A 113,913-nucleotide genomic window follows, 5' to 3' on the forward strand; every position below is an offset into this window, starting at 1 on the left:
AGGTCGCCGACAAGGGCACGATCGTCGGCCCCGGCTACGAGCTCGAGGTGCTCGACGTGCAGCGCCCGGTGCCCGGCCTCATCAGCCACACCGTCGAGGTGACCCGTGGCGAGGTCGGCGTGGGCGTGGCGGCCACCACCGTCGTCGACGCCGTCAACCGCCGCGCCGCCCAGCAGGCGCACTCGGCGACGCACCTCGTGCACGCCGCGCTGCGCGACACGCTCGGCAAGGGCGCGACGCAGGCGGGCTCGCTCAACCGCGCCGGCTACCTGCGCTTCGATTTCTCGTGGGGCCAGGCGCTCTCGGACGCCACCAAGAGCGAGATCGAGGAGATCGCCAACAACGCGGTCCGCGACAACCTCGAGGTCACCACGCAGGTGCTCTCGCTCGACGAGGCGAAGGCCGCCGGCGCGATGGCGCTGTTCGGGGAGAAGTACGGCGAGACCGTGCGCATGGTCGACATCGGCGGCCCGTGGTCGCGCGAGCTCTGCGGTGGCACGCACGTGTCCACGAGCTCCGAGATCGGCATCATCTCGCTGATCGGCGAGTCGTCGGTCGGCGCGTCGAACCGCCGCGTCGAGGCGCTCGTCGGCCAGGACGCGTTCCGCGAGCTCACCCGCGAGCGCGCGCTCGTGGCCGAGCTCACCGGGGCGCTGAAGACGCCGAAGGACCAGCTGGCCGCGCGGATCGCCGAGCTCACGGCCAACCTCAAGGCCGCCGAGAAGCGCATCGCCCAGTTCGAGGCGCAGGTGCTGCAGCAGCGGGTGCCCGAGCTCGTCGCGACGGCCGCCCGCGCCGGTCGGGTCACGCTCGTGGCCGCGGGCGTCGGCTCGGTCGGCTCGGCCGATGACGTGCGCAGCCTCGTCATGCAGGTGCGCGAGCGGCTCGGCAGCGAGCCCGCCGTCGTGGCCCTCGCGGGCGAGGCGAACGGCCGCCCGGTCGTGGTCATCGCCACCAACGAGGCGGCGCGCGGGGCCGGTGCGAAGGCGGGCGCCCTCGTGCGCACGGCCTCGACCGTGCTCGGCGGCGGAGGGGGCGGCAAGGACGACCTCGCGCAGGGCGGCGGTCAGGACGCCTCGGCGATCCCGGCCGCGCTCGACGCCGTCCGCACCGCGGTGGAGGCGCTCTGAGCGTGGCGGAGTTCCGCCGCGGCGTGCGCCTCGGGATCGACGTGGGGCGCGCCCGCGTCGGCGTGGCGCGGTGCGACCCTGACGGTATGCTCGCCGTCCCCGTCGAGACAGTGCCCCGCTCGGACGAGTCGATCGCGCGGATCCTCGCGATCGCGGCGGAGTACGAGCCGCTCGAGTACGTCGTGGGGCTACCGCTCAACCTGCGCGGCGAGGACACGCCGTCCACGGCCGATGCGCGCGCGTTCGCCGCAGAGCTCGCGGCCCGCGCCGGGGCGCCCGTGCGGCTGGTCGACGAGCGCCTGAGCACCGTGACGGCGCACGCGGCCCTGCGCCAGTCCGGGCGGAGCCAGAAGGGTTCTCGTAGCATGGTGGATCAGGTCGCCGCCGTGGTGCTCTTGCAGCATGCCGTCGACAGCGAGAAGCGCACCGGTAGCCCCGCCGGTGAGCTCGTACCGCTCGATCAGGAGTAGAGCCCGCATGCCCGAGACGCCCGACCCGGACGCCGCTCAGACCCCGCTGTCCCGCCGCGCCCTGCGCGCCGCCCGAGCCCGCGGGGAGGCGCCGGCGCCTCAGGCCCCGGGCGAGGAGGCCACGCCGGTCGCGGCGAGCGAGCCGACCGCCGCGCCCGAGCCCGCCTCGGAGCCGGCACCGGCCGCGCCCGAGCCGGCCGCGGCCGAGTCCGCCGCGCCCACGCCGGCGCCCGAGCCCGAGCCGGAGGCCACCGCCCCGGAGCCGGCGACTTCGGCGGAGCCCCAGGCCACGGCGCCGATCGCCGCGACCCCCGACCAGGCCGGTGCGCTGAGCTGGCTGCGCGACGCGTCGGCCGACGACGCCGAGCGCGGGGGCGACGCCCCGGAGCCGGCCACGCGCTCGACCCTCGCCGACGCCGCCGCGGGCGACGCCCCCGGGCGCGGCGAGGCCAGCGGCTCGCTCGACGACCTCTTCGGCTCCTCCGCGACGCCGCCGAAGAAGCGCCGCGGATCCGGCTGCCTCATCGCCTTCGTCATCGTGCTGGCCCTCGTGGGCGGCGTGGTGGCCGGCGGTGTGTGGGCCTGGAACACCTACGGCGAGCGGATCATGGAGCAGCTCGGCCTCGATGGCCCGTCCGACTACGAACCGGGCGAGGCTACCGGCGAGGCGCTCCTGACGATCGAGGAGGGCGACACCGGATCGTCCATCTCGCCCAAGCTGTACGAGGCGGGCGTGACGCTCGAGCCGGACTCGTTCTACGACTACCTCGTCGAGAACGCCCAGGCGCCCACGTTCTACCCCGGCACCTACCGGCTGCAGCAGAAGATGACGTCCGAGGCGGCCCTGGCCGCGCTGGAGGACCCGGCCAACAAGCTCGAGAACACGGCGCAGCTGCGCGAGGGGCTCACGGTCGAGCAGAGCCTGCCGATCCTCGCCGAGGGCATCGGCCTGCCGCTCGAGGAGTTCGAGGCGGCCGTCGCCGACCCGTCGGTGTACGGCGTGCAGGCCGACTCTCTCGAGGGGTGGCTGTTCCCGGCGACCTACACGTTCGAGCCGGACACGTCGGCGCAGGACGTCATCCGCACCCTCGTGAACCGCACGATCGAGTCCCTCGACAGCGCGGGCGTCCCCGAGGGGGACCGCCACCGGATCCTGACGATCGCCTCGATCATCCAGCGCGAGGGCCGTTTCGAGGACGACTTCTACAAGGTCTCGCGCGTGATTCAGAACCGCCTGGACCCCGCCAACCCCGAGACCTCCGGGCTGCTGCAGATGGACTCGACCGCGCAGTACGGCGTGGGCGAGATGCACGAGGGCGAGGTGTGGAGCTCCGAGGAGGCGCTCACCGACGACAACCCGTGGAACACGTACGTGCACCCCGGCCTGCCGATCGGCCCCATCGCCAACCCCGGCGATCTCGCGATCGACGCGGCGATGCACCCCGCCGACGGCCCGTGGCTGTACTTCACGGCCGTCAACCTCGATCCCGGCGAGTCGAAGTTCAGCGAGACGCTCGCCGAGCACGAGCAGGGCGTGGCCGAGCTGCGCGAGTGGTGCGCCGCGAACCCCGACTACGGATGCTGAGCGGCACGCGGCTGGAGGTCTGGGGCGACCCGATCGCGCACAGCCGGTCGCCGCAGCTGCACCGGGCGGCCTACCGCGCGCTCGGGCTCGACTGGGGCTTCGAGCGGCGCCGCGTGAGCGCCGACGCGTTCGATGCCGAGCTCGCGGCGCTCGATCCGGCGGTGCGCGGGCTCGCGGTCACGATGCCCGGCAAGGAGCGCGCGTTCGCGGCCGCCGCGTGGCGTGATCGCCGCGCCGAGCTCACGGGCGCGGTCAACACGCTGCTGCGGTCGGCCGACGGCGGCCCGCGCGGATGGAACACCGACGTGGGCGGCATCATCCTGGCGTTGCGCGAGGCGCGACTGGAGGCGGCGCGCGACGTGCGGATCCTCGGTGCCGGCTCCACGGCGGCCTCGGCGCTCGTGGCGCTCGGGGAGCTGGGCGCCGAGCGCGTCACGGTGATCGCGCGGCGCCCCGAGCGCGCTGCGGGCCTGGTGGCGCTGGGGGAGCGGATCGGCGTGCGCGTCGCCGCGGCGTCGTTCGACGATGCCGGCGGCGCGGCGGAGCTCACGATCGCCACCCTCCCCGGCGGCACGGCGCTGCCGCCCGCCCAGCTCGATCGGATCGCCGGCACCGGTGGGCCGCTGTTCGACGTGGCGTACAGCCCGTGGCCGTCCTCGCTCGCCGAGCGCTGGGAGGCCCCGGCGGTCGCCGGTCTCGGCATGCTGCTGCACCAGGCCGTGCTGCAGGTGCGCGTGTTCACCACGGGCGACGTCGACCGCCCGCTGCCGGACGAGGAGGCCGTCGTCCGGGCGATGCGCGCGGCCATGGGAGACTAGGCAGCATGCTCCGCGTGCTCACGGCCGGCGAATCGCACGGCCCCGAACTCATCGCCGTCATGGAGGGCCTGCCCGCCGGGGTGCCCCTCCTCGCCGAGCAGATCCAGGCGGATCTGAAGCGCCGCACGCTCGGGTATGGGCGCGGATCGCGCCAGAAGTTCGAGCAGGACGAGCTGACCATCTCGACCGGCGTGGTGCACGGACGCACGCTCGGCAGCCCCATCGCGTTGCGCATCGGCAACACCGAGTGGCCCAAGTGGACCGAGGTCATGAACGCGGCCCCCACCGAGCTCACCGAGCGCTCGCGCGGTCGCGGCGCGCCGCTCACGCGCCCGCGCCCCGGCCACGCCGACCTCGTCGGCATGCAGAAGTACGGCTTCGACGAGGCGCGCCCCGTACTCGAGCGGGCCAGTGCCCGCGAGACGGCCGCGCGCGTCGCGCTCGGCGCCGTCGCCCGCGCGTTCCTGGCCGAGCTGGGCATCCGCCTCGTCAGCCACACCCTCTCGATCGGCCCCGTGCGGGTGCCCGACGGCGCCCCGCTGCCCACGCCCGACGACGTGGACGCCCTCGACGCCGATCCGCTGCGCTGCTTCGACCCCGCCACGAGCGAGGCGATGGTGGCCGAGGTGGACGACGCGCGCAAGGCCGGCGACACGCTGGGCGGGATCGTCGAGGTGCTCGCCTACGGGCTGCCGCCGGGACTGGGCTCGCACGTGCACTGGGACCGCCGCCTCGACGGCAAACTCGCCCAGGCCCTCATGAGCATTCAGGCGATCAAGGGCGTGGAGGTCGGCGACGGCTTCCTCACCACCACGCGCCGCGGATCGCGCGCCCACGACGAGCTGTTCCTCACCGACGACGGCATCGCGCGCGCCAGCGGCCGCGCGGGCGGCACCGAGGGCGGCATGTCCACCGGCACGCCGCTGCGCGTGCGCGCCGGGATGAAGCCGATCGCGACCGTCCCCAAGGCGCTGCGCACGATCGACGTCGCGTCCGGCGAGGACGCCTCGGCGCACCACCAGCGCTCCGACGTGTGCGCCGTGCCGGCCGCCGGCGTCGTCGCGGAGGCCATGGTCGCCCTCGTGCTGGCCGACGTCGTGCTCGAGAAGTTCGGCGGCGACTCCGTGGCAGAGACGCGCCGCAACCTCGAGTCGTACCTCGCGTCGATCCCCGCGAACCTGCGGACGAACGACGTGGACACGTTCGGCGATGACCTCGTCTGAGCCGTCGGGGCGCCCCGCCCTCGTGCTCATCGGGCCCATGGGGGCCGGCAAGACGAGCATCGGCCGCCGCGTCGCCCGCGCGCTCGGGCTGCCGTTCCGCGACACCGACAGCGAGATCGTCAAGGAGCACGGGCCGATCCCGGAGATCTTCGAGCGCCTGGGCGAGCCGGCCTTCCGCGCCATCGAGCACGACACGGTGCGTCGGGTGATCGGCGAGGGCGGCATCATCGCGCTCGGCGGCGGCGCGCCGATGCACCCCGACACCCGCGCGGCGCTGCGCGGCACCCCCGTGGTGCTGCTGACGGTGGCCGAGCACGTGATCGCGGCCCGCATCCGGGGGCAGAAGCGCCCCCTGCTCAACCGCGACGACCGCGATCCGGTCGCGGAGTGGACGCGGATCCGCGACGAGCGCATGCCGGTGTACGAATCGGTCTCGAGCGTCGTGTTCGACACGTCCTCGGGCCCCATGCAGGGCGTCGTCGACCGCATCGTCGCCTGGGCGCGCGCCGAGGCGATCGCGCCGCAGACTCAGGAGGATCAGGATGACTGACATCACGACCATCACGGTGTCGGGCGACGCCGGCTACGACATCACCGTGGGCCACGGCGTCCTCGCGCGCCTGGGCGAGACGCTGCCGGCCGCGGCCCGCAAGGTCCTCGTGATCCACCCGCCGACGCTGCAGCGCGAGGCCGAGGAGCTCCGGGAGCGGCTGATGGGGGAGCGCGAGGTGCTCCTCGCCGAGATCCCCGATGCCGAAAGCGGCAAGCGGATCGAGGTGGCGGCGTTCTGCTGGCAGATCCTCGGTCAGGCCGACTTCACCCGCTCCGACGCGATCGTCGGCTTCGGCGGCGGCGCCGTCACCGACGTCGCGGGATTCGTCGCGGCCACGTGGCTGCGCGGCATCGCGGTCGTGCAGGTGCCGACCACCGTGCTCGGCATGGTCGATGCCGCGGTGGGCGGCAAGACCGGCATCAACACCGCCGAGGGCAAGAACCTCGTCGGAGCGTTCTGGGCGCCCGCCGCGGTGCTGTGCGACCTCGACCTGCTGGCGACCCTGCCGCGCAACGAGGCCCTCGCCGGCTTCGCGGAGGTCGTCAAGGCCGGCTTCATCCGCTACCCCGAGATCCTCGAGATCGTCGAGGCCGACCCGGAGCGGGCCACCGACGTCGCCTCGCCCGAGTTCCGCCGCTGCATCGAGCTGGCGATCCAGATGAAGGCCGACGTCGTGGGCGAGGACTTCCGCGAGGCCGGCCTGCGCGAGATCCTCAACTACGGGCACACGCTGGGGCACGCGATCGAGCACGCCGAGCGCTACCAGTGGCGCCACGGCGCCGCGATCTCGATCGGCATGATGTTCGCCGCCGAGCTCTCGCGCCTGGCCGGGCGCCTGTCCGACGAGGCCGTCGATCGGCACCGCGCGATCCTCACGGCGCTGGGCCTGCCGACCACGTACCGCGCGGGCGCGTGGCCGCAGCTGCTGGCCACGATGAAGCGCGACAAGAAGACCCGCGGCGACATGCTGCGCTTCATCGTGCTCGACGACATCGCCAAGCCCACGGTGCTGCAGGCCCCCGACGAGTCGCTGCTGTTCGCCGCCTACCAGGAGATCGGCGAGGAGCAGCAGCCGGGCATCCGCAAGACCACCTCGGTGCGGCTCTGAGGGCCCTCAGCAACCGCGAACCCGCGACCCGATAGAATCGTCCGTCGGGTCGTTCGCACCCCCGCAGCTTCACATCTCACGAAACGGAAACTCACCTCCATGGCATCCACCGCAGACATCAAGAACGGCGTCGTGCTCTCGATCGACGGGCAGCTCTGGAGCGTCATCGAGTTCCAGCACGTGAAGCCGGGCAAGGGCGGTGCGTTCGTGCGCACCAAGCTCAAGAACGTCGTCAGCGGCAAGGTCGTCGACAAGACGTTCAACGCGGGTGCCAAGGTCGACATCCAGAACGTGGACCGCAGCGACTACCAGTACCTCTACAACGACGGCGAGTCGTTCGTCTTCATGGACGTCAAGGACTACGACCAGATCAACGTCTCGTCGACCGTCGTCGGCGACGCCGCGAAGTTCCTGCTCGAGAACATGAACGTCACCGTCGCGCTGCACGACGGCACGCCGCTGTACATCGAGATGCCGCCGTCCGTGGTGCTCGAGGTCACCTACACCGAGCCGGGCCTGCAGGGCGACCGCTCGAACGCCGGCACCAAGCCCGCCACCGTCGAGACCGGCGCCGAGATCCAGGTGCCCCTGTTCGTCGACGCCGGCACCAAGGTCAAGGTCGACACCCGCACGGGTGACTACCTCGGCCGCGTGAACGACTGAGTTGTCGGCACGCACCAAGGCGCGCAAGCGCGCCCTCGACATCCTCTTCTCCGCGGACGTCCGCGGCGACGCGATCGCCGTGGCCCTCGCCGCGGAGGCCAAGCGCGCGGTGAGCGAGCCCGCCCGCCAGGCGTCGTGGCTGTACGCCCGCGAGATCGTCGACGGCGTCATCGATCACCAGGACGAGATCGACGAGCAGATCACCACCCACAGCCGCGACTGGAAGCTCGAGCGCATGCCGGCCGTCGACCGCGCGGTGCTGCGGATCGCCACGTGGGAGATCCTGCACAACGACGAGGTGCCGACGGCGGTCGCGATCGACGAGGCCGTGGAGCTCGCCAAGGAGTTCTCCACCGACGACTCGCCGGCGTTCGTGCACGGCGTTCTCGCCCGCATCGCCGCCTCCGCCTGAGCGGCTCCGGCCCCAGGTCTCGACTCCGCGCCTTCCGTCGACGAGCCGTGACGGGCCGGGGTCGTCGGGGCCTGAAGCCGTTGTCTCGACTCCGCGGCTGCGCCGCTGCGCTCGACCCGTCTCCGCTCCGCGGCTTCGCCGCTCCGGTCGACGAGCCGTGGGTGCTTGCAGCTCATGCGGAGCCGTGAGCACCCGGGCTCGTCGACCGAGCGAAGCGAGCGGAGACGGCTCGAGCGAGCGAAGCGAGTCGAGAGCGTTGGGCTGAGCCCCTCGGTCTCCGCTCCGGCGGTGCGCCGCTCCGGTCGACGAGCCGTGACCGGCCGGGGTCCGAGCGAAGCGAGCGGAACTCGATCGCGGCACACCGCGGCCGGGGCGACGCCTCACAGGCGCAGGCGGCTAGACTCGAGAGAACGTGCACCTTTAACCCCGTCCCGTGAGGCGGAGAAGGGAGCGGCGGATGAGTACGCGTGCCGTGCTTGCAGAAGCCGATATCAGCCGGGCTCTCACCCGGATCGCCCACGAGATCCTCGAGGCGAACCGCGGCCCCGACGATCTGATCCTCCTCGGCATCCCCACCCGCGGCGTCTCGCTCGCGCGGCGGCTGGCCGCGCTCATCGAGCGCTTCGCCGGCGTGGCGGTGCCGACCGGGTCGCTCGACGTCACGATGTACCGCGACGATCTCGCGCATCAGCCGACGCGCGCGCCGCGCCCAACCGAGATCCCCGAGGGCGGGATCGACGGCAAGGTCGTCGTGCTCGTGGACGACGTGCTCTTCTCGGGCCGCAGCATCGGCGCCGCTCTCGACGCCCTCAAGGACATCGGGCGCCCGGCCGCCGTGCGCCTGGCGATCCTCGTGGACCGCGGGCACCGCGAGCTGCCGATCCGCCCGGACTTCGTGGGCAAGAACCTGCCGTCGGCCCGCGCCGAGCGCGTCAACGTGCGACTCGCCGAGGTCGACGGCGCCGACGAGGTCACGATCGAGGGCGAGGCCGGCGCATGAGGCACCTGCTCGACACCCGCACCCTCGCGCGCGACGACGCGATCGCGATCCTCGACGTCGCGGAGGACATGGCCGCCACGCAGGAGCGCGAGGTCAAGAAGCTGCCGACGCTGCGGGGCAAGACGGTCGTCAACCTCTTCTTCGAGGACTCCACGCGCACGCGCATCTCGTTCGAGGCCGCCGCCAAGCGGCTCTCGGCCGACGTGATCAACTTCTCGGCCAAGGGATCGAGCGTGTCCAAGGGCGAGAGCCTGCAGGACACGGCGCAGACCCTGCAGGCGATGGCCGCCGACGCCGTCGTGATCCGCCACGGCGCGTCGGGCGCGCCGCACACGCTCGCCACGAGCGGATGGATCTCCGCCGGTGTCGTCAACGCCGGCGACGGCACGCACGAGCACCCGACGCAGGCGCTCCTGGACGCCTTCACGCTGCGCCGCCGCGTGCACGGCGCCGCCAGCCGTGGGCGCGATCTGGACGGGGTCCGCGTGGCGATCGTCGGCGACATCCTGCACTCGCGCGTGGCGCGGTCGAACGTGTGGCTGCTGACCGCCCTCGGCGCGCACGTCACGCTCGTCGCCCCGCCCACGCTGCTGCCGCAGGATCTCAGCCGCTGGCCCGTCGCCGTGCGCTACAGCCTCGACGAGGCGATCGCCGAGCGGCCCGACGCCGTGATGATGCTGCGAATCCAGCTGGAGCGCATGAACGCCGCCTATTTCCCGTCTGAACGGGAGTATTCGCGGCAGTGGGGGCTCGACCCCGTGCGTCTGGCCGCGCTGCCGGACGGTACGATTGTGATGCACCCCGGGCCCATGAACCGGGGTCTGGAGATCAGCGCCGCAGCTGCCGACTCGCCCCGTTCGACCGTGCTCGAACAGGTGACCAACGGCGTGTCCGTGCGCATGGCTGTGCTCTACCTGCTGCTGGCGGGCGAGCGGACGGAGGAGGAGCGATGAGCGAGGTGCTCCTCATCACCGGGGCCGCGATCGAGGGCGGCGAGCGCGCCGACCTGATCATCGAGGACGGGCGGATCGCCGAGGTCGGCGTGGGCCTCTCGCGGGCCGGCGCGACGGTGATCGACGCCGACGGCCTCGTGGCGCTGCCGGGACTGGTGGATCTGCACACCCACCTGCGCGAACCGGGCGGCGAGGCGAGCGAGACGGTCCTCACGGGCACGCGCGCCGCGGCCGCCGGGGGCTTCACCGCCGTGTTCGCGATGCCCAACACCAACCCCGTCGCCGACACGGCCGGAGTGGTGGAGCAGGAGCTCGCCCTCGGCGAGTCCGCCGGCTACGCCACCGTGCAGCCGATCGGCGCGGTCACGGTGGGGCAGAAGGGCGAGCGCCTGGCCGAGCTCGGTGCGATGGCCGACTCGCGGGCCCGCGTGCGCGTCTTCAGCGACGACGGCTTCTGCGTGTGGGACCCGCTGATCATGCGGCGCGCGCTGGAGTACGTCAAGGCATTCGACGGTGTGATCGCGCAGCACGCGCAGGATCCGCGCCTGACCGAGGGCGCGCAGATGAACGAGGGCGTCGTCTCGGCCGAGCTCGGGCTGGCCGGCTGGCCGGCCGTCGCCGAGGAGTCGATCATCGCCCGCGACGTGCTGCTGGCCGAGCACGTCGGCTCGCGCCTGCACGTGTGCCACCTGTCGACCGCCGGCTCCGTGGACATCATCCGGTGGGCCAAGAAGCGCGGCATCGCCGTGACGGCCGAGGTCACGCCGCACCACCTGCTCCTCACCGACGAGCTCGTGCGCGGCTACGACGCCCGGTACAAGGTGAACCCACCGCTGCGCCGCGAGGAGGACGTGCTCGCCGTGCGCGAGGGCCTCGCCGACGGCACGATCGACATCGTCGCGACCGATCACGCCCCGCACCCCCTCGAGGCGAAGGCATGCGAGTGGCAGGCGGCGGCCAACGGCATGGTCGGCCTCGAGAGCGCGCTGCGTGTGGTCGACCAGACCATGGTGCGCACCGGCCTGATCGGCTGGGCCGACGTCGCGCGCGTCATGTCGACCGCCCCGGCCCGCATCGGCCGGCTCGACGGTCACGGGCAGTCGCTCGTCGCCGGAGCCCCGGCGCACGTGACGCTGTACGACCCGAGCGTCGACGGCGTCTTCACGCAGGACGACCTGCACGGCCGCAGCGTCAACTCGCCCTACCTCGGCCGCGAGCTGCCCGGACGCGTCGTGTGGACCATCCACCGCGGCCGCCCGACCGTCGCCGACGGTGCACTCGTGGAGGTGGCCTCGTGATGGCATACGTCCCCGGCGTCGCGCTGATCCTCGCGATCATCGCGCTCGCCCTGTTCGGCATGTGGCGCGGCTGGCGCGCCCGCACGCGCCGCGCGGCGCGGGTGGGCGTGACCTTCGGGCCCGCGACCGGCGAGGCCGTCGCGACGTTCGGCGGGCTCTACGTGGCCACCACGGCGCACGACGACCCGCTCGACCGGCTGCCGCTGCCGCACCTCGGGTTCCGCTCCAAGGTGGTCGTGACCGTGACCACCGAGGGCGTGGCCCTCGACATGCCGGCCGCCCCGACCCTGTTCCTCGCCGCCGCGCGCCTGGTCGGCGCCGGCCGCGCCACCTGGACGATCGACCGCGTCGTCGAGCGCGACGGCCTCGTGCTGATCGCCTGGACCACCGACGACGGGACGATCGTCGACACCTACCTCCGCCTGCAGTCCTCCGAGCCGGACGCCCTCGTGGCCGCCGTCGAGGACCTGCGCACGACCCCGACAGGAGCATCGAAGTGACCTCACTGCTCGATCGCGATCCCGCCGTCCTCGTCCTCGAGGACGGGAGCCGATTCCCCGGGCACGCCTACGGCGCGCGCGGCACGACCGTCGGCGAGGTGGTGTTCACCACCGGCATGACCGGCTACCAGGAGACCCTGACGGATCCGTCGTACGCGGGCCAGATCGTGCTGCAGACGGCCCCGCACATCGGCAACACCGGCGTGAACACCGAGGACCCCGAGAGCCGCCGCGTCTGGGTGGCCGGCTACATCGTGCGAGACCCCAGCCGCGTCGTCTCCAACTGGCGCGCCGAGGAGTCGCTCGACGCGGCCCTCGAGCGCGACGGCATCGTCGGCATCAGCGGCATCGACACCCGCGCCGTCACCCGCCACATCCGCTCCGACGGCTCGATGCGCGGCGCCATCTTCTCGGGCGAGGCCGCGGCCATCGACGCCGACGAGCAGCTGCGGATCGTCGCCGAGGCCCCGCAGATGGCCGGCCAGAACCTCTCGGCGCAGGTCTCGGTCGACGTGGCCGCCGTCACGCCGGCGGTGGGGGAGAAGATCGGCAACCTGGCCGTGATCGACCTGGGCATCAAGCAGGCCACCGTCGACAACCTCGCGCGCCGCGGCTTCGAGGTGCACGTGCTGCCGCAGTCGGTGACGTTCGCCGAGCTCAAGGCGATCGACCCCGTCGCGGTGTTCTACTCGAACGGCCCGGGCGACCCCGCGGCGAGCGACGCGCACGTCGCCCTGCTGCAGGAGACGCTGCGCGACGGCCTGCCGTTCTTCGGCATCTGCTTCGGCAACCAGCTGCTCGGGCGCGCGCTCGGCCTGGGCACCTACAAGCTGCCGTACGGCCACCGCGGCATCAACCAGCCGGTGCTCGACCGCACCACCGGCAAGGTCGAGATCACCGCCCACAACCACGGCTTCGCCGTCGACGCGCCCCTCGACGGCCCGTTCGACAGCCCCGCCGGCTTCGGCCGCGTCGAGGTCAGCCACGTGGACCTCAACGACGACGTCGTGGAGGGCCTGCGCGCCCTCGACATCCCCGCGTTCTCGGTGCAGTACCACCCCGAGGCCGCCGGCGGCCCGCACGACGCGAACTACCTCTTCGACCGTTTCCAGGCCATGGTGATCGACCACCTCGGCAAGAAGGACGCCAATGCCTAAGCGCGACGACATCAACTCCGTCCTCGTCATCGGATCCGGCCCGATCGTCATCGGCCAGGCCTGCGAGTTCGACTACTCGGGGACCCAGGCGTGCCGCGTGCTGCGCGAGGAGGGCGTGCGCGTCATCCTCGTCAACTCGAACCCGGCCACGATCATGACCGACCCGGACTTCGCCGACGCCACCTACGTCGAGCCGATCACCCCCGAGGTCATCGAGACGATCATCGCCAAGGAGCGCCCCGACGCGATCCTGCCGACGCTCGGCGGCCAGACCGCGCTGAACGCCGCCATGGCGCTGCACGCCCGCGGCATCCTCGAGAAGTACGACGTGGAGCTCATCGGCGCGAAGGTCGACGCGATCCGCAAGGGCGAGGACCGGCAGATCTTCAAGCAGCTGGTGATCGACGCCGGCGCCGACGTGGCCCGCAGCGCGATCGCCCACACGATGGACGAGGTCCTCGCCGCCGCCGAGGAGCTCGGCTACCCGCTCGTCGTGCGCCCGTCCTTCACGATGGGCGGGCTCGGCTCGGGCTTCGCGCACAACGAGGAGGAGCTGCGCCGCATGGCCGGCCAGGGCCTGCGCGAGTCGACCACCACCGAGGTGCTCCTGGAGGAGTCGATCCTCGGCTGGAAGGAGTACGAGCTCGAGCTCATGCGCGACACGGCCGACAACACGGTCGTCGTCTGCTCGATCGAGAACGTCGACCCGGTCGGCGTGCACACCGGCGACTCGATCACCGTGGCGCCCGCGCTCACGCTGACCGACCGCGAGTACCAGAAGCTGCGCGACATCGGCATCGACATCATCCGCGCCGTGGGCGTGGACACCGGCGGTTGCAACATCCAGTTCGCGGTGAACCCCGAGAACGGCCGCATCATCGTCATCGAGATGAACCCGCGCGTGTCGCGCTCGTCGGCGTTGGCCTCGAAGGCGACGGGCTTCCCGATCGCCAAGCTCGCGGCCAAGCTGGCGCTGGGCTACCGCCTCGACGAGGTGCCCAACGACATCACGAAGGTCACGCCGGCCTCGTTCGAGCCCACGCTCGACTACGTCGTCGTGAAGGTGCCCCGCTTCGCGTTCGAGAAGTTCCCGGCCGCCGACCCCACCCTCACCACGACCATGAAGTCGGTGGGCGAGGCGATGGCGATCGGCCGCAACTACACCACGGCGCTGCAGAAGGCGCTGCGCTCGGTCGAGAAGCGCGGATCCTCGTTCCACTGGGGCGAGCAGATGCGCACCGTGGAGTCGCTGCTGGAGTCGATCCAGACGCCCACCGACGGCCGCATCGTCGACGTGCAGCAGGCGCTGCGCCTGGGCGCCAGCGTCGAGCAGGTGTTCGAGGCCACGAAGATCGACCCCTGGTTCCTCGACCAGATCGTGCTCATCAACGAGGTCGCCGACGCCGTCGCCGCGGCGGGCGAGCTCGACGAGCGCGTGCTGCGCCTGGCCAAGGAGCACGGCTTCTCGGACGCCCAGATCGCGCAGCTGCGCGGCATCGCCGAGACCGAGGTCCGCGCCCTGCGGCACCGGCTCGGCCTGCGCCCGGTGTTCAAGACCGTCGACACCTGCGCCGGCGAGTTCCCGGCCCTCACGCCGTACCACTACTCGTCGTACGACTTCGAGACCGAGGTCACGCCGTCCGAGCGCAAGAAGGTCGTCATCATCGGCTCGGGCCCCAACCGCATCGGGCAGGGCGTCGAGTTCGACTACTCGTGCGTGCAGGCGTCGTTCGCGCTCGGCGCGGCCGGCTACGAGACCGTGATGGTCAACTGCAACCCCGAGACGGTCTCGACCGACTACGACACCTCCGACCGCCTCTACTTCGAGCCCCTCACCCTCGAGGACGTGCTCGAGGTGCTGCACGCCGAGTCGCTCTCGGGCGAGATCCACGGCGTGGTGTGCCAGCTCGGCGGCCAGACGCCGCTGGGCCTGGCCAAGGGCATCGAGGAGGCCGGCTACCGCATCCTCGGCACGAGCCCCGCGGCGATCGACCTGGCCGAGGACCGCAAGCTGTTCGGCGAGATCCTCGAACGCGGCGGCCTCATGGCCCCGCGCAACGGCACGGCGACGACCGAGGACGAGGCCGTGCGCATCGCCGAGGAGATCGGCTACCCGGTGCTCGTGCGTCCCTCGTTCGTGCTCGGCGGCCGCGGCATGGAGATCGTCTACGACACGGCGAACCTGCGCGACTACTTCGCCCGCATCGCGGAGCACGCGATCATCGGCGCCGATGCGCCGCTGCTCGTGGACCGCTTCCTGGACGACGCGGTCGAGATCGACGTCGACGCGCTCTTCGACGGCGACGACCTCTACATCGGCGGCATCATGGAGCACCTCGAGGAGGCCGGCATCCACTCGGGCGACTCGAGCTGCGCGCTGCCGCCGATGTCGCTCGGCAAGGGCGAGATCGATCGCGTGCGCGAGGCGACGCGGGCGATCGCCGCGGGCGTGGGCGTGCGCGGCCTGCTCAACGTGCAGTTCGCGATCAGCGCGGGCGTGCTCTACGTCATCGAGGCCAACCCGCGCGCCAGCCGCACGGTGCCGTTCGTGTCGAAGGCCCTGGGTCTGCCCATGGCGCAGGCGGCGAGCCGGATCATGGCAGGCGAGACGATCGCGCAGCTGAAGGCCGAGGGCCTGCTGCCCGCGCAGGACGGCTCGGTCGTGCCGATCGACTCCCCGGTGTCGGTCAAGGAGGCGGTGCTGCCGTTCAAGCGGTTCCGCACCCAGGACGGCAAGATCGTCGACTCGGTCCTCGGCCCGGAGATGCGCTCCACGGGCGAGGCGATGGGCATCGACAAGAACTTCCCGATCGCCTTCGCCAAGAGCCAGTCCGCGGCCTACGGCGGCATCCCGAGCGAGGGCACCGTGTTCATCTCGGTCGCCGACGCCGACAAGCGCGATGTCATCCTGCCGGCCCACCGCCTGCACCAGCTCGGCTTCGAGATCCTCGCCACCGAGGGCACGGCGGAGATCCTGCGCCGCAACGGCATCCCCGTCGAGCTCGTCGCCAAGTACAGCGACACCCAGGGCTCGGACGAGACGAACGTGGTCGACCTCATCAACGAGGGCCGCGTGGACATCGTCGTGAACACGCCCAGCGGCATGTCGGCGCGCGCCGACGGGTACGAGATCCGCGCCGCCGCCGTGGCCGCCGACAAGGCGCTGTTCACGACGATCGTCACGCTCGGTGCGGCCGTCAGCGCGATGGACGCCACCCGCGGCGGCTACGAGGTGAAGAGCCTGCAGGAGTACGCCGCCGATCGCGCGGCACGGGTGGTCGCCTGATGGTGCAGTCCTTCGGCGCCCGCGTGCGCGAGACGATCGCGTCGCGCGGACGCCTGTGCGTGGGGATCGACCCGCACGCGGGCCTGCTGGGCGAGTGGGGGCTGGACGACTCGGCCGAGGGCGTGCGCGAATTCGGCTTGCGCGTGGTCGAGGCCGCCGTCGGCCGCACCGGCGTGGTCAAGCCGCAGGTGTCGTTCTTCGAGCGCCACGGCTGGCGGGGACTCGCCGCGCTCGGCGAGGTCATGGCGGCCGCCCGCGCGGCGGGGCTGATCGTCATCGCCGACGCCAAGCGCGGCGACATCGGCTCCACCATGGACGCGTACGCGGAGGCCTGGCTGACGCCGGGCGCCGAGCTTGAGGCGGATGCCGTCACGGCCAGCCCGTACCTCGGCGTCGGTGCGCTGGACGGCACGTTCGACCGGGCGCTGGCCGCGGGCAAGGGCGTGTTCATCCTGGCCGCGACGAGCAACCCCGAGGCGCGGGCGCTCCAGGCTTCGGTCGCGGACGGCGCCACCGTCTCGGCGCAGGTGATCGCCGAGGTGTCGGCCCGCAACGCCGCGCACGGTGACGACTGGGGTTCGTTCGGCCTCGTCATCGGCGCCACCGTCGACTGGGCGCGGGCGGGCATCGCCCCCTTCGCCCCGGCCGCGCCGATCCTCGCACCCGGCTTCGGCCGGCAGGGCGCCGTCCCCGCCGACCTGGCGGAGCGCTTCGGCGCGATGGCGCCGTGCGTGCTGGCCTCCGAGAGCCGCTCGCTGCTGTCGGCCGGGCCCGACGGCCTCGCCGACGCGATCGACGCCGCGGCCTCGGCGTACCGGGAGGCGGCGCGATGAGCGACACCCGCCGTCCCCCCGAGGTCGACCGCGTGGCCGCCTCGCGCAAGGCCGTGGCCGCCCGTCGCGCCCGGGCGGGCCTGAAGCGCGACATCGCCACCCGCGTGGTCACGCCGCAGGAGGTGCTGCGCCGCGCGAGCGCCGATCCGGCGTCGCCGGCCGGCACGCTGCGCGTCACGGAGTTCCTCACCTCGCTGCCCGCGATCGGGGAGGGCAAGCGCGACCGCATCCTCGCCGAGCTGCAGATCTCGCCGGTCAAGCGCCTCGGCGGCCTCGGGCCGCGCCAGCGCGGCGCCCTCGCGGCCTGGCTCGACCGCCGCATGCCCGAGCCGCAGCCGCGCCCCGGCCGCAGCCGCCTGCTCGTGCTGGCCGGGCCCACCGCGGTCGGCAAGGGCACCGTGTCGACGTACATCCGCGACCACTACCCTCAGGTCGCGCTGTCGGTGAGTGCCACCACCCGCAAGCCGCGCCCCGGCGAGGTGCACGGGGAGCACTACTACTTCGTCGACGACGCGGAGTTCGACCGCATGATCGCCGACGGCGAGCTGCTCGAGTACGCCACCGTCCACAACGCGTACCGCTACGGCACGCCGCGCGGTCCCGTGCAGGAGGCGCTCGACGCCGGTCGCACCGTGCTGCTCGAGATCGACCTGCAGGGCGCGCGCCAGGTGCGGGCGGCCGAGCCGAGCGCGACGCTCGTGTTCCTCCTGCCGCCCAGTTGGGACGAGCTCGTGCAGCGGCTCGTCGGCCGCGGCACCGAGGACGAGGAGGAGCGGGCCCGCCGCCTGCGCACCGCGCGGGTGGAGTTGGCGGCCCAGGGGGAGTTCGACTTCTTCGTCGTCAACGACGACGTCGCCGAGGCGGCGCGTCAGGTCGTAGAATTGTCGGATGGGCCCGAGCGCTGACGCGCTGGGGCGAGAGACTTTCACCGATCCGATCGGATCGCGGAATCAGGAGGATGCGCATGGCCGCTGAGAACAAGGGCATCGTCGACCCGCCCATCGACGAGCTGCTCGACCGGGTCGACTCGAAGTACCAGCTCGTGATCTACGGCTCCAAGCGCGCCCGTCAGATCAACGACTACTACACGGATCTGCACGAGGGGAACCTGTTCGACAACGTCGGGCCGCTCGTCGACTCGGAGATCCAGGACAAGCCGCTGACGATCGCGCTGCGCGAGATCCACCAGGACAAGCTGCGCCTTCGCCCGCTCGGCGAGTAACGCCACACACTCTGTCGGTGGTCGCTGTCAGGATGGACAGCGACCACCGTTCTGTCTGATGCCGGGGGTGGGCTCCTTGCGGGCGGCCCCGGCTCGATCACGTCGACGTCTCGGAGCACCATGACCCTGCGCCTGTTCACCTCGGAGTCCGTCACCGAGGGGCACCCCGACAAGATCTGCGACCAGATCAGCGACAGCGTGCTCGACGCGCTCCTCGCGCAGGACCCGCAGGCCCGCGTGGCGGTCGAGACCCTGGTGACGACCGGTCTCGTCCACGTGGCCGGCGAGATCCGCACCGAGGGCTACGCCGACATCTCGTCGATCGTGCGCACCGTCATCCGCGACATCGGCTACACCTCCAGCGAGATGGGCTTCGACGCCGACTCGTGCGGCGTGACGGTGTCGGTCGGCGAGCAGTCGCAGGAGATCGGCGACGGCGTCACCGCGTCCGAGGAGCAGCGCGGCGGTGAGGCGGCCGACGACCTCGACCGGCAGGGCGCCGGCGACCAGGGCATCATGTTCGGCTACGCCACGAACGAGACGCCCGAGTACATGCCGATGGCCATCTGGGCCGCCCACCGCATGTCGGAGCGCCTCACGGCGGTGCGCAAGTCGGGCGAGCTCGGCTTCCTGCGCCCCGACGGCAAGACCCAGGTGACGCTGGGCTACGACGGCGCCGTGCCGAAGACGGTCGAGACGGTCGTGCTGTCCACGCAGCACCACCCCGACATCTCCCAGGCCGACCTGGCCGACGCCGTCGAGCGCGTCGTCATCCGCCCGGTGCTGGAGCAGACGGGTCTGGACGCCTCGCACGTGCAGCTGCACATCAACCCGTCGGGCAGCTTCGTGCTCGGCGGCCCCAAGGCCGACGCCGGCCTCACGGGGCGCAAGATCATCATCGACACCTACGGCGGTGCGGCCCGCCACGGCGGCGGCGCCTTCAGCGGCAAGGATCCGTCGAAGGTGGACCGCTCCGCCGCCTACGCCATGCGCTGGGTCGCCAAGAACGCCGTCGCGGCGGGCCTGGCCGAGCGTCTCGAGGTGCAGGTGGCCTACGCGATCGGCAAGGCCAACCCCGTGGGCCTCTACGTCGAGACCTTCGGCACGGGTGCGGTTCCCGACGAGGCGATCATCGGAGCGATCCGCGACGTGTTCGACCTGCGCCCCGCCGCGATCATCCGCGACCTTGACCTGCTGCGTCCCATCTACGCCCGCACCGCCGCCTACGGGCACTTCGGTCGCGAGCTGCCCGAGTTCACCTGGGAGCGCCTCGACCGCGTCGACGCCCTGCGCGCCGCGGCGGGCCTCTGACGGGCACGATCGTGCCGCTCGCACGCGGGCAGCGCCCCGTGGCGCGCGTGCTGATCGACTCGCCCCTGCCGCAGCTCGACCGGCTGTTCGACTACGCCATCCCCGCCGAGCTCGACGCGCAGGCGCAGCCCGGCGTGCGGGTGAAGGCGCCGCTGCGCACGGCCGGGCGGGTGATCGAGGGGTTCGTCATCGAGCGCGGCGTCGAGAGCGACGTCGACCGCGTGCTCTCCGAGCTCGACGCCGTCGTCTCGCCCGCGCCCGTGCTGCCGGAGCGGCTCTACCGGCTCGCCCGGAAGGTGGCCGATCGCGCGGCGGGGTCCGCGTCCGACGTGCTGCGGCTGGCGGTGCCCAAGCGCATGGTGCGCGCCGAGAAGGCGTGGCTGGCGGGGGAGCGGTGCGCTGCCCCGGCGCTCACGGCCACCGCGAGCGCGCACGCCGAGGCGGTGCTGGCCGAGTACCCCGGGCTCGGCGAGCGGATCGACGCCGGCGCGCGCCTCGCGCTCGACGCGCCGCCGACGCTCGTGACGCTCGGCGACGACACGGTGCCGGCCTGGGCGCTGCTGCTCGCCGCGGCCGCCGCGCACTGCCTGGCCGCCGGGCGCTCGGCGATCATCGCCGTGCCCGACCACCGCGATCTCGATCTGCTCCACCTCGCGCTGTCGTCGCTCGTGCCCGCGGACGCCCTCGTCCGCCACGACGCCGGCCAGTCCGGCCCGGGGCGCTACGCCGGCTACCTGCGCACGCTCGAGGAGGCGCCGTGCGTGGTGATCGGCAACCGCTCCGCCGTGTACGCCCCCGTGTCGTCGCCGGGGCTCGTGGCCCTGTGGGACGACGGCGACCCGCTGTTCGACGAGCCGCTGGCACCGTACGTGCACGCCCGCGACGCGGCCCTCGTGCGCCAGGAGCTCGACGGATGCGCCCTCGTGTTCGCGGGCCACACCCGCACGAGCGACGTGCAGCGCCTCGTCTCGATCGGCTGGGTCGAGGAGCTCGCCCCCGCGCGCCGCACGAGCCCGAAGATCGTGCTCAGCCCCATCCGCGAGGAGGAGCGCGGCGCCCGCGTGCCCTCCGCCGCGTTCCGCGCCGCGCGCGAGGCACTCGAGCACGGGCCGGTGCTCGTGCAGGTCGCGCGCCCCGGTTTCGCGCCGAGCCTCGTCTGCGCCGACTGCCGCGCGCCCGCCCGGTGCCCGGCGTGCGGCGGCCCGCTGCACGCGCGCTCCCGCGGCGCCGTGCCCGTGTGCGGCTGGTGCGGTCGCTCGGCGCACGCGTGGGCGTGCCCGAAGTGCCAGTCGGTCCGCGTGCGGCTGGCATCGTCCGGCAGCGAGCGCACCGCCGACGAGCTCGGCCGCGCCTTCGCCGGCACGCGCGTCATCGTCTCGGACGGCGCCCACCCCGTCACCGAGGTCGACGATCGCCCCGCCCTCGTCGTCGCCACCCGCGGCGCCGAGCCGATCGCGCGCGGCGGCTACCGCGCGATCGTGCTGCTCGACGGCGAGCGCATGCTGCAGTCGCCCGACCTGCGCATCGGCGAGGCGTGCCTGCGGTGGTGGTCGAACGCCGCGGCCCTCGCCGCGCCCGACGCGCCGGTGCACCTCGTCGGCGTGAACGGGCCCGTCGCCCGTGCCCTGGCGTCGTGGACGCAGCCGGCCTACGCGCGCCAGGAGGTCGCCGACCGCGCGCCGCTGCACCTGCCGCCCGCGGCGCGTGTGGCGCGCCTCGAGGGTGACGCCGCCGCGGTGGACCGCGCGCTGGCGGCGCTGCGCGAGGCGGTGCCCGATCTGCCCGCCGAGGCGATCCTCGGGCCCGTGCCGGCCGAGGCCGACGGCGTGCCGCGCGCCCGCGCGCTCCTCCGCTTCGACTACGGCCGGGGCCCGCGCGTGACCGCGTCGCTGCGGGCATCCGTCGTGGCGGAGGCGGTCGCCAACCGCGGTCGCCGCACGGGCGGCGCCGGTCGCCGCCCCGCGGCGCGCAATACACTCGCAGTGCGGGTCGACATCGCCGATCCCGAGCTGTGATGCGCCCCCGCGCGCTCGTCGAGAGGACCGAATGAGGCTGATCTTCGCCGGCACCCCCGCCGCCGCCGTACCGTCGCTGCGCGCGCTGCACTCCTCGGGGCACGAGATCGCCGCGGTCGTCACGCGGCCGGACGCGCCCCTCGGTCGCAAGCGGGTGCTCACGGCGTCGCCGGTCGGCCAGGCCGCCGCCGAGCTCGGCCTGCCCGTGATCAAGACGGCACGGCTCGACGCCGCCGCGACCGAGCGGATCATGGCCCTCGAGCCGGACCTCGGCGTCATCGTCGCCTACGGCGGACTGGTCCGCGAGCCGTTGCTGTCGGGGCCGGCGCACGGCTGGATCAACGTGCACTTCTCGCTGCTGCCGCGCTGGCGCGGCGCCGCCCCCGTGCAGCACACGCTCATCGCGGGCGACGCCCGTGCCGGGGTCACGGTGTTCCGCCTCGTGCCGGAGCTCGACGCGGGCGACGTCTACGCCACGGCCGAGCATGGCATCGATCCCGACGCCACGGCGGGCCAGCTGCTCGGCTCCCTGAGCCACGTCGGCGCGCAGCTCGTGCGCGAGGTGGTCGACACCCTCGCCGCCGGTCGTGCGCGCGCCCACGCGCAGGTCGGCGCGGTCACCCTCGCGCCCAAGCTCACGCTGGAGGACGGCCGCCTCGACTGGCATCAGCCGGCCGACGCGGTGCGCAACCGCTTCCGCGGGGTCACGCCGGAGCCGGGCGCCTTCACCACGGTCGAGGGCGACCGCCTCAAGATCCACGACCTCTGGGCGGCGCCGGCCGGCGACGATGCGGCGCTCGCTCCCGGCGCCGTCGCCGCCATCAAGGGCGGCATCCTCGTGGGCACCGGCACCGCGCCGGTGCTCGTCACGCGGCTGCAGCCGGCCGGCCGCGCCGAGATGCCGGCGGCCGACTGGTTCCGCGGGCTGCGCTCGACCCCGCGGCTGGGCTCGTGAGCGTGCGCGACGAGGGCGGCGCGCCCGGACGCGGCCGGCGCGCCCCGCAGCGCCGCCACGCGCCGCGCCCGCGCACGGAGGTCCAGGCCGCGCGGCGGGTCGCATTCACCGTGCTGCGCGCGGTGAGCGCGGACGACGCCTACGCGAACCTGCTGCTGCCGCGCGAGCTGGAGCGGGCGGGCCTGAGCGGTCCCGACGCCGGTCTGGCCACCGAGCTGGCCTACGGCACGCTGCGCCGCCAGGGCACGTACGACGCGATCCTCGCCGTCGCGGCCGACCGCGACCCGGCCGAGATCGACCCCGCCGTGCGCGACGCGCTGCGCCTGGGCATCCACCAGCTGATGTCCACCCGCGTCGCCTCGCACGCGGCCGTGAACGAGTCGGTCGAGCTGGCCCGCGAGGCCGCCGGCCAGGGCGCGGCCGGCTTCGCGAACGCCGTGCTGCGCCGCGTCTCGCGCGACACGCCGGGGGAGTGGATGGCGCGCATCGCCGCCGCCGCCCGCTCCGACGACGAGCGGCTCGGCCTCACGTCCTCGCACCCGGTGTGGATCCTCCGGGCGCTGCGTCGCGCGCTGGCCGCCGAGGGCCGCGAGAGCGAGCTGGACGCCCTGCTCGCGGCCGACAACGCATCGCCGCGCGTGTCCATGGTGGCGCTGCCCGGGCTCGCCGAGCCGCGCGAGCCCGGCGCGGACTACTCGCCGGTCGGCTTCCGGCTCGACGGCGGCGACCCCGACCCGCTCGTGCGCGCGTCGGGTGGGCGGCTGCGCGTGCAGGACGAGGGCTCGCAGCTCGTGGCCCTCGCACTCACCCGGCTGCGGCCCGTCGCCCCGGGCGAGCGCTGGCTCGACCTGTGCGCCGGCCCCGGCGGCAAGACGGCGCTGCTCGCGGCCGAGGCCCTCGCCGGCGGCGCCACGCTCGAGGCGAACGAGATCGTCCCGGCGCGGGCGGGGCTGGTGCGCCGCGCCCTCGCCCCCGTGCCGCTGGACGTGATCGTGCACGAGCGCGACGGGCGCGAGCTCGCCGCCGACCGCGCGGGAGAGTTCGACCGCATCCTCGTCGACGCGCCCTGCACGGGCCTGGGCGCCCTGCGCCGCCGCCCGGAGGCCCGGTGGCGCAAGCAGCCGTCCGATGTCGCCGCGCTCACGGCGCTGCAGGAGGATCTCCTCCTCGCCGCGTTCGAGGCCCTCCGGCCCGGCGGCGTGCTCGCCTACGTGACGTGCTCGCCGCACCTGGCCGAGACGGCCTCCGTCGTCAGCGCCGCGTGCGCGCGCCTGGGCGATGCCGCCGAGCAGCTCGACGCGCGGGTGGCGCTGCAGCGGGTCGCCCGACGGCCGCTCGACCTGCCCGCCCCGGTGGCGGGCGGGCGGCACGCGCAGCTGTGGCCGCACCGGCACGGCACCGATGCGATGTTCCTCGCCCTGATCCGGAAGCGCGCATGACGGGTCCCGATCGCGAGGCGCGCCGGGCGCGCGCCGCCGTCTCCGCCTGGTTCTTCCTCAACGGCGCCACCTGGGCGAACCTCGTGCCGCACTTCCCCGAGATCAAGGCCGAGCTCGGCCTGAGCAACGCCTTCTACGGCCTCGCGATCTCGGCCACCGCGATCGGCTCGGTGCTCGTCGGCCTGAGCGCCGGCTGGTTCGTGCAGCGCTTCGGGTCGGCGCGCACGGCCGCGTACGCCATGGTGCTCTCGACCATCGCGGCGGCCGTCGCGGGCATCGCCCCCACGGGCGTCCTCTTCGCGCTCGGCCTGTTCGTCGTGGGCGCGACCGACTCGATCACCGACGTGGGGCAGAACTCCCACGGCCTGCGGGTGCAGCGCCGGCTCGGACGCTCCATCATCAACTCGTTCCACGCCATGTGGTCGATCGGCGCCGTCTCCGGCGGCCTGCTGGCGGCCGCGGTGCTGGCGCTCGGGATCCCGCGGCAGTGGCACCTCGGGGTGCTCGCGGCGATCATCTCGGTGTGCGGCCTCGTGGCGCTGCGCTTCGCCCTGCCCGGCCCCGACGGCGCGGACGTGGCCGAGGAGCACGCCGTCGTGCACGCGGGACGCTGGTCGCGCGGCCGCGTGGTGGGCGTCGTGACCGCGCTCGTGGTGATCGCGATCATCGGCGCGCTCGTGGAGGACGCCGGCAGCACCTGGGCGGCGGTCTACCTCGCCACCGAGCTCGGCGCCGCCCCCGCCGTGGCCGCGTGGGGGTACGTGGCGCTGCTGGCCGCGCAGACCGTGGGCCGCTTCGCGGGCGACGCGCTCATCGATCGCTTCGGCCAGCGGCTCGTGACGCAGCTCGGCGGCCTGCTCATCGCCCTGGGGCTCGGCGGCGCGCTGCTGTTCCCGAGCATCCCCGGCACCATCGTGGGCTTCGCGCTGGCGGGCCTCGGCTGCGCGACGATGATCCCCACCGCGATGCACGAGGCCGACGCGATCCCCGGCCTGCGCCCGGGCACGGGTCTGACGATCGTGTCGTGGCTGCTGCGGATCGGCTTCCTCGTGTCGCCGCCCGTGGTCGGCCTCATCGCGGATGCCACCGCGATCCGCTTCGGCCTCGCCGTCGTGCCGGTCGGCGGCGCGATCGTCATCGCCCTGGCCCTCGTCCTTCCCCGCCGGCACACGAAGGAGTGACATGACGCTGCCCGACGCCCCCCGGATCAACCCGAGCATCCTCTCGGCCGACTTCGCGAACATGCAGTCGGAGCTCGCCCGCATCGCGGGCGCCGACTTCGCGCACGTCGACGTGATGGACAACCACTTCGTGCCCAACCTCACGTTCGGGCCGCAGATGGTCGAGCGGATCCAGGCGACGAGCCCGATCCCGCTCGACGTGCACCTGATGATCGACGACCCCGACCGCTGGGCGCCCGGCTACGCGGAGCTGGGGGCGGCATCGGTCACGTTCCACCTCGAGGCCGCCGCCGACCCGCTCGCCCTCGCGGCACGGCTGCGGTCGATCGGCTCGCGCGCCGGCGTGGCTGTCAAGCCGGCCACCGGGGTCGAGCAGCTCTTCGACCACCTGGACGCGTTCGATCAGATCCTCGTCATGACGGTCGAGCCGGGCTTCGGCGGGCAGTCCTTCCTGGCCGATCAGATGCCCAAGCTGCGCCGTCTGGCCGGCGAGGCACGCCGGCGCGGCTCGGACGTGTGGCTGCAGGTGGACGGCGGCATCTCGGCCGACACGATCGCGCAGGCGGCCGAGGCCGGGGCCGACACGTTCGTCGCCGGCTCGGCCGTGTACGGCGCCGACGACATCGACGCGGCGATCGCGCGGCTGCGCAGCGAGGCCGCCGCGCACCGGCACGGCCCGCGCGGCGGCGCGGCGCCGGCAGCGGGTAGCCTTGACGGGTGAAGACCTTCGACGAACTGTTCGCCGAGCTGACCGAGAAGGCGCAGACGCGCCCCGAGGGCTCCGGCACCGTCCGTGAGCTCGACGCCGGCGTCCACGCCATCGGCAAGAAGATCGTCGAGGAGGCCGCCGAGGTGTGGATGGCCGCCGAGTACCAGTCCGACGCCGAGGCCGCCGAGGAGATCTCGCAGCTGCTGTACCACCTGCAGGTGATGATGATCGCCAAGGGCCTGACGCCGGCGGACGTCTACCGACATCTCTGAGGCACGCGTTCTGTCACGTCCGACCCGAAAGACCTCATGCTCCGCATCGCCGTTCCCAACAAGGGAGCCCTGTCCGAGACCGCCATCGCCATGCTCGCGGAGGCGGGCTACGCCACGCGCCGCGACTCCAAGCAGCTGCATCTGATCGACGCGGCCAACGACGTCGAGTTCTTCTACCTGCGCCCGCGCGACATCGCCACCTACGTCGCCTCCGGCGCGCTCGACGTCGGCATCACGGGGCGCGACCTGCTGCTCGACACCCGCATGCCGGCCCGCGAGATCGAGGCGCTCGGCTTCGGCAACTCCACGTTCCGCCTCGCCGCCCGCCCCGGCCGGTTCTCGCGCATCGAGGACCTCGAGGGCGTGCGTGTCGCCACCGCCTTCCCGGGTCTCGTCGACGCGCTGCTGGACGAGCGCGGCGTGGCCGTCGACATCGTGCCGCTGGACGGCGCGGTCGAGTCGGCCGTGGAGCTCGGTGTGGCCGATGCCGTGGCCGACGTGGTCGAGACCGGCACGACGCTGCGCCAGGCCGGGCTGGAGATCTTCGGCGACGTGCTCATGGAGTCCGAGGCCGTGCTCATCGGCGCGCCCACCGAGGCGCCCGGCACCGACCGGCTGCTGCGTCGCCTGCGCGGCGTCATGGTCGCCCGCCGGTACGTGATGGTCGACTACGACCTGCCCGTGGCGCTGCTGGACCAGGCCACCGAGATCGCCGGCGGCATCGAGTCGCCCACGGTGTCGCCGCTGCGCGATCCCGAATGGGTGGCCGTGCGGGTGATGGTGCCCCGAAAGGGCATGAACCGCGTGATGGACGAGCTCTACGAGCTCGGCGCCCGCGCGATCCTCGTGACCGCGATCGACAACGCGAGGCTCTGATGTCGGTCGTGACCCGCGTCATCCCGTGCCTGGACGTCGCGGCCGGGCGCGTGGTGAAGGGCGTCAACTTCGAGAACCTGCGCGAGATGGGCGATCCCGTCGAGCTCGCGCGGCGGTACTTCGAGCAGGGCGCCGACGAGGTGACCTTCCTCGACGTGACCGCGACCGTCGAGGAGCGCGGCACGATGTACGACGTCGTGCAGCGCACCGCCGAGGAGGTCTTCATCCCGCTGACCGTGGGCGGCGGCGTCCGCACCGACGAGGACGTCGCGCGGCTGCTGGGCGTGGGCGCCGACAAGGTGGGCGTCAACTCGGCGGCGATCCGCCGGCCGGCGCTGCTGAACGAGATCGCCGACCGCTTCGGCGCACAGGTGCTCGTGCTCTCGCTCGACGTGAAGCGGTCGCCGCGCACGCCGTCGGGGTTCGTCGTCACGACGCACGGGGGCCGGCAAGAGACCGACCTCGACGCGCTCGCGTGGGCGCGCGAGGCCATCGAGCGCGGCGCGGGGGAGCTGCTCGTGAACTCGATCGACGCCGACGGCACCAAGCAGGGCTTCGACCTCGAGCTGGTCGGACTCATGCGCGAGGTGGCGACCGTTCCCGTCATCGCCTCGGGCGGCGCGGGCGACGTGTCGCACTTCGCGCCCGCCGTACGAGCGGGCGCCGACGCCGTGCTGGCCGCGAGCGTGTTCCACTCGGGCCAGATGACCGTGGGCGACGTGAAGTCCGCCCTGCGCACGGAGGGGATCCCGGTCCGATGACTCAGCCCGCGGACGTCGAGGCACAGCTCGACAAGGTCGCGTTCAACGCCGACGGGCTCGTGCCGGCCGTCGTGCAGCAGGTCGACACGCTCGAGGTGCTCATGCTCGCGTGGATGGACCGCGAGGCGCTGCGACGCACCCTCACCGGCGGGCGCGCCGTGTACTGGTCGCGCTCGCGCGGCGTGTACTGGCGCAAGGGCGACACGTCCGGTCACATCCAGGAGGTGCGCGGCGTGCGCATCGACTGCGACGGCGACACCGTGCTGCTGCTCGTCGACCAGACCGGGGCCGCGTGCCACACGGGCACGCACACCTGCTTCGACACCGACGAGCGCGACCTGCTGCGGGCGGATCGCTGATGGGCGCGATCGGGCGGATCGACGCCTGGGCGAATCGGCGCGGCCGCTCGCTCTCGGTGCTGCTCCTGCTGGCCGGCGGCGCCGTGCTGATGATCGGCTCGACGCAGACCTGGTTCACCGCGGAGCTCTCCGATGCGAGCCTGCCCGTGTCGGGCGCGGCCGCGGCGCCCGTGCTGCAGCCGCTCACGCTCGCCGTGCTGGCCCTCGCGCTGGTGCTCGCGCTGGCGGGCACCGTGCTGCGCTATGTGCTCGGCCTGCTGGCGAACCTGCTGGGCTTCGTGCTCATCGTGATGATCGGCCGGATCGCGTTCACGCCGCCGGTCTCGGCCGTGGCCTCGACCGTCACCGAGCACACGGGGCTCGCGGGGGAGGAGGCCGTGAGCGAGCTCGTGCGCTCCATCGTCGCCACCCCGTGGCCGGTGCTCTCCCTGGTGGCGGCCGCGCTCGTGGTGCTCGGAGGCGCGACGGTGATCTCCACCGCGCGACACTGGAAGCGCTCGGGCCGCCGCTACGAGACCGCGCACGCGGCACCCGCCGACGGTCCGCTCGATGCGATCGACTCCTGGGACGACCTGAGCCACGGCCAGGACCCCACCAGCCGCTGAGCGCGGAGGGCCGGCGCCCGGCCCGATAGACTCTTTCCGATTCACCAACCACGGAGGCCCCGTCATGAGCAACCCCCTCGCCGACCCCGGTCACGGACACTCGCCCGCCGCCTGGACGACCGTCCTCATCATGCTGGTCGGTCTCGCGATCGGCACGGTGGCGCTGTTCCTCGGATCGTGGCCGGTCGTCGCCGTGGGCGCCGTGATCGTCGTGCTCGGCCCCATCGCGGGGTGGATCGTGTCGAAGGCCGGCTACGGCGTGAACGGACCGAAGTACTCGTCCAAGGCGCACTGATGTCGCTCCTGGCGGAACTGACCGCCGGATCGGTCGAGGACGCGGAGGTCCGCAGGGCGCGGCGGCCCCTCGCCGAGGTGGAGCGCCTCGCCCTCGCGCAGGCGCCCGCGCGCGACGCGCTGACCGCCCTGGCCCCCGCGGCCGGGGTGAAGGTGATCGCCGAGGTCAAGCGGGCCAGCCCCTCGCGCGGCGACCTCGCCGCGATCCCGGACCCCGCGCACCAGGCCGGGCTCTACGAGCGGGGCGGCGCGTCCGCGATCAGCGTGCTCACCGAGCAGCGCCGCTTCAAGGGGTCGCTCGACGATCTCACCGCCGTCAAGGCGGCCGTGGGCCTGCCGGTGCTGCGCAAGGACTTCATCGCGACGCCCTACCAGGTGCTCGAGGCCCGCGCCGCCGGCGCCGACCTCGTGCTGCTCATCGTGGCCGCGCTCGAGCAGCCGGTGCTCGAGGAGCTGTATGCGCTGATCGTCGAGCTTGGCATGACGCCGCTCGTCGAGGCGCACTCCGCCGACGAGGTCGCGCGCGCCGCCCAGCTCGGCGCGAAGCTGATCGGCGTCAACGCCCGCGACCTGGCCACCTTCGAGCTCGATCGCGACCTCTTCGGCCGGCTCGTCGAGGGCATCCCCGCCGACGCGATCAAGGTGGCCGAGTCCGCCGTGCTCACGCCGGCCGACGTGGCGCACTACCGCGCGGCGGGTGCCGACGCCGTCCTCATCGGCGAGGCGCTCGTCACGGGCGACCCCGTCTCGACCCTGCGTACCTTCCTGGAGGCCTGATGCCCCTGCGCGACCAGCCCGGCCCCTTCTTCGGCGAGTTCGGCGGGCGCTACATGCCCGAGTCGCTCATCGCGGCGATCGACGAGCTCGCCGCCGCCCACACGGCCGCGATGGCCGATCCGTCGTTCCACGCCGAGCTGAACGCCCTCCTCGCCGACTACGCCGGCCGGCCCTCGGCGCTGACCGAGGTGCCGCGCTTCGCCGAGCACGCCGGGGGAGCGCGCATCTTCCTCAAGCGCGAGGACCTCAACCACACGGGCAGCCACAAGATCAACAACGTGCTCGGCCAGGCGCTGCTCACCCGGCGCCTCGGCAAGACCCGCGTGATCGCCGAGACGGGAGCGGGCCAGCACGGCGTCGCCACCGCCACCGCCGCGGCGCTGTTCGGCATGGACTGCACGATCTACATGGGCGAGGTCGACACCGAGCGCCAGGCGCTCAACGTGGCCCGCATGCGCCTGCTCGGGGCCGAGGTGATCCCGGTGACCACCGGATCGCGCACCCTCAAGGACGCGATCAACGAGGCCTACCGCGACTGGGTGGCCAGCGTCGAGACCACCAACTACATCTTCGGCACCGCCGCCGGCCCGCACCCGTTCCCCGCGATGGTGCGCGACTTCCAGAAGGTGATCTCCGAGGAGGCCCGCGCCCAGCTGATCGAGCGCGCCGGTCGCCTGCCCGACGCGGTGCTCGCCTGCGTGGGCGGCGGATCGAACGCGATCGGCATGTTCGACGCCTTCATCGACGACGAGGACGTGGCCCTGTACGGCGTCGAGGCGGCCGGCGACGGCGTCGACACCCCGCGTCACGCCGCCTCCATCGAGCGCGGACGCCCCGGCGTGCTGCACGGCGCCCGCACCTACGTGCTGCAGGACGAGGACGGCCAGACCGTCGAGTCCCACTCGATCTCGGCCGGACTGGACTACCCGGGTGTCGGGCCCGAGCACTCCTGGCTGGCCTCGATCGGCCGCGCCACCTACATCCCCGCGACCGACGACGAGGCCATGCAGGCGCTGCGCCTGCTGAGCCGCACCGAGGGCATCATCCCCGCCATCGAGTCCGCCCACGCCCTCGCCGGCGCGCTGCGGATCGGGCGCGAGCTCGGCCCCGACGCGGTGCTCGCCGTGTGCCTCTCGGGCCGCGGCGACAAGGACATGGACACGGCCGCCCGCTACTTCGGGCTCTACGACGAGGGAGCGGACGCATGACCTCTGCGGTCGAACGCGCGATCGATGCGGCGCGGGCCGAGGGGCGCATCGCCTTCGTCGGCTACCTGCCCGCCGGCTACCCCGACGTCCCGACGTCGATCGACGCCGCGGTCGCGCTGGCCGAGGCCGGCGCCGACGTCATCGAGCTCGGTCCGCCGTACAGCGATCCGGTGATGGACGGCCCGGTCATCCAGGAGGCCACGAACGCGGTGCTGGAGTCCGGCTTCCGCACCCGCGACCTGTTCGAGGTCGTGCGCGGCGTGACGGCCCGCACGGACGTGCCGGTGCTCGTGATGACCTACTGGAACCTCGTGGTGCAGTACGGCATCGACCGCTACGCCGACGACCTGGCTGCCGCCGGCGGCGCCGGTCTCATCACGCCCGACATCACGCCCGACGCCGCGGACGAGTGGATCGCCGCCTCGGAGCGCACGGGGCTGGACCGCGTGTTCCTCGCGGCGCCCACGTCGACCGACGAGCGCCTCGACATGATCCGCGACGCCTCGCGCGGCTTCGTCTACACGGTGTCGACCATGGGCATCACGGGCGAGCGCGCCGAGCTGGACAAGGCCGCCCGCACCCTCGTGGCGCGGCTGCGCGAGCGCGGCGTGACGCGCGCGTGCGTGGGCATCGGCGTGTCCACGCCGGAGCACGTCGCGGGCATCGCCGAGTACGCGGACGGCGCGATCGTCGGCACGGCGCTCGTGCGCGCGCTGCGCGACGGGGGAGTGGCCGGCCTGAGCGAGGTCGCCCGCGCCCTCGTGGCCGGCACCTCGCGCTGATCAGCCGCGCAGGGCCGCGAGGATCCGCTCGGCGTAGGCGCGGTGCCCGTCGGCCGTGAGGTGGATGCGGTCCGCGCCGACGGGTAGGTCCCACTCCAGCGCCGACACATAGGCGAGGCCGCGCTCGCGCGCCTCCGCCGCGAGGACGGCGTCGACGGCCGCCTCGCCCTCGCGTCCCGGCACGTCCATCGGCCCGACGACGATCACGCGCGGCACGCCCGCGGCGGCGTCGAGCACCCGCTCGGTCGCGCGGCGCAGGGCCTCGCGACCGGCGAAGACGTCGTTGAGCCCGCCCTGGATCACCAGCGTCCCGTCGGCGGCGGCGACGGCGCGGTCGATCCGGTCGGCGAAGGAGTGCGGTCCGCAGCCGCCGCGGTTCACGTAGCCCGTGAAGGGGACGGCGTCCACGCGCACGGTGAGGTCGCCGTCGAGCGCGGCGAGCGCATCGGTCCAGCGGTCGCCGCGGTCGGCGAGCTCGTCGCCGGCCGCGTAGGAGTCGCCGAGCACGGCGATCGCCTGGTCGCCGTCGCCGAGCGTCTCGATCTCGCCGTACCGCTCCTGGTACGCGCGGATGTCGTCGCAGCCGGGCGGCTCCGCGGACCGGGTCAGGCTCACGGCGGCAACCGCGGCGCCGACGAGCACGACGGCCGCCACGGCGGCGGCGATCACGGTGCGGCGCACGGGCATCGGCACAGTCTGTCCCGGCCACCTCCACCGTTCCTGAGCGCCCCGCGCGCGCCGATCCGCGCGCGTCCGGAGGTGGGTCGTCGCTCGCTTAGACTCAGGGCATGCTGTCTTCTGCCCTGACGAACGTGGTCGCGAGCATCCCCAGCCCGCCGGTGAGCTCCTGGACGTGGGAGTTCGGTCCCTGGACCCTCGGCCCGTTCACGTTCGGGCAGTTCACGATCCACTTCTACGCGCTCTGCATCATCGCCGGCATCATCGCCGCGACGATCCTCACGCACCGCCGCCTGACCCGGCGCGGCGCGGAGCCGTGGATCGTCATCGACATCGCGCTGCTGGCGGTGCCGCTGGCGATCATCGGCGCGCGCATCTTCCACGTCGTCACCCACCCCGGCTTCTACTTCGGCGAGGGCTCGAACCCGTGGGACCTCACGCGACCCGGCTCGGTGTGGGCGATCTGGGAGGGCGGCATCGCCATCTACGGTGCCCTCCTCGGCGGCGCGATCGGCGCCTGGCTGGGCTGCAAGTGGACCGGCATCCGGTTCTGGACGTTCGCCGACGCCCTGGCCCCGGGCCTGCTGCTCGCGCAGGCGATGGGCCGGTTCGGCAACTGGTTCAACCAGGAGCTGTTCGGCCTGCCCACCGACCTGCCGTGGGGACTCGAGATCGATCCCGACAACGCCGCGATCCCCGCGGGCCTGGCCGAGGGCACGCTGTTCCACCCCACCTTCCTGTACGAGGTGATCTGGAACGTCCTGGGCGTCGTCGTGCTGCTGTGGCTGAGCCGCAAGCGGGTCTTCCAGTGGGGTCGCCTGTTCGCCGTCTACCTCATCTGGTACGGCGCCGGTCGCGTCGTGTGGGAGTCGATCCGCATCGACCCGAGCGAGGTCATCCTCGGCCTGCGCACCAACGTGTGGGCGTCGATCGCCGCGATCGTGCTCGGCATCGTCATCCTGGCGGTCCAGGCGCGGCACACGGGCGACGAGCCGTCGCCGTACGTGCCGGGGCGCGGCTGGGCCGGTCGGGGCACGGTAGACTCGGACGAGGACTTCGTCGACATCAGCGAACCCCCGTCGACCGCAGTCACTCCCGAGGCCGCTGCCACAAGCACCGCAGCCGCGAAGTAGCGCCATCGCGCTCCGCCCCGTACCGTCGAAAGACGGGGCGTTTCGCATACGCGCACTCGCGCGCATCCGGCGGCCCTTACCGGGTCATCGCCGCCCCGCTCCGCATCGATTTTCCTAGGACGGTCAGCATGGCATCGAGCCCGCGCAACGTCGCTCCCCGCCCTGTGGGCGGTTCGTTCCCTCGCAAGCAGGGCATGTACAACCCCGCGTTCGAGAAGGACGCGTGCGGCCTGGCCATGGTCGCCACGCTCCGCGGGGAGCCCGGCCACGACATCGTCGACCTGGCGCTGACGGCGCTGCGCAACCTCGAGCACCGCGGCGCGATCGGCTCCGACGCCGGCACCGGCGACGGAGCGGGCATCCTCACGCAGATGCCGGATGCGTTCCTGCGGGCGGTCGTCGGCTTCGAGCTGCCGCCCCGGGGCGAGTACGCCGCCGGCATGGCATTCCTGCCGCGCGATGAGGACGAGCGCGAGGCCCAGAAGCGCGGCATCGAGCAGATCGCCGCCAGCGAGAACCTCGTCGTGCTCGGCTGGCGCGAGGTGCCCGTCGAGCCGGAGCACCTCGGCAAGCTCGCCGACGAGGCGCGGCCCGCGTTCGAGCAGCTGTTCCTCTCGCGCCCGGCCGTGGGCGACGAGCCCGCGCTCTCGGGCATCGACCTGGACCGCCGTGCCTACCGCCTCCGCAAGCGCGCGCAGCACGAGCTCGGCGCGTACTTCGTGTCGCTCTCGAGCCGCACGCTCGGCTACAAGGGCATGGTCACGACGCTGCAGCTCGAGCCGTTCTACCCGGACCTGCAGGACGAGCGCTTCGCCACGGAGCTCGCCGTGGTGCACAGCCGTTACTCCACCAACACGTTCCCGTCGTGGCCGCTCGCGCAGCCGCTGCGCATGCTCGCCCACAACGGCGAGATCAACACCGTCGGCGGCAACCGCAACTGGATGCGCGCGCGCCAGTCGCAGCTCGCGTCCGACCTGCTCGGCGACATCCAGCCGCTGCTGCCCATCACCTCCGACACCGAGAGCGACTCGGCGTCGTTCGACGAGGTGCTCGAGCTGCTCACGCTCACGGGCCGCAGCCTGCCGCACGCCATGCTCATGATGGTCCCCGAGGCCTACGAGAAGCAGGCGGACATCGACGACGACCTGCGGGCGTTCTACGAGTACCACTCGCTGCAGATGGAGCCGTGGGACGGCCCCGCGTCGCTGCTGTTCACCGACGGCACGCTCGTGGGCGGCATGCTCGACCGCAACGGGCTGCGCCCCGGCCGCTGGACCGTGACCACCGACGGCCTCGTCGTCGTGGGCAGCGAGACGGGCGTGCTGGACTTCGCGCCGGAGCGGATCGCCCGCCGCGGCCGCCTGCTGCCCGGGCGCATGTTCCTCGTCGACACCGCCGAGGGCCGGATCATCGGCGACGACGAGATCAAGCGCGAGCTCGCCACGATGCACCCGTGGAAGGAGTGGCTCGCCGCCGGCGGCGTGCGCCTGAAGGACCTGCCCGAGCGCGAGCACATCGTCCACCCGATCGCATCGATCAACCGCCGCCTGCGCACCTTCGGCTACACGGAGGAGGAGGTCCGCATCCTCCTGACGCCCATGGGCCGCACCGGCGCGGAGCCGATCGGCGCCATGGGATCCGACACCCCGATCGCGGTGCTCAGCGAGCGCCCGCGGCTGCTGTTCGACTACTTCACGCAGCAGTTCGCGCAGGTCACGAACCCGCCGCTGGACTCCATCCGCGAAGAGGTCGTCACGAGCCTCAAGCTCGGCCTCGGCCCCGAGGAGAACCTCCTCGCGTGGGGTCCGAAGCACACCCGCATGGTGGGCCTGGACTTCCCGGTGATCGACAACGACGAGCTCGCGAAGATCCAGTACATCCACTCGGCGCTGCCCGGGCGCTCGTCGGTGACGATCCGCGGCCTGTACCGCGTGGCCGGCGGCCACAAGGGCATGCGCAAGCGCCTCGAGCAGATCTGCGCCGAGGTCGACCAGGCGATCGAGGACGGCACCGAGTTCATCGTGCTGAGCGATCGCGACAGCAACCGCGATCTCGCGCCGATCCCGTCGCTGCTCATGGTGTCGGCCGTGCACCATCACCTCATCCGCCGCTCCACCCGCATGCGCGTGGGCCTGGTGGTCGAGGCGGGCGACGTGCGCGAGGTGCACCACGTGGCCACGCTGCTCGGCTACGGCGCCTCGGCGGTCAACCCGTACCTGGCGATGGAGACGGTCGAGAACCTCGTCCGCAGCGGGGCGATCACCGGCGTCACACCCGAGAAGGCCGTCAAGAACCTCATCTACGCGCTCGGCAAGGGCGTGCTGAAGATCATGTCGAAGATGGGCATCTCGACGGTGTCGTCGTACGCGGGTGCCCAGGTGTTCGAGGCCGTCGGCCTCTCGCAGGAGCTCATCGACACGTACTTCACCGGCACGGAGTCCAAGCTCGGCGGCATCGGCCTGGAGCAGATCGCGGCCGAGAACGCCGCGCGCCACGCGTTCGCCTACCCGGAGGACCGCGCGCCGCGCGTGCACGAGCGCCTGTGGACCGGCGGCGAGTACCAGTGGCGCCGCGACGGATCGCCGCACCTGTTCAACCCCGAGACGGTGTTCCGGCTGCAGCACTCGACCCGCACCAAGCGCTACGACATCTTCCGCGAGTACACGCGACTCGTCGACGACCAGGCGGCCGAACTCAAGACGCTGCGCGGCATGTTCAAGCTGCGCACCGCCGGCCGCAAGCCGATCCCGATCGACGAGGTCGAGCCGGTGTCGTCGATCGTAAAGCGCTTCTCCACCGGGGCGATGAGCTACGGCTCCATCTCGAAGGAGGCGCACGAGACGCTCGCGATCGCGATGAACCGCCTCGGCGCGAAGTCCAACACGGGCGAGGGCGGCGAGGACGTCGACCGGCTCATGGACCCCGAGCGCCGCAGCGCGATCAAGCAGGTCGCGTCGGGCCGGTTCGGCGTGACGAGCCTGTACCTCACCGAGGCCGAAGACATCCAGATCAAGCTCGCCCAGGGCGCCAAGCCGGGCGAGGGTGGCCAGCTGCCGCCGGGCAAGGTGTACCCGTGGGTCGCCCGCACGCGCCACGCGACCGCGGGCGTGGGCCTGATCTCGCCGCCCCCGCACCACGACATCTACTCGATCGAGGACCTCAAGCAGCTCATCTTCGACCTGAAGCGGGCCAACCCGAAGGCGCGCATCCACACCAAGCTCGTGAGCCAGTCGGGCATCGGCGCGGTGGCGGCCGGCGTGGCCAAGGCGCTCAGCGACGTGATCCTCGTCTCGGGGCACGACGGCGGCACCGGCGCGAGCCCGCTGAACTCGCTCAAGCACGCGGGCACGCCGTGGGAGCTCGGCCTCGCCGAGACGCAGCAGACCCTCATGCTCAACGGCATGCGCGACCGGGTGGTGGTGCAGGTCGACGGACAGCTCAAGACCGGTCGCGACGTGCTGATCGGCGCGCTGCTGGGCGCCGAGGAGTTCGGCTTCGCGACGGCGCCGCTCGTCGTCAGCGGCTGCATCATGATGCGGGTGTGCCACCTCGACACCTGCCCGGTGGGCGTGGCCACCCAGAACCCGCTGCTGCGCGAGCGCTTCACCGGCAAGGCCGAGTACGTCGTGAACTTCATGGAGTTCATCGCGCAGGAGGTGCGCGAGTACCTCGCGGAGCTCGGCTTCCGCTCGCTCGACGAGGCGATCGGACGCACCGACCTCCTCGACGTGAACGGCGCGATCGAGCACTGGAAGGCGAACGGCCTCGACCTCTCGCCGATCCTCGAGGGCCCGGCCTTCGCCGACCGCGAGCCGCGCCGGCACCTGCGCCCGCAGGCGCACGAGCTGGACGAGCACTTCGACGTGCCGCTCATCGAGCGCGCGCGCGACGTCATCGCCCACGGCGGCCGCATCGACATCGACCTCCCCGTGCGCAACACGGCGCGCGCGGTCGGCACGCTGCTCGGCCACCACGTCACCAAGGCGCACGGCGAGCAGGGCCTGCCCACCGGGTCGATCACCGTGACGCTGCACGGCTCGGCCGGGCAGTCGTTCGGCGCGTTCCTGCCCAGCGGCGTCACCCTCCACCTCGAGGGCGACTCGAACGACTACGTCGGCAAGGGCCTCTCGGGCGGGCAGATCATCATCCGCCCTCCGCAGGGCTCGACGTTCGACCCGTCGGAGAACGTCATCGCCGGCAACGTCATCGGCTACGGCGCCACGCGCGGATCGATGTTCCTGCGCGGCATGGTGGGGGAGCGCTTCTTCGTGCGCAACTCCGGCGCCACCGCCGTGGTGGAGGGCGTGGGCGACCACGCGCTGGAGTACATGACGGGCGGCCTGGCCGTGATCCTCGGCAAGACGGGCCGCAACCTCGGCGCCGGCATGTCGGGCGGCACCGCGTACGTGTACCGGCTCGACGAGAAGCTCGTCAACCGCGACTCCCTCGCCAGCGGCGAGCTGACCCTGGGCGAGCTCGGCTCGGCCGACTACGAGATCCTGCGCGACCTGCTGGAGCAGCACACCACGCTCACGGGCTCGGAGTCGGCGCGCCGGCTGCTCGACGATTTCGAGAACGAGGTGGCCAACTTCGTGCGGGTGCTCCCGCGCGATTACGCCGCCGTCATGGAGACCCGCCAGGCCGCGGTCGCCGAGGGGCTGGACCCCGACGGCGACGTCGTCTGGAACCGCATCCTGGAGGTGACCGGTGGCTGACCCCAAGGGCTTTCTGAAGGTGACCGAGCGGGAGCTGCCCGCTCGCCGTCCCGTGCCCGTCCGCATCCTGGACTGGAAGGAGGTGTACGAGCCGGGCGACTCGGCCGTGCTCCGCCGCCAGGCCAGCCGCTGCATGGACTGCGGCATCCCGTTCTGCCACCAGGGCTGCCCGCTGGGCAACCTCATCCCGGAGTGGAACGACCTGATGTACCGCGGCGAGGGGCGCGCGGCCATCGAGCGCCTGCACGCGACGAACAACTTCCCGGAGTTCACGGGTCGCCTGTGCCCCGCGCCGTGCGAGAGCGCGTGCGTGCTCGGCATCAACCAGCCCGCCGTCACGATCAAGCAGATCGAGGTCTCGACGATCGACGAGGCCTTCGCCAACGGCTGGGTCGAACCGAAGGCGCCCTCGCGCCTGACGGGCAAGACCGTCGCCGTCGTGGGCTCGGGCCCCGCGGGCCTCGCCGCGGCGCAGCAGCTCACCCGCGCCGGCCACACGGTCGCGGTGTACGAGCGCGACGACCGCATCGGCGGCCTGCTGCGCTACGGCATCCCCGACTTCAAGATGGAGAAGCGCCACCTCGAGGCGCGCCTGCGCCAGATGCAGGACGAGGGCACGCGCTTCCGCGCGGGCGTGACGATCGGCGTCGACATCAGCTGGTCCGATCTGCGCGCCCGCTACGACGCCGTCGTGATCGCCACGGGCGCCACGCTGCCGCGTGATCTGCCGATCCCGGGCCGCGACCTGGCCGGCGTGCACTTCGCGATGGAGTACCTCGTCGAGTCGAACAAGGCCGTCGCGGGCGACACCGTGCCCCACCAGATCACCGCCGAGGGTCGCCACGTCGTCGTCATCGGCGGCGGCGACACCGGCGCCGACTGCATCGGCACCGCGCACCGCCAGGGCGCCCTGAGCGTGACGAACCTCGCCATCGGCAAGCGCCCGGCCGACACGCGCCCGGAGAGCCAGCCGTGGCCGATGACGCCGCAGGTGTTCGAGGTCTCCTCGGCCCACGAGGAGGGCGGCGAGCGCCAGTTCCTGGCCTCGACCGTGGAGTTCCTCGCCAACGACGCCGGCGAGGTGCGCGCTGTCCGCGTGGCCGAGACGGAGTACGTCGACGGCCGCCGCGTGCCCAAGAGCGGCACCGAGCGCGAGATCCCCGCCGACCTCGTGCTGATCGCCATGGGCTTCACGGGGCCCGAGCGCGACCTGCTCGAGGAGCAGACCGACACGCAGTTCACCGAGCGCGGCAACATCGAGCGCGACGGCGACTTCCAGACGACCGTCCCCGGCGTGTTCGTCGCGGGCGACGCCGGCCGCGGTCAGTCGCTCATCGTGTGGGCGATCGCGGAGGGCCGCTCGGTCGCGGCGAAGGTCGACGCATACCTGATGGGGGAGACCCTGCTGCCGGCGCCGGTGCACCCCACTGACGCTCCGATCGGCCTGTAGCATCGAGACGTGGCCGGATGTCCGGCCGCTACCCCGACGCCCTGGCTCTCGTGCGGAGAGTTGTCGGGGCATCATGCGTGCGGAAGGTGAACCGTTGAGACGTGCCAAGATCGTCGCCACCCTCGGGCCGGCGACGTCCACCCAGGAGACAGTCAAGGAGCTCATTGAGGCCGGGGTCGACGTGACCCGCTTCAATCTGAGCCACGGCGACTACTCCGTTCACGACAACAACTACGCGAACGTGCGTGCCGCGGCGGAGGAGGTGGGCAAGCCGGTCGCCGTGCTCGTCGACCTGCAGGGCCCCAAGATCCGCCTCGGCAAGTTCGCCGACGGGCCCCACGAGCTGGCCGTCGGCGACATCTTCAAGATCACGATCGAGGACATCCCCGGCACCAAGGAGATCGTCTCCACGACGTTCAAGGGCCTCCCGGCCGATGTGAAGCCGGGCGACTTCCTGCTCATCGACGACGGCAAGGTCCGCGTCAAGGTGATCCAGTCCGACGACACCGTCGTCACCACCGAGGTGGTCGTGGCCGGCACCGTGTCCAACAACAAGGGCATCAACCTGCCGGGCGTGGCCGTCAACGTCCCCGCGCTGAGCGAGAAGGACGAGGCCGACCTGCGCTGGGGTCTGCGCAAGGGCGCCGACCTCATCGCGCTGTCGTTCGTGCGCGACGCGAAGGACATCCAGCGGGTGCACGTCATCATGGCGGAGGAGGGGCGCTTCGTCCCCGTCATCGCCAAGATCGAGAAGCCGCAGGCGGTCGACCACCTCGAGGAGATCATCGAGGCCTTCGACGGCATCATGGTCGCCCGCGGCGACCTGGGCGTCGAGCTGCCCCTCGAGGCCGTGCCGATCGTGCAGAAGACGGCCGTGGAGATCGCCCGTCGCCTGGCCAAGCCGGTCATCGTCGCCACGCAGATGCTCGAGTCGATGATCGAGAGCCCGGTCCCGACCCGCGCCGAGACGAGCGACGTCGCCAACGCGGTCATCGACGGCGCCGACGCGGTCATGCTCTCGGGCGAGACGAGCGTGGGCGCCTACCCGGTGGTCACAGTGCAGACGATGGCCCGGATCATCGAGTCGACCGAGGAGCACGGCCTCGAGCGGATCCACCCGATCACGAACCGTCCGCGCACCCAGGGCGGCATCATCACGCTGGCCGCCGTGGAGGTCGCCGACTTCGTCGAGGCGAAGTACCTGTGCATCTTCACCGAGGGCGGCGACTCGGCCCGCCGCATGGCGCGTCTGCGTTCGCGCATCCCGATGATCGCGTTCACGACCGACGAGGCGATCCGTCGCCGCATGGCGCTGACGTGGGGCATCCGCTCGGCGCTCGTCGACCCGGTCGACCACACCGACCGCATGTTCATCCAGGTGGACGACTACCTCCTCGCCAACGACCTGGCCAAGGTCGGCGACAAGGTCGTCGTGATCTCCGGTTCCCCTCCCGGGATCTCCGGCTCGACGAACGACATCCGCATCCACAAGGTGGGCGACGCGGTGCACGGCGCCGCGCCCGTGTATCAGCAGGGCTGATCCGGCGGAGCGAAGGCGGGCGGGCGCGAAGGCGTCCGTCCGCCTTCCCGTAGGCTGGGACGAGGCCGGCGTGGCGGAATGGCAGACGCGGCGCACTCAAAATGCGCTGTCCTCACGGGCGTGCGGGTTCGAGTCCCGCCGCCGGCACGAAGTGACGGTGGTGGGCGAGAAGCCGCACCGGGCCCCCGCGTTGACGAGCGCGAAGCGCGAGGAACACAGGCGATCGACGCGTCATTGGGCGATGCACCGGGGACACAGGAACCGCGACAGTAGGATGGAAGCGTGAGCGAAGAGCAGCAGAGCGTCCCAGCCCCCGCACCCCGCCGCGTGGTGGTCGCGGAGGACGAGTCCCTCATCCGCCTCGACATCGTGGAGATCCTCCGCGACAACGGCTACGACGTGGTCGGCGAGGCCGGCGACGGCGAGACCGCGGTGCAGCTGGCCACGGAGCTGCGCCCCGACCTCGTGATCATGGACGTGAAGATGCCGCAGCTCGACGGCATCAGCGCCGCCGAGAAGCTCAACAAGAACCACATCGCGCCCGTCGTGCTGCTCACGGCGTTCAGCCAGAAGGAGCTCGTCGAGCGGGCGAGCGAGGCCGGCGCGCTGGCCTACGTCGTCAAGCCGTTCACGCCGAACGACCTGCTTCCCGCGATCGAGATCGCCCTGGCCCGCCACGAGCAGATCATCACCCTCGAGGCCGAGGTCGCCGACATGGTCGAGCGCTTCGAGACCCGCAAGCTCGTCGATCGCGCCAAGGGCCTCCTCAACGAGAAGATGGGCCTCTCGGAGCCCGAGGCCTTCCGCTGGATCCAGAAGGCGTCGATGGACCGCCGCCTCACGATGCAGGACGTCGCCAAGGCGATCATCGAGCAGCTCTCGCCGAAGAAGGCCTGACCGCCGGTCGCATCGCTCGGTCGTCACCTCCCGGGGTCGTCGAGCGGAGCGCTCGAAGAGCGCGCAGCCGAGACGGGTCGAGCGGAGCGGCGAAGCCGCGGAGTCGAGGCCGTGCGCCTCAGGCTGCGGGCGCGTCCTTGATCATGTTCGTGATGCGGACGGTCGAGCAGCGCTTGCCCCGCTCGTCCGTGATCGCGATCTCGTGGACGGTGATCGATCGCCCGAGATGGATCGGCGTGCACACGCCCGTGACGAGGCCGGAGGTCGCCGACGAGGTGTGCGTGGCGTTGATGTCGACGCCCACGGCGAGGCGACCGGGGCCGGCGTAGAGGTTAGCGGCCATCGAGCCGAGCGATTCGCCGAGCACGACGTAGGCGCCGCCGTGGAGCAGCCCCACGCCCTGCTGATTGCCCTCGACCGGCATCGTCGCGACGGCCCGATCGATGGAGAACTCGGTGAGCGCGATGCCCATCTTCCGCGCCAGCGGCCCCATGCCGCGCTCGTCCGCCCAGGCCATCCCGTCGATCTCGGTCATCCCGCTCCCTCGCAATCGAATGTCCGTCCCCCTCGTTAGGCTGACAGGGTGACGGACTCCGCAAAGCCTACCCTTCTGGTCGTCGACGGCCATTCCCTCGCATACCGGGCGTTCTTCGCGCTCCCGGTCGAGAACTTCTCGACGAAGGACGGCCAGCACACCAACGGGATCTACGGCTTCCTGTCGATGTTCGTCAACCTCCTCAAGGCCGAGAAGCCGACCCACGTGGCCGTCGCCTTCGACACCTCGCGCGAGTCGTTCCGCACCCGCGAGTACGCGGAGTACAAGGCCACGCGGTCCGAGACGCCGGCGGAGTTCAAGGGCCAGATCCCGCTGCTGCAGGAGTGCCTCGACGCCATGGGCGTCACCGTGCTGACCAAGCCCGATTACGAGGCCGACGACATCCTCGCCACCCTCGCGACGCGCGGCGAGAACGAGGGCTGGAACGTGCTCGTGTGCTCCGGCGATCGCGACACGATCCAGCTCGTCACCGACGGCGTCACGCTGCTGTACCCCTCCGTGCAGGGCGTCTCGCAGCTCAAGCGCTACGACCCGCAGACGGTCCGCGAGCGCTACGGCGTGGAGCCGGCCATGTATCCCGACATCGCCGCCCTCGTCGGCGAGACGAGCGACAACCTGCCGGGCGTGCCCAAGGTGGGCGAGAAGACGGCCGTGAAGTGGCTGACGCAGTTCGGCTCGCTCGATGCGGTCCTCGAGGGCGCCGACACGATCAAGGGCGTCGTCGGCGGCAACCTCCGCGAGCACCTCGACGACGTGCGCCGCAACCGGCGCCTCAACCGCCTGCTGCGCGACGTGGAGCTGCCGGTCGGCCTGGACGACCTCAAGATCAAGCCGCTCGACGGGCAGGCCGTGCGCGACATCTTCGCGCGCCTGGAGTTCCGCGCGCTCCTGCCGCGGGTGTTCGAGGCGGCCGGGGCGCCGGCCGAAGAGGAGCCGGCGGCGCCGATCGCGCAGGCTCCCGCGCCGGTGCAGCTCGACGCCGAGGCGCTGGCCGCGTGGGTGGCGAACGCGCAGGGCGAGGTGGGCGTGACGGTCACGCTGCTCGGCGGCCAGCCCGATCGGCTCGGCCTGGCCACGGCCGACGAGGTCGTCGAGGCCGCGTGGGGCGACGACGTCGCCACCGCGCTCGGCCCGTGGTTCGCCTCGGACGCGCCCAAGGTCATGAGCGACGCCAAGCCGCAGATCAAGGCGCTGGCGCGCGGGGGAGTGAGCCTCGCGGGGCTGGCCTTCGACGCGCTGCTGGCCGGCTGGCTGCTGCGGCCGTCGTTCCCCGACAAGACCCTGGGCCACCTCGTCGAGCGCCTGCTCGGCGAGAAGCTGCCCGAGGCCGACCCGTCGCAGCTCGTACCCGAGACGGAGGGCGCCACGCCCGGTCAGCTGTCGTGGTTCACGCTGCGGGTCACCGAGGCGCTGCGCGAGGAGATGCCGGAGTCGGTCGCCCGCGTGCTCACCGACATCGAGCTGCCCACTGTGGCGACGCTGGCCGCGATGGAGCTCGCGGGCGTGGCCGTCTCGCACGCCAAGCTCTCGGAGTTCTCGGGCGAGCTCGGCGCCCGCGCCGAGACCATCGCGCAGGAGGCCTACGCGGCGATCGGCCGCGAGGTGAACCTCGGCTCGCCCAAGCAGCTGCAGGAGGTGCTCTTCGAGGAGCTGCAGCTCCCCAAGACGCGCAAGACGAAGACCGGCTACACCACCGACGCCGCCTCGCTGGCCGACCTGCAGGAGAAGGCGCACCACCCGTTCCTCGACCTGCTGCTGCGCCACCGCGAGGCCACCAAGCTCAAGCAGATCATCGACGGCCTCGACGCCGCGATCGACTCGACCGGCCGCGTGCACACCACCTACGTGCAGACGGGCAGCCAGACCGGTCGGCTGTCGAGCACCGACCCCAACCTGCAGAACATCCCCGTGCGCACGGAGGAGTCCAAGCGCATCCGGGCGGCGTTCGAGGTCGGCGCGGGGTACGAGACGCTGCTGACGGCCGACTACTCGCAGATCGAGATGCGGATCATGGCGCACCTGTCGGGCGATCCCGGGCTCGTCGAGGCGTTCAACTCCGGCGAGGACCTGCACCGGTTCGTCGGCTCGCGGGTGTTCGGCGTCGATCCGGCCGATGTCACGCCCGAGATGCGCACGAAGGTGAAGGCCATGTCGTACGGCCTCGTCTACGGGCTCTCGGCGTTCGGCCTGGCCAAGCAGCTGCGCATCGACCAGACCGAGGCCAAGAAGCTCATGCTGGACTACTTCGCCCGCTTCGGCGCGGTGCGCGACTACCTGCGCGCGTCCGTCGAGGCGGCCCGCGAGGTCGGTTACACCGAGACGATCTTCGGGCGCCGGCGACCGTTCCCCGACCTGAAGAGCCCCAACCGCCAGCTGCGCGAGAACGCCGAGCGCGCGGCGCTCAACGCGCCGATCCAGGGCAGCGCGGCCGACATCATGAAGATCGCGCTGTTCCGCATCCACGAGGACCTGCGCGCACACGAGTCGCGGGTGCTGCTGCAGATCCACGACGAGCTCGTGATCGAGGTCGCCCCGGGCGAGTGGGACGTCGTCGAGGCGATCGTCCGCGATCGCATGGGATCGGCCGCCGAGCTGTCGGTGCCGCTGGATGTGCAGGTCGGCCGCGGGGCCGACTGGAACGAAGCCGCTCACTGAGCGCGACCGAAGGAAGAGCATGACCGAACGCACGCCGACCCCGATCGACCGCATCGCCGACGCCTGGGTCGACACCCTCGCCGTCCGCAAGCCCGAGCTGGCCACCTACATCGGCCGGCCCGAGGGGCAGGACCGGTTCGCCGACTACAGCCCGGAGGGCCTCGAGGCCGATGCCGTCGCGGCTCGGGAGACGCTCGCGCAGCTGCGCGCGGCGACCCCCGTCGACGACGTCGACCGCGTCACGCAGCAGGACCTCGGCGACGACCTGGCGCTCGACCTCGAGCTGCACGAGGCGGGATGGCCGCTGCGCGACCTCAACGTGATCGCCAGCCCGTCGCAGGAGATCCGCAACGTCTTCGACCTCATGCCGACCGACGGCGTCGAGGACTGGGCCACGATCGCGCGCCGCATGGCCGCGGTGCCCGACGCGCTGGCCGGCTACATCGAGACGCTCCGCGCCGGCATCGCGGCGGGCGTCGTGCCGGCCGTGCGCCAGGTGCGCGAGGTGGTCGGGCAGATCGACCGCTACATCGCCGACGACGGCTTCTTCGCCACGCTGGCGGCGCAGGCCGCGCCGGGCGAGGGCGAGCTCCCCGCGAGCCTGCGCGCCGACCTCGACGGCGGCCAGCGCGCCGCGCGCGAGGCGTATTCGGGGCTGCAGGCGTTCCTGCGCGACGAGCTCGCGCCGGCGGCGGGCGAGGGCGACGGCGTCGGCCGCGAGCTCTACGCCCTGCACTCGCGCCGCTTCCTCGGCGCCGTCATCGACCTCGACGAGACGTACGAGTGGGGCGTCGAGGAGCTCGCGCGCATGGTCGCCGAGCAGGAGCGGATCGCCGATCAGATCGTTCCGGGTGCCACGGTGGAGGAGGCGATCGCCTTCCTCGAGAAGGACGACAGCCGCAAGCTGCACGGCACCGATGCGCTGCGCGAGTGGATGCAGCGCACGAGCGACGCCGCCGTGGCCGAGCTGGGCCGCACGCACTTCGACATCCCGGAGCCCGTGCGCCGCCTGGAGTGCATGATCGCGCCCACCCAGGAGGGCGGGATCTACTACACGGGGCCCACCGACGACTTCTCGCGCCCCGGCCGCATGTGGTGGTCGGTACCCGAGGGCGTCACGGAGTTCGACACGTGGCGCGAGCTGACGACCGTGTACCACGAGGGCGTCCCGGGCCATCACCTGCAGATCGGCCAGGCCACGTACAACCGCGCCGAGCTCAACTCGTGGCGGCGGCTGCTCGCCGGCAGCTCCGGCCACGCCGAGGGGTGGGCGCTCTACGCCGAGCGCCTCATGGAGCAGCTCGGCTACCTCGACGACCCGGCCGACCGGCTCGGCATGCTCGACGGCCAGCGCATGCGCGCCGCGCGCGTCGTGCTCGACATCGGCGTGCACCTGGGCAAGCAGCGCCCCGACGGCGCGGGCGCGTGGGACGCGGACTTCGCGCTGGACTTCATGCGCCGCAACGTCAACATGGACGACGGCTTCGTGCGCTTCGAGGTCAACCGCTACCTCGGCTGGCCGGGACAGGCGCCGTCGTACAAGGTCGGCCAGCGCATCTGGGAGCAGGTGCGCGACGCCTACCAGGCCGCCCAGGGCGCGGAGTTCTCCATGAAGGAGTTCCACAAGCGCGCCCTCGATCTCGGCGGGGTCGGCCTCGACACCCTCCGCACCGCCCTTGTCGGCTGAGACCGCCGCGCCCTCCGCGCGGCTCGACGCGCTGCCGTTCACGCGGCGGCACCTGAGGGTGCTCACCGGATCGGGCATCGGCTGGGCGCTGGACGCCATGGACGTCGGGCTGATCTCGTTCATCATCGCGGCCCTCGCCGTGGAGTGGGATCTCAGCACCGCGCAGACGGGCTGGATCACGTCGATCGGCTTCCTCGGCATGGCGATCGGCGCCAGCGTCGGCGGCCTGCTGGCCGATCGCCTCGGGCGGCGCCAGGTGTTCGCGCTCACCCTGCTGGTGTACGGCATCGCGACCGGTGCGAGCGCGCTGGTCGGGGGAGTGGGCGCGCTGCTCGTGTTCCGCTTCCTCGTGGGGCTCGGCCTCGGCTCGGAGCTGCCCGTCGCCTCCACCTACGTCAGCGAGCTCGCGCCGACCCGCATCCGCGGCCGGATGGTCGTGGTGCTCGAGGCGTTCTGGGCGGTCGGCTGGACGGCATCGGCCCTCATCGGCTACCTCGTGGTGCCGCTCGAGAACGGGTGGCGCTGGGCGTTCGCGCTCGGGGCGATCCCCGCCGTCTACGCCCTCGTCGTGCGGTGGGGCCTGCCCGAGTCGCCGCGCTTCCTCGAGGCCCGCGGCCGGCGGGAGGAGTCGGAGCGCGTCGTGCGCGCGTTCGAGTCATCGCCCGCGCTCTTCGGATCGCGCCCCGCGGCCACCGAGGCGCGGCCGGAGGCGGGCCCGCGGGCGGCGGCTCGGTCCGGGCTGGCGGCCCTGTGGGCGGCACCGCTGCGCGCCCGCACGGCCTCCCTGTGGGCCGTGTGGTTCTGCGTGAACTTCTCCTACTACGGCGCCTTCATCTGGATCCCGTCGATCCTGTTCCTCCAGGGCTTCGACATCGTCAAGTCGTTCGGCTTCACGCTGATCATCACCCTCGCCCAGCTCCCGGGCTACGCCGTCGCCGCGTGGCTCATCGAGGTGTGGGGCCGGCGCGCCACGCTGGCGACGTTCCTCGTGGGCTCGGCCGCCTCCGCGGTGTGCTTCGGGCTGGCGTCGGCCGAGTGGCAGATCATCGCCGCGGGCATGGCGCTGTCGTTCTTCAACCTCGGTGCCTGGGGCGCGCTGTACGCCGTGACGCCCGAGATCTATCCCACGGCGATCCGCGGCACCGGAGCCGGTGCGGCCGCCGGTGCGGGGCGCATCGCCTCGATCATCGCGCCGCTGTTCGTCGGGTGGTCGCTCGTGCAGACCTCGACGGCCGTGCTCTTCGCCGTCTTCGCCGTCTTCTTCGTCGTGGCGGCGCTGGCCGTGATCCCGCTGACCGAGCGCACCGGCCAGTCCCTCGCCGACGCCTAGGCTGAACACCATGGCGGTGCGGTATGTGGCGATCGGCGACTCGTTCACCGAGGGCGTCGGCGACGAGCTCGAGGACGGGCGGCCCCGCGGCTGGGCCGATCTCGTCGCGCAGGGCTGGGCGAACGGCACCGGGCAGGCCATCGAGTACGCCAACCTCGCCATCCGCGGCAAGCTCGCCTGGCCGGTCGTCGAGAGCCAGCTCGAGGCGGCGCTGGCGCTGCGGCCCACGCACCTGTCGTTCAACGGCGGCGGCAACGACATGCTCCGCCCCAGGGCCGACATGGAGCGCATCGCCGACGCGTTCAGCCGCGTGCTGCAGCGCTGCGACGAGGAGGGCGTGACCCTCACCCTGCTCTCCGGCGCGAACCCCTCGGCCGGGCTGCCGATGGCCTCGCTCATCCAGCGCCGCGGCGACGCGCTGTCGGCCGCCGTGCTGGCCCGCATCGAGGATCGCCCCGACGTCGTCCGGGCGCTGAACTGGCCCGATCGCGTGCTCGCGACTCCGCCGTTCTGGTCGCCCGATCGCCTGCACATGAACGCCCGCGGCCATCACCGCGTCGCCGCGCGCGTGCTGGAGGCGCTGGGCGTGCCGGTCGACGCGTCGTGGTGGGACCTGCCCGCGGCGCCCGCCCCGCACCTGCCCCGCGGCGCCTACTATCGCGCCCACGTGCTGCCGTGGCTGAAGCGGCGGATCACCCGGACCTCGTCGGGGGACGGGCGCGCGGCGAAGTTCGCGGACTGGGTCACCATCGCACCCTCCGCCTGATCGCCCGCGGGACGGCACGCCGCCCTAAGTGTGCCGGCTCTAGGCGGCTGAGTACCGCTGACGTAGGCTCTCCGCGTGAGCCTCAACACCACCGTGCACGACGACCTCGTGGACCTGGCCCTCGGCTATCTGCGCGACGGCACGAGCGTGAGCCTGCGGGGCGTCCCGGGCGCGGGGCGCACCACGCTCCTCGGGCGGATCGCCGCCCAGCTGAACGCCGCCGGGTGGAAGACCCTCGAGCTGCACGGCAATCCGGCCCTGCGCGACCGCCCGCTCGAGGCGCTCGCGATCGCCGGCCTCGTGCCCGCCAACTCGCCGCAGACCCGCAGCGCCGTCGCGGCCGCCGTCGACGCGCTGCTGAAGTCGATCGAGCCGCGCCGCACCGTCGTCATCGTCGACGACTCGGACGACCTCGATGCCGCCTCGATCGGCGCCATCTCGAGCGCCATCACGCGCACGCACACGCCGCTGGTCTCCTCGGCGTCGACCACGCGGCGCGCCCCCGACCTCTCGCTCCCGGCCCTCGTGCGCCCCGGCGTGCGCCTGAACCTCTCGGCGCTCGTCTACGACGAGTCCGCCCAGCTGATCGAGATCGTGTGCCGCGGCCCCGTCGATCGCGCCACCGTCGCGCTCATCCACGGACGCGCGGGCGGCCTGCCGGGCCTCGTGCAGGCGATCGCCGACAACGCGCGACGCCACGGGCTGCTGCGGCAGCGCGGGGGAGTGTGGACGGCGGGACCGGACCTGTGGACCCCGCAGCTGGCCCGCACGGTCGAGCCGTTCCTGCAGGGGCTGAGCCCGGAGGCGCTCGACGGGCTCATCAAGCTCTCGCTCGTGGGCGCCGTCGACATCTCGGTGGCGCACCGCCTCGTCGCCTGGGACGCGCTGGAGGAGCTGGACGAGCGCGGGCTGCTCACCTTCGTCTCGGCCGCCGGCACGGTCTCGGTGGGCGTGTACCCGCCGCTCGTGGCGGACTTCGTGCGCCGCGAGCGCATCGGCGCGCGTCGCCTGCGCCTGGTCGGCGAGATCGCCGAGGCGCTCGGGCAGCAGCAGGACGGCTCGCCCTGGACGATCTCCGCGGATCAACGCGGCATCGGGATCGCCGATCTCGGCCCGGTCTCCGGCGACGACGAGAGCCGGCGGCTGGCGGACGCCGTGCTGAACCGCGTGATGGCGGAGCGGCAGTCGTCGCAGGTGCTCGTGCGCCGCGCCGAGTGGGAGCAGCACCGCGACGCGCGCACCGCCGTCGCCTACGCGCGGGCGCTGTCGTACCGCGGCGCCGACCTCGCCGAGCTCGATCGGATCCTCGACCCGGCCACGCCGGGCGACGTGCGTGACCGGGCGACGTTGGCCGCGTGGCGCGCCTTCGTCGCCGCGTTCGGCGCGCACGACCTCGACGACGCGCTGGCGCAACTGGATCGCGACGACCTCGCGCCGTGGGACGGCCTGCTCGCCGCGGTGGGTCGTCACGTCCGGCTGTTCCTGGATCGCGTGCCCGACGACACGAGCGATCCGCTCCCGGACGATCCGTTCCTCGCCGACGCGCACCGGCTGACCCGCGGGGAGACGCTGCTGGCGCTGGGCCGCCCCCGCGAGGCACTGTCCGATCTCGACGCGGTCGGCCGCGAGGGCATCCTCGCCCCCAGCGCGCGCGTGGGCCGGGGCCTCGCGCTCGTGCTCGCCGGCGACCTCGATGCCGCCGAGGCGCACGCGTCGCGGGCGTACCAGGAGGGACTGTCGAACTTCGACCCCGGGCTCCTCGTGCCCCACGGCTACGCGCTCGCGCTCGTGCACCTGTTCCGCGGCGACGACCACGCCCTGCGCGAGCACCTGGGGCCGCTGCTGTCGGCGGGCGTGACCGCGCTGACCGACACGCCGTACGAGATCGGCACGCTCGTGCTCGCCGCGCGGACGGCCGCGCGGGCCGGGCGCACCGCGGCCGCCCGCTCGCTGGCCGAGCAGGCGCAGGCCACGGGGCTGCCGATCGGACCGTACCCGGTCATGGTGGCGGCGCAGGCGACGGCGCACGCGCGCCTGATGGAGGGCGAGCCGGCGCCGCGTGTCGCCGACGAGCTGTGGAGCCACTTCGAGCAGCTGCTCGAGAAGCGCTACATCGCGGCCGCCGTGGTTGCCGGCATGCGCGCGATCGAGATCCACCCCGACGCGGCGCGCGCCGACGCGGTCGCGACCGCGGCGGAGGGGGCCGACAGCCGGCTGCTCACGCTCATCGGCCGCTACGTGCTCGCGCTCGTCTCGACCGACGGCTCCCTGCAGGCGGCCACGGGCGAGGAGCTGCTCAAGGCGGGCCTCAGCGGCTACGGCCTCGCGTTGCTGGCCGCCGGTGCCCACACCCTCGCCGGCACCGACCCCGATCGCGCCGCGGAGGTGCTGCGGCAGGCCCGGCGCCTCGCGGGCAAGCTCGGCGGCGAGTACCCGCGCGTCGTCGACCCGGTGCCGCCACGCTCCGCGCTCACCGCGCGCGAGCGCGAGGTCGCCGAGCTCGCCGCGCAGGGGATGTCGAACCAGGAGGCGGCCTCGACGCTCATGCTCAGCGTCCGCACGGTCGAGAACCACCTGCACCGCGCGTTCCAGAAGCTCGACGTGACCTCGCGCTCCGAGCTCGGCGAGGCGCTGCGCAACCAGGGCTGACCGCCGTCCGGGAATGCGGGGAGATCCATGACGTTGAATGAAACCGTGAGCACCCGCAAGAGCATCGGCTTCCTCTCCTTCGGGCACTGGACGCCGCACCCGGAGTCCGGCACCCGCAGCGCCTCGGACGTGCTGCATCAGTCGATCGACCTCGCGCAGGCGGCCGAGGAGGTCGGGGCGGACGGCGCGTACTTCCGCGTCCACCACTTCGCGCGCCAGCTGGCCTCGCCGTTCCCGCTGCTCGCCGCGGTCGGCGCGCGCACGAAGCGCATCGAGATCGGCACCGGCGTGATCGACATGCGCTACGAGAACCCGATGTACTTCGTCGAGGACGCCGGCGCCGCCGATCTCATCTCCGACGGCCGGCTGCAGCTCGGCGTCTCGCGCGGCTCACCCGAGCAGGTGATCGACGGCTGGAAGTACTTCGGCTACCAGGCCGCCGACGACGATCCGGACGGCGCCGAGGCCGCCCGCCAGAAGACGCTGCTCGTGCTGCAGCTGCTCGAGGGGCAGGGCTTCGCGCAGCCGAACCCGGGACCGATGTTCCCGAACCCGCCGGGGCTGCTGCGCCTCGAGCCGCACTCCGAGGGCCTGCGCCAGCGCATCTGGTGGGGCGCCGGCTCGGACGCCACGGCCGTGTGGGCGGCGGAGCACGGCATGAACATGATGACCTCCACGCTCAAGTGGGACGAGTCCGGCGAGCCGCTGCACGTGCAGCAGGCCACGCAGATCCGCAAGTTCCGCGAGGAGTGGGCCAAGCACGACTGGGGCTTCGAGCCGCGCGTGTCGGTGTCGCGATCGATCTTCGCGCTCACCAACGACATGGACCGCCGCTACTTCCTCGGCTCGGGGGAGCGCAGCGACAGCTTCGGCTACATCGACGAGTCCACGCGCGCGGTGTTCGGCAGGTCGTACGCGGCCGAACCCGACGAGCTGATCGCCCAGCTGCGTCAGGACGAGGCGATCGCCGAGGCCGATTCGCTGCTGCTCACCGTGCCGAATCAGCTCGGCGTGGAGTACAACACCCACGTGATCGAGGCGATCCTCACGCACGTCGCGCCCGCCCTCGGCTGGCGCTGACGGCCGCTACGAGGCGCGAGCGCGCGACGCGGCGGCGCTGATCTCGATCCAGATCTCGTCGAGCGACAGCCCGAGGGCGTCCGCGATGGCCGCGATCGTGGGGAACGACGGTGTCGCGACGCGGCCGGACTCGATCTTGCGGAGCGTCTCGGGGGACACCTCCGCGGCGGCGGCGACGTCCAGGATCGTCCGCGCCCCGCGGGCACGGCGCAGGATCGCGCCGAGGCGCTCGCCTCGCGCGATCTCCTCGGGGGTGAGGGGCAGGCGAACCATCATGCGCTCAGCCTACCGGTATTGTTTGACCGGTATTGTTATTGGATGACCGAGACGAGTCCCGCATGATCGAGATCCTGAACGCCGACCAGCTCCGGCGGGCGCGGAGGAGTGGCGCTCTTGTCGGCGACATTCTCCAGGAGCTGCGGGAGCGTGCCGCGGTCGGCGTGAGCCTGCTGGAGATCGACGGGTGGGCGCAGGAGTTGATCCGCGCGGCAGGAGCGGAATCCTGCTACGTGGACTATGCGCCGTCTTTCGGGCGGGGCCCCTTCGGGCACTACATCTGCACGGCCGTGAACGACGCGGTGCTGCACGGTATGCCGCGCGACCAGGTACTCGCCGACGGCGACCTGCTCACGCTTGATCTGGCTGTGTCGCTCGATGGGATCGCCGCGGACGCCGCGATCAGCTTCATCGTTGGCACCGCTCGGCGTCCCGAGGATCGCGCGCTCATCGACGCCACCGAACGCGCCCTGGACGCCGCCGTCGCGGCGGCGCGTCTCGGCGCCCGCACGGGCGATATCTCGCACGCGATCGGCACGGTGCTGCGCAACGCCGGCTACCCGATCAACACGGACTTCGGCGGACACGGGATCGGCACGACCATGCACGGTGATCCGCACGTGGCCAACGACGGTCGCCCCGGCCGCGGCTACCGGCTGCGGCCCGGGCTGATGCTCGCCCTCGAGCCGTGGGCGATGATCGGCACCGACGAGCTCGTCGTCGATGCGGACGGCTGGACTCTGCGCAGCGCCACCGGGAGCCGGTCCGCGCACAGTGAGCACACCGTCGCCATCACACCCGAGGGGCCCGAGGTCCTCACGCGGCCCTCGCGTCCCTGAGGGCGGCTCAGAGCCCCTGGCCGGCCTCCCAGAGCCGCTCGGTCTGGCCGGCGAGGAGGGCGTCGAGCGAGCTCGCCTGGGCGTCGGTGAGCGAGGCGACGTAGTCGATGATCCCGCGGCCCACTGCCAGGCGACGCAGCCGCGTGGCGTCGTCGGTGTCGAGCAGCTCGGGCTCCTCCACGCGCAGCCGCATGTAGTCGTCGGTCGCGAGGTCCACGATGTCGACGAGCCGGCGCGGCCCACGACGCGCGTCGTAGGGATCGTCCAGCCACGCCGCGAAGCCGTCGACGAGCCGCTCCAGCACCGCCGCGCGCCCCCGCTGGTACACCGCGAGGTCGGGCCGATGCAGGATGAAGCGCTGGTGCAGGAACTTCAGCACCGCCACCTCGTGCCAGGCGGTGCGATCGAGGCTCACGTGCCCCGAGCGGACGTCGGGGGAGCGGTGCAGCCGCACGCGGGACTGCAGGTGCGCGATCCAGCCGCTCGTGAAGCGCGCCAGGCCGCGCTCGGCGGCGAGCGAGCCGTCGAACGGCTGCAGCAGCAGGCCGTCGACGACCTCGGCGGAGACCTTCGCGACCGCCTCGTCGAACGCGTCGGTGTCGGCGATCCACGGATCCTTCTGCGCCAGGCGGCGCCACAGCAGCTCGAGCGACCGCCCGGGTGCGCGCTCGCCCGCCATGAGCTCGGGGAGGTCGAGGTCGCGCAGGTGATGCAGCTCCGACCGCCAGGTGCGGAACTCCGCCGAGATGATCGCCTGGTCGAGCAGGCCGGCGCGGTAGAAGTCGTCGAGGTCGTGCAGGGAGTAGGCGATGTCGTCGGCGATGTCCATCACCGAGCACTCGAGCGTCTGCTGACCAGGCTCGATCCGCGGGTAGGCCGACAGCGCGGCCCGCTGGTCGGCGATGTCGAGCGCGTAGTACGAGAACTTGCCCCCGCCGCCGCGCCGCGCGCCGCCCTGGCCGCGCAGCCAGGGGTACTTCAGCACGGCCGCCCGCACGGCGGCGGTGAGGTTCAGGCCGACGCCCGGCTCGTCGTGCTCGTCGAGGCGGGTGATGATGCGGTAGGTCTGCGCGTTGCCCTCGAACCCCTCGGCCAGGCCGAATCGCTCGCGCGCGAGCCGGTCGAGCGTCTGCTCGCCCAGGTGACCGAACGGCGGGTGCCCGAGATCGTGCGCGGCGGCCGCGGCCTGGACGACGACGGGGTGGCAGCCGCCCAGCTCGGCGACGAGCCGGCCGTCCTCGCCGTCCCGGCTGCTCAGGTGCGTGGCGATCGCCCGCGCGACGGCGGCGACCTTGATCGAGTGGGTGAGCCGGTTGTGCACCGCGAGCCCGGCACCGGTCTGCGAGATCACCTGCGTGACGGCCGACAGGCGCGAGTAGTACGGGGAGAACCGGATCCGCTCCACGTCGACGCGGTATTCCGGGTGCCGCTCGACGGCCTGCAGCTCGTCGATCGGCTCGGCGATCCGGCGCGCCACGCGCGCGTCGCGTGCGGGGTCGAAAGCGGGGTCGGTGCCAGCGGTGGTCGCCATCGGATCAGTCTCGCAGAGCGGCCACCGCTCGGTCGAGCGGCGCCGCGGTGCTCAGACCTCGTGCGGGACGGGCGTGGCCTGGTGGTGCGCCAGACGCCACCGGTCGCCGTCGCGCCGCCACAGCGACGAGCGCCGCGCGCGGTGCGGGCCCCGCACCGAGGTCCACGTCACGAGGACCACGTCGGCCGTGAGCGCGCGGCCCTCCAGGTCGTGCACCTCGATGGGCTCGGCATCGTCGGCCTCCTCCGCGACGAGGTCGACGAGCTCGTCGCGGTGCCAGGTGCGGCCTGACGCGCCGATCTCCGTCGCGTCGGGCGCGAGGAGCGCGCCGAGCCGCTCGGGGTCGCGTCGCACGGCCGGGTCCTGCAGTTCGCGCTCCCTCGTCAGCACCTGCGGGACGGGGTCGGGCTCCGCCGCGTCGCCCGCGGTGCCGAAGCCCGCTCGCGTGCGGCGCGTGGCGAGCGACTCGAGCTCCTGGAAGAGGGTGATCTGCAGGTCGCCGGGGGCGCGGAGCCGGGCGTTCAGCGAGCGCCACGGCGTCTCGCGCGGCCGCGCCTCCAACCCGGCGCCGGCCTCGACGAGCCGCTCGGTCGTGGCGGCGGCGTCGTCGACCTCGAAGGCCACCCGCAGCGGATCGCTGCGGCCGCCCTCGGTCTCGACGCCGTCGATCATGCGCACCTGGGCGCGGTTCGCGAGCTCGAGCGTCGCCGCGCCCGCCTCGAGGATCGCCACGCGCGCGTCGCCCTCGCCGGAGTATGCCGCCCGCTCGGGGAGGCCGAGGGTGTCGCGGAAGAACCGGAGTGCCGCATCGAGATCGTCGACCGCGACGACGAGACGCATCTCGTGGACGGCGGAAGGAGAATCGGTCATGGGAATCACGCTAGGGCGTCCGGAGCGTGCGGGCGCGAGACCATCAGGAATCGAGAAGCGGGCGGCCCGCGCCCTGCGTAGCGTGATCCTCATCCGATACGAGAGGAGCCGACGATGGCAACGAGCGAGGGACTGACCGCCGAGGAGCGCGAGGCGATCAAGGAGACCGCGAAGGAGCGGCGCCGCCCCAAGAAGAACGACGCCGAGGCGCTCGCCCAGGCGATCGCGGACATGCCGGAGGGCGATCGCGCCATCGCCGAGCGCGTACGGGCGCTCGTCACGGAGCACGCTCCCGAGCTGGCCGCCAGCACCTGGTACGGCATGCCGGCGTGGAAGAACGCCAAGGGCAAGGTCGTGGTGTTCTTCCAGGCGGCGGCGAAGTTCAAGGCGCGCTACGCGACGATCGGCTTCGACGAGGCCGCGGCCATCGACGAGGGCACGATGTGGCCGGTCAGCTTCGCCGTCACGGAGCTCACGGCGGCCGACGAGGATCTCCTCGCGGCGCTCATCCGCAAGGCCGTGTCCTGAGCGCTCCCGCGTGAGCGGCGCCGCGCCGGGCTAGGGTTTCGGGGTGGAGATCGAACTCGCCGCGATCGCGGCCGGCACGGTCACGCTGCACGACGCCCGGCGCAAGGCCCATCGGACGGTGACGCTCGAGCCGTTCGAGATCGGCGTCTACGCCGTCACGGAGGAGCAGCTGGGCGAGATGCTCGGCATCGCCGCGGAGCATCCGCGCCGCCCCGCGGTCGAGGTGTCGTGGCAGCGGGCGGTCGCCTTCTGCAACGCCGCGAGCGAGTGGGATGGACTCGACCCCGCCTACACGTTCGACGGCGAGGACGTCACGTGGCACGTCGACTCCGACGGCTACCGGCTGCCGACGGAGGCCGAGTGGGAGCTCGCGTGCCGCGCGGGATCCGCGGGTCCCCACTACGGGCCGCTGCCGGAGGTCGCGTGGACCGAGCTCGACGGCGTGTCGCATCCGCAGAACGTGGGCGGGAAGCTGCCGAACCTCAACGGCACGTTCGACATGCTCGGCAACGTGTGGGAGTGGTGCTGGGACCTGCTCGATCCCGCCCGGTACGCCGACTATCGCGTCTTCCGCGGCGGGGGATACGCCGACGCGGAGTGGAGCGTGCGCGCCTCGACCCGGCGCGGCGGACCCCCGCGCTCGCATCACGACGACGTCGGGTTCCGGGTCGCCCGGGGCGGCTTCGACGCGGTCGCGTCGGCCCAGGGCTGGTCGGCGCGCGCCGATGAGGAGCGTGCGCTCTGGGACGGGCCGGTGCCGCTCGGCTGGACGCCGTTGGGGCGCTGAGCGACGCCTCAGCCCGCGGCGACGAGGCGGAGCACCGGGCGCCCGTCGATCGGGTCGACGCCCGTCTCGAGCGTGTGGGGAACGCCTGAGACCTCCAGGGTGTCGCCCTCGCGCGGCGGGCGCTCGGCCTCGAGCGCGGTCGCGACGGCCGCGCGCAGGGCCGAGAACGCCTCGGCCGGGGTCCACGGGACCCCCTGCAGCACCACGTCGGTGCCGCCGAGCGCCCACATCCCGCGTGTGAACGCGATCGACGTGCCGTCGCCCTGGCCCGCCGCGTTGGTGCGGAACCACGTCAGGGCCGGCCGCTGCATCGCCTCGCCCACGTACATCACGTCGGTCGTGAGCGCCTCCTGGTGCGGCAGCAGCACCGCGGTCACGTCGTCGCGGGAGGCCAGTCGCGCGGTCGCCGCCATGAGCGCCCGCTGCACGGCGAACGGCTCGGCGGGAGCGGCGAGGATGCGCAGGTGGGCGCGATGGCGGGCGACCGCGGGCTCCAGCGTGCCCCGGAGCGGGCTCGTCGCCAGCGCGAAGCCCAGCAGGTCGCTCTGCAGCGGCGCGGCGACGACCGACAGATCGAGGTCGACGCCGTTGACGCCCATCTTCATCCGGGGGAGAGGGACGTCCTCCGGCAGCGTCGCCTCGCCGGTGAGCTCGTTGATGAACGGAACGATCCCGGAGTGCTCGGTGTCGAGGAGGAGGATCGCGTGTGCCGGTGCGTACGGGTTCTCGCTCTGCGCGGTCATGCAGGCCACGCTACGGGGCCGGCGCCGGCATCGCACGCGTGCGCCGACGGCGCCGAGCGCGCGGTGCCGAGTTCCTGGCAAGTCGCTGGACGGGCTCGTTATCGAATCGTGATCATGCGTATCGTAGGCGGACCCCTGTGCGAGGGCCGCCGTCGCGTCCGCCCCCAGAGCCCTCGCCCCATGACCTCGAGTCGTTCCGGTCGGGCGGAGCCGCGCATGCGGCAGACGGGGCCGTGGAGGTATGTGTGTACCCGAAGAAGAACCCGAATCGCTCGTCCGCATCGCGCGCCGCTCGCCTCGTGACCGGGGGACTGGCCGTCGCGGGCGCCGCGGTCGCCGGCGCCGTGTTCATGCCGACCGCGGCCAACGCGGCCGACGATGCGACGCGGGACGCCCTCGCCCAGTGCGAGTCCGGTGGCAACTGGGCGATCAACACCGGCAACGGCTACTACGGCGGCCTGCAGTTCTCGATGTCGACGTGGCAGGCCAACGGCGGCGTCGGCAACCCGGCCGACGCGTCGCGCGAGGAGCAGATCCGCGTCGCGGAGAACGTGCTCGCGACCCAGGGCTGGGGCGCGTGGCCGTCGTGCTCGGCGCAGATCGGCGCCTCCGGTGCCGCCGAGCCGAGCCAGGCCGCGCCGGCGCCCGCACCGGCACAGGCCGCTCCCGCGGAGGCCGCCCCGGCGGCTCCGGCCGAGCAGTCGGCCCCCGAGCCCACCTACACGCTGCCGGACGTGGAGCCGTCGGACGAGACCTACACGGTCGAGTCGGGCGACACGCTGTTCGACATCGCCGAGGAGCACCAGCTCGACAGCGGCTGGCTCGGCATCCTCGCCGTCAACCAGGACACGATCGACGACCCCGACGTCATCGTCGTGGGCCAGGAGCTCGTCCTGCCCGCGTCCTGACCGATCCCCGTGGGCGCGATGCCCCCGTCGCGCCCACGGGACCCCTGGATCCCGAGCGGGGGAGAGGCCACACTCGTGGCATGGCCGCCGCAGCGTGGGTCCTGCACGTCGACATGGACCAGTTCATCGCCGCCGTCGAGGTGCGCCGCCGTCCCGAGCTGGCCGGCCTGCCCGTCATCGTCGGCGGTCGGGGCGATCCGACCGAGCGCGCGGTCGTCTCCACCGCCTCGTACGAGGCACGCGCGTTCGGGATCGGCTCCGGGATGCCGATGAAGATCGCCGCGCGGAAGGCGCCGCCGGACGCGGTGTTCCTCCCCGTCGACCGCGACGCCTACGACGCCGCGTCGCACGAGGTGATGACCGCGCTGCGGGAGGTGCCCGGCGCCGTCGTGGAGGTGCTCGGCTGGGACGAGTGCTTCCTCGGCATCCGCGCCGACGACCCGGAGGCGATCGCCCGCGACGCCCAGCGCCGGGTGTGGGACGCGACCGCCCTGCACTGCACGGTCGGGATCGGCGACAACAAGGTGCGCGCCAAGATCGCCACCGAGTTCGGCAAGCCGCGCGGCGTGTTCCGCCTGACCGAGGCGAACTGGTTCGAGGTGATGGGGGACCGGCCCACGCGGGCGCTGTGGGGCGTCGGCTCGCGCGTGGAGAAGCGGCTCGCGGCGCTCGGCATCCACACCGTGACCGAGCTCGCGCACGCCGACCCGGGGGAGCTCGTGCGGGAGTTCGGGCCGAAGATGGGCGTTTGGTATCACGAGCTGGGGCAGGGGGTCGGGCCCGCGGTGGTCGACGACTCGCCCTGGATCGCCCGCGGCTGTGGCCGCGAGACGACGTATCAGCGCAATCTCGCCACGCGCGACGAGGTCCGCGCGGCCGTCCGGGTGCTCGCCGAGCAGGCCGCCGCGGACTGCGCCGCCGAGGGGCGGCCCGTCGTGCGGGTGCACGTCAAGGTCCGGTACGCGCCGTTCGAGACCCGCACGTTCGGCCGGAAGCTTCCCGAGCCGACGACGCGACGCGAGGACGTGGTCGCCGCGGTGCTCGCACTGAGCGACGCCCTGGAGGACCGCGAGGTGCGCCTGCTCGGCGTGCGCGCCGAGATGGTCATGCCGAACGAGGGCGACCCGGTGGACCGCACGCCGGTCCGCGGTCGGATCTGACGGCACGGGTTGCTCTGGCCCACCGCGGATGTCGGTGGCCGTCGGCATGCTCGGAGCATGGCACTTCCCCTGAACGAGCGCCAGGCGTTCTTGGCGGAGCCCCACATCGGCGCCGTGGCCGTGGCCGCGGGCGACCGTGCACCCGTTGTCGTGCCCGTCTGGTACCTGTACGAGCCCGGCGGCGACATCCGGATCATCACCCCGCGAGACTCGCGCAAGGCGCAGCTGATCGAGCAGGCCGGCAGATTCAGCCTGCTCGCGCAGCGCGCCGAGCCGAACCCGCGGTACGTCAGCGTAGAGGGGCCCGTCGTCGCGTTCGCCACGGCGTCCCGCGAGATGGAGGCCGAGCTCGTGCGCCGCTACCTGCCGGAGGAGGCCGCGTCCGCGTATCTCGAGGCGTCCGCGTCGTTCGGCCCGCAGGTGGCGATCGATATGCGGCCGGAGCATTGGCTCTCGGCGGACATGCCCGTGTTCTGAGCGCTCGGGGAGTCGTGAGCGAGCGCACGCTGCGCCGGCGGCAGGTCGCGATAATGGGCGAGTGGAGCCGTGGCAGGTGCGTGAGTGGTTCGAGGACTACCTCGACGCGCTGAACCGGCACGATCTGGATCGCATCCGGGAGTTCCTCGATCCCGCCGTGCGGCGTGCGCACCTGCCCGGGGGAGCGGACGCGTGGATCGCCGATCTCGCCGAGCTCTTCCACGCGTTCCCCGACTGGCGGTGGAAGCGGATCCAGCTCGTGGTCGAGGACGACCGGCTCGCCGTGCATCTGCGGGGGAGCGGCACCCACCAGGCGGCATTCCAGGGCGTCGCACCCACCCGCCGGCACGTGAACGTCGCCGAGTTCGCAATGTATCGGATCGCCACAGGCCGCATCGCGGAGTTCACGGGCACCGACCGACTCGCGATCCTCGCGCAGATCGGCGCGTAGGCGGCAGAGGAACGGCTCCATGACGGACCACTCGCTGCAGGGCGCGTTCTCCACGGTGGAGCGGCGGCTCCAGGGCGCCGTGGTCCGCGGGGAGATCGCCGCCTTCATGGCCGCGTTTCCCATGTGCTGACATAATGTGCATTATCGGCTCGAGCACGTTGGGCAGGCCGAGAGGATAGGGCCCGTTCCGGAGCTCGTACCGTCGTGCGCGCTCGGGCGGACGCGCGGCGCAGGACGCAAGGAGATTCGCGCACGGGCGGACCAATCCGCAGTGAAACGTCCTGCGCAGCGCTGATCGCCGCCATGGTGCGCGCATCGTCCGACGTTGTGCACCCGGTCCACCCGGCCGAGGCGCAACGGCCTACCCGCCCGAGACCCACGCGCCCGAGACCCACCCAATCCACGCGACCACCACAGCCGCATGGAGCGCTCAGGACGCGACGTAGTCCGCCAGGTGCTGGCCCGTGAGCGTCGAGCGCGCGGCGACGAGCTCTGCGGGCGTTCCCTCGAACACCACGCGTCCGCCGTCGTGCCCGGCGCCGGGACCCATGTCGATGATCCAGTCGGCGTGCGCCATGACGGCCTGGTGATGCTCGATGACGATCACCGACGTGCCGGAGTCGACGAGACGGTCGAGCATGTCGAGCATCTTCGAGACGTCGGCCAGGTGCAGTCCGGTCGTCGGCTCGTCGAGCACGTACACGTCGGCACCGTCGCCCATCTGCACGGCGAGCTTGAGCCGCTGCCGCTCCCCGCCCGACAGCGTCGAGAGCGCCTGACCCAAGCTGACATAACTCAGCCCCACGTCGTCGAGCCGCTGCAGGATCTTCGCGGCCGCGGGAATCCTGGCCTCACCCGTCGAGAAGAACGCGAGCGCCTCGGAGACGGGCAGATCCAGCACATCCGCGATGTTCTTGCCACCCAGGGTGTACTCGAGCACCGATGCCAGAAAGCGACGGCCGCCGCAGTCCTCGCACGGCGTGGTGACGCCCTGCATGAAGCCGAACTCGGTCGTGATGGAGCCGTTGCCCTTGCACGTCGGGCAGGCGCCCTCGCTGTTAGAGCTGAACAGCGCCGGCTTGACGCCGTTGGCCTTGGCGAACGCCTTGCGGATCGGCTCGAGCAGCCCCGTGTACGTGGCCGGGTTGCTGCGGCTCGATCCCTTGATCGCGCTCTGATCCACGAACACCACGCCCGGGCGCCCGGCCAGCTGCTCGTTCACGAGGGAGCTCTTGCCGCTGCCGGCCACGCCGGTGAGCGCCACGAGGACGCCGAGGGGCACGTCGACCGAGACGTTCTGCAGGTTGTTCGCCGTCGCCCCGCGGATCTCGAGGGCGCCCGTGGGCGTGCGAACGGCCGGCTTGAGCATCGCGCGATCGTCGAGGTGGCGCCCGGTGACCGTGCCGCTGCGGCGCAACTCGTCGACGGTGCCGGTGAAGCAGATCTCGCCACCCGCGCGGCCGGCGCCGGGGCCGACGTCGACGACGTGATCGGCGATCTCGATCGTCTCGGGCTTGTGCTCGACCACGAGCACGGTGTTGCCCTTGTCGCGCAGCTGCCGCAGCAGCGCGTTCATCCGCTGGATGTCGTGCGGGTGCAGACCCGCCGTCGGCTCGTCGAAGACGTACGTGACGTCGGTCAGCGGCGAGCCGAGGTGCTTGATCATCTTCAGCCGCTGCGCCTCTCCCCCGCTCAGCGTGCCCGACGCCCGGTCGAGCGACAGGTAGCCGAGGCCGATGTCGACGAACGACTGCAGCAGGTCGCCCAGTGCGCCCAGCAGCGGCGCGGCGCCCGGCTCGTCGAGCCCGCGCACCCACGCGAGGAGGTCGGACACCTGCATGGCGCAGGCATCCGCGATCGAGAGGCCGGCGATCTTCGACGACCGCGCCGGGGCGGCCAGGCGCGTTCCCTCGCACTCCGGGCACGGCCCGAAGGCCACGGCCTCGTCGACCCACGCGCGGATGTGCGGTTGCATCGCCTCGCGGTCCTTCAACAGCACCGACTGCCGGATCCGCGGCACGAGGCCGAGGTAGGTGAGGTTGATCCCGTTGATCTGGACCTTCGTCTCGTCCTTGTGGAGGAAATCGTGCAGCTGCTCCGCCGTGAACTCCCCCACCGGCCGATCGCCCGGGAAGAACCCGGCCTCGCTGTACTGACGCACCATCCATCCGCCCGGCTTGTAGCCGGGCACGAGGATCGCGCCCTCCTCGAGCGACAGCGACGGGTCGTAGATCTTCGTGAGATCGAGCTCGGACACGCGCCCCGTCCCCTCGCAGCCCGGACACATGCCGCCGAGCATCGTGAAGTCGGCGCGCTCGCGCGCCGCGCCGCCGGTGCGCTCGACAAGGATCGACCCGGTCGCCTTCACCGACGGCGTGTTGAACGAGTAGGCGTTGGGCGGGCCGATCTGCGGATCGCCCAGCCGGCTGAAGAGAATGCGCAGCAGCGCGTTGGCGTCGCTCGCCGTGCCGACGGTCGAGCGGATGTTGGCACCGAGGCGCTCCTGGTCGACGACGATCGCGGTGGTCAGGCCGTCGAGCGAGTCGACCTCCGGGCGCGCCAGCTGCGGCATGAAGCCCTGCACGAACGCGCTGTACGTCTCGTTGATCATGCGCTGCGACTCGGCCGCGATCGTCTCGAACGCGATCGAGCTCTTCCCCGAGCCCGACACGCCCGTGAACACGGTGAGGCGGCGCTTGGGGAGGTCGAGGTCGACGCCCTTGAGGTTGTTCTCGCGGGCGCCGCGCACGCGGATCACGTCGTGCGCGTCGGCGGGGTGCGGGCTCATGGAGCCCACGCTAGCGGGGGCCGTCGACATCCGATGCTCAGGCCGTCTGCTGGATGCGCAGCAGGTTGCCCGCGGGGTCGCGGACGGCACCGTCGCGGATGCCGTACGGCTGGTCGGTGGGCTCCTGCACGATCTCCGCGTCCGATGCGGCGAGCCGCTCGAACACCGCGTCGAGCTCCGGCGAGGCCAGGTTCAGGCTCGCGTACGTGCCCTTGGCCATCATCGCCTCGATCATCTCGCGCTCGGCGTCGGTCACGCCCGGGTCGGCGCCGAGTGGGTACAGCACGATCGACACGTCGGGCTGGCCGGCGGGGCCCACCGTGACCCAGTGCATGCCGTTGTAGCCGACGTCGCCGCGCACCTCGAAGCCGAGCACGTCGCGGTAGAAGGCGAGCGAGGCCTCGTAGTCGTTCTGCGGGAGCATGGTCTGATGGATGGTGAGGTTCATGCCGCCCACGCTATGACCCGGACTCCCCCGGCGCTTCTCGATTCCTGACCGGTCGCGCGATCCGCTTCACCATGCACGGCGCGACGCCGTCGAAGTGCCCGAACGCCTGGGCGCGGTACTCCCGCGCCGAGACGCCGACGAGCTCCTTGAAGCGCGTGCTGAAGGTGCCGAGCGACTGCGCGCCCACCGCGAAGCAGATCTCGGTGATGGACAGATCGCTCTCGCGCAGCAGCGCCATGGCGCGCTCCACGCGCCGCGTCATGACGTAGCTGTAGGGCGACTCGCCATACGCCTCGCGGAACAGCCTGCTCAGATGCCCCGACGACATGTGGGCGCCGCGCGCCAGCTCGTCCACGTTGAGCGGCTGGGCGTACTCCCGGTCGATGCGATCGCGCACCCGACGCAACGCGACCAGATCGGCATGCGACACCACGGAGACAGCGTATCCAGCCGTCGCGCGCGAAATGTTCCGAAACATCCCTCTCTCCGAAGGGATCGGTCCCTAGCGTGGCCTCTGCGCCGCACTCCCCCGCGGCGCCTGCCGCGAAAGGACACCGCATGATCGTCACCGGTCTCGCCGTCGGAGCGCTCCTGGGCTATCTGTTCCAGCGAGGGCGCTTCTGCGTCACCGCCGCCTACCGCGACATCTGGCTCTCGCGGAACACCCGCATGCTCTCGGCGCTGCTCCTGCTCATCGCCGTGCACGCCGCCGGGCTGTTCGCCCTGCAGGGCCTGGGCATCGTCTCGCTGCCGGCGCAGACCTTCCCCTGGCTCGCGTCGATCGTGGGCGGTCTGATCTTCGGCTTCGCGATCATCCTCGCGGGTGGCTGCGCCACCGGCACGTACTACCGCGCCGGCGAGGGTCTCGTCGGCAGCTGGTTCGCGCTCGTCTTCTACGGCCTGTTCGCCGCGATCGCCGGAACCGGCCCGCTCGCGGGCGTGACGGAGTGGCTGAAGAGCTTCCAGATCGCCGACGGCACGATCCACGACACGCTCGGTGTCTCGCCGTGGGTTCTCGTCGTCGTCCTCGCCGCGATCGCGGGCGCCCTGGCCGTGCACCATGCGCGCAAGGTGAAGACCCCCGTCGCCACGCTGCCGCCCCGCAAGACGGGACTGGCGCACATCCTCTTCGAGAAGCGCCTGAACCCGTTCCTCGTGGCGGCCCTCATCGGCGTGATCGCCACCATCGCGTGGCCGCTCTCGGCGGCGACCGGACGCAACTCCGGCCTCGGCATCACCGGCCCCTCGCGCAACATCGCCGGCTACCTCGTCACGGGCGACACGGGGCTCATCGACTGGGGCGTCTTCCTCGTCGCGGGCATCCTCCTGGGCGCCACGATCTCGGCGGTCGCCTCGGGCGAGTTCCGCGTGCGGGTGCCCGACGCCGCCACCATCGTCCGCTCGATCGTCGGCGGCGCGCTCATGGGCATCGGCGCGACGATCGCCGGCGGCTGCACGGTCGGCAACTCGATGGTCGCCACCGCGCAGTTCAGCTACCAGGGCTGGGTCGCCACGGGGGCGATGATCCTCGGCGCGGGCATCGCCGTGAAGATCTCGTTCCGCCAGACCCTGCGCACTGCGAACAAGCTCATCGATGCGCCCGCGGCGGCCGCCGCCCGCGTCTGACCACGAAAGGAACCCCCCATGGCCAAGAAGCTGCTCGAGACCAGCGGGCTCGTGTGCCCCTTCCCCCTCGTCGAGGCGAAGGAGGCGATCGCCCAGCTGGATACGGGCGACGAGCTCGTCATCACGTTCGACTGCACGCAGGCGACCGAGACCATCCCCCAGTGGGCCGCCGAGAGCGGCTACCCCGTCACGGCGTTCGACCGGGTGGGCGACGCCGCGTGGACGATCACGGTCCAGAAGGCCTGATCAGCGCAGCGTCGCCGACGGTGCCGACTGCTCGGGCCACTTCGGCGCCGGCGGGGTCCAGGCGAGGAATCGGTCGATCAGCACATCGGGATCGGTGACGACGAGGAGCCCCTCGCGAAAGGCCTCGGCCACGAAGCCCTCCTCGACGAGCTTGTCGAGCATCGCGAGCGCCGGCTGCCAGAATCCGTCGACGTCGTACAGCGCGATCGGCTTGTCGTGGATGCCGAGCTGCAGCCACGTCCACGCCTCGAAGAACTCCTCGAGCGTGCCGACCCCACCCGGCAGCGCGACGAAGCCGTCGGCGAGATCGGCCATCCGCATCTTGCGGGCGTGCATGTCGGGCACCACCTCGAACGCGCTGAGGTCGTCGTGCGCGATCTCCTTGTTCAGGAGCGCCTCGGGCATGACCCCGATGACCTCTCCCCCGGCCTCGCGCGCCGCCGTGGCGACCGCGCCCATGAGGCCCACGTTGCCGCCGCCGTACACGAGGCCGATCCCGCGCTCGGCGATCCGGGTGCCGACGGCGTGCGCGGCGCGCAGGTACGCCTCTCCCCTGCCGGGAGACGATCCGGTGAAGACGGTGATGCGCTCGAGCTCGTGTGGCACCCGACCAGCCTATGTCGGGGCTCGGGCGGGGAGCGCCGCGGCCCGGGCGTATCGTGGACGGGTGATGAGCCACGAACGTATGCCGGACGACGCATGATCGCGGTGCTCACGGGATACGCGGTCGTCGGGCTGGCCATCTTCACCGGCTACGTCATCGGGCGCATCGATCTGCTGGGCGAGCACGCCCGCTACGTGCTCAGCCGCCTCACGTTCTTCGTGCTGAGCCCGTTCCTGCTCTTCGTCGTGCTGGCCGAGGCCGACGTGACGGTGCTGTTCTCGGCGCTGCTGCCCGTCTCGCTGCTGGCCGCGGTGATCATGTTCCTGCTCTACGCGCTCATCTCGCGGCTCGTGCTGCATCGCCCGCTCGGGGCCACGGTCATCGGCTCGCTGGGGTCGGGCTACGTCAACGGCAACAACATCGGCCTGCCGATCGCCACCTACCTGCTCGGCAGCGGCGCCTACTCGGCCCCGATCATCCTCATCCAGCTGCTGCTGTTCACGCCGATCGTCCTCGCCCTGCTCGACGCGATCTCGTCGGGCAGCACGGAGATCCGCCTGATCATCCGCCGCACCCTGCGCAACCCGATGATCATCGGGGCGCTGCTCGGAACCATCGTCGCCTTCACCGGGGCGGAGCTGCCGCCGATCGTCATGGACCCCGCGCGCCTCATCGCCGACGCGGGCATCCCGATCCTCCTCATCAGCTTCGGCATGTCGCTGCACGGGCAGAAGGTGCTCACCACCCACGGCACGCGCGCCGACGTCGTCATCGCCACGGGGTTCAAGCTGCTGCTCATGCCGGTGGTCGCGTGGGCGCTCGGGCGGTTCGCCTTCGGGATGACCGGGCACGACCTGCTGGCGGTGACCGTCATGGCGGCGCTCCCGAGCGCGCAGAACGTCTTCAACTACTCCCAGCGCTACGACGTCGGCGAGACGCTCGCGCGCGACACCGTCTTCCTCACGACGATCGGCTGCATCCCGGTGATCTTCGCCGTCGTGCTCATCCTCGGCTGACGGTCGCGAGCTCCGCGGCGGCCGGCTCGGCCGGCTCACGCCGCGCCCGCCGCCGGGCGCTCACGCGATCGATGACGATGCCGATGAGGAGCGCCAGCGCCACGCCGATGGCCGCCCCGACGAGCGGGTTGGCCTCGAACCACATCCCGGCGATCGTTCCGATCGCCACCGAGTATGCGGCCCACGTCACCGCCGCCACCGCGGACGCGGCGACGAAGCGGCGGCGCGGATAGCCGGTGGCGCCCGCGGTGAGGTTCACGGCGATCCGACCGACCGGGATGTACCGCGCGATGAGGATGAGCGACGTGCCGCGCTGCTCGAGCGATCGTCGCGCCCAGCCGATCGCGGCCGAGGCACGACCGCCGCGCATCCACCGGAAGCGATCGGTGCCGATCCGGCGTCCCAGCAGGTACGTGAGGTTGTCGCCCGCGAAGGCCCCGAGGGCGGCCGCGAGGCCGATGAGCACGGCGTGGGGCGTGCCGGTGGCGGCGCCGATGGCCGCGGCGGCGACGACGATCGTCTCGCTCGGCATGGGCGGGAAGAAGCCGTCGACGGCCGCGACGACGAGTGCGACGAGGTAGATCCACGGCGACGCGGCCAGGCTCAGCAGCGCCTCGGCGATCTGTTCCATCACGATGTGCTCCTCATTCCCTCAGCGATCGCGGACCGCGCGGCCGGCTGGTATGCGGGCGGCAGGTGCATGCCTCCGGTGGATATCCCCCGCCCGCGCGCGGGTGAGGCGCAGCGCCAGGAGCATCACGCCGGCGCTGAGCGCGGCGACGGGGCCGCTAAGGCCGAGCACGAAGATGAGCGCCACGGCCACGACGGCGAGGATCGCGGCGGCGGCGGCGCGCAGGCCCCCCGCCGCCGGACCGAACGCGCCGCGCTCGAACCGGCCCGCCAGCAGGGTGACGGCCGCGACGGCGACCCCCGCCGCCACGAGCCACGCGGGGCGCGTCAGCCACCAGGCGCCCGTCGACGGCGCCGGGAGGTCGAGGGCGCCGGCGATGCCGAGGAGCGCGAGGACGCCGGCCAGGCCGATGAGGACCGGCATGTGCCAGAGGTAGATCGTCATCGCCCGGTCGCCGATCGCGTCGATCCACGACGCCACGCGCGGGACCGCGGCCAGGCGGCGCAGGGCCGGCTGCAGCAGCGAGAACAGCATCACCTGCGCCGTGGCCAGCAGCACGAGCGCCAGCGTGGGCGGGTTGAGGTTGACGTACATGTCGGGCGAGTACGGCCCGGCGCTCGTCAGCAGCGCGAGCAGGCCGAGGGCGCCGGCGGTGGCGGCCGCGCGCGCGTCGGCCGGGATGCGCGCGAGCACGCCGTCGCCGAGCAGGAAGCCCAGCTGCTGCACGAGCAGCCACACGGCGGCGAGGCCCAGGAAGCCGATCGCCTCCACCCCGGTGGCCAGCCGCGCGGCGTCGATCGCGATCACGGCGAGCAGCGGTCCGGCCACACCCCAGGCGGGGCGGCGCTCGTGGAGGGCGACCATGGCGGGAACGAGGGCCTGCACGAGGGCGAAGACGCCGAGGAACCACAGCGGCTGCGACATGCGGAACCCCGCGACGGCCACGATCTCGGCCGGCACGCCCGCCAGGCCGAGAGCGACGAGGCCCGCGCCCATGACGGCCATCGCCACGACGGCGGGGGCGAGCAGGCGCCGGATGCGGCCCGAGGCGAACTGCCCCGCCGTCTCGCCTCGGGCGCGAGCGCGGCGCCACGCGCCGACCGCGGTCGCACCGCCGGCCAGGAAGAACAGCGGCATCATCTGCACGAACCAGCTCACCGGCGCGAACCACTCGGTGTCCATGGCGTTCTCGAACACGGGCATTCCGCCCGAGACGGTCACCCCCACCATGAGGGCGTGCACGAGCACGACGAGCACGGTGCAGGCGGCGCGCAGCAGGTCGAGGCTGCGGTCGCGCCCGGTGACGGCGGCGAGCGTCGGGGCGGGTGAGAGGGTGGTCATCGTGTCTCCTCGGTCGGCTACCGGGAGACCGTACGAGCCGGGCGGGCGGCGGCGGATCACTCCACGGAGTGATCGTGGGCGCCCCGCCTCATCCCGTGGGGTGAGGCCGGTCAGCCGGGCTGGACGAGGCCGGCGTCGTACGCCGTGATGACCAGCTGCACGCGGTCGCGCGCATCGAGCTTCTGCAGCAGCTTGCTCACGTGCGTCTTGACCGTCTGCTCGCCGATGAACAGCTCGCGCGCGATCTCGCCGTTGGCCAGGCCGCGCCCGACGAGCACGAGCACCTCGCGCTCGCGATCGGTCAGCGCGTTCAGGCGCAGCTCCGCCCGCCGCGGCGCGGCCGGCTGAGCGGCGAACCGCTCGATGAAGCGCCTCGTCACGCTGGGCGCCAGCAGCGCCTCGCCCGCGGCCACGACCCGCACCGCCTGGGTGAGCTCCTCCGGCAGCGCGTCCTTGAGGAGGAAGCCGCTGGCGCCGGCGCGCAGGGCGTCGTAGACGTACTCGTCGATGTCGAACGTCGTCAGCATCACGATCCGCGGCACGTGCGGCAGCGGCCGCTCCGGCTGCAGGATCCGGCGCGTGGCCTCGATGCCGTCGCGCTCCGGCATGCGCACGTCCATGAGGATCACGTCGGGGCGCAGCTCGCGGGCCAGGCGCTCGGCCTCCACGCCGTCGCGCGCCTGACCGACCACGCGGATGCCGTCCTGCGCGTCGAGCAGCGCCGCGAAACCGGCCCGCACCATCGCCTGGTCGTCGGCGATGAGCACCGTGATCCGATCGGTCATGATCCCTCCCGGGGCGCGAGCGGCAGCAAGGCGGCCACGCGGAAGCCGCCCGACGGCGTGGGACGGGCCTCCAGCCGCCCGCCGAGGATCGCCGCGCGCTCCCGCATGCCGATCAGCCCGTGCCCGGCGCCGTTCGTGCGGGTGCCCGCCGGCGCGGGCGGCGACGAATTGGTGATCTCGAGGCGCAGGTCGGTGCCGTCGCTCCACAGGCGCGCCTCCACGCCCGTGCCCGGCGCGTGGCGCACCGCGTTGCTGATCGCCTCCTGCACGATGCGGTAGGCGGCGATCCCCGTGGCGGTCGAGACCGGTTCGGTCACCTCGCGCTCGAGGCGGATTGCGGCGCCCGCGCGGCGGGCCTCGGCGACGAGCGCCGGGATGTCGTCGATGCCGGGCTGGGGCACGAGGGCGGCCGGCTCGTCGCCGCGGAGCGCGCCCAGCAGCTGCCGCATCTCGGCCAGCGAGGTGCGGGCCGAGCGGGCGATGTCGTCGAACTCGGCGGCGGCCTCGTCGGGCAGCGCCGCGAGCCGGTAGCGCGCGGAGGTCGCCTGCACCTGGATGAGCGAGAGCCCGTGCGCGACGACATCGTGCAGCTCGCGGGCGATCCGCTGGCGCTCCTCGGCGACCAGCCGGCGCTCGTGCTCCTCGGCGCTCGTCTCGCGCTCGCGCGCCAGCTGACCGGCGATCCGCACGCGCTCGGCCAGCAGCAGCCCCACCACCCACGCGGCCGCCCCGATCGACAGCGCCACGATCACGTCGGCCAGCGCGTCGCCGCGCGGCAGTGCCAGGGCCGAGACCAGCAGGCCGGGCACGAGCAGCGCCGCCGCGCCGCCCCAGGCTCCGCGCGCGGTCGTCACGATCCCCACGAGCAGGGCGAGCGCGATGATCCCGGTCACGGCCCAGGGCCACGGCGGCCCGGCCGGCGCCGGGAACACCCGCAGCGCGAACGACGCCACCGTGAACGCCCCGACGGCCGCGGCCGGGAAGCGCCAGGCCGCGACGAGCGCGGCGCCCTGCACGGCCGTGAGCAGGAGCGCGAAGACGACCGGCACGTCGTAGAAGACGGCCTCCAGCGGCGCCGACACGGCGACCAGCGCCACCGCGGCGATCGACGCCCCGAGATACCACAGGCGTCGCGCGCGCGACCCGCGCTCGAGCGATGCCGGCCGCGGCGGGAGGAAGGTCATCCCGTCATCCTGACACCGCGCGCCCGCGGGCGGATCCCTCCACGGAGGGATCCGCGACGGTCACTCGGCGACGAACCCGGAGATGTCGCCGACGATGCGCTCGTTGTTGGCCGGCACGGGGTCGACGGCCGCCCGGGCGATCTCGGCCGCGAACTCGGCGACGTTGTAGAGCTTGCCCGCCTCCTCGCGGCGCGAGGCGATCGCCCCGGGGTTGGCCCGCTCCAGCAGCGTGGCGGTGATCGTGCCCTCGATCATGTCGCCCGAGACGACGACGAACTCGATGCCGGCGGCCTCGAGGGCCGGGATGCGCTCGCGCAGCGCATCCTCGCCCGCGCGCTTGGACAGCGCCACCGGCTCGTACTCCGGCATGGTCGGCGTGGTGCGGATGAAGTGCGCCTGGTGGCTCGTCACGAAGACGACGCGCGAGCCCTCGCCGAGCAGGGGCAGGGCGGCGTCGAGCACGCCGAGCTGCGCGTCGCGGTTGAGCTTGAGCGCGTAGTCCTCGCCCATGCCCGACTCCATGCCGCCGGAGGCGTTGAGCACGAGGATGTCGAGAGACCCGAAGATGTCGCCGACGGCGCCCATCATCGAGGCCACGGACTCGGCGTCGGTGAGGTCGGCGCCCACGACGAGCGTCTGCACGCCGTACTCGGCGTTCACCTCGGCGGCGAGCTTCTCGGCCCGCGGCGCCTTGTTGCGGAAGTTGATGACGACGTTCGCGCCGGCCTGAGCGAAGTACCGCACGGTGTCGGCGCCGATGCCGCGGGACGAACCCGTGACGAGGGCGGTCTTTCCGGCGAGCGTTCCGGGGGCGAGGGGCTGCGACACGTGAACTCCTGCGGTCGAGGGAGGGGACCTCCCGACATTAGCAAGCGGCGATGCGCGCCCCTCGGGCCCCGCGGACAACGGAACCGCGAATCCGTTGTCGATCCCGGCCAGCGGGCAGGGGTGCCCATGACGGCTCCCCCGCGGCGCGCCGTACCTGGATAGGGTGAGCACAACGAGAGAGGGGGCTCACTTGGATATCGCCGAGTACGCCTGGATCGGCTGGCTGGCGGTGATCGCGATCGTGCTCGTGATCGAGATGCTGTCGGGAGAGTTCACGTTCCTGATGATCTCGATCGGCGCCGCCGCCGGTCTCATCGCGTCGCTGGTGGGCGCGGAGATCTGGCTGCAGATCATCATCGCCGCCGTCGCGGCCGTCGCGCTGCTGCTGTTCCTGCGGCCGCCGCTGCTGCGCCGCCTGCGCAAGCCGCACGATCCCATGAAGTTCAACGTCGACGCGCTCCTCGGCATGCCGGGCACCGTGCAGCAGCCCGTCACGCCGATCGCCGGCGTCGTGAAGCTCGCCGACGGCCAGACCTGGTCGGCCCGCACGGCCATGGCGTCGGAGATCCCCGCGGGCGCCGTGGTCTACGTGCAGTCCGTCAAGGGCGCCCTCGTCTACGTGGGCGACCGCCCGCCCGCCATCGCCCCCACCGCCTGAGCCACCCGGCCGAGAGAGAGAAACCACATGGACAACGTCATCCTCTGGGTGCTCGTCATCGCGATCGTCGTGTTCGCGCTGGTCACCCTGCTGCGCGCTATCACGATCGTCCGCCAGAGCGACGCCGTCATCATCGAGCGCCTCGGCAAGTACAACCGGACGCTGTTCGGCGGACCGCACCTGATCGTGCCCTTCATCGACCGCCCCCGCCTGCGGGTGGATCTGCGCGAGCAGGTCGTCTCGTTCCCGCCGCAGGGTGTTATCACCGAGGACAACCTCACCGTCGCGGTCGACACCGTCGTGTACTTCACGGTCACCGACCCGCGCGCGGCCACCTACGAGATCGCCAACTACCTCGGCGCCGTCGAGCAGCTCACGATCACCACCCTGCGCAACGTCGTCGGCTCGCTCAACCTCGAGGAGGCCCTCGTCAGCCGCGACGTCATCAACGCCAAGCTCATGACCGAGCTCGACGAGGCCACCGGCCGCTGGGGCATCAAGGTCAACCGCGTCGAGCTGAAGGCGATCGATCCGCCCGCCTCGCTGCAGGACGCGATGGAGAAGCAGATGCGCGCGGAGCGCGACCGCCGCGCCGCGATCCTCACGGCCGAGGGCCACAAGCAGTCGCAGATCCTCGTCGCCGAGGGTGCCCGGCAGTCCGAGATCCTCAAGGCCGAGGGCGACAAGCAGGCCCAGGTCCTGCGCGCCCAGGGTGAGTCGGAGGCGATCGAGACGGTGTTCGGCGCCATCCACGCCGGCGCACCCGACGACAAGCTGCTCGCCTACCAGTACCTCCAGATGCTGCCGCGCCTGGCCGAGGGCCAGGCCAGCAAGCTCTGGATCATCCCGAGCGAGCTGACGGAGGCCCTCAAGGGCATCGCGGGTGGCTTCGGCGCGGGCGGCTCGACGTTGCCCGGCATGCCGCGCCCGCCGAAGCCGGCGCCCTCGCGCGGCGACGACCCCGAGGTGAACGCCGCCATGGCCGCCGCCCAGGAGGCGCTCAAGGCCGCCGAGCAGGTCTCGGCCGAGGCGGAGGCCTCCGCCACCGCGGTCGGCGCCCCGCCGGTTCCGCCGCGGCCGTCGGTCGACGCCGCCGACGCGGCCGCGCAGCGGCCCGAGACGGGCGCGTGACGCACCCGTACCTGCACGCCGCCACGAGCCCCCGGATCCTTGCGCACCGGGGGCTCGTGCCGCGTGACGCGCCGGAGATCGCGCCCAACACGCTCGCGGCCTTCGCCGCCGCGCACGCCGCGGGCGTGGAGTTCATCGAGACCGACTGCCACCTCACCGCCGACGGCGAGCTCGTGCTGTTCCACGACGACACGCTCGAGTCGATCACCGCAGACCCGCGCCGGGTGGATGCCGTCACGGCCCGCGAGATGAGCGAGCAGCTGGCGGACCGAGGCGGGCTGGTCACGCTCGCGCAGGCGCTGGAGGCCTTCCCGACCATGCGCTTCAACGTCGACGTCAAGGCCGAGGCGGCGGCCGTACCCGCCGGACGCGTCGCGGCGACCGCCCCCGACCGCGTGCTGCTCACGAGCTTCTCCGACGCGCGCCGCCGGGCCGCCCTGGCGGCCGCCTCCCCCGCCCGGCCGGCGACGTCGGCGGGCCGCGGCACGATCGTCCGCGTGCTCATCGCCGTGCTGCTGCGCTCGAGGCGGCTGGCGCGCCGCGCGCTGCGCGGCATCGACGCGCTGCAGGTGCCCGAGCGCCAGGGACCGATCCGTGTCGTCACCCGGCGTTTCCTCGACCTCGCCCACGACGCGGGGTGCGAGGTGCACGTGTGGACGATCAACGACGTCGCGCGCATGCGCCGCCTCCTCGCGATGGGGGCCGACGGGATCGTCACCGACCGGGCCGACGACGCGATCGCCGCCCTCCGCTGACGCGTCCGCGGCGCGCGTCCAGGGAATCCGCTGGGAGATCCCGATGCGAGCCCGCCGTTCGGATGATCCGCTCAGGCGCGAGCGGTACAAAGGACAGCTGGACGAAAGGACACGACCATGGCAGACCGCAGCCTTCGTGGCATTCGACTCGGCGCCCAGAGCCTGCAGAGCGAGGACGGCGTCGTGTTCATGGAGCGCACGCAGTACACGTACACCTGCAGCAAGTGCGGGCGCGACACCGAGCTGACCTTCGCGGCCGACGCCGAGGCTCCCGCATCGTGGGAGTGCCGCACCTGCGGTGGCGAGGCGCTGCTGCAGACCCCGGAGGGTCAGGCCGAGGTGGACCACTCGGGCGACAAGACGCCCCGCAGCCACTGGGACATGCTGCTCGAGCGCCGCACGATCCCGGAGCTCGAGGAGATCCTCGCCGAGCGCCTCGAGTTCGTGCGCGCCCGTCGCGGCGACACGAGCCGCGCCGCCAAGAGCGCCTGAGCGCATCGAACGCCACCGAAACGCCGACCTTCGGGTCGGCGTTTCGCGTTCCGGGCGGATCAATGCGCGCCCCGGTTCCCAGTAGTCTGAGAACCATGGCGAATAGCGACAATCGTGCGGTCGGCGTCGACGTCGGGGGAACCGGCATGAAGGCCGGAATCGTGGACCTCGACTCGGGCGAACTCCTCAGCGACCGGGTCCGCATCGACACCCCCGAGGGCGCCCAGCCGGCCGACGTGCTCGCCACCGTGCGCGCCCTCCTGGACCTGCTCGGGCCGGACGCCGACGCGCTGCCGCTCGGCATCTGCTTCCCCACCATCGTCAAGGGCGGGCGCACGCTCTCGGCCGCCAACGTGTCGAAGGAGTGGATCGGCTTCGAGGCCGAGAAGTTCTTCGAGGACGGCCTGGGCCGCGACATCCACTTCGTCAACGACGCCGACGCCGCCGGCCTCGCCGAGCTGCGCTACGGCGGCGCGAAGGGCAAGCCGGGCCTGACGATCCTCACCACCCTCGGCACGGGCATCGGCTCCGCGTTCCTCTACGAGGGCAAGCTCGTGCCGAACACCGAGCTGGGCCACCTGATCTGGAAGGGCGACTCGATCGAGCGCTACGCCTCGGCGACGGCGCGCGAGCGCGACGGCCTCACGTGGGAGAAGTGGGCGCACCGCCTGCAGAAGTTCTACGACCACATCGAGTTCCTCTTCTCCCCCGACCTGATCCTCGTCGGCGGCGGCGTGTCGAAGAACCCCGAGAAGTTCATGCCGCTCATCACGACGCGCGCGGAGTTCACCACCGCCACGCACCGCAACAACGCCGGCATCATCGGCGCCGCGAGCCTGGCGAAGACCGACGACGAGTACCTTCGGGAGCTCAGCGGCCCCGCCGCGTAGACTGGAACGGCGAATGGGTCGGCCGGACGGCCGCGTCGCGCGCAAGCGCGCCGAGGAACGTCCGGGCTCCACAGGGCAGGGCGGTGGGTAACACCCACCCGGAGCGATCCGCGAGAAAGTGCAACAGAGAGTAGACCGCCGGCCTCGGCCGGTAAGGGTGAAACGGTGGTGTAAGAGACCACCAGGGGCCGTGGTGACACGGCTCGCTGGGTAAACCTCGCCCGGAGCAAGACCAACAGGGGATGATGACGCGGCCCGCCGAGTCCCCGGGTAGGTTGCTGGAGCGGCACGGCAACGTGTCGCCGAGAGAGATGGCCGTCGACGGAGCGTCACGCTCCCGAACAGAACCCGGCGTACAGGCCGGCCCATTCGCGCTCTCGCGTCAGTCCTTGGCGACGCTGCGTCCGATCCGCACGTCGAGCGGGAAGGCGATCGGGAAGCTGCCGAACAGCAGCCTGCCCGCCGCCTCGGCGGCGCCACGGATCGCATCGGCGGCCTCCTCGGCGCGCTCGGCCGGCGCGTGCACCATCACCTCGTCGTGCAGGAAGAACGCCAGGTGCGGCCGTCGGGCGAACACCGGACCGGACGCGCGGGCCGCGTGATCCTCCGGCACCGGCGGAATCGCCGCCAGGCGGGCGCGCAGATCGGCCAGCCACGCCAGCGCCCACTCGGCCGCCGTGCCCTGCACCACGAAGTTGCGGGTGAAGCGGCCCTGGTCGCGCGCCAGGCGCCGCGCCCGCTGCTCGTCCGCGGCGCCGTCCGACGCGCGCCGCTGCGCCTCGAGCCAGGCGGCGCTCGGGGCCGGCGAGACGCGGCCGAGCCACGTCGAGACCTGCCCGCCCCGCTCCCCCTCGCGCGCCGCGGCGTCGACCAGCGCCATCGCCCGAGGGAACACCTGGCGCAGGCGCGGCACGAGTCGGCCGGAGTCGCCCGTCGTCGATCCGTAGAGCGCGCCGAGCATCGCCACCTTCGCCTCGGCCCGAGTGGCGACGGCGCCGCTCGCGACGACGCCCTCGTACAGGTCGGAGCCCGCGGCGGCGGCCATGCGCTCGTCCCGGGCCATCGCCGCAAGCACCCGCGGCTCCAGCTGCGCCACGTCGGCGTCGATCATCACCCACCCGGGATCGGCGCGCACCGCGTCGCGCAGGCCGCGCGGGATCTGCAGCGCGCCGCCGCCGGACGAGGCCCATCGCCCCGTCACCACGCCGCCGGGCACGTACACCGGCCGGAACCGGCCGTCGCGGACCCACTCGGCCAGCCACGCCCACCCGTTCGCGGTGTACAGGCGCATGAGGCGCTTGTACTCCAGCAGCGGCTCGATCACGGGGTGATCGTGCTCGGCCAGCTCCCACTTGCTCGTCGACTCCACGCGCACGCCGGCGCGGTGCAGCGCCCGCAGCAGCTTGGGCTGCGAGTCGAGCGAGGCCGCCGGATCCCCCAGCGCCGCGCGCACCGCGGCCGCCGTCTGGGCGATGCGGGCGGGCGTGCCGCCGGCGATGCGCTCGCCCAGCTCGGTCCGCAGCAGCGCGTCGTGACGGTCGGCATCCCACGGCAGGCCGGCCGCGCGCAGCTCGGCCGCGACGAGCGAGCCCGCCGACTCGGCCGCCAGCAGCAGCCGCAGCCGACCGGGGTCGGCGGCGCGGGCCAGCGCGGCCTCCTGGCGCTCGTACTCCGCGAGCGTGCGGTCGAAGGCGGACGGGCGCGGGGCGTCGCCGCCGATCTCGAACAGCGCGTCGGGCGCATCGTCGTCCACCGCCTCGTCCCACCCGCCGTCGCGGGTGTCGGCCGGGTCGGGCACCGCCAGGGCGAGGATCGCGCGGCACAGGCGCAGATCGTGGCAGCGCGACACCCGGACGCCGGCGGCGAGCAGCCGCGGGTACCACTCGGCCGAGCCCGACCAGATCCAGCGCACGCCGCGGCCGGCCCGCGCGGCCTCGGCCTCGCGCAGCGCGACCCACGCCGGCAGCTCGGCGTCGCTCAGCGGGCGCCGACCCGCCGCGCCCTCCCGGTCGAGGGCCACGGCGACGATCGCCCCGCCCGGCGTGCGACCGAGGACGATCCGATCGGCCGCATCCCACGGCGCGACCGGCGGGGGCGCGTCAGAAGAGCCGCTCGCCATCGACGGGCGCGGCCTCGGTGGTCACGGCGGTGTGGCCGTCCAGGTCGCGACGGAACGAGAGGCGCTTGTCCATCGACTCGTTGGCGGCCGCGTCGGCGAGCTTGTTCTCGGCGCGCGGCACCCACTCGAACGTCACGGCCCGCGGCCCGATGAGGTCGCGGGCGCGACGCGCGAGCACCTGCATGTCGGGGTGCTTGATCTTCCAGCGCCCCGTCATCTGCTCCACGACGAGCTTGGAGTCCATGCGCACGTGGATCGCGTCAGGATCCCGCTCGACGGCGGCGGCGATCCCCGCGATCATCCCGTTGTACTCGGCGACGTTGTTCGTGGCCACGCCCACGAACACGCCCAGCTCGGACAGCACCTCCCCGGTGGCGGGGTCGATCACGACCGCTCCCCCGGCGGCGACGCCCGGGTTGCCGCGCGAGCCGCCGTCGGCCTCGACGATGAGCGCGCGCGTCATTCGAACCGCACCCCGCCCTGTTCGGCGGACTCCTCGAGCCCGCTCTCGTTCGTGCGCACGAGGATGGTGCCGCACTCCGGGCAGTACGCCAGCTCGTCCTTCGGGGTGGCGCGCAGCACCGCGATGTCGCTGGGCGAGAGCGCGATGCGGCAGCCGCCGCACGTGGTGCGCGTGAACAGCGCGGCCCCCGTGCCGCGGGCGGCGAGGCGGTCGTACTCCGCGCGCAGCGCGGCGGGCAGCGCCGTGGCCAGGGCCTCCCGATCGCGCGTGAGCTGCCCCAGCTCGCGCTCGGCGTCGGCCACGGCCCGCTTCGCCTCCTCGCTGAGCCGGCGTCCCTCGGCGGTGGTGGCGTCCATGAGGGCCTGCTGCTCGGCGAGCTCGGCCTCGGCGACGTCCCGGCGCTCCATGAGCTCGAGCTCGGCGGTCTCGAGGTCGTCGATGCGACGGCCCAGCGCCGCGATCTCCTCCTGCAGCGCGAGCGCGTCGCGGGCGATCGCCGTCTGCGTCAGGCGCTCCTCGTCGCGGGCGCGGCGCTTGCGCGCCACCTCGATATCGGCCTCCACACGCCGCAGCTCGGCGAGCACATCGTCGCGGGCGTTGGTGCGGGCGACGAGCTCACGCCCCTGGCCGTTGCGCTGCTCGATCAGCTCCTTCACCCGCGTGGCCTGCGGCGGGTTCGACCGCGCCGCCTCCGCGCGCTTCATGCGTCGATCGATATCGGCGAGGTCGAGCAGCTGCAGCTGATCCGCGGGTGAGGCCTTCATCCCTCCAGCCTACGGCGCGCAGCACCCGTGCCGAGCGGCCCGCGCCCGGCGCCGACGTGTCCGCGACGAGCGCGGCCGCGAACACCGCGATGCACGAGAGCACGAGCATCTCGCCCAGGTCCTCGCCGAACCCGATCGCGCGATCGAGCAGGCGCTCCGACGACACGAGGGAGTGCAGCAGGTCGACAACGACCCCGAAGAACGCGAGCGCCGCGACGAGGACGAGCAGCGACCGCGACACGCGCCGGGAGGGCGGAGCGCTCGCGCGCCAGCTCACCGCCAGCGCCGCGGTCATCACCCCGGCCCCCACGAGCGGTGCCGCGAGCTCCCCCACCGCCTGCGCGTCGAAGGGGCCGACGGGCCCGACCACGCCGCGCGTGCGCAGCAGGTAGCCGACGCGCTCGTGGACGAGCAGCGCGTCATCGGCGAGGAAGAAGGCGAACAGCGGCGGCCAGACCAGCAGCGCCCAGGCGCGGCGCCGCCACACGAAGACGCTCAGCAGAGCGATCACGAGCGCGTACTGCGCGTACTGCACCCATTCGGCGATGCTGTGGTCGAGATCGAGTCGAAGCGGCGCCGGCCCGTCGAGGAACACCAGCGCGCCGATGTGGAGCAGGGCCAGGGCGGCATCGGCGGCGAGGAGCGCGACCGCCAGCGCCCGCACGCGCGGATGCTGTCGCGCGAGCCGCTCCCGCAGCCGCGGCATCGCCGTCCGTTCGCTCACGCGTCACCTCAGTCCGTCCCCGATGCCCCACTGTCACCCGGGCGGCGGCGGGGCGGCCCCGTGATCGCTACCTGATTTCCGACGCGTCACCTAGGATCGACGCGATGTCGAAGACACGCGAACGCCTCCTCGTCGCCGGCGCGACGATCGCCGTGATCCTTGTCATGGCGCTGATCGCGGGGCTTCGTGGCCTCTCCCGAGCCCTCGATCGCGACGCCGCGCGCGAGGAGGAGCTGGCGTTAGGTATGTCCTGACCCCGTAGTGCGCGGTCCCCTACCCTGATCCCGTCGCGCTCGTGCGCGAGCATCGGGCAGAAGGGATCGCAGCATGGCGAAACCGCGCGTCGTGGTCATCCTGCGCTACGGGCTCAACCCCGGCGCGTGGCTCGCGCGCCACGACGCCGGCGAGGTGGTCGATCGGGCACCCTACGGCTACGACCGGGCCGAGCAGTGGTTCGAGCTGTCGTGGTCGAGGGATCACCCCGAGGGACCGGTCCGGCGCACCGTGCGCACCGGCCTGCGGCGCCTGCTGGGATTCGACCTCGTGCACGTCTGGCGCAATCGCCGCATCATCCGTCATGCCGATGCCGTGTGGACGCACACGGAGCGCGAGCATCTGGCCGTCGCGGCGCTGAAGGCCCTGCGGCCGCGCGCCTACCGCGCGATCAGCATCGCGCAGTCCGTGTGGCTCTGGGACCGCTGGCAGGAGGCGGGCGCCCTGCGCCGGGCGCTCTACGCTCGGCTGCTGCGGCGGCACGCCGTCGAGCTCACGCTGAGCCGCGAGAACCGCGACGCGTCGCGCCGGCTCGTGCCCGGCCGCGACGTGCGGCGCATCCCGTTCGGCACGCACCCCGCCAGCGGTGCGGGCCCGGAGCACGTCCGGGCGGATCCGCCCGTCGTGCTCACGGTGGGCAACGACCGGCACCGCGACTGGGGTCTCCTGCTCGACGTCACCCGACGGATGCCCGACGTGCGCTTCGACGTCGTCACGCGCGCGGAGGACGTGCGGGCGCGGGACTGGCCCGCCAACGTCACGGTGCGCTCCGCCACGCAGACGGAGCTCCTGGCCCGCGCCTACGCCGAGGCGAGCGTCGTGGCGATCCCGCTGCGGCCCAACCTCCACGCGTCCGGCTGCACCGTGGCGATCGAGGCGATGTCGGCGCGGGTGCCGATCGTGGCCACGGGCGCAGGCGGGATCCAGGAGTACCTCGCGGGCACCGGCGCCGCGATCGTCGCGGTCGGCGATGGCGTGGGCTTCGAGCGGGCGCTGCGGTCGGCCCTCGCCACCCGGGCGCGCGGGCCCGCGCGGCCTGAGGTCGCCCGCGGCCTGACCGAGGACGACTACGTTCGGCGCCTCGCCGCGATCACGCTGGCGCTGCGGGAGGGCCGGCCCGTGCCGGCGGCCGTCGAGGCGTTCGCCGCGGTGCCGGATCCCGCGCGGCCGCACCGGACGGGGGTGGCGGCATGAACACGCTCGAGCTGATGATCGGCGCCCAGCGGGCCCGGGACCGGGTCTTCAGCGCGCTGGCCGCCCCGGGGTTCGCCGCCTTCGGCCGCGGCTCGCGCGTGCTGCTGCCGACGCGGCTGTCGGGGGCGCAGCACATGAGCGTCGGCCGCGGGGTCCTCATCGGCGCCGGCTCCTGGCTCATCGTCCCGGAGCAGCGCCTGCCCGGCCCGAACATCGTCCTGCACGACCGGGTGCGCATGAACGGCACCGCGATCTCCGCGGTCGGGCTCGTGGAGATCGGGGAGGCGGTGGGCATCGCGCGCGGCTGCTACATCTCGGATCACTCCCACGGCTTCGCCGACCCCGACCGGCCCATCCGCGATCAGCCCGTCGACCGCGTGGCGCCCGTGCGGATCGAGCGCGGCGCGTGGCTGGGCCAGAACGTCGTGGTCCTCCCCGGCGTCACGATCGGCCGGGGCAGCGTGATCGGCGCGAACAGCGTGGTCCGCGCCGACATCCCGCCGCGCTCGGTCGCCGTGGGCGCCCCGGCGCGCGTCGTGCGGGAGCTGTCGTGACCCTCGCCGGCGGGCTCCCGGAGCACACGGCCGCGGCCGCGCCGGAGGCGCTCGCGGACGTCGTGTTCACGTTCTCGTACGAGTCGTTCGCCGATGCGCACCGGCGCGGGATGATGCGTCCCCCGGACCGGCTCGTGTCGACGCTGATGGTCCACCCCGGCGTGCGGCGCCTGCTCGTGGCCGATCCGTACCGGTCGTGGGGCTCGGCCTGGGCGCGCGCGATCATCGACCGTCCTCACACGCCGCGCCCGACGGAGCGCCTCGCGCTCGTACGCCCCCGCCGTCTCGCCCGTGCAGATCCCGAGGCGATCGAGGACATCGAGCGCACCTACCGGCGATACGAGCGGGCGCTGATCCGGTCGTCGGAGCGGGCCGGCCTCGACGCGCCGTACCTCATCACGACCAACCCCCTCGTGGCCGGGTTCGCCGACGCGGACTGGACGAGCGGCGTGCTCTACTACGGGCGCGACGACTGGCTCAGCTCGCCCGCCCGCCGGCGCTACTGGCCCGCGTATCGCGAGGCCTACCGCCGGATCGCCGAGCGCGGTCACGCCGTCGCCGCCGTCTCCGGCGAGATCATCGAGCGCATCGGCCCGACCGGCCCGCACGCCGTCGTGCCCAACGGGATCGAGCCGGCGGAGTGGCTGCAGCAGCAGCCCACACCCCCGGACTGGTATGCGCGCATCCCCGCGCCCCGCGCCGTTTACGTGGGCACGCTGGACTCGCGCCTCGATGTCGACGGGATCCGCGAGCTGGCCACGCGCCGGCCGGAGCTCCAGATCGTGCTCATCGGCCCGGCGCCCGACGCGCGCTTCCTCGCCCCGCTGCGGCCGCTGCGCAACGTGCACACGCGCGGCCTCATCGGGCGCACCGAGATCGTCGCCGTGCTGCGCAACGCCGAGCTCACGCTCCTCGCCCATCGCCGCACCGCGCTGACCGAGGCGATGAGCCCGCTGAAGGTCTTCGAGTACCTCGCCGCCGGACGCACGGTGCTGGCCACCGACCTGCGCCCGCTCCACGGCCTCGGCGACCGCGTGCTGCTCACGCCGACGGTCGCCGACTTCGCCGACCGCGTGGACGAGGCCCTCGGCCTGGGGGCGCAGACCGAGGCCGAGCGGCGCGCGTACATCGCCGACAACGCCTGGCCGAGCCGCCACCGGCAGATCCTGCGACTGCTCCCGCCGCGCTCCGCAAGCCCGCACGCGCCCTCCCTGGGCAGCTGAACGGCGCCCTGCCCATGACCGCGTCCGCGCTGCCCGGGAAGCCGTCTCGGTCCCCATCGGCCGGCGCTTCCGGTGGGCCGCCGCGGGGGTCATGATCGACCCATGCACCACGCCGCGCGCGACTGATCCGATCGGTCGCCGAGACCGATGAGGAACCGATGAACGTGCACGAGGACGTCCTGCTGGTCTGCTCGGGGGGAGGCCACCTCCGCCAGCTCGCCGGATTCGCGGAGCGCCTGGGCATCGCCCGCGAGCGACAGGTGTGGGTGACGTTCCGCAACGGGCTCAGCGAGTCGCTGCTGGAGGGGCGGCGCGTGATCTGGGCGCCGTTCACCGCGCCGCGCGACCTGCGCAACTTCGCCCGCCTCGTGCTCCTGGCGCGGCGGGTGCTCGCGCGGCAGCGGTTCGGGCACGTGATCAGCACGGGCTCCAGCCCCGCCGCCGCATTCCTGCCCCTCGCCGTGCGCAAGGGCATCCCCGCGTCGTACATCGAGAGCGCGGCCCGGGCCGACGGGCCGTCGGTGACGGGACGGATCGTGTCGCGCTTCCCGCGGATCCGCACCTACTGCCAGTACCCGGCGTGGGCCGATGAGCGCTGGCAGTACCGCGGCTCGGTGTTCGACGGCTACACGCCCGGCGCGGTCACCCCGATCATGCCCCGCAGCGCCGTGGTGAGCGTCGGGACGCAGGAGGGGTTCCCCTTCGACCGGCTGTTCGCGAAGGTCGTGCCGCTGCTGGCCGACTTCGACCGCGTGCTCTTCCAGACCGGTGATGCCGATGTCTCGCACCTCGGCATCACCGGGGTGCCCAGCATCGCCCACGCCGACCTCAAGGCCGCCATCCGCGACGCCGACGTGGTGATCACGCACGCCGGGGTCGGCGGCGCGCTCACCGCGCTCGATCTCGGCAAGCACCCGATCATGATTCCGCGCAGCGCCCAGCACGGCGAGCACGTCGACGATCACCAGGTGCAGGTGGCGCGCGAGCTCGATCGGCGCGGGCTCGCGACGGCCCGGTCGGTGGAGGAGCTGAGCTCCCGGGACATCGTCGAGGCGGCGTCCAAGAGCGTGCGCGCCGTCGCGCCGCCGCGCCTCGACCTCATCCCCTCCCCCGTCGCGGGAGCCTGATGGCGGGACCCGAGCCCCGTCGGTCGCGCGTCGTCGCCGTCATGGCGCTCGCCGCCGCCCTGCTCCTGACCGCGTGCACCGGCGCCGCGGAGCCACCGCCGCCGTCGCCGACCGCCACGCCCACGGCGGATGCCGCGACGCCCCGCACGCTCGAGGATCTGCTGGCGCTCCCCGCCGAGCGGCCGGTGCTCGAGGACGTCGCCGCCGCCGCCGCCGTCGCCGGGGAGACCGCGCGGCAGGTGGCGTACGAGAGCGCCGGCGCGCGGGTGACGGCCGTGCTGCGCACGCCGGCGGGCGCCGAGACGTCGCCGGCGGTGGTCGTGGTGCACGGCAGCGTCGACCCGACGTCGTACGTCAGCGGCGGCGATCTCCTCCCCGAGCAGCGGGCGCTGCTGGCGGCCGGCTTCGCCGTGCTGGCGATCGACATGCGCGGCTATGCCGGCTCGGATCCCGCCGCGACCGCCGCGCCCACCATCGATCCGGGATTCGGCTGGGGCACGACGCTGGACTGGGGCATGGCGCTCGACGTCGTCAACGCCCTGCGCGCGCTGCGCACGGGCGCCGTGGACGGCGTCGACGCCGATCGGATCGGTCTGCTCGGCCACTCGCTGGGCGGGCTGCTCGCGCTGGATGCCGCGGTGATCGCGCCCGGCGCCGCCGATCTCGTCGTCGCGCTCGCGAGCGCGCCCTCGGACTTCCGCGCGGCGATCGAGGCCATGGCGCAGGAGCGACCCGACCTCGCCGACGATCTGGACCAGGGCCTCCCGCCGGGCTACTGGGAGGCCGTGTCGCCGCGCGCCCACTTCGACCGCGTGACGGAGCCCCTGCTGATGATCCACGGCGCCGCCGACGACGTCGTTCCGGCCGCCTGGTCGGAGGAGACCGCGCGGGCCTGGGAGGACGCCGGCCCGCCCGCCGACCTCGTCGTGCTGCCCGGCGCGGACCACCACTTCGCCCCGAATCGCGACGAGGCCGTCGCTCTCACGGTGGCGGCCTTCCACGCGGTGCTGCGATGAGCGAGCATGGAATCCACGGAGGAGGAGACATGGCACGAATCCCCGGATCCCCAGGCACCGCGCGGCTGAGCCGCCGGCAGGTCCTCGCCGTGCCCGTGATGACCGTCCTCTCCGGTGCGCTCGCCGGCTGCGCGCCCGAGCTCCTGCCGCGGCAGATGCTCGACGGCCGGGCCGACGTGCGCGCCCTCACGACCGGACCGGCCTCGAGCGGCTCGTACGGTCCCAACGGCACGCACTTCCCGCCGGAGCTGCCGTGGCCCGGCGCGGTCGCCGCCAGCGACATCGAGGTGGAGTGCGACTGGGTGCAGATCGCCCGGCGCATCCAGGCCCTCACCCCGCAGCAGGTCGAGGCGGGCGTCATCATCCGCGTCGCCCCGGGCACGCTCCCGGGCGCCGGGTCGGGCTCGTCCTCGCGCGCGGTGCTGGCGGGTGTGGGCAACCAGGAGTGGCCGCGCAACGTGCTCATCGTGCCGCGCGACGGCTTCGGCAGCGTGCGGATCGCCGACATCGGCGCCCGCTTCGATCAGTGCACGCGGCTGTCGCTGTTCGGTTTCGTCAGCGGCGGCGGCTTCACCCTCACCCGGTGCGTCTCGATGCAGATCGGCTGGAGCCGGTTCGACACGGCGAACGTCACCCGCGGCGGGCGCGGCATCGGCTTCTACGAGCTCGTCGTGGGCTTCCGCCGCAGCGACGCCGACACGGCCGCGATCCGGCCCACCGAGACGTTCGAGATGACCGACATCGTCCGCTACGGCTGCGCCTTCGGCCCGACCGTCAAGCCCGGCGGCAGCGGGGCGCACTGCGACACGCTGCAGCTGGAGGGAACGGGGACCGGCCCGTTCGGGCCGCTCCTGAGCGTGGACTGCGTCGACTACGGATCGTCGAACGCGGTGTTCGTGCTGCACACGCGCGTCACCCGCGCCGAGTTCCAGCACTGCCTCGTGCTCGGCGACGGGCTGCCCTGGCAGCTGTTCCCGCTGCAGCCCGGCGACTACGACGGCCGGCCCAACGCGTTCGCCGGTGGGTGCCAGGACGTGCGGCTGTACGACTCGGTGGTGTGCGGGCCGATCGGCTCGATGCGCTTCACGCACGTCGAGCGCACCCGGCTGAGCTACGCCCCGGTCGAGTCGCAGCAGCCGAGCGTGAGCGGGCGCTGGGAGGTCGACCAGGCCATCGCCGGCTGGAGCCGCGACGACATCATGGCCCTGCAGGCGGTGCCCGACTACGAGGAGGAGACGCTGCGCGCGCTCTGGGCCTGGTGATCCTCGCCCTCCGGCTCCGCCGCGCGCGGGGCCCGGATCCGCCGCACGAACCCGAGGATCTGCCCGAGGTCGCGCCGGTACGCCGGCAGCAGGAACAGCGGCGCGCAGGCGACGAGCGCCGCGCCGCATCCGGCCAGGACCTGCACGATCGCGATCGCGTCCGGCAGCAGGTGCGACGCCGCGTACGACGCCGCGAACGCGACGAGCGTCATCGCGAACGGTCGGCCGATCGGCGCGGCGATGTCGCCCGGCCGCACGAAGGTGCCGCGCATGGCGAACGCGAAGCCGGGCACGAGCATGAGGAAGCTCAGCGCGCCGTACGTGATGACGAGGCCCGGGAGCCCGCCCCACCAGATCCCGAACACGTATCCGGCGATGACGATCGGCCGCGCCACGAGGTCGTACACCAACTGGCGGTGCGAGTGCCCGAGCGAGATGTAGAGCCAGGTGCGCAGCCGCCCGATCGCCTGCGCGAACCCGGTGATCGCGAGCAGGCTGAACAGCAGCGCCGCCGTCTCCCACCCCGGTCCGAGCAGCAGGGCCACGAGCGGGCCGGCGACGCCGGCGGCGACCGCGTAGGTGGGAAGGGTGAGGTAGCCGATCACGAGCGCGGCGCTGCGGATGTAGCGGCGATACCGGTCGCCGTCGTCGCGCAGCGTGCTGAGCACGGGCAGCGCGACCCGGCCGAGCGGGCCGTTCATCTGCTGCAGCGGCAGCAGGAACAGCGAGTACGCCCGCGAGTACTGGCCGAGCGCGGCGGGACCGAGCTGCGCGCCGATGATGACGTTGTCGAGGTTCTTCTCGGCGTAGCCCAGCAGCTCGGCGCCGAAGATGCTGCCGCCCGTGCCCACGAGCCGCCACGCGTCGCGGACGATCCGGGGCGGGCCCCACACGGGGCGCACGAGCGACCACAGCACGACGAGGCGGACGAGGAAGTTCGCCCCCGCCATCGCGACGAGCGACCAGAAGCCCCACCCGATCAGCGCGGTGACGATGCCGACGACCACACCGGCCGCCATCGTGCCGATGTCGAGGACCGCGAGCATCCCGAAGCGCAGCTGCTTGGTGGCCCGCGCCTGCAGCGGCATGACGAGCCCGCTCAGCAGCACCCCGGGCGCCATGAGCAGGGTGATCTCCACGAGCCGCGGCTCGCCGTAGAGTGCCGCCACGAGCGGGGCGCACGCGGCGACGACGGCCGAGAGCACGAGGCCGATGAGCGCCGAGACCCACAGCAGGCTGCGCCACACGCGCTCGCTCAGCTGCTGCGCCTGGATGATCGCGCCCGTCATGCCGAAGTCGCGGACCAGCTCGGCGACCCCCATGACCGCGCCGACCATCGCAAGCAGGCCGAAGTCGGCCGGGGTGAGCAGGCGGGCGAGCACGACCGTCGACACCATCTGCAGCAGCGCCCGGCCCCACAGACCGCCCATCGTGACGATCACGCCGCGGCTGGCCCGGTGGGCCAGGTGGCTCGGCGCGCTCATCCCGTCACCACCCGCGTCGACTCGTCGCGGCTCCAGGCAATCGGCCGGCGCCCGCGCAGCAGTGCGGCCGCCCGGCGATGCGCGATCACGTACACGCCGGCGTAGACGAGGAACCCGGGCCAGAGCGCCGGCCGGCGCCACACCCGCCGCAGCAGCGCGCGCGCCCCCGCCCCGCCGCCGGGGGCCGCAAGTCCCGGGAAGCGCAGCGCCAGCTCGCGATTGCCGGCCGCGATCCGGGTGTTGCGCCGCACCACCGCGGCCAGCGTGGCCGGAGCGCGCACGCGGAACACGAGATCGCGCGCCGAGAGCCGCTCGCGGGGCGCGAACAGCTGGCGGACGTAGAGGTCGTCGGCGATGAGATCGGGGAACGAGCCGAGCCGCCGCAGGCCCCGCTCGCTCAGCATGTACACGCCCGACCCGACGTGATCGGCCGAGCGGTAGTCCGTCAGCGCCCAGATGCGGTCGTACTGCCGCACCCACCACGATCGCGACGGGATCACCTCCAGCCGCGGTGCCGCGACGCCGGCGCCCGCCGCCGCCATGCGCTGCGCGAGGGCGCGCAGGGTGCGCCCGGACACCATCACGTCGGCGTCGACGACGGCGACCGGAGCCCCCCGCGCCGCGCGCAGGCCCGCGTTGAGCGCGGCGATCTTGGATCCGACCGGGAGCTCGATCACGGTCACCGCGCGCCCGGCCTCGCGCGCGATCTGCGCCGTGCGGTCCCGGCAGCCGTTGGCGACCACGACGATCTGCGCGAGCGAGCCGTCGCGCAGGGCGTCGAGCGCCCGCCCGATCACCGCCTCCTCGTCGTGCGCGGGCACGACGACGACGGGGCCGGTCATCGCCGCGCCCCCGCCGTCGCGGGGCGCGCGCCCGCGGGCGGGCCCCATCGCTCCCGCCCGTCGGTCATGGCCCACGCCCCGACCCCCAGCAGGATCGCGAGCAGCAGCAGGGTCTGCATGAACGCGAAGGCGTCGTAGAAGTACGCCGCGACGGCGTAGCCGAGCACCGAGGCGGTGATCGCGAACGCCAGGAACGCCCGCTCGATCGGCACGCGCGTGTCGAAGCAGAACCGCACGAGGCGCACGACCGGGTACAGCAGCAGCACCGCCATGCCGATCACGCCCACCACCCCCGTCTCCAGCGCCGTGCCCAGCCACTGGTTGTCGAGGATCTGCGCGTTGGCCTCCTCGCCCACCACCACCCGCGTGGCCAGGCCCGAGCCGAACCACGGCGTCGCGGACAGCTCGGCCAGGGCCGGCCCGATGTCGGCGAGGCGGCCCTGGCCGCGCGTGCCGATGCTCGTCATCTGCGAGGCCACCAGCCCCTCGATGTCGAACAGCGACAGCACGGTCGACTCGAACAGCGTCGGCAGCACGAGCGCCATGAGCACGACGAGCGGGAGCCCCGCCGCCAGCAGGATCCCGGCCAGGCGCGGGCGCAGCAGCAGGAGGAACACGAACATCGCCGCGAGCACGACGACGCCGGTGCGCGACACCGCGCTGAGGAGCCCGAGCATCATCACGCCGATCGCGCCGATGAGCACGATCCGGCGCGTGACCGGCTCGCGCGGCCATCGCCCGAAGCGCATGAGGTACAGCGCGATCGGCACGATCATGCAGAACAGCACCGACAGCGCGATCGGGTGCTGCGACGAGGCGTACGAGCGGTTGCCGCCCGCGCGCAGCGACTCGGCGTCGTCGCGCAGCAGCTCGAGGGGCAGGAAGCTCTGCAGCTGCAGGAAGGCGTTGAAGCCGGTGATCCGCTCCACGAACGCGAAGAAGCCGATCACCGCACCGCCGATGACGATGAACGTCAGCAGGGCCGTGACCTGCCGCGGCGATCCCAGCATCTGACGCACGATCAGCACGACGGAGAGCAGGAACGCGAGCTGGACGAGATTCGACAGGGCGCCGCCGATGCTCTCGTTCTCGGTCACGGCGACGGCGTTGGCCATGAGCGAGGCGAGCATGGCCCACAGGAAGATCGCGATCGCCCAGCCCCACACGACCGGGCGCCACGTGAGCCGTCCCGCCCCGAGCTGGTACGCCAGGAGCAGCAGAAGCAGGACGAGCAGCACGCGGTACGGCTCGAGGGCGGGCCCGATGTCGATCGGCAGCGCGTACCGGCGGATCGGCACGAACAGCACGACGGCGACGAGCAGGAACAGCAGCGCCGTGAGGCCGTGGTGTGACGAGCCCTCCCGCAGCGCGGTGTAGGTGCGACGGGAGCGCTCGCGCAGCCCGCCGATCGGGCGCGGGCGGGGCGCGGCGATCGACATGAGGCTCAGTCGCCGGAGGACGATCGGGCGCCGATGAGCTCGTCGCTCTTCGTCGTCGCGCGCTGTCGGCTCGCCTCGGCGTCGACCTCGTCGAGGTCGGTCGCCGCGGCCGGTCCCCGCGTGCGGAGGCGGGCGAGGCGCCGCAGCGCCAGACGCTCGCGGACGATCTCGACGACGAGCGCCAGGGCGAGGACGACGAGGAAGGCGCCGAACGCGACGATCACGACGGGGATCATCGGATTGCTGCCCACCCCCTCATCCGCCACGGGCTCGGTCAGCAGCTCGGGCTCGATGCGGATGTCCTCCGGGAGGCCGAGCTCGGTCTGCTGCGCGGCGATCATGGCGAGGAAGGCGTCCACCGCGGCGCCGGCGATGGCCTCCGCCCGCCCGGGCGACTGGGCGGTCGCGCCGATCTGCACCACCGGGAGCTCGAACCGGCCCGGGAAGCGCTCATCGCCGGTGGGCTGCGTGGTGCGGCTCACGGCGGACACGTCCTCGTCGTCGCCCAGTTCGCCGACGGCCGCGACCACGTCGGTCTCGATCGCGTCGGAGGATGCCAGGTAGGCGAGGATGATCGCGTTGGATGCCACGTCGATCGGCACCGGCTCCTGCACGATGAGCTCCTGCGCCGGCGCCTGCTGCTCCCCCTCCGCGGCCTGCGGCAGCGCCTGCGTGACCCCGGGGATCTCGACCTGGTAGAACGTCGGGCTCTGCGAGCTCAGCAGCACGTTGGCGGTGGCGGTGTACACCCGCGAGGCCCGCGGGATCAGCTCGCCGTTCTCGAGGGTGAAGCCGGCGAAGACGCCGACGGCGAGGGACGCCACGAGCCCCACGATGAGCAGGACCTTCTGCCGCAGCAGGCGAGTCAGATAGACGGGCTGATCCACGTGTTCCCCTTGTCCGAGCCGCGGTGAGATCCGCGTGTTCTGCACTGGAGACTTCACGCTATGTCGCCGGTCACGGGCCGGGCAGTTGCGGAAAAGTAACGGACTACGGGGATCGTTGCGTGTTCTGCGCAGCCGCCCGTCCTCATGCCCGGGCATTGCCTTGCACAATGCTCGACCCCGCGAGCACGCTGTAGCCCACCTCCCCCTTCCGCGAAGCCCGACTGACCCCCGCGGGCCGGAACGGGCGAGGAGAGGAGACGGTCGTGATCGCGAGCCCGCGCAGCGGCGACGTGCCCCCGGCGATGCCGGGCGCCGCGCAGGTCGCCGTGGTGCTGTGCACGCGCGACCGGCCCCGGTTCCTCGCGAGGGCCCTCGAGGTGCTCGCGGAGGTGCTGCCGGCGGAGGCCGAACTCATCGTCATCGACTCGGGATCCGCCACCGACGCGACGGCGCGCATCGCACAGCGGGGGTCCGTGCGCTACGTGCGCTCCGACGTGCCGGGCCTCTCGATCGCCCGCAACCTCGGCCTCGCCGCGACCTCGCGCGACATCGTGGTCTACACCGACGACGACTGCGAGCTGCAGCCGGGGGCGCTCGGGGCGCTCCTGCTGCCGTTCACCTCGCCCCGGGTCGGGGCCACCACGGGGCGCCTGAGCGACCACGCCGCGCCGCCCGTCGCGGCCGGCGGCGCGGCGGTGCGGGTGTTCCGCGCCCCCGCCGACGGGATCGACGCCGGTCACGGCGCACTCATGGCGTATCGCACCGCCGTGCTCCGCGCGATCGGCGGCTTCGATCCGCTCCTCGGCGCCGGCCGCGCGTTCGGCGGTGCGGAGGATCTCGACGCCTTCTGCCGCGTGCTCCGCGCCGGCTCGACGGTGGTGCACGTGCCGCGCGCCGAGGTGCGGCACATGTTCACGCGCGACGACGAGGACTACGCCGCCCTCCAGGCCGCCTACGGCCGCGGCCTCGGCGCGATGACGCGCAAGTGGGTCGCCGCCACCGGATCGCCCGGGCGCCGGATCGCGTGGCGCGTGCTGCGCCGGGCCGCGCTGGGCCTCGTCCGGCACCGCGGTGACGCCCGGGCGCGGGCGGGGCGGCGCGCGTACGTCGCGGGCCTGCGCGAGGGCTACCGCCGCGCGCGCGACATCCCCGTGAGCGACCTGCTCTTCCACGACGTCGCCCCGCCCGCGCCCGTGCGCCTGGGCGCCCCCATCGCGATCGCGGAGCACTCCCCCGCGCCCGAGCGAGGTGCGGCATGACCCGCGTTCTCGGGACCCTCCGCTCGCTGCTCGACCCCCGCACGTACGTGCAGGCCCTGCGGCTGCTCCACTTCGCCTCGTACGCGCACGTGCGGCAGGTGGGGCGGCTGACCCGCGGGGAGAACGTGAGCTTCGCGCCCAACGTCTCGTTCCGCAACGCCGAGCGCATCGTGCTGGGAGCCGGCACGCACATCGGCGAGCACAGCGTCATCTGGGCGGGCAACACGACGGGCCGCATCGTCCTCGGCGAGAAGTGTCTGCTCGGGCCGCACGTCACGCTCACCGCCTCGAACTACGGCACGGCGCCGGGCGCGTTCATCATGGACCAGCCCAAGATCGAGCAGGACATCGTGCTCGGTCGCGACGTGTGGCTCGGCGCCAACACCGTGGTGCTCGCCGGCGTCACGATCGGCGACGGCGCGGTCGTCGCCGCCGGCGCGGTCGTCACCCGCGACGTCGCCGCCGGCACGATCGTCGGCGGCGTGCCGGCCAGGGTCATCGGCCGGCGCGAGGGGCGCGACGACGCGTTCCGCCCCGCGGTCCGCGCCCGCGTCACCACGCACGGGGTGCGCTCATGAGCCCCCGCGTCGCGATCATCCTCGTCAGCTTCAACACCGCCGCCGCGACCGTCGAGGCGGTGCGCACCGCGAAGGCGGCCACCCGCACGCCCCACGAGATCGTCGTCGTCGACAACGGCTCGCACGACGGCAGTCCGCGGGCGCTGCGCGAGGCGTTCGACGACATCTCCGTGATCGACGCCGGCGGCAACCTCGGCTTCGCCGCCGGCGTGAACCTCGGCGTGCGGCACAGCACGGCGCCGCTCGTGGTGCTGCTCAACCCCGACACCGAGGTGCTGCCGGGCGCGATCGACGCCCTGGTCGCCTTCGCCGAGGCCCACCCCGAGGCCGGCGTCTACGGCGGCCGCACCCTCCGACCCGACGGCGGCGTCGACCCGAGTTCCTGCTGGGGCGAGATGACGCTGTGGTCGCTGCTGTGCTTCGCCACCGGGCTCTCGACGCTGTGCAAGCGCTCACGCGTGTTCGACCCCGAGTCGCTCGGGCGGTGGCAGCGCGACACCGTCCGCGAGGTGCCGGTGGTCACCGGATGCCTGCTGCTCACCGCGCGCGCGACGTGGGAGGCACTCGGGGGGATGGACGAGCGGTTCTTCCTCTACGGCGAGGACGCCGACTTCTCGCGCCGGGCGCGCTCCGCCGGCTGGCGGCCCGTCGTCGTGCCCGACGCGACCATCGTCCACGCGGTGGGCGGCTCCACCTCATCCAGCGGCCGCAAGATGTGCATGGTGATGGCGGGCAAGGCCACCGTCCTGCACACGGCGTGGTCGCCCGCCCGACGCGCCCTCGGGCTCGTGCTCCTGCAGGCCGGCGCGCTGCTGCGCGCGCGCAGCGCCACCTGGGGCACGGTCTGGCGGCGGCGACGCGATTGGCGCGCGGGATACCCGCACGCCCACGCCGCGCTCTTCGGCGGCCCACCCGCGGCGTCCGCCGACGGGTCACACGATCGGCCACCCGGCCCCCGCGTCGCCCTGGCGACTCGACCCCAGGAGTGAACATGCTCACCACCGACACCGACACCCTCGTCGACGCCCTGCGCGACACCGCGCGGAGCCTCGGCGACGCTCACGGTCTCACCTACTACACGACGCCCGACGACGTCTCCTACCGCGGCTACGCCGAGCTCGACCGGCGCGCCCGCACCATCGCCGATGCGCTCATCCGGCGCGGGTTCCGGCCGGGCCAGATCGTGACGATCGGCCTGACGGCCGGGCTCGACTGGGCCGACGCGGCGTTCGGCACGCTGTACGCCGGGCTCGCGTTCGTCCCCGCGCCCGTCGCGGGATACGGCACCGGCGCGGCGCTGGGCGAGCGCGTCGCCTCCATCGCGCAGGCCGCGGAGTCGGTCGCCTTCCTGACCGACCCCGGCGTCGTCGCCCGCCTCGGCGACGAGCTCGCCGACCGCGGCATCGCGTCGATCCTGCTCGAGGACCTCCTCGCGGAGGGCGACCCCGACGCGTGGACCCCGCCGCCGATCGATCGCGACGCGATCGCCTATCTGCTGTACACCTCGGGATCGACCGGCGACCCGAAGGGCGTGATCGCCACCCACGGCACGGTGGCGGCCACCGCCGACTCCGAGATCTTCCGGAACGGCCCCGAGGCGGTCATGGTCGGCTGGTCGCCGATGCACCACATCATGGGGCTGCTGCTGAACGTCGTCATCCCCGCGGTGAACGGGTCGCAGGCGGTGATCACGGCGACGGAGCAGTTCCAGCGCCGCCCGGTGTTCTGGCTCCAGCTCATCAGCCGCCACCGCGGCACGATCAGCGCCGGCGGCAACTTCGCGTTCGCGCTGTGCACGCAGCTGGCCACCGATGAGCAGATCGCGGAGCTCGACCTCTCGTGCGTCGAGTCGCTCTTCTCGGGCAGCGAGCCGGTGCGCCCGGAGACGGTCAGCGCCTTCCTCGAGCGCTTCGCGCCGACCGGCATCACGCGCGATCAGATCACGCCCGTCATGGGCATGACGGAGGCGCAGCTGATCACGAGCAAGTTCCCCGACGAGGAGCTCGTGATCCGGCGCTTCGACGCGTCGGCCCTCGAGGCCGGGCGCCTGCAGCCGGCCACCGGCGAGGGCACCGTGGAATGGGTCTCGTGCGGACGCGCCCGCTCCGACACGAGCGTCGTGATCGTCGATCCCGACACCCTGCTGCCCGTCGACGATGGGGTCGTCGGGGAGATCTGGGTGTCGGGACCGATGGTCGCGCCGGGGTACTTCCGTCGCCCCGACGCGACCGCCGAGACCTTCGGCCACTCCCTCCCCGGCCGCGAGGGCTCGTACATGCGCACGGGCGATCTCGCCGCGTGGCTGGACGGCCAGCTGTACGTCACCGGCCGGCTCAAGGAGATGATCATCATCCGCGGTCGGAACCTGTACCCCGCCGACATCGAGATGGCCGCCCGCGCCCTCTCGCCCGCCGTCGGCATCGGCGCCGCGTTCGAGCTGCAGGACCACCCGTCAGCGGTGGGCATCGCGCTCGAGATCGACCCGGACGAGCTCGCCGCCTCCGGCGAGGACGTCGACGGCCTGGCCGCTCGGATCCGCGCCGGACTCACGGCCCGGATCTCGCTGCCCTCGCTGGGCGTCGCGCTCGTCGCTCCCGGGGTGCTCCCCCGCACCCCCACCGGCAAGGTCCGCCGCACGCCCACCCGCACGATCCTCGAGCGCGGCGAGCTCGACACCCTGCACCTCTCGGGGTTCCGCCCCGTCCCGCTTTCCGTCTGACCCGACCCCACCTGAGGAGAACCCATGACCGACATCGACCTCGCGCCGAGCACCGCGACCGATCCCACGCCGACCGCCGCCTGGCTCGTGGAGCGGATCGCGTTCTACGGGCAGACCGACCCCGCGGCGCTCACGCCGGACACGCCGCTGACCGAGCTGGGCCTGGACTCGGTGTACTCGCTGACGCTGTGCGGCGACATCGAGGACACGTTCGGCCTGCCGATGGACGTGACCTCCCTCGCGGAGTACGCCACGCTGCGCGAGCTGGCCGACGGTGTGGACGAGCGCCTCGCGCGATGACCACGACACCCGCCCTCTCCGACGCCGTGACCGGCATGACGCGCCTGGCCGACCGCGAGGTGCACTGGCGGCTCGGCTGGGCCGATCCCGGTGCCGACCCGTCCGTCATCGCGCGGGTCTGGCTGGCCGAGCTCGCCACGGCACACGGCCTGTTCGAGTGGGCGGGGATCGGGCCGGCCCGGCCCTGGACGAAGCCTCGCCTCGCGGGCGACCCCGACGCGGACGCGAGCATCTCGCACAGCGGCCGGGCGGTGCTCGTGGCGGTCATGCGCGGGCGCGGGCTGGGTGCCGACATCGAGGTGGCGCCCTACCGCGCCTTCGCCGCGCCGACCCTGCTGAGCCGTATGTGCACTCCGGCCGAACGCAAGGCGCTCATGGCCCAGCCGCCCGGGGAGCGCCGCTTCCACGCCGCGGCGCTGTGGACCGCGAAGGAGGCACTGGTGAAGGCCACCGGGCGCGGGCTCGCGCACGATCCCCGCACCGTGCACGTCGAGCCGGCCCCGGCACCCGCCGGGGCCGTCGCGACCGCGCACCTCGCCGTGGCCGACGGCGCGCGCACCGCGCTGGCGGCCCTCGACGTGGCGGGCCTGTCGCGATCGAGACCCGAGGAGTCGCCATGACCCTGACCGACGCGCGGCGCGATCCGCCCCCGCCGACGGCGCACGCCGAGTTCATGCAGGTCTGGGAGGAGGGGTACGTCTCGCGGCGCATCGCGTTCGAGACCATGCACACCCCCGGCCTGTTCATCGCCGAGGGCGGCCCCCTGCGCGCCGCGGACGGCACGCTCGACCGCGCGCGCATCACGCGCTTCGTGGACGCGATGATGGCCAGCCACCCCGCGTTCCGGGTGCGGCTGCAGCGATCCCTCCTGGGCCTGACGCCGCCCGCGTGGGTGCCCGACGACCGCTTCGCGCTCGCCCGCCACCTGCGCTTCGCCGACGAGCCCGCCGACCTCGCCACCGCCGACCTGCGCACGCTGGCCGGCTCGAACGACGAGCCGCTGTCGCTGCGCCACCCGCTGTGGCGGGTGCGGATCACCGAGCTCACCTCGGGCGACGTGGCGGTGGGCATGACGATGCACCACGCCAGCATGGACGGCATGTCGGGCATGCGCCTGTTCTCGGCCACGAGCACCGCGTCGGCCGATGCGCCCCTGCCCGACCCGGTCGATCCGTTCGCAGGCGTCCGCCCCGCCCGCGCGTGGGAGCTGCCCGTGCGCGCGCTGCGGGCGTGGTGGCGGCGCACCGGCACGCCGTCGTCGGCGTGGCGGGACTGGCGCGCCAAGCCCGCGCGCCGCCGGCTGCGCCGCGTCGCCGCGCGCCTCACGCTGCCGCTGCGCTACGACCGCGGCGGCGACGCCGCCCGCGCCGCGGCGCTGCCCCCGCGCCACTCCGCCTACCGCGACGTCGACGCGGCGCCGGCGAGCCGACGGGCGCGGGAGTTCGGCGGAACGCTCGGATCCCTGCAGGCGGCGGCGCTCATCGCCGCGTGGCCGGGGGCCGACCGCGTCGTGCGCCTGCGCTTCCCCGTCTCCTTCCACCGAGCGGGTCCCGACGACACCGCCCGCAACAACGTGCGCGACATGGAGGTGTTCGGCGACGCCGACGCGCCGTTCGACCGGACGGTCGCATCGGTGCAGGAGCAGGTGGCCTCGCGCGACGACTCCCGCCCCTATCCGCCCGTCCCCGGCACGCCGATCGGCTACAGCACGGTGATCCCCTGGGTCTCGCGCCCCCGGTACTTCTGCGGCGCCGAGATCCTGCACATGATCCCCTTCCCCGCCAGCCTCGGTCACGACGCCCTCTCCGCCGCCGGCATCCTCTACCGCGGCCGCCTGTTCGTGGGGGCGACCATGCCGATCGCCGCCGACGTCGAGGCGACGGCCGGTCGGATCTTCGAGCTGATGACCGGCGAACCCGACACGGGAAGGCCCTCCCCGCGATGACCGCGCCCACGCTCGCCATCGTGCTGCCGTCGTACCGGCGGCTGCCCGCGCTGCCGCGGCTGGTCGAGGCGTACCTGCGGCAGGGAGCCGACGAGGTGATCGTGGTGCTCGACGGGCCGCACCCCGGCTGGCGCGACGTCGTGCCGGTCCCGGAGCGCGGGCGGGTGGTGGAGCTGCCCGCGAACCGCGGCCTCGCCCGCGCGCGCATCGCCGGCCTCGAGCACGTCTCGGCCGACGTCGTGCTCGCCGTGGACGACGACGTGGTGCCCGACGCGGGCCTCGTCGCGCGCCACCGCTCCGCCCACGCGGGCCTCGCGGACCGGGTCGTGCAGGGCTACATGCCCGTCGCGCTGCCGGCGCGCCGCGGACGCGACGCCGCGCCGACGTACCTCTACGCGCGCGACTACGAGGCGCAGGCCCGCGCGTGGCGCAGCCGCGGCTCGGCGGCGATCCTCACCTCGCTCTGGGGCGGCAACCTCAGCCTCCCGTCCGAGCTGTACCGCCGGGCCGAGGCGCTCAAGCCATCGGTGCGCCTGGAGTACAACGAGGATCTCGACCTCGGACTGCGCCTGCGGGAGCTGGGCGCGTCCGCGGAGTTCCTCGAGAGCGCCCGCGCGCGGCACCACCACCGGCGCGGGCTGGCGGCGTACCTGCGCGAGTGCGAGGCCCGCGGCCACGCCGTGCACGCCCTCGAGCAGCGCTGGGGCTCGCGGCCCCCGCAGCTCACGCCCATCGTCGCGATCCCGCCGTCGTACAGCCGCCTCCTGGGCGCCGCCCAGCGGCGCATCGCCCACGACGACGCGAACGGCGCCGCGCTGCGGGCGGCGATCCAGGCCTACCGCACCGCGGGCCTGGCCCGCGCCTGGAGCGCCCAGGACGCCATCGCGCGGTTCCTGCGCCGCGCCCTCGCCATGCGCGGCTACCGACATGCCCGGGAGGCGCGATGACGACCCCGCCCGTCGCGGCCGGCGGCCTCGCGGCCGGGGAGCTCGTCGCGGCCGCGCGCGCGGCCGCCGCCGACGCCGTCGGGGGCGAGAGCGGCAGCGCCCGGTGGCAGCGGACGTACAGCCTGGGCCTGCTGATCACCGATCTGCTGGCGATCGTCTGGGTCGTCTTCGGCACGCAGATCGCCTGGTTCGGCATGGAGGCGCCGACCGTGATCGTCGGCATCGACGTGCCGATCGCCTACACGACCGCCTCGGCCGTGATCTGCGTGCTCTGGGCAACGGTGCTCTCGCTCAACGGCAGCCGCAGCTTCCGCGTGACGGGCGTGGGCTTCGAGGAGTACAAGCGCGTCATCGAGGCGAGCTTCATGCTGTTCGCCTGCATCGCGATCGCCGCGTACCTGTTCCAGTGGTCGATCGCGCGCGGCTATCTGCTCATCGCGCTGCCCGCCGGTGTCACGGTGCTCATCGTCACGCGCTGGCTCTGGCGCCAGTGGCTCAGCGCGAAGCGCGAGCGCGGCGCGTTCAGCCAGCGGGTGCTGCTCGTCGGCTCGGAGGAGTCGGTGCGCCATGTCGCCCTGGAGCTGTCGCGCACCCCGCACGCCGGCTACCGCGTCGTCGCCGCGTGCGTGCCGGGCCGCGCGGACGGCGCCGAGATCCCGGGCACCACCACGCCCGTCGTCGGCGGCCTCGACGAGATCGGGCCGGCGCTCGAGCGGGTCTCAGCCGACACGGTGATCATCACGAGCAGCGACGAGCTGCCCGCCGGCCGGGTGAAGGAGATCTCCTGGTCGCTCGAGCGCGGGCGGCGCCACCTGGTCCTCGCGCCGAGCCTGGTGGACATCGCGGGGCCCCGTATTCACACGCGACCCGTCGCGGGCCTGCCGCTCATCCACGTGGAGACCCCGAACCTCTCGGCCGGGCAGCGCGCCCTCAAGCGCGTGACCGACATCCTCCTCAGCGCCACGATGCTCCTGGCGCTCAGCCCGCTGCTGGCCGTGCTCGCCGTCCTCGTGCGCACCACCTCCCCCGGCCCGGCGCTGTTCCGGCAGGAGCGCATCGGCCGGGCCGGTAGCCCGTTCCGAATGCTCAAGTTCCGCTCGATGGTGGTCGACGCCGAGGAGCGGCTGCACGCGGTGCGGGGGCAGCAGGATCACGGCAACGCCGTGATGTTCAAGATGCGCGACGACCCCCGCGTCACGCGCGTGGGCGCGTGGATGCGGCGCTACAGCCTGGACGAGCTGCCCCAGCTGATCAACGTGCTGCGCGGGCAGATGAGCCTCGTCGGCCCGAGACCGCCGCTGCCGCGCGAGGTGGAGCAGTACGCCACCCACGTGCACCGCCGCTTCCTCGTCAAGCCCGGGATCACGGGGCTGTGGCAGGTGTCGGGGCGCTCGTCGCTGTCGTGGGAGGACACCGTCCGGCTCGACCTGTCGTACGTCGAGAACTGGAGCCTGCTCGGCGATCTGCTCATCCTGCTGCGCACCGCCCGCGCCGTGATCGCCCCGGGCGACACCGTCGCCTGACCATCGCTGCCCGGGGAAGACTGCCCAGATCGCGGCCGTGCGGTTGCCCCTGCGCGGCCACGCGGGTAAGCCTGAGATCACCCCTCCCGACCACCCCCTCCCGAGATGAACGACATGACCCGTGCCCTCCGCACCACCCTCGCCGCCACCGGCCTGTCGATCGCGCTCGTCGCCGGCCCGGTGCTCGCCCTCGCCGCCACCCCGGTCGACGCCGACGACGCGGCCGTCACCGCGCCGCAGGACGACGGGCGCGCGGCCCGCGCCACGCTCGTGTCGGCGCCGGAGCCCACGGCGCTCACGCTGTGGATCGGGGGCGGCGCGGCCCTGCTGGTGGGTGGCGCGGCGGTCGTGTCGCACACCGTGCGCCGGGAGCGGTCGTCGGCCTGACCCGCGCGGGCCGCGCGGCCCGCGCCGATAGACTCGGACGCACGGGCCTTTAGCTCAGCTGGTAGAGCACCTGGTTTACACCCAGGTTGTCGTCGGTTCGATCCCGGCAGGGCCCACCCCCGTCCCTCCCGCCACCCCGCCCTTCGGCCGCGCCCGCGCCCTCATCCGGGCGGGCACCGATGGCGTTAGGCTGGGGACGATATGCGTGCGGCGTATCCCCATCGGGCTGCCCGCGCGCCGGCTCCAATCGCGGCATGATCTGCCGCACGACGAAAGGTCATCCGGTGGCTGTTCACGATCAGGATCCGTACTCGCAGGGACCGCAGGACAGCGATCCCGAGGAGACGAGCGAGTGGCAGCAGTCCCTCGACGAGCTCGTCGCCGCGAAGGGTCCGCAGCGCGCCCGCGAGGTGATGCTGAGCCTCCTCAAGCGCTCGAAGGAGCGCCGTCTGGGCGTGCCGATGGTGCCCACCACCGACTACGTCAACACGATCTCGGCCGAGGACGAGCCCGACTTCCCCGGTGACGAGGAGCTCGAGCGGCGCTACCGCCACTGGATCCGCTGGAACGCCGCCATCACGGTGCACCGCGCGCAGCGCCCCGGCATCGGCGTCGGCGGCCACATCTCGACCTACGCCTCGGCGGCGTCGCTGTACGAGGTCGGCCACAACCACTTCTTCCGCGGTCGCGACGCCGACAACGGCGGCGACCAGATCTTCTACCAGGGTCACGCCTCCCCCGGCATGTACGCGCGCGCGTTCCTCGAGGGGCGCCTGACCGAGCAGCAGCTCGACGGCTTCCGCCAGGAGAAGTCGGCCGCGCCCGTCGGCATCCCCTCGTACCCGCACCCGCGCATGATGCCGGAGTTCTGGCAGTACCCGACCGTGTCGATGGGCCTCGGCCCGATCAACGCGATCTACCAGGCGATGACGAACAAGTACCTCGCCAACCGCGGCATCAAGGACGTCGCCGACTCGCACGTGTGGGCCTTCCTGGGCGACGGCGAGATGGACGAGGTCGAGTCGCGCGGCCAGCTGCAGGTGGCGGCGAACGAGGGCCTCGACAACCTCACGTTCGTCATCAACTGCAACCTGCAGCGCCTCGACGGCCCCGTGCGCGGCAACGGCAAGATCATCCAGGAGCTCGAGAGCTTCTTCCGCGGCGCGGGCTGGAACGTCATCAAGCTCATCTGGGGCCGCGGCTGGGACGACCTGCTCGCCCGCGACGTCGACGGCGCGCTGCTCAACCTCATGAACACCACGCCCGACGGCGACTTCCAGACGTACAAGGCCGAGTCGGGCGCGTACATCCGCGAGAACTTCTTCGGCCGCGACCCGCGCGCCCTGGAGCTCGTCAAGGACTACACCGACGAGCAGATCTGGAACCTGCAGCGCGGCGGCCACGACTACCGCAAGGTGTACGCGGCCTACAAGGCGGCCGTGGAGCACAAGGGCCAGCCCACCGTCATCCTCGCCCACACCGTCAAGGGCTACGGCCTCGGGCCGCACTTCGAGGGCCGCAACGCGACCCACCAGATGAAGAAGATGACGCTCGACGACCTCAAGCTGTTCCGCGACACGATGGACATCCCCATCACCGACGCGCAGCTCGAGGAGAACCCGTACCAGCCGCCGTACTACCACCCGGGCATCGAGGACGACACGATCCAGTACATGCTGGAGCGCCGCAAGAACCTCGGCGGCTTCCTGCCCGAGCGCCGCACGACGCACGTGGGCCTGGAGCTGCCGCAGGACAAGGACTACGCGCTGCCGAAGAAGGGCTCGGGCACGCAGCAGGTCGCCACGACGATGGCGTTCGTGCGCATGCTCAAGGACCTCATGAAGGTCAAGGGCTTCGGCAACCGCATCGTGCCGATCATCCCGGACGAGGCGCGCACGTTCGGCATGGACTCGTACTTCCCGACCGCGAAGATCTACAACCCGCACGGCCAGAACTACACCTCGGTCGACCGCGAGCTGCTCCTGGCCTACAAGGAGAGCCCTCAGGGCCAGATCATGCACGTGGGCATCAACGAGGCCGGTGCCACCGCCGCGTTCACCGCGACCGGCACCTCGTACTCGACGCACGGCGAGCCGCTGCTGCCGGTGTACATCTTCTACTCGATGTTCGGCTTCCAGCGCACCGGCGACGCCTTCTGGGCCGCCGGCGACCAGCTCACGCGCGGCTTCATCGTCGGCGCCACCGCCGGCCGCACCACGCTCGCCGGCGAGGGCACCCAGCACATGGACGGCCACTCGCACCTGCTGGCGTCCACCAACCCGGCCGTGATCAGCTACGACCCGGCCTACGGCTACGAGGTCTCGCACATCGTGCAGTCGGGCATCGAGCGCATGTACGGCGGCTCGCACCCCGACCCCGACGTCATGTACTACCTCACGGTGTACAACGAGCCGATGGTCCAGCCGGCCGAGCCGGAGGGCGTGGACATCGAGGGCATCGTCAAGGGCATCCACCGCGTCGCGGAGGGCTCCGGCGACGGTCACCGCGTGCAGCTGCTCGCCTCGGGCGTCGGCGTGCCGTGGGCCCTCGAGGCGCAGGAGCTGCTGAAGAGCGACTGGGGCGTCGTCGCCGACGTGTGGTCGGTCACGAGCTGGACCGAGTTGCGCCGCGACGGCCTCGCCGCCGACGAGCACAACTTCCTGCACCCCGACGAGGAGCCGCAGACGGCCTACCTCACCGAGAAGCTGAAGCACGCCGAGGGCCAGCCGTTCGTGGCCACGAGCGACTTCATGCACGCCGTGCAGGATCAGATCCGCCCGTGGGTCCCCGGCCCGTACGGCACGCTCGGCGCCGACGGCTTCGGCTTCAGCGACACCCGCCCCGCCGCCCGCCGGTTCTTCAAGATCGACGGACCGTCGATGGTGGTCAAGGCGCTGCAGATGCTCGCCGAGCAGGGCAAGGTCGACCGCGCGGTCGTCGGCCAGGCGATCGAAAAGTACCGCCTGCACGAGGTCACGGCGGGCGCGTCCGGCAACGCCGGTGGGGATGCCTGAGTCCGCCTCGGGCGGCGTGGCGGCCGGTTCCGACAAGGCCGCCACGCTCGCCTGGCTGCGGCGCATCTCGGGCGATCTCGCCACGGCGACCACGCGGCGGCTCGAGGAGTCGCTGCCGTGGTTCACGGAGATGCCGCCCGGACGGCGCTCGGCCGTGGGCCTCGTGGCCCAGGCCGGCATCTCGTCGTTCATCCAGTGGTTCGACGACCCCACGACCACGCCGTCGATCGCGGCGGACATCTTCGCCGCGGCCCCGCGCGAGCTGCTGCGCAGCGTGAGCCTGCAGCAGACGCTGCAGCTCGTGCGCATCACCGTCGAGGTGGTCGAGGAGCGGGTGGCGAGCAAGGGCGAGCACCTGCGCGAGGCGATCCTGCTCTACTCGCGCGAGGTGGCCTTCACGGCCGCCGACGTCTACGCGCGCGCCGCCGAGTCGCGCGGCCTGTGGGACGCCCGCCTCGAGGCGCTCGTGGTCGACTCGATCCTCACGGGAGAGACCGACGAGGAGCTGCCGAGCCGCATCGCCGCGCTGGGCTGGCACGGCCACGGCGAGTCCTGCGTCATCGTGGGCACGACTCCCCCGGCGTTCGACGTCGACCACGTGCGCCGCACGGCCCGCAAGCTCGGCGTCGACGTGCTCATCGGCGTGCAGGGGTCGCGGCTCGTCCTCGTGCTCGGCCGCTCGCAGGTGATCGCGCGCCGGGCCGACCGCCCCGAGCTGCCGTTCGACGAGATCGCCCGCGGCCTCGAGCCGTGCTTCGGCGAGGGCCACGTGGTGCTCGGCCCCACGGTGCCCGCCATCGTCGACGCGAGCCGCAGCGCCCGCGCCGCGCTGGCCGGTTTCGCCGTCGCGCGGGCGTGGCGGGGTGCTCCCCGCCCGGTCGAGGCCGACGACCTGCTCCCCGAGCGCGCCCTGGCGGGCGACCCGGTGGCCAAGCGCACGCTCGTCGAGCGCATCTATCAGCCGCTGGCCGATCACTCCACCGACCTGGTCACCACGCTGTGGGCGTACCTCGACAACGGCCGTTCCCTCGAGGCGACCGCCCGGGAGCTGTTCGTGCACCCGAACACCGTGCGCTATCGCCTCAAGAAGGTCGGCGACGTGATCGGATGGGACGCCACGGGACCGCGCGAGGCGCTGATCCTGCAGACCGCGCTCATCCTCGGCTCGATGGGCAGCGAGGCCACGCGCCGGCGCTCGGCGATCCGACGCCCGCGCTGAAGCCGCTGTGAGGCGCACACAACGCTTTTCGCGATTCTTGTAAGGGCGCCTCCACCTGACCACGTCGTATCGTTGGCAGACTTGCAGGGTGATCGTCGTCGTATGCCCCGGACAGGGGTCGCAGACTCCCGGATTCCTCTCCCCCTGGCTCGAGTTGGAGGGCGCGCGTGAGCGCCTCGCCGCCTACGCCGATGCCGCGCAGCTCGACCTGCTCGCGGCCGGCACCGAGTGGGACGCCGACCGCATCCGCGACACGAGCGTGGCGCAACCCCTCATCGTCGCGGCCAGCCTGCTCTCGTGGCACGCCCTCACCGCGGACGGCGCCCGCCCCTCGGGCGTCGCGGGCCACTCGGTCGGCGAGCTCGCCGCCCTCGCCGCGGCCGGCGTCGTGTCGGACCAGGCGGCCATGACGATCGTCGGGGCCCGCGGGCGCGCGATGGCCGAGGCCGCCGCCCTCGCCGACACCGGCATGAGCGCCGTCGTCGGCGGCGTCGAGGAGCAGGTGCTCGAGGTGATCGCCGCCCACGACCTGGAGCCGGCCAACTACAACGGCGGCGGGCAGATCGTCGCCGCCGGCACGAAGCCGGGGCTCGCGGCGCTGGCCGAGAACGCGCCGCGCGGCGCGCGCGTCATCCCGCTGCAGGTGGCCGGCGCCTTCCACACCCGCCACATGGCCCTCGCCAAGGACGCGCTGCAGGCCGCCGTCGACGAGGCCTCCGGCGTCGTGGCGGACCCGACGCTGCTGCTGTGGAGCAACAGCGACGGCCGGCCCGTCGGCACGGGCGCCCGCGCCCTCGAGCTCATCGTGCATCAGGTGGCCAGTCCGGTCCGCTGGGACCTCTGCATGGCCTCGTTCGCCGATCACGGTGTCACGGGCATCATCGAGCTCGCCCCCGCCGGCGCGCTCGTCGGCCTCGCCAAGCGCGGCCTGAAGGGCGTGCCCGCCGTCGCCGTGAAGACCCCCGAAGACCTCGAGGCCGCGCGCGAGCTGCTCGCCGCCGCCTGAACCGAAAGAACCCCATGCCCGTCACCCTCAAGGAAGCCACCGGCTCCGCCCACTCCCGCATCTACGCGATGGGCGCCGCGCGCGGCGAGAACGCCGTGCCCAACGACGACATCGTCGGCCCGATCAACTCCAGCGACGAGTGGATCCGCCAGCGCACCGGCGTGATCACGCGCGTCCGCGCCGACCGCGACACGGGGGCCCTCGAGCTCGCCGTCGCCGCCGCGCAGGAGGCGGTCGACAAGGCCGGCGTCGACCCGACCGAGATCGACCTCGTCATCGTGGCGACGATCAGCAACGTGCAGCAGACCCCGTCGATCTCGGCCGTGGTGGCCGACCGCATCGGCGCCACCCCCGCCGCCGCGTACGACGTCAACGCCGCGTGCGCCGGGTACTGCTACGCGATCGCGCAGGCCGACGCGCTCATCCGCGCCGGCGCCGCGCGCTACGCCGTCGTCATCGGCGCCGAGAAGCTCAGCGACGTGATCGACCCCACCGACCGCTCCATCTCGTTCCTGCTCGGCGACGGCGCGGGTGCCGCGCTGCTGGGCCCGAGCGACACCCCCGGCATCTCGGCCACCAGCTGGGGCTCGGACGGCTCCAAGGCCGGCCTTGTGGGCATGAACGCCACCCTCACCCAGTTCCGCGACGGCGAGGCCGCGTGGCCCACGCTGCGCCAGGAGGGCCCGAGCGTGTTCCGCTGGGCCGTGTGGGAGATGGCGAAGGTCGCCAAGCAGACGCTCGAGAACGCGGGCGTGAAGCCGGAGGACCTCGCGGCGTTCATCCCCCACCAGGCCAACATGCGCATCGTCGACGAGTTCGCCAAGCAGCTGGGCCTGCCCGACACCGTGGCGATCGCCGACGACATCACGACCACCGGCAACACGTCGGCGGCCTCGATCCCGCTCGCCGCGCACCGTCTGCTCCAGGAGCGCCCCGAGCTCAGCGGCGGCCTCGCCCTACAGATCGGCTTCGGCGCGGGCCTCGTCTTCGCGGCACAGGTGGTCGTGCTCCCCTGAACGGCGCCGCGCCGCTCATACACTGGCCCCTGGTTCCCGATCCATCCCCTACCCATCCACGCAAGGAGAAACCCATGGCATTCACCACTGACGAGGTCCTCGCGGGCCTGGCCGAGCTCATCACCGACGAGACCGGCATCGACGCCAGCGAGGTCGCCCTCGAGAAGTCCTTCACCGACGACCTCGACATCGACTCGATCTCGATGATGACCATCGTCGTCAACGCCGAGGAGAAGTTCGGCGTGACGATCCCCGACGACGAGGTCAAGAACCTCAAGACCGTGCAGGACGCGGTCGACTTCATCACGAACAACCAGTGACCCAGGCGGCGCCACGCCTCTGCGGGCGTGGCGCCGCGGCAGTCCGGATCGAGGAACCACAGCAATGACCAAGCGCATCGTCGTCACCGGGATCGGCGCCACGTCGGCCATCGGCGGGACGGCTCCCGAGAACTGGCAGAACCTGCTCGCGGGCATGTCGGGCGCCCGGCCGCTCGAGCACGAGTGGGTCGCGAAGTACGACCTCCCGGTGACCTTCGCCGCCGAGGCGATCGTCCGTCCCGACACCGTGCTGGAGCGTCCCACCGCCAAGCGGCTCGACATCTCCGCCCAGTTCGCGCTCGTCGCGGCCTTGGAGGCCTGGGCCGACGCCGGTGCGCCCGAGGTCGCCCCCGAGCGCCTCGGCGTCGACTTCGCCACGGGCATCGGCGGCGTCTGGACGCTCCTGGACGCCTGGGACACGCTGCGCGAGAAGGGCCCGCGTCGCGTCATGCCGATGACGGTGCCGATGCTCATGCCGAACTCGGCGGCCGGCTTCCTCTCCCTCCACTTCGGCGCGAAGGCCTTCGCCCGCACCGTCGCGTCGGCCTGCGCCTCGAGCGTGGAGTCGATCGTGAGCGCCTACGAGCACCTGCAGTCCGGTGCCGCCGACGTGATCATCGCGGGCGGCGCCGAGTCGGCGATCCACCCGATCACGGTGGCCTCGTTCGCCTCGATGCAGGCGCTCTCGCGCCGCAACGACGACCCCGCCACCGCCTCGCGCCCGTTCGACGTGGGCCGTGACGGCTTCGTGATGGGCGAGGGCGCGGCCGTGCTGATCCTCGAGACCGAGGAGCACGCGCTCGCCCGCGGCGCCACCATCTACGCGGAGCTGGCCGGCGGCGCGATCACCGCCGACTCGCACCACATCACCGCGCCCGACCCCGAGGGCACCGGCGCCGCCCGCGCGGTGCGCCGGGCGCTCGAGCTCGCCGACCGCACCCCCGACGAGGTCACGCACATCAACGCGCACGCCACGTCGACGCCCGTCGGCGACGTGGCCGAGTACACCGCGCTGCGCTCCGTGCTCGGCGATCGGGTGCACGACGTCCCGATCTCGGCCACCAAGGCCTCCACCGGCCACCTGCTGGGCGGCACCGGCGCGATCGAGTCGGTGTTCTCGGTGCTGGCCGTCAAGGAGCGCGTCGCGCCCCCGACGATCAACCTCGAGAACCAGGACCCGGCGATCCCCGTCAAGGCGTCGTCGCAGCCGCAGGCCCTCGGCGAGGGCCCGCAGCTGGCGATCAGCAACTCGTTCGGCTTCGGCGGCCACAACGCCGTCGCGGCGTTCGCCTCGTACGACGCCTGAGCGCACACGAACAAGGCGGGCCCCCGGGATTCTTCACCGGGGGCCCGCCTTCGTCTTCGGTGCGTCAGCCGACCTTGTGCAGCCAGACGACGGGCGCGTCGTCGCTGGCGTGGCGGAACGCCTCGAGCTCCTCGTCCCACGCGGAGCCCAGCGCGACGGCCAACTCGCGCTGCAGCTCGACGGCATCGCCCGCGGCGACCTCCATCGCGTAGCGGATGCGGTCCTCCGGGATGACGATGTTGCCCGCGGAGTCCATCTGCGCGTAGTGGATGCCGAGATCGGGCGTGTGCATCCAGCGGCCGCCGTCACTGCGGGGCGTCGGGTCCTCGGAGACCTCGAAGCGCAGGTGCTCCCAGCCGCGGATGGCCGTGGCAAGGGCCGCGCCGGTCCCGGCCGGGCCCTCCCAGTAGAACTCCGCGCGGCGGGCACCGGGCATCATCGGCTGGTCCGCCCAGTCGAACGTGACGGCACGGCCCAGGGACCGCCCGACCGCCCACTCCAGGTGCGGACACAGCGCTTTGGGCGCCGAGTGGATGTACACCACCCCACGCGCCATGGGTGTCGCCATGATCTTTCTCCGATTCGTCGAGTTCGTGTGCCTCAGGTACGTCTTCCCCTACGACCTGGTGGCGTGAACCCGACCGGATGATCCGGCGGACGAGATGTTCGATTGCGCTTCGATTATGACGCGGGCCCCGCGGAATCACAAGCGTGTCATTCCGCGGGGCCCGGGCACCCGTCAGCCGTCGGCGCGGACCCGACCGCGGCGTCGCACGAGCAGCAGGCCCGCGGCCGCGGCCAGCAGCCCGAACGCGCCGGCGCCCCACGCGATGGTCCCGCCGGTCACGGCCAGCTGCGTGCGCACCACGGCGTCGTCGACGGCGCGGCCGACATCGGTGGGATCGTCGGCCGTGTGGTAGTCGACGACCGCGACGTTCGTGATCGTCTCGGCGCCGACGTCGGGTGCCACGCGCGCGCTCAGCGTGACGGTCGGCGCCGCCTGCCCGGCGCGCAGCGGGCCGAACAGCTCGCAGCGCAGCTCGCCCCCGTATCCGCGGGCGTCGGCGCCCGTGACGGCACAGTCCTCCCAGCGGGGGAAGGCGTCGGCGGCGCCCGCATCGACGTCCGTCACGCGGATGGTGTCGGGGATCTCGTCGGTGAGGACGATCCCGGCGGCCGCGCCGTAGTCGTGGACGTTGGTGACCTCGATCGTGTAGTCGAACGCGGTGCCGCCCGCGACCACGTCGACGCTCGCGGTCTTCTCGATGTCGAGCTCGGTCGCCATCGGAACGACGCACTCGGGCGTGGCCGGCGGGTAGCCGGCGGTGAACGTCGTCTCGGGGTTCACCTGGAACGTCACCCTCGTCTGCCCGCGCCAGGCGTAGTCGCCCTCGGAGACATCCTCGACGAGGCCGTTGAAGACGTTCAGCCCCGGCAGCGGTTGCCCGTCGGCGTCGAGGTCGTCGGCGGTCAGCGGCCGCCATCCCGGCCAGTCGATCGCCGCGCCGCCCTGGCTGAACTCCGCGCCCGGCCACGGCAGCACGTACACCTCGCCGCGCTGCACCTCGTCGAGGCCGGCGTCGGCCGGCGTCGCGGTCGGCACCGGCTCGCCCTCGGCGTCGAGCGGCACCCAGTTCATCGAAATCGGACCGGTGACGTTCGGCGTCGTGTTCACGCTGAAGATCAGGTACGGCGCGTCGGCGACGCAGCGGACCAGCGCCATCGTCGTGATGTCGCGCGTGGGCACCTCGTCGTCGTCGCGGTTGTTGCTCGGATCGTCGTCCGCATCGGCCGAGACGACCGCCTCGTTGCGGATCACCGCGTCGTCCAGCGGCAGCAGGGGCGACGGCAGCTCGTCGATCGTGCCCGTATCGGAGCCGACCTGCACCTCCACCGGCAGCACCTCGACGGTGAGCACGATGACGGCGCTGGCGCCGACGGCGAGCTCGCCGGTGCGGACGGTCAGGACGCCGTCGGTGAGGAGCCCGCCGGGCGCGTCGTTGATCCAGCCGTCGGGCAGGGTCACGGCGACCGGCCGCAGCCGGTCGGGCAGCTCGTCGGTCACCACGACCCCCGTCGCGGTCCGGGTGCCGTGATTGGTGACGGTGATCGTGTAGTCGAACACGTCGCCCGCCTCGACGGAGCCGTCCGGGCCGAGCGCGTTGGACTTGTCGATGCCGACGTCGTCGAGGTGCTCGGTGCGCACGATCGCGTCGTCGGTCGTGCGACCGACGTCGCCGGGGTCGTTGAACGCGTGGTAGTCGACCACGGCGACGTTGACGAATTCGATGTCCGGGGTCGTCGCCCGCAGCGTCGCGTCCAGCGTGACGGACGGCGCCTGCTGGCCGGCCGCCAGCGGACCGAACAGCTCGCACGTGAGCGTGCCGCCGTAGCCGGCGGGATCGGCGCCGGCGACCGCGCAGCCGGTCCAGCGCGGGAACGCCGTCGCCGAGGTGGAGATGGCGGTCACCGCGATGTCGTCGGGGATCTCGTCGGTGAGGACGACGCCGCCCGCGGCGCCGTGGTCGTGCACGTTGCGCAGCGCGATCTCGTACCGGAAGTCGTCGCCCGGCTCGACGATCGGCGTGCTCGCGGTCTTCTCGACGACGAGCTCCGTCTCCATCGGCACCGCGCAGTCGGGATCCGCCGGCGGGTAGGTCGCGGTGATGGTGAGCTCGGGGTTCACCGCGAAGACGATCGCGGTCCGCTCGCGCCACGGGTGATCGGCCTCGCCGTCGTCCTCGATCAGGCCGTTCCAGACGTTCGATCCGGGCAGCAGCTCTTCGTCGGACCCGTAGTCCGATTCCTGCAGCGGTCGCCACCCCGGCCAGTCGACCGAGACGCCCCCGGGGCTGACGGCCGCGCCCGGCCAGGGCACCACGTATGTGCGGCCCGTGTCGACCTCACCGAGGCCGGCGTCGGCGGGCGTGGCGGCCACCGGCGCGCCGGCCGCATCGACCGGGAACCAGCGCATCGTGACCGGCTGCGAGGCCAGGTTGCTCGTCGTGGCGACGCTGAAGACGAGGTACGGGGCGTCGGCCACGCAGCGGATCAGCACCTGCGCGGCCAGCTCCCGGATCGGCAGCACGTCGTCGTCGCGGTTGTTGTCGGGGTTCTCGTCGAGGTCGGCGTCGACGTCGGCCACGTTCACGAGGTCCACCGAGCCGAGGGGCGCGAGCGGGGCGGGGAGATCGTCGTCCGGGCTCTGCGCGGTGTCGTTCGTCGCCTCGACCGCGACCGGCTCCAGCTGCACGGTCACCGTGATGCCCACGCTCGCCCCCACGGGCAGCGTCGCCGCGCGGAAGACGAGATCCTCCGGGGTCGCGCCGTCCTCCTGCGTCCACCCCTCCGGCAGCGAGACCGACAGCAGCCGCAGGCGATCCGGCAGCGGGTCGGTCACGACGACGCCGGTGGCGGCCGCCGTGCCGTGGTTGGTCACGGTGAGGGTGTAGTCGAAGGTCTCCCCCGGCTCGACCGATCCCTCGGCCGTCACGCTCACCTTGTCGATCCCCACGTCGTGGGTGGGCGGGGGCTCCGCCGGACGGCGCTGGTTGCGCACCTCGCAGTTGACGGTCTCGCCCTCGACCGGGTCGACCTCGAAGCCGTCGGCGCGCGGCGTGATCGGCACCGTCGCCGACGCGTCGGCGCCCAGCCAGCAGCGGGCGCCCGCCAGGGTGAAGCCGTCCCGGCCGGTCTCGGTGATCGTCAGCCGGCGCGACTCGGGGGTGGTGCCGGCGAACAGCGAGCGGAAGCCGATCCCGCCGTTCGCGCTGGTCAGCCCCGCCGCGACGGCGTCGAACCCGCCCGTGGAGCTGTCCAGCTGCACCGTCGGTCCCGCCGCGCGGGCCGTGAACTCCCAGCCGGCGCCGGGCGCGGTGGTCGCGCCGTCGGCCGACACCTCGGTCTTGGTGACGTTGACGACCCCGGCGCAGTTCGCGCCCGCCAGCTCGGCGAGGATCGCGGCGACCTCGCCGAAGCCGGCCACCGAGTACTGGTCGCCGTCGGCGTGACCGCTGATCGCCTGGAGGTTGTCGGGGACGCCGGTGGTGCCGTCGCCGATGCCGACCGCCACGACGCGGGTCCCGGCGGCCTTGACGCTGTTGGCCGAGGCGATCGCGT

At 73.0% G+C, this 113,913-nt stretch carries 106 protein-coding genes, 2 tRNA genes, 1 other RNA gene and 1 pseudogene (2 of these 110 only partly in view); 85 read left to right on the forward strand and 25 right to left on the reverse strand.

All coding sequences use genetic code 11. The annotated features are described in order from the left end of the window. From alaS to trpA, 33 genes are all read left to right on the forward strand, one after another. Positions 1-1,130, forward strand: partial view of an alanine--tRNA ligase gene (gene alaS, locus E3O41_RS06440; protein ID WP_067023137.1) — the final stretch only. 1,531 nt of this gene lie to the left of the window's left edge; the window shows 1,130 of its 2,661 coding nt (coding positions 1,532-2,661); its start codon lies beyond the left edge, outside the window; its stop codon occupies positions 1,128-1,130. 2 nt (positions 1,131-1,132) lie between these two features. Further along, entirely contained in the window at positions 1,133-1,600 is a 468-nt protein-coding gene (ruvX, locus tag E3O41_RS06445; protein WP_067023140.1) for a Holliday junction resolvase RuvX, read from the forward strand. A 7-nt stretch (positions 1,601-1,607) separates the two neighbouring features. After that, positions 1,608-3,185, forward strand: coding sequence for an endolytic transglycosylase MltG (gene mltG, locus E3O41_RS06450; RefSeq protein ID WP_067023143.1), 1,578 nt, complete (start codon positions 1,608-1,610; stop codon positions 3,183-3,185). Then, positions 3,179-4,003, forward strand: a complete 825-nt coding sequence (locus E3O41_RS06455; protein ID WP_067023146.1) for a shikimate dehydrogenase — start codon at positions 3,179-3,181, stop codon at positions 4,001-4,003. Before mltG ends, E3O41_RS06455 begins: the two co-directional genes overlap by 7 nt. Positions 4,004-4,008: 5 nt before the next feature. Next, positions 4,009-5,226 (forward strand): chorismate synthase, encoded by a 1,218-nt coding sequence (gene aroC, locus E3O41_RS06460; RefSeq protein ID WP_067023149.1) that lies wholly within the window; start codon positions 4,009-4,011, stop codon positions 5,224-5,226. After that, positions 5,213-5,776 carry a shikimate kinase gene (locus tag E3O41_RS06465; RefSeq protein ID WP_067023152.1) on the forward strand — a complete coding sequence of 188 codons (564 nt, stop codon included), beginning with the start codon at positions 5,213-5,215 and terminating at the stop codon, positions 5,774-5,776. Before aroC ends, E3O41_RS06465 begins: the two co-directional genes overlap by 14 nt. Next, positions 5,769-6,887, forward strand: coding sequence for a 3-dehydroquinate synthase (aroB, locus tag E3O41_RS06470; protein WP_067023156.1), 1,119 nt, complete (start codon positions 5,769-5,771; stop codon positions 6,885-6,887). Before E3O41_RS06465 ends, aroB begins: the two co-directional genes overlap by 8 nt. A 99-nt stretch (positions 6,888-6,986) precedes the next feature. Beyond that, entirely contained in the window at positions 6,987-7,550 is a 564-nt protein-coding gene (gene efp, locus E3O41_RS06475) for an elongation factor P (RefSeq protein ID WP_067023159.1), read from the forward strand. A 1-nt stretch (position 7,551) separates the two neighbouring features. Next, entirely contained in the window at positions 7,552-7,962 is a 411-nt protein-coding gene (gene nusB / locus E3O41_RS06480; RefSeq protein WP_067023162.1) for a transcription antitermination factor NusB, read from the forward strand. A 457-nt stretch (positions 7,963-8,419) separates the two neighbouring features. Then, positions 8,420-8,962, forward strand: a complete 543-nt coding sequence (pyrR, locus tag E3O41_RS06485) for a bifunctional pyr operon transcriptional regulator/uracil phosphoribosyltransferase PyrR (RefSeq protein ID WP_067023165.1) — start codon at positions 8,420-8,422, stop codon at positions 8,960-8,962. Then, positions 8,959-9,915 carry an aspartate carbamoyltransferase catalytic subunit gene (locus E3O41_RS06490; RefSeq protein WP_067023168.1) on the forward strand — a complete coding sequence of 319 codons (957 nt, stop codon included), beginning with the start codon at positions 8,959-8,961 and terminating at the stop codon, positions 9,913-9,915. Before pyrR ends, E3O41_RS06490 begins: the two co-directional genes overlap by 4 nt. Further along, a complete protein-coding gene (locus E3O41_RS06495; RefSeq protein ID WP_067023172.1) occupies positions 9,912-11,213 on the forward strand; it encodes a dihydroorotase in 1,302 nt (433 codons plus the stop codon). The genes E3O41_RS06490 and E3O41_RS06495 overlap by 4 nt, the downstream gene beginning before the upstream one ends. Beyond that, positions 11,213-11,713, forward strand: coding sequence for a PH-like domain-containing protein (locus tag E3O41_RS06500; RefSeq protein ID WP_067023175.1), 501 nt, complete (start codon positions 11,213-11,215; stop codon positions 11,711-11,713). Before E3O41_RS06495 ends, E3O41_RS06500 begins: the two co-directional genes overlap by 1 nt. Continuing rightward, positions 11,710-12,870: a glutamine-hydrolyzing carbamoyl-phosphate synthase small subunit gene (gene carA / locus E3O41_RS06505; RefSeq protein ID WP_067023177.1), complete on the forward strand. Its 1,161-nt coding sequence runs from the start codon at positions 11,710-11,712 to the stop codon at positions 12,868-12,870. Before E3O41_RS06500 ends, carA begins: the two co-directional genes overlap by 4 nt. Next, positions 12,863-16,156: a carbamoyl-phosphate synthase large subunit gene (gene carB, locus E3O41_RS06510; RefSeq protein ID WP_067023180.1), complete on the forward strand. Its 3,294-nt coding sequence runs from the start codon at positions 12,863-12,865 to the stop codon at positions 16,154-16,156. Before carA ends, carB begins: the two co-directional genes overlap by 8 nt. Further along, positions 16,156-16,989, forward strand: a complete 834-nt coding sequence (gene pyrF / locus E3O41_RS06515) for an orotidine-5'-phosphate decarboxylase (protein ID WP_173849883.1) — start codon at positions 16,156-16,158, stop codon at positions 16,987-16,989. The genes carB and pyrF overlap by 1 nt, the downstream gene beginning before the upstream one ends. Next, positions 16,986-17,894, forward strand: coding sequence for a guanylate kinase (gmk, locus tag E3O41_RS06520; RefSeq protein WP_067023183.1), 909 nt, complete (start codon positions 16,986-16,988; stop codon positions 17,892-17,894). The genes pyrF and gmk overlap by 4 nt, the downstream gene beginning before the upstream one ends. Positions 17,895-17,953: 59 nt before the next feature. Continuing rightward, a complete protein-coding gene (gene rpoZ, locus E3O41_RS06525) occupies positions 17,954-18,211 on the forward strand; it encodes a DNA-directed RNA polymerase subunit omega (RefSeq protein WP_067023186.1) in 258 nt (85 codons plus the stop codon). A 120-nt stretch (positions 18,212-18,331) separates the two neighbouring features. After that, positions 18,332-19,522: a methionine adenosyltransferase gene (gene metK, locus E3O41_RS06530; RefSeq protein ID WP_067023189.1), complete on the forward strand. Its 1,191-nt coding sequence runs from the start codon at positions 18,332-18,334 to the stop codon at positions 19,520-19,522. Between the two features lie 11 nt (positions 19,523-19,533). Further along, positions 19,534-21,537 (forward strand): primosomal protein N' family DNA-binding protein, encoded by a 2,004-nt coding sequence (locus tag E3O41_RS06535; RefSeq protein WP_067023192.1) that lies wholly within the window; start codon positions 19,534-19,536, stop codon positions 21,535-21,537. 31 nt (positions 21,538-21,568) lie between these two features. Next, complete coding sequence (gene fmt / locus E3O41_RS06540; protein WP_067023195.1) at positions 21,569-22,492, forward strand: methionyl-tRNA formyltransferase; 924 nt, start codon at positions 21,569-21,571, stop codon at positions 22,490-22,492. 2 nt (positions 22,493-22,494) lie between these two features. Next, on the forward strand, positions 22,495-23,931 hold the full coding sequence (locus E3O41_RS06545) for an RsmB/NOP family class I SAM-dependent RNA methyltransferase (protein ID WP_083990835.1): 1,437 nt from the start codon (positions 22,495-22,497) through the stop codon (positions 23,929-23,931). Next, a complete protein-coding gene (locus tag E3O41_RS06550) occupies positions 23,928-25,112 on the forward strand; it encodes an MFS transporter (RefSeq protein WP_067023198.1) in 1,185 nt (394 codons plus the stop codon). The genes E3O41_RS06545 and E3O41_RS06550 overlap by 4 nt, the downstream gene beginning before the upstream one ends. Before the next feature lies 1 nt (position 25,113). Beyond that, positions 25,114-25,833, forward strand: coding sequence for a ribulose-phosphate 3-epimerase (rpe, locus tag E3O41_RS06555; protein ID WP_067023201.1), 720 nt, complete (start codon positions 25,114-25,116; stop codon positions 25,831-25,833). Then, positions 25,830-26,093 carry a phosphoribosyl-ATP diphosphatase gene (locus E3O41_RS06560; protein WP_067023204.1) on the forward strand — a complete coding sequence of 88 codons (264 nt, stop codon included), beginning with the start codon at positions 25,830-25,832 and terminating at the stop codon, positions 26,091-26,093. The genes rpe and E3O41_RS06560 overlap by 4 nt, the downstream gene beginning before the upstream one ends. A gap of 36 nt (positions 26,094-26,129) precedes the next feature. Further along, a complete protein-coding gene (hisG, locus tag E3O41_RS06565) occupies positions 26,130-26,969 on the forward strand; it encodes an ATP phosphoribosyltransferase (RefSeq protein ID WP_135012178.1) in 840 nt (279 codons plus the stop codon). After that, positions 26,969-27,730, forward strand: a complete 762-nt coding sequence (gene hisF, locus E3O41_RS06570) for an imidazole glycerol phosphate synthase subunit HisF (RefSeq protein WP_135012179.1) — start codon at positions 26,969-26,971, stop codon at positions 27,728-27,730. Before hisG ends, hisF begins: the two co-directional genes overlap by 1 nt. Then, a complete protein-coding gene (hisI, locus tag E3O41_RS06575; protein WP_067023214.1) occupies positions 27,727-28,089 on the forward strand; it encodes a phosphoribosyl-AMP cyclohydrolase in 363 nt (120 codons plus the stop codon). Before hisF ends, hisI begins: the two co-directional genes overlap by 4 nt. Further along, entirely contained in the window at positions 28,089-28,694 is a 606-nt protein-coding gene (locus E3O41_RS06580) for a Trp biosynthesis-associated membrane protein (RefSeq protein ID WP_067023217.1), read from the forward strand. Before hisI ends, E3O41_RS06580 begins: the two co-directional genes overlap by 1 nt. A 64-nt stretch (positions 28,695-28,758) precedes the next feature. Further along, complete coding sequence (locus tag E3O41_RS06585) at positions 28,759-28,989, forward strand: HGxxPAAW family protein (protein ID WP_067023219.1); 231 nt, start codon at positions 28,759-28,761, stop codon at positions 28,987-28,989. Next, positions 28,989-29,765: an indole-3-glycerol phosphate synthase TrpC gene (gene trpC, locus E3O41_RS06590; protein WP_067023221.1), complete on the forward strand. Its 777-nt coding sequence runs from the start codon at positions 28,989-28,991 to the stop codon at positions 29,763-29,765. The genes E3O41_RS06585 and trpC overlap by 1 nt, the downstream gene beginning before the upstream one ends. After that, positions 29,765-30,973, forward strand: coding sequence for a tryptophan synthase subunit beta (gene trpB / locus E3O41_RS06595; RefSeq protein ID WP_067023224.1), 1,209 nt, complete (start codon positions 29,765-29,767; stop codon positions 30,971-30,973). Before trpC ends, trpB begins: the two co-directional genes overlap by 1 nt. Then, positions 30,970-31,755, forward strand: a complete 786-nt coding sequence (gene trpA, locus E3O41_RS06600) for a tryptophan synthase subunit alpha (protein ID WP_067023227.1) — start codon at positions 30,970-30,972, stop codon at positions 31,753-31,755. Before trpB ends, trpA begins: the two co-directional genes overlap by 4 nt. On the opposite strand, the gene E3O41_RS06605 is transcribed toward trpA, so the two are convergent. After that, the gene (locus E3O41_RS06605) at positions 31,756-32,442 is read right to left on the reverse strand and encodes an SGNH/GDSL hydrolase family protein (protein ID WP_067023230.1); all 687 of its coding nucleotides are present in this window, start codon (positions 32,440-32,442) and stop codon (positions 31,756-31,758) included. A 101-nt stretch (positions 32,443-32,543) separates the two neighbouring features. On the opposite strand from E3O41_RS06605, the gene lgt reads away from it, so the two are divergent. The 6 genes from lgt to E3O41_RS06635 all read left to right on the forward strand — a co-directional run bounded on the left by lgt (position 32,544) and on the right by E3O41_RS06635 (position 42,168). Further along, positions 32,544-33,566, forward strand: coding sequence for a prolipoprotein diacylglyceryl transferase (lgt, locus tag E3O41_RS06610; protein ID WP_083990794.1), 1,023 nt, complete (start codon positions 32,544-32,546; stop codon positions 33,564-33,566). Between the two features lie 128 nt (positions 33,567-33,694). Further along, positions 33,695-38,281, forward strand: coding sequence for a glutamate synthase large subunit (gene gltB / locus E3O41_RS06615; RefSeq protein WP_067023233.1), 4,587 nt, complete (start codon positions 33,695-33,697; stop codon positions 38,279-38,281). Further along, positions 38,274-39,731, forward strand: a complete 1,458-nt coding sequence (locus tag E3O41_RS06620) for a glutamate synthase subunit beta (protein ID WP_067023236.1) — start codon at positions 38,274-38,276, stop codon at positions 39,729-39,731. The genes gltB and E3O41_RS06620 overlap by 8 nt, the downstream gene beginning before the upstream one ends. A 94-nt stretch (positions 39,732-39,825) precedes the next feature. Beyond that, complete coding sequence (gene pyk / locus E3O41_RS06625; protein WP_067023239.1) at positions 39,826-41,271, forward strand: pyruvate kinase; 1,446 nt, start codon at positions 39,826-39,828, stop codon at positions 41,269-41,271. A 64-nt stretch (positions 41,272-41,335) separates the two neighbouring features. Continuing rightward, positions 41,336-41,418 (forward strand) — tRNA-Leu (locus tag E3O41_RS06630). 135 nt (positions 41,419-41,553) lie between these two features. Then, complete coding sequence (locus tag E3O41_RS06635) at positions 41,554-42,168, forward strand: ANTAR domain-containing response regulator (RefSeq protein WP_067023241.1); 615 nt, start codon at positions 41,554-41,556, stop codon at positions 42,166-42,168. Between the two features lie 118 nt (positions 42,169-42,286). On the opposite strand, the gene E3O41_RS06640 is transcribed toward E3O41_RS06635, so the two are convergent. Then, complete coding sequence (locus tag E3O41_RS06640; RefSeq protein ID WP_067023243.1) at positions 42,287-42,703, reverse strand: PaaI family thioesterase; 417 nt, start codon at positions 42,701-42,703, stop codon at positions 42,287-42,289. A 48-nt stretch (positions 42,704-42,751) separates the two neighbouring features. On the opposite strand from E3O41_RS06640, the gene polA reads away from it, so the two are divergent. From polA to E3O41_RS06670, 6 genes are all read left to right on the forward strand, one after another. Further along, positions 42,752-45,379, forward strand: coding sequence for a DNA polymerase I (gene polA, locus E3O41_RS06645; protein ID WP_067023246.1), 2,628 nt, complete (start codon positions 42,752-42,754; stop codon positions 45,377-45,379). A 19-nt stretch (positions 45,380-45,398) separates the two neighbouring features. Further along, entirely contained in the window at positions 45,399-47,066 is a 1,668-nt protein-coding gene (locus tag E3O41_RS06650; protein ID WP_067023249.1) for a DUF885 domain-containing protein, read from the forward strand. After that, positions 47,056-48,396: an MFS transporter gene (locus tag E3O41_RS06655; protein WP_067023252.1), complete on the forward strand. Its 1,341-nt coding sequence runs from the start codon at positions 47,056-47,058 to the stop codon at positions 48,394-48,396. The genes E3O41_RS06650 and E3O41_RS06655 overlap by 11 nt, the downstream gene beginning before the upstream one ends. A 10-nt stretch (positions 48,397-48,406) precedes the next feature. Then, the gene (locus tag E3O41_RS06660; protein ID WP_173849884.1) at positions 48,407-49,162 is read left to right on the forward strand and encodes an SGNH/GDSL hydrolase family protein; all 756 of its coding nucleotides are present in this window, start codon (positions 48,407-48,409) and stop codon (positions 49,160-49,162) included. A gap of 75 nt (positions 49,163-49,237) precedes the next feature. Further along, complete coding sequence (locus tag E3O41_RS06665) at positions 49,238-51,811, forward strand: helix-turn-helix transcriptional regulator (RefSeq protein WP_067023255.1); 2,574 nt, start codon at positions 49,238-49,240, stop codon at positions 51,809-51,811. A 27-nt stretch (positions 51,812-51,838) separates the two neighbouring features. Continuing rightward, entirely contained in the window at positions 51,839-52,891 is a 1,053-nt protein-coding gene (locus E3O41_RS06670) for an LLM class flavin-dependent oxidoreductase (RefSeq protein ID WP_067023258.1), read from the forward strand. A 6-nt stretch (positions 52,892-52,897) separates the two neighbouring features. Here E3O41_RS06670 and E3O41_RS06675 read toward each other — a convergent pair whose 3' ends face one another. Continuing rightward, the gene (locus E3O41_RS06675; protein ID WP_067024229.1) at positions 52,898-53,164 is read right to left on the reverse strand and encodes a helix-turn-helix domain-containing protein; all 267 of its coding nucleotides are present in this window, start codon (positions 53,162-53,164) and stop codon (positions 52,898-52,900) included. 65 nt (positions 53,165-53,229) lie between these two features. Here E3O41_RS06675 and map point away from each other — a divergent pair, with 65 nt between their 5' ends. Beyond that, entirely contained in the window at positions 53,230-54,006 is a 777-nt protein-coding gene (map, locus tag E3O41_RS06680; RefSeq protein ID WP_067023261.1) for a type I methionyl aminopeptidase, read from the forward strand. A gap of 7 nt (positions 54,007-54,013) precedes the next feature. Here map and E3O41_RS06685 read toward each other — a convergent pair whose 3' ends face one another. Then, the gene (locus E3O41_RS06685; protein ID WP_067023264.1) at positions 54,014-55,537 is read right to left on the reverse strand and encodes a deoxyguanosinetriphosphate triphosphohydrolase family protein; all 1,524 of its coding nucleotides are present in this window, start codon (positions 55,535-55,537) and stop codon (positions 54,014-54,016) included. Between the two features lie 51 nt (positions 55,538-55,588). Beyond that, positions 55,589-56,407, reverse strand: coding sequence for a DUF4440 domain-containing protein (locus tag E3O41_RS14330; RefSeq protein ID WP_067023266.1), 819 nt, complete (start codon positions 56,405-56,407; stop codon positions 55,589-55,591). A 114-nt stretch (positions 56,408-56,521) separates the two neighbouring features. On the opposite strand from E3O41_RS14330, the gene E3O41_RS06700 reads away from it, so the two are divergent. Together E3O41_RS06700 and E3O41_RS06705 are read left to right on the forward strand one after the other, a co-directional pair. After that, entirely contained in the window at positions 56,522-56,935 is a 414-nt protein-coding gene (locus E3O41_RS06700; RefSeq protein WP_067023269.1) for an iron chaperone, read from the forward strand. A 43-nt stretch (positions 56,936-56,978) separates the two neighbouring features. Further along, positions 56,979-57,722 (forward strand): formylglycine-generating enzyme family protein, encoded by a 744-nt coding sequence (locus E3O41_RS06705; RefSeq protein WP_135012182.1) that lies wholly within the window; start codon positions 56,979-56,981, stop codon positions 57,720-57,722. Positions 57,723-57,730: 8 nt separating this feature from the next. Here E3O41_RS06705 and E3O41_RS06710 read toward each other — a convergent pair whose 3' ends face one another. Beyond that, a complete protein-coding gene (locus E3O41_RS06710; protein ID WP_067023274.1) occupies positions 57,731-58,465 on the reverse strand; it encodes a hypothetical protein in 735 nt (244 codons plus the stop codon). A 299-nt stretch (positions 58,466-58,764) separates the two neighbouring features. On the opposite strand from E3O41_RS06710, the gene E3O41_RS14495 reads away from it, so the two are divergent. The 4 genes from E3O41_RS14495 to E3O41_RS06730 all read left to right on the forward strand — a co-directional run bounded on the left by E3O41_RS14495 (position 58,765) and on the right by E3O41_RS06730 (position 61,461). After that, positions 58,765-59,373, forward strand: coding sequence for a LysM peptidoglycan-binding domain-containing protein (locus E3O41_RS14495; protein WP_067024232.1), 609 nt, complete (start codon positions 58,765-58,767; stop codon positions 59,371-59,373). 80 nt (positions 59,374-59,453) lie between these two features. Continuing rightward, entirely contained in the window at positions 59,454-60,533 is a 1,080-nt protein-coding gene (locus E3O41_RS06720) for a DNA polymerase IV (RefSeq protein WP_067023277.1), read from the forward strand. Positions 60,534-60,590: 57 nt separating this feature from the next. Further along, the gene (locus E3O41_RS06725) at positions 60,591-61,010 is read left to right on the forward strand and encodes a pyridoxamine 5'-phosphate oxidase family protein (protein ID WP_067023280.1); all 420 of its coding nucleotides are present in this window, start codon (positions 60,591-60,593) and stop codon (positions 61,008-61,010) included. Positions 61,011-61,071: 61 nt separating this feature from the next. Further along, complete coding sequence (locus E3O41_RS06730; RefSeq protein WP_067023282.1) at positions 61,072-61,461, forward strand: ester cyclase; 390 nt, start codon at positions 61,072-61,074, stop codon at positions 61,459-61,461. A 430-nt stretch (positions 61,462-61,891) separates the two neighbouring features. Here the strand turns inward: E3O41_RS06730 and E3O41_RS06735 are convergent, their stop codons facing one another. From E3O41_RS06735 to E3O41_RS06745, 3 genes are read right to left on the reverse strand one after another with little or no spacing between them, the layout of a single operon-like run. Continuing rightward, the gene (locus E3O41_RS06735) at positions 61,892-64,249 is read right to left on the reverse strand and encodes an ATP-binding cassette domain-containing protein (RefSeq protein ID WP_205631736.1); all 2,358 of its coding nucleotides are present in this window, start codon (positions 64,247-64,249) and stop codon (positions 61,892-61,894) included. A 37-nt stretch (positions 64,250-64,286) separates the two neighbouring features. Continuing rightward, on the reverse strand, positions 64,287-64,697 hold the full coding sequence (locus E3O41_RS06740) for a VOC family protein (RefSeq protein ID WP_067023288.1): 411 nt from the start codon (positions 64,695-64,697) through the stop codon (positions 64,287-64,289). A gap of 10 nt (positions 64,698-64,707) precedes the next feature. Further along, a complete protein-coding gene (locus E3O41_RS06745) occupies positions 64,708-65,175 on the reverse strand; it encodes a helix-turn-helix transcriptional regulator (protein ID WP_067023291.1) in 468 nt (155 codons plus the stop codon). A gap of 80 nt (positions 65,176-65,255) precedes the next feature. Between E3O41_RS06745 and E3O41_RS06750 the strand changes: the two genes are divergently transcribed. Together E3O41_RS06750 and E3O41_RS06755 are read left to right on the forward strand one after the other, a co-directional pair. Next, entirely contained in the window at positions 65,256-66,323 is a 1,068-nt protein-coding gene (locus E3O41_RS06750; protein WP_067023293.1) for a YeeE/YedE family protein, read from the forward strand. A gap of 18 nt (positions 66,324-66,341) precedes the next feature. Beyond that, complete coding sequence (locus E3O41_RS06755) at positions 66,342-66,569, forward strand: sulfurtransferase TusA family protein (RefSeq protein ID WP_067023296.1); 228 nt, start codon at positions 66,342-66,344, stop codon at positions 66,567-66,569. Here E3O41_RS06755 and E3O41_RS06760 read toward each other — a convergent pair whose 3' ends face one another. Next, the gene (locus E3O41_RS06760; protein ID WP_067023299.1) at positions 66,570-67,175 is read right to left on the reverse strand and encodes an LOG family protein; all 606 of its coding nucleotides are present in this window, start codon (positions 67,173-67,175) and stop codon (positions 66,570-66,572) included. A gap of 93 nt (positions 67,176-67,268) precedes the next feature. Here E3O41_RS06760 and E3O41_RS06765 point away from each other — a divergent pair, with 93 nt between their 5' ends. Then, positions 67,269-68,189 (forward strand): AEC family transporter, encoded by a 921-nt coding sequence (locus E3O41_RS06765; RefSeq protein WP_067023302.1) that lies wholly within the window; start codon positions 67,269-67,271, stop codon positions 68,187-68,189. Here the strand turns inward: E3O41_RS06765 and E3O41_RS06770 are convergent. From E3O41_RS06770 to E3O41_RS06790, 5 genes are all read right to left on the reverse strand, one after another. Further along, on the reverse strand, positions 68,176-68,820 hold the full coding sequence (locus E3O41_RS06770; protein ID WP_067024235.1) for a DedA family protein: 645 nt from the start codon (positions 68,818-68,820) through the stop codon (positions 68,176-68,178). The genes E3O41_RS06765 and E3O41_RS06770 overlap by 14 nt on opposite strands. 21 nt (positions 68,821-68,841) lie before the next feature. Next, on the reverse strand, positions 68,842-70,161 hold the full coding sequence (locus E3O41_RS06775; protein WP_067023305.1) for an acyltransferase family protein: 1,320 nt from the start codon (positions 70,159-70,161) through the stop codon (positions 68,842-68,844). Between the two features lie 110 nt (positions 70,162-70,271). Continuing rightward, positions 70,272-70,946: a response regulator gene (locus E3O41_RS06780; protein ID WP_067023309.1), complete on the reverse strand. Its 675-nt coding sequence runs from the start codon at positions 70,944-70,946 to the stop codon at positions 70,272-70,274. Then, positions 70,943-72,130 carry a sensor histidine kinase gene (locus tag E3O41_RS06785; RefSeq protein WP_067023312.1) on the reverse strand — a complete coding sequence of 396 codons (1,188 nt, stop codon included), beginning with the start codon at positions 72,128-72,130 and terminating at the stop codon, positions 70,943-70,945. The genes E3O41_RS06780 and E3O41_RS06785 overlap by 4 nt, the downstream gene beginning before the upstream one ends. Before the next feature lie 60 nt (positions 72,131-72,190). Beyond that, positions 72,191-72,958: an SDR family oxidoreductase gene (locus E3O41_RS06790; protein ID WP_067023315.1), complete on the reverse strand. Its 768-nt coding sequence runs from the start codon at positions 72,956-72,958 to the stop codon at positions 72,191-72,193. Positions 72,959-73,148: 190 nt separating this feature from the next. On the opposite strand from E3O41_RS06790, the gene E3O41_RS06795 reads away from it, so the two are divergent. The 6 genes from E3O41_RS06795 (at position 73,149) to rnpB (ending at position 77,256) form a co-directional block, all read left to right on the forward strand. After that, complete coding sequence (locus tag E3O41_RS06795; RefSeq protein WP_067023317.1) at positions 73,149-73,616, forward strand: NfeD family protein; 468 nt, start codon at positions 73,149-73,151, stop codon at positions 73,614-73,616. A gap of 27 nt (positions 73,617-73,643) precedes the next feature. Further along, positions 73,644-74,747 (forward strand): SPFH domain-containing protein, encoded by a 1,104-nt coding sequence (locus E3O41_RS06800; protein WP_083990796.1) that lies wholly within the window; start codon positions 73,644-73,646, stop codon positions 74,745-74,747. Further along, entirely contained in the window at positions 74,744-75,502 is a 759-nt protein-coding gene (locus E3O41_RS06805; protein WP_067023321.1) for a glycerophosphodiester phosphodiesterase family protein, read from the forward strand. Before E3O41_RS06800 ends, E3O41_RS06805 begins: the two co-directional genes overlap by 4 nt. A gap of 117 nt (positions 75,503-75,619) precedes the next feature. Then, positions 75,620-75,994 carry an RNA polymerase-binding protein RbpA gene (locus E3O41_RS06810; RefSeq protein ID WP_067023324.1) on the forward strand — a complete coding sequence of 125 codons (375 nt, stop codon included), beginning with the start codon at positions 75,620-75,622 and terminating at the stop codon, positions 75,992-75,994. A gap of 95 nt (positions 75,995-76,089) precedes the next feature. Next, positions 76,090-76,884: a polyphosphate--glucose phosphotransferase gene (gene ppgK, locus E3O41_RS06815; protein ID WP_067023327.1), complete on the forward strand. Its 795-nt coding sequence runs from the start codon at positions 76,090-76,092 to the stop codon at positions 76,882-76,884. 14 nt (positions 76,885-76,898) lie between these two features. After that, an RNA gene (rnpB, locus tag E3O41_RS06820) (RNase P RNA component class A) lies at positions 76,899-77,256 on the forward strand. A 10-nt stretch (positions 77,257-77,266) separates the two neighbouring features. On the opposite strand, the gene E3O41_RS06825 is transcribed toward rnpB, so the two are convergent. The 4 genes from E3O41_RS06825 to E3O41_RS14415 are packed head-to-tail and all read right to left on the reverse strand — an operon-like array spanning position 77,267 to position 80,954. Continuing rightward, on the reverse strand, positions 77,267-79,003 hold the full coding sequence (locus tag E3O41_RS06825; RefSeq protein WP_067023330.1) for a bifunctional 3'-5' exonuclease/DNA polymerase: 1,737 nt from the start codon (positions 79,001-79,003) through the stop codon (positions 77,267-77,269). Beyond that, positions 78,984-79,466: a reverse transcriptase-like protein gene (locus E3O41_RS06830; protein ID WP_067023333.1), complete on the reverse strand. Its 483-nt coding sequence runs from the start codon at positions 79,464-79,466 to the stop codon at positions 78,984-78,986. Before E3O41_RS06830 ends, E3O41_RS06825 begins: the two co-directional genes overlap by 20 nt. After that, positions 79,463-80,170, reverse strand: a complete 708-nt coding sequence (locus E3O41_RS06835; protein WP_425325885.1) for a zinc ribbon domain-containing protein — start codon at positions 80,168-80,170, stop codon at positions 79,463-79,465. Before E3O41_RS06835 ends, E3O41_RS06830 begins: the two co-directional genes overlap by 4 nt. Further along, the gene (locus E3O41_RS14415) at positions 80,082-80,954 is read right to left on the reverse strand and encodes a hypothetical protein (protein ID WP_244927242.1); all 873 of its coding nucleotides are present in this window, start codon (positions 80,952-80,954) and stop codon (positions 80,082-80,084) included. The genes E3O41_RS06835 and E3O41_RS14415 overlap by 89 nt, the downstream gene beginning before the upstream one ends. A gap of 104 nt (positions 80,955-81,058) precedes the next feature. Between E3O41_RS14415 and E3O41_RS14125 the strand changes: the two genes are divergently transcribed. From E3O41_RS14125 to E3O41_RS06865, 7 genes and pseudogenes are all read left to right on the forward strand, one after another. Further along, entirely contained in the window at positions 81,059-81,208 is a 150-nt protein-coding gene (locus tag E3O41_RS14125) for a hypothetical protein (RefSeq protein ID WP_158231510.1), read from the forward strand. 73 nt (positions 81,209-81,281) lie between these two features. Next, a complete protein-coding gene (locus tag E3O41_RS06840) occupies positions 81,282-82,421 on the forward strand; it encodes a glycosyltransferase (RefSeq protein WP_135012186.1) in 1,140 nt (379 codons plus the stop codon). A gap of 407 nt (positions 82,422-82,828) precedes the next feature. After that, positions 82,829-82,975 (forward strand): annotated as a pseudogene (locus E3O41_RS14530) (sugar O-acetyltransferase); the annotation flags it as partial. Further along, on the forward strand, positions 82,972-84,198 hold the full coding sequence (locus E3O41_RS06850; protein ID WP_067023344.1) for a glycosyltransferase: 1,227 nt from the start codon (positions 82,972-82,974) through the stop codon (positions 84,196-84,198). The pseudogene E3O41_RS14530 and the gene E3O41_RS06850, both read left to right, overlap by 4 nt. Before the next feature lie 158 nt (positions 84,199-84,356). Then, positions 84,357-85,325, forward strand: coding sequence for a glycosyltransferase (locus E3O41_RS06855; RefSeq protein WP_135012188.1), 969 nt, complete (start codon positions 84,357-84,359; stop codon positions 85,323-85,325). Beyond that, on the forward strand, positions 85,325-86,341 hold the full coding sequence (locus E3O41_RS06860) for an alpha/beta hydrolase family protein (RefSeq protein WP_067023350.1): 1,017 nt from the start codon (positions 85,325-85,327) through the stop codon (positions 86,339-86,341). Before E3O41_RS06855 ends, E3O41_RS06860 begins: the two co-directional genes overlap by 1 nt. 29 nt (positions 86,342-86,370) lie before the next feature. Beyond that, positions 86,371-87,603, forward strand: coding sequence for a hypothetical protein (locus E3O41_RS06865; RefSeq protein WP_067023353.1), 1,233 nt, complete (start codon positions 86,371-86,373; stop codon positions 87,601-87,603). Here E3O41_RS06865 and E3O41_RS06870 read toward each other — a convergent pair. Genes E3O41_RS06870 through E3O41_RS06880 form a run of 4 tightly spaced genes read right to left on the reverse strand, consistent with a single transcriptional unit; the run spans position 87,564 to position 92,255 of the window. Beyond that, positions 87,564-89,087, reverse strand: coding sequence for a lipopolysaccharide biosynthesis protein (locus E3O41_RS06870; protein WP_067023357.1), 1,524 nt, complete (start codon positions 89,085-89,087; stop codon positions 87,564-87,566). The genes E3O41_RS06865 and E3O41_RS06870 overlap by 40 nt on opposite strands. After that, the gene (locus E3O41_RS14130; protein WP_158231511.1) at positions 89,084-89,929 is read right to left on the reverse strand and encodes a glycosyltransferase; all 846 of its coding nucleotides are present in this window, start codon (positions 89,927-89,929) and stop codon (positions 89,084-89,086) included. Before E3O41_RS14130 ends, E3O41_RS06870 begins: the two co-directional genes overlap by 4 nt. Further along, positions 89,926-91,368, reverse strand: a complete 1,443-nt coding sequence (locus E3O41_RS14135) for an O-antigen ligase family protein (RefSeq protein ID WP_067023363.1) — start codon at positions 91,366-91,368, stop codon at positions 89,926-89,928. The genes E3O41_RS14130 and E3O41_RS14135 overlap by 4 nt, the downstream gene beginning before the upstream one ends. Before the next feature lie 5 nt (positions 91,369-91,373). After that, on the reverse strand, positions 91,374-92,255 hold the full coding sequence (locus E3O41_RS06880; protein ID WP_067023366.1) for a GumC domain-containing protein: 882 nt from the start codon (positions 92,253-92,255) through the stop codon (positions 91,374-91,376). A gap of 263 nt (positions 92,256-92,518) precedes the next feature. On the opposite strand from E3O41_RS06880, the gene E3O41_RS06885 reads away from it, so the two are divergent. The 17 genes from E3O41_RS06885 to E3O41_RS06965 all read left to right on the forward strand — a co-directional run bounded on the left by E3O41_RS06885 (position 92,519) and on the right by E3O41_RS06965 (position 109,794). After that, positions 92,519-93,514, forward strand: coding sequence for a glycosyltransferase family 2 protein (locus E3O41_RS06885; protein WP_067023369.1), 996 nt, complete (start codon positions 92,519-92,521; stop codon positions 93,512-93,514). Continuing rightward, a complete protein-coding gene (locus E3O41_RS06890; RefSeq protein ID WP_083990797.1) occupies positions 93,511-94,092 on the forward strand; it encodes an acyltransferase in 582 nt (193 codons plus the stop codon). The genes E3O41_RS06885 and E3O41_RS06890 overlap by 4 nt, the downstream gene beginning before the upstream one ends. Next, positions 94,089-95,081, forward strand: coding sequence for a glycosyltransferase family 2 protein (locus E3O41_RS06895; RefSeq protein ID WP_067023372.1), 993 nt, complete (start codon positions 94,089-94,091; stop codon positions 95,079-95,081). The genes E3O41_RS06890 and E3O41_RS06895 overlap by 4 nt, the downstream gene beginning before the upstream one ends. A 2-nt stretch (positions 95,082-95,083) precedes the next feature. Further along, entirely contained in the window at positions 95,084-96,811 is a 1,728-nt protein-coding gene (locus E3O41_RS06900; protein WP_067023375.1) for a fatty acyl-AMP ligase, read from the forward strand. A gap of 24 nt (positions 96,812-96,835) precedes the next feature. Continuing rightward, a complete protein-coding gene (locus tag E3O41_RS06905) occupies positions 96,836-97,111 on the forward strand; it encodes an acyl carrier protein (RefSeq protein ID WP_067023378.1) in 276 nt (91 codons plus the stop codon). Next, positions 97,108-97,731, forward strand: a complete 624-nt coding sequence (locus E3O41_RS06910) for a 4'-phosphopantetheinyl transferase family protein (RefSeq protein ID WP_067023381.1) — start codon at positions 97,108-97,110, stop codon at positions 97,729-97,731. Before E3O41_RS06905 ends, E3O41_RS06910 begins: the two co-directional genes overlap by 4 nt. Then, on the forward strand, positions 97,728-99,056 hold the full coding sequence (locus E3O41_RS06915) for a wax ester/triacylglycerol synthase domain-containing protein (protein ID WP_067023384.1): 1,329 nt from the start codon (positions 97,728-97,730) through the stop codon (positions 99,054-99,056). The genes E3O41_RS06910 and E3O41_RS06915 overlap by 4 nt, the downstream gene beginning before the upstream one ends. Further along, complete coding sequence (locus tag E3O41_RS06920; RefSeq protein ID WP_067023387.1) at positions 99,053-100,003, forward strand: glycosyltransferase family 2 protein; 951 nt, start codon at positions 99,053-99,055, stop codon at positions 100,001-100,003. The genes E3O41_RS06915 and E3O41_RS06920 overlap by 4 nt, the downstream gene beginning before the upstream one ends. Then, positions 100,000-101,526, forward strand: a complete 1,527-nt coding sequence (locus E3O41_RS06925) for a sugar transferase (RefSeq protein ID WP_083990798.1) — start codon at positions 100,000-100,002, stop codon at positions 101,524-101,526. Before E3O41_RS06920 ends, E3O41_RS06925 begins: the two co-directional genes overlap by 4 nt. Positions 101,527-101,640: 114 nt before the next feature. Further along, the gene (locus E3O41_RS06930) at positions 101,641-101,913 is read left to right on the forward strand and encodes a hypothetical protein (protein ID WP_135012189.1); all 273 of its coding nucleotides are present in this window, start codon (positions 101,641-101,643) and stop codon (positions 101,911-101,913) included. A gap of 43 nt (positions 101,914-101,956) precedes the next feature. Further along, a tRNA-Val gene (locus E3O41_RS06935) sits at positions 101,957-102,029 on the forward strand. A 168-nt stretch (positions 102,030-102,197) separates the two neighbouring features. Continuing rightward, positions 102,198-104,927 (forward strand): pyruvate dehydrogenase (acetyl-transferring), homodimeric type, encoded by a 2,730-nt coding sequence (aceE, locus tag E3O41_RS06940; protein ID WP_135012191.1) that lies wholly within the window; start codon positions 102,198-102,200, stop codon positions 104,925-104,927. Continuing rightward, positions 104,920-106,146, forward strand: a complete 1,227-nt coding sequence (locus E3O41_RS06945) for a PucR family transcriptional regulator (protein ID WP_067023393.1) — start codon at positions 104,920-104,922, stop codon at positions 106,144-106,146. Before aceE ends, E3O41_RS06945 begins: the two co-directional genes overlap by 8 nt. An 88-nt stretch (positions 106,147-106,234) precedes the next feature. Next, positions 106,235-107,152: an ACP S-malonyltransferase gene (locus tag E3O41_RS06950; protein ID WP_067023396.1), complete on the forward strand. Its 918-nt coding sequence runs from the start codon at positions 106,235-106,237 to the stop codon at positions 107,150-107,152. A 14-nt stretch (positions 107,153-107,166) separates the two neighbouring features. Further along, positions 107,167-108,168: a beta-ketoacyl-ACP synthase III gene (locus tag E3O41_RS06955; protein WP_135012193.1), complete on the forward strand. Its 1,002-nt coding sequence runs from the start codon at positions 107,167-107,169 to the stop codon at positions 108,166-108,168. Between the two features lie 74 nt (positions 108,169-108,242). Further along, on the forward strand, positions 108,243-108,488 hold the full coding sequence (locus E3O41_RS06960) for an acyl carrier protein (protein ID WP_067023401.1): 246 nt from the start codon (positions 108,243-108,245) through the stop codon (positions 108,486-108,488). Positions 108,489-108,552: 64 nt separating this feature from the next. Continuing rightward, the gene (locus tag E3O41_RS06965; RefSeq protein WP_067023403.1) at positions 108,553-109,794 is read left to right on the forward strand and encodes a beta-ketoacyl-[acyl-carrier-protein] synthase family protein; all 1,242 of its coding nucleotides are present in this window, start codon (positions 108,553-108,555) and stop codon (positions 109,792-109,794) included. A 64-nt stretch (positions 109,795-109,858) separates the two neighbouring features. On the opposite strand, the gene E3O41_RS06970 is transcribed toward E3O41_RS06965, so the two are convergent. Both E3O41_RS06970 and E3O41_RS06975 read right to left on the reverse strand, forming a co-directional pair. Further along, complete coding sequence (locus E3O41_RS06970; protein ID WP_067023406.1) at positions 109,859-110,362, reverse strand: DUF3145 domain-containing protein; 504 nt, start codon at positions 110,360-110,362, stop codon at positions 109,859-109,861. Between the two features lie 171 nt (positions 110,363-110,533). Beyond that, on the reverse strand, positions 110,534-113,913 hold the 3' portion of the coding sequence (locus E3O41_RS06975) for an NEW3 domain-containing protein (RefSeq protein ID WP_135012195.1). The gene runs 1,036 nt beyond the window's last position; only the last 3,380 of its 4,416 coding nucleotides appear in the window; its start codon lies beyond the right edge, outside the window; the stop codon is at positions 110,534-110,536.

It is taken from the genome of Microbacterium sediminis (assembly GCF_004564075.1).
GTDB lineage: Bacteria > Actinomycetota > Actinomycetes > Actinomycetales > Microbacteriaceae > Microbacterium > Microbacterium sediminis.

Excerpts from the sequence above, each read along its gene's own strand:
- E3O41_RS06905 (WP_067023378.1), top strand. The coding sequence starts at position 96,836 with ATGACCGACATCGACCTCGCGCCGAGCACCGCGACCGATCCCACGCCG.
- E3O41_RS06500 (WP_067023175.1), top strand. The coding sequence starts at position 11,213 with ATGGCATACGTCCCCGGCGTCGCGCTGATCCTCGCGATCATCGCGCTC.
- trpA (WP_067023227.1), top strand. The coding sequence starts at position 30,970 with ATGACCTCTGCGGTCGAACGCGCGATCGATGCGGCGCGGGCCGAGGGG.
- E3O41_RS06835 (WP_425325885.1), bottom strand. The coding sequence starts at position 80,170 with ATGAAGCGCGCGGAGGCGGCGCGGTCGAACCCGCCGCAGGCCACGCGG.
- E3O41_RS06890 (WP_083990797.1), top strand. The coding sequence starts at position 93,511 with ATGACCCGCGTTCTCGGGACCCTCCGCTCGCTGCTCGACCCCCGCACG.
- E3O41_RS06725 (WP_067023280.1), top strand. The coding sequence starts at position 60,591 with ATGGCACTTCCCCTGAACGAGCGCCAGGCGTTCTTGGCGGAGCCCCAC.
- E3O41_RS06840 (WP_135012186.1), top strand. The coding sequence starts at position 81,282 with ATGGCGAAACCGCGCGTCGTGGTCATCCTGCGCTACGGGCTCAACCCC.
- E3O41_RS06870 (WP_067023357.1), bottom strand. The coding sequence starts at position 89,087 with ATGAGCGCGCCGAGCCACCTGGCCCACCGGGCCAGCCGCGGCGTGATC.
- pyrR (WP_067023165.1), top strand. The coding sequence starts at position 8,420 with ATGAGTACGCGTGCCGTGCTTGCAGAAGCCGATATCAGCCGGGCTCTC.
- trpB (WP_067023224.1), top strand. The coding sequence starts at position 29,765 with ATGCCCCTGCGCGACCAGCCCGGCCCCTTCTTCGGCGAGTTCGGCGGG.
- E3O41_RS06765 (WP_067023302.1), top strand. The coding sequence starts at position 67,269 with ATGATCGCGGTGCTCACGGGATACGCGGTCGTCGGGCTGGCCATCTTC.
- E3O41_RS06830 (WP_067023333.1), bottom strand. The coding sequence starts at position 79,466 with ATGACGCGCGCGCTCATCGTCGAGGCCGACGGCGGCTCGCGCGGCAAC.
- pyrF (WP_173849883.1), top strand. The coding sequence starts at position 16,156 with ATGGTGCAGTCCTTCGGCGCCCGCGTGCGCGAGACGATCGCGTCGCGC.
- hisI (WP_067023214.1), top strand. The coding sequence starts at position 27,727 with ATGACTCAGCCCGCGGACGTCGAGGCACAGCTCGACAAGGTCGCGTTC.
- E3O41_RS06585 (WP_067023219.1), top strand. The coding sequence starts at position 28,759 with ATGAGCAACCCCCTCGCCGACCCCGGTCACGGACACTCGCCCGCCGCC.
- E3O41_RS06605 (WP_067023230.1), bottom strand. The coding sequence starts at position 32,442 with ATGCCCGTGCGCCGCACCGTGATCGCCGCCGCCGTGGCGGCCGTCGTG.
- E3O41_RS06955 (WP_135012193.1), top strand. The coding sequence starts at position 107,167 with ATGCCCGTCACCCTCAAGGAAGCCACCGGCTCCGCCCACTCCCGCATC.
- gmk (WP_067023183.1), top strand. The coding sequence starts at position 16,986 with ATGAGCGACACCCGCCGTCCCCCCGAGGTCGACCGCGTGGCCGCCTCG.
- E3O41_RS06495 (WP_067023172.1), top strand. The coding sequence starts at position 9,912 with ATGAGCGAGGTGCTCCTCATCACCGGGGCCGCGATCGAGGGCGGCGAG.
- E3O41_RS06915 (WP_067023384.1), top strand. The coding sequence starts at position 97,728 with ATGACCCTGACCGACGCGCGGCGCGATCCGCCCCCGCCGACGGCGCAC.
- E3O41_RS06720 (WP_067023277.1), top strand. The coding sequence starts at position 59,454 with ATGGCCGCCGCAGCGTGGGTCCTGCACGTCGACATGGACCAGTTCATC.
- E3O41_RS06455 (WP_067023146.1), top strand. The coding sequence starts at position 3,179 with ATGCTGAGCGGCACGCGGCTGGAGGTCTGGGGCGACCCGATCGCGCAC.
- mltG (WP_067023143.1), top strand. The coding sequence starts at position 1,608 with ATGCCCGAGACGCCCGACCCGGACGCCGCTCAGACCCCGCTGTCCCGC.
- E3O41_RS06800 (WP_083990796.1), top strand. The coding sequence starts at position 73,644 with ATGGACAACGTCATCCTCTGGGTGCTCGTCATCGCGATCGTCGTGTTC.
- metK (WP_067023189.1), top strand. The coding sequence starts at position 18,332 with ATGACCCTGCGCCTGTTCACCTCGGAGTCCGTCACCGAGGGGCACCCC.
- E3O41_RS06855 (WP_135012188.1), top strand. The coding sequence starts at position 84,357 with ATGAACGTGCACGAGGACGTCCTGCTGGTCTGCTCGGGGGGAGGCCAC.
- E3O41_RS06710 (WP_067023274.1), bottom strand. The coding sequence starts at position 58,465 with ATGACCGCGCAGAGCGAGAACCCGTACGCACCGGCACACGCGATCCTC.
- E3O41_RS06930 (WP_135012189.1), top strand. The coding sequence starts at position 101,641 with ATGACCCGTGCCCTCCGCACCACCCTCGCCGCCACCGGCCTGTCGATC.
- E3O41_RS06900 (WP_067023375.1), top strand. The coding sequence starts at position 95,084 with ATGCTCACCACCGACACCGACACCCTCGTCGACGCCCTGCGCGACACC.
- E3O41_RS06735 (WP_205631736.1), bottom strand. The coding sequence starts at position 64,249 with ATGAGCCCGCACCCCGCCGACGCGCACGACGTGATCCGCGTGCGCGGC.
- E3O41_RS06660 (WP_173849884.1), top strand. The coding sequence starts at position 48,407 with ATGGCGGTGCGGTATGTGGCGATCGGCGACTCGTTCACCGAGGGCGTC.
- E3O41_RS06550 (WP_067023198.1), top strand. The coding sequence starts at position 23,928 with ATGACGGGTCCCGATCGCGAGGCGCGCCGGGCGCGCGCCGCCGTCTCC.
- E3O41_RS06825 (WP_067023330.1), bottom strand. The coding sequence starts at position 79,003 with ATGGCGAGCGGCTCTTCTGACGCGCCCCCGCCGGTCGCGCCGTGGGAT.
- E3O41_RS06745 (WP_067023291.1), bottom strand. The coding sequence starts at position 65,175 with ATGTTTCGGAACATTTCGCGCGCGACGGCTGGATACGCTGTCTCCGTG.
- E3O41_RS06700 (WP_067023269.1), top strand. The coding sequence starts at position 56,522 with ATGGCAACGAGCGAGGGACTGACCGCCGAGGAGCGCGAGGCGATCAAG.
- E3O41_RS06925 (WP_083990798.1), top strand. The coding sequence starts at position 100,000 with ATGACGACCCCGCCCGTCGCGGCCGGCGGCCTCGCGGCCGGGGAGCTC.
- E3O41_RS06580 (WP_067023217.1), top strand. The coding sequence starts at position 28,089 with ATGGGCGCGATCGGGCGGATCGACGCCTGGGCGAATCGGCGCGGCCGC.
- lgt (WP_083990794.1), top strand. The coding sequence starts at position 32,544 with ATGCTGTCTTCTGCCCTGACGAACGTGGTCGCGAGCATCCCCAGCCCG.
- aroC (WP_067023149.1), top strand. The coding sequence starts at position 4,009 with ATGCTCCGCGTGCTCACGGCCGGCGAATCGCACGGCCCCGAACTCATC.
- E3O41_RS06770 (WP_067024235.1), bottom strand. The coding sequence starts at position 68,820 with ATGGAACAGATCGCCGAGGCGCTGCTGAGCCTGGCCGCGTCGCCGTGG.
- efp (WP_067023159.1), top strand. The coding sequence starts at position 6,987 with ATGGCATCCACCGCAGACATCAAGAACGGCGTCGTGCTCTCGATCGAC.
- E3O41_RS06490 (WP_067023168.1), top strand. The coding sequence starts at position 8,959 with ATGAGGCACCTGCTCGACACCCGCACCCTCGCGCGCGACGACGCGATC.
- E3O41_RS06860 (WP_067023350.1), top strand. The coding sequence starts at position 85,325 with ATGGCGGGACCCGAGCCCCGTCGGTCGCGCGTCGTCGCCGTCATGGCG.
- E3O41_RS06970 (WP_067023406.1), bottom strand. The coding sequence starts at position 110,362 with ATGGCGACACCCATGGCGCGTGGGGTGGTGTACATCCACTCGGCGCCC.
- E3O41_RS06755 (WP_067023296.1), top strand. The coding sequence starts at position 66,342 with ATGGCCAAGAAGCTGCTCGAGACCAGCGGGCTCGTGTGCCCCTTCCCC.
- hisG (WP_135012178.1), top strand. The coding sequence starts at position 26,130 with ATGCTCCGCATCGCCGTTCCCAACAAGGGAGCCCTGTCCGAGACCGCC.
- E3O41_RS14125 (WP_158231510.1), top strand. The coding sequence starts at position 81,059 with ATGTCGAAGACACGCGAACGCCTCCTCGTCGCCGGCGCGACGATCGCC.
- map (WP_067023261.1), top strand. The coding sequence starts at position 53,230 with ATGATCGAGATCCTGAACGCCGACCAGCTCCGGCGGGCGCGGAGGAGT.
- trpC (WP_067023221.1), top strand. The coding sequence starts at position 28,989 with ATGTCGCTCCTGGCGGAACTGACCGCCGGATCGGTCGAGGACGCGGAG.
- E3O41_RS06670 (WP_067023258.1), top strand. The coding sequence starts at position 51,839 with ATGACGTTGAATGAAACCGTGAGCACCCGCAAGAGCATCGGCTTCCTC.
- E3O41_RS14135 (WP_067023363.1), bottom strand. The coding sequence starts at position 91,368 with ATGTCGATCGCCGCGCCCCGCCCGCGCCCGATCGGCGGGCTGCGCGAG.
- E3O41_RS06675 (WP_067024229.1), bottom strand. The coding sequence starts at position 53,164 with ATGGTTCGCCTGCCCCTCACCCCCGAGGAGATCGCGCGAGGCGAGCGC.
- rpoZ (WP_067023186.1), top strand. The coding sequence starts at position 17,954 with ATGGCCGCTGAGAACAAGGGCATCGTCGACCCGCCCATCGACGAGCTG.
- E3O41_RS06775 (WP_067023305.1), bottom strand. The coding sequence starts at position 70,161 with ATGACCACCCTCTCACCCGCCCCGACGCTCGCCGCCGTCACCGGGCGC.
- E3O41_RS06740 (WP_067023288.1), bottom strand. The coding sequence starts at position 64,697 with ATGAACCTCACCATCCATCAGACCATGCTCCCGCAGAACGACTACGAG.
- carB (WP_067023180.1), top strand. The coding sequence starts at position 12,863 with ATGCCTAAGCGCGACGACATCAACTCCGTCCTCGTCATCGGATCCGGC.
- E3O41_RS06945 (WP_067023393.1), top strand. The coding sequence starts at position 104,920 with ATGCCTGAGTCCGCCTCGGGCGGCGTGGCGGCCGGTTCCGACAAGGCC.
- E3O41_RS06910 (WP_067023381.1), top strand. The coding sequence starts at position 97,108 with ATGACCACGACACCCGCCCTCTCCGACGCCGTGACCGGCATGACGCGC.
- fmt (WP_067023195.1), top strand. The coding sequence starts at position 21,569 with ATGAGGCTGATCTTCGCCGGCACCCCCGCCGCCGCCGTACCGTCGCTG.
- E3O41_RS06920 (WP_067023387.1), top strand. The coding sequence starts at position 99,053 with ATGACCGCGCCCACGCTCGCCATCGTGCTGCCGTCGTACCGGCGGCTG.
- E3O41_RS06650 (WP_067023249.1), top strand. The coding sequence starts at position 45,399 with ATGACCGAACGCACGCCGACCCCGATCGACCGCATCGCCGACGCCTGG.
- E3O41_RS06750 (WP_067023293.1), top strand. The coding sequence starts at position 65,256 with ATGATCGTCACCGGTCTCGCCGTCGGAGCGCTCCTGGGCTATCTGTTC.
- E3O41_RS06960 (WP_067023401.1), top strand. The coding sequence starts at position 108,243 with ATGGCATTCACCACTGACGAGGTCCTCGCGGGCCTGGCCGAGCTCATC.
- E3O41_RS14130 (WP_158231511.1), bottom strand. The coding sequence starts at position 89,929 with ATGACCGGCCCCGTCGTCGTCGTGCCCGCGCACGACGAGGAGGCGGTG.
- E3O41_RS06780 (WP_067023309.1), bottom strand. The coding sequence starts at position 70,946 with ATGACCGATCGGATCACGGTGCTCATCGCCGACGACCAGGCGATGGTG.
- E3O41_RS06965 (WP_067023403.1), top strand. The coding sequence starts at position 108,553 with ATGACCAAGCGCATCGTCGTCACCGGGATCGGCGCCACGTCGGCCATC.
- gltB (WP_067023233.1), top strand. The coding sequence starts at position 33,695 with ATGGCATCGAGCCCGCGCAACGTCGCTCCCCGCCCTGTGGGCGGTTCG.
- E3O41_RS14330 (WP_067023266.1), bottom strand. The coding sequence starts at position 56,407 with ATGACCGATTCTCCTTCCGCCGTCCACGAGATGCGTCTCGTCGTCGCG.
- hisF (WP_135012179.1), top strand. The coding sequence starts at position 26,969 with ATGTCGGTCGTGACCCGCGTCATCCCGTGCCTGGACGTCGCGGCCGGG.
- aroB (WP_067023156.1), top strand. The coding sequence starts at position 5,769 with ATGACTGACATCACGACCATCACGGTGTCGGGCGACGCCGGCTACGAC.
- E3O41_RS06685 (WP_067023264.1), bottom strand. The coding sequence starts at position 55,537 with ATGGCGACCACCGCTGGCACCGACCCCGCTTTCGACCCCGCACGCGAC.
- E3O41_RS06785 (WP_067023312.1), bottom strand. The coding sequence starts at position 72,130 with ATGACCTTCCTCCCGCCGCGGCCGGCATCGCTCGAGCGCGGGTCGCGC.
- E3O41_RS06895 (WP_067023372.1), top strand. The coding sequence starts at position 94,089 with ATGAGCCCCCGCGTCGCGATCATCCTCGTCAGCTTCAACACCGCCGCC.
- E3O41_RS06865 (WP_067023353.1), top strand. The coding sequence starts at position 86,371 with ATGGCACGAATCCCCGGATCCCCAGGCACCGCGCGGCTGAGCCGCCGG.
- E3O41_RS06465 (WP_067023152.1), top strand. The coding sequence starts at position 5,213 with ATGACCTCGTCTGAGCCGTCGGGGCGCCCCGCCCTCGTGCTCATCGGG.
- E3O41_RS06810 (WP_067023324.1), top strand. The coding sequence starts at position 75,620 with ATGGCAGACCGCAGCCTTCGTGGCATTCGACTCGGCGCCCAGAGCCTG.
- ppgK (WP_067023327.1), top strand. The coding sequence starts at position 76,090 with ATGGCGAATAGCGACAATCGTGCGGTCGGCGTCGACGTCGGGGGAACC.
- rpe (WP_067023201.1), top strand. The coding sequence starts at position 25,114 with ATGACGCTGCCCGACGCCCCCCGGATCAACCCGAGCATCCTCTCGGCC.
- E3O41_RS06640 (WP_067023243.1), bottom strand. The coding sequence starts at position 42,703 with ATGACCGAGATCGACGGGATGGCCTGGGCGGACGAGCGCGGCATGGGG.